Annotated in this window: 80 protein-coding genes (1 of these 80 running past the window's edge); 35 read left to right on the top strand and 45 right to left on the bottom strand. The window is 38.6% G+C overall.

What is annotated here, in order from left to right; all coding sequences use genetic code 11:
* Positions 1-217: 217 nt before the first annotated feature.
* Positions 218-1,924 (bottom strand): methyl-accepting chemotaxis protein, encoded by a 1,707-nt coding sequence (locus tag EHR07_RS01375; protein ID WP_135743423.1) that lies wholly within the window; start codon positions 1,922-1,924, stop codon positions 218-220.
* 643 nt (positions 1,925-2,567) lie between these two features.
* On the opposite strand from EHR07_RS01375, the gene EHR07_RS01370 reads away from it, so the two are divergent.
* Together EHR07_RS01370 and EHR07_RS01365 are read left to right on the top strand one after the other, a co-directional pair.
* Positions 2,568-3,401 (top strand): hypothetical protein, encoded by an 834-nt coding sequence (locus EHR07_RS01370; protein WP_135743412.1) that lies wholly within the window; start codon positions 2,568-2,570, stop codon positions 3,399-3,401.
* 27 nt (positions 3,402-3,428) lie between these two features.
* Positions 3,429-4,031, top strand: a complete 603-nt coding sequence (locus EHR07_RS01365) for a hypothetical protein (protein WP_135743411.1) — start codon at positions 3,429-3,431, stop codon at positions 4,029-4,031.
* A gap of 135 nt (positions 4,032-4,166) precedes the next feature.
* On the opposite strand, the gene EHR07_RS01360 is transcribed toward EHR07_RS01365, so the two are convergent.
* Positions 4,167-5,948, bottom strand: a complete 1,782-nt coding sequence (locus EHR07_RS01360) for a methyl-accepting chemotaxis protein (protein WP_135743410.1) — start codon at positions 5,946-5,948, stop codon at positions 4,167-4,169.
* 139 nt (positions 5,949-6,087) lie between these two features.
* On the bottom strand, positions 6,088-7,284 hold the full coding sequence (locus EHR07_RS01355; protein WP_135743409.1) for a metallophosphoesterase: 1,197 nt from the start codon (positions 7,282-7,284) through the stop codon (positions 6,088-6,090).
* Positions 7,285-7,355: 71 nt separating this feature from the next.
* Between EHR07_RS01355 and EHR07_RS01350 the strand changes: the two genes are divergently transcribed.
* Positions 7,356-8,873 carry a malate:quinone oxidoreductase gene (locus tag EHR07_RS01350; RefSeq protein ID WP_135743408.1) on the top strand — a complete coding sequence of 506 codons (1,518 nt, stop codon included), beginning with the start codon at positions 7,356-7,358 and terminating at the stop codon, positions 8,871-8,873.
* Between the two features lie 41 nt (positions 8,874-8,914).
* Here the strand turns inward: EHR07_RS01350 and EHR07_RS01345 are convergent, their stop codons facing one another.
* Positions 8,915-10,177 carry an OmpA family protein gene (locus EHR07_RS01345; RefSeq protein WP_135743407.1) on the bottom strand — a complete coding sequence of 421 codons (1,263 nt, stop codon included), beginning with the start codon at positions 10,175-10,177 and terminating at the stop codon, positions 8,915-8,917.
* Positions 10,178-10,278: 101 nt separating this feature from the next.
* On the opposite strand from EHR07_RS01345, the gene EHR07_RS01340 reads away from it, so the two are divergent.
* Genes EHR07_RS01340 through EHR07_RS01320 form a run of 5 tightly spaced genes read left to right on the top strand, consistent with a single transcriptional unit; the run spans position 10,279 to position 16,691 of the window.
* Positions 10,279-11,451 carry an NAD(P)/FAD-dependent oxidoreductase gene (locus tag EHR07_RS01340; RefSeq protein WP_135743406.1) on the top strand — a complete coding sequence of 391 codons (1,173 nt, stop codon included), beginning with the start codon at positions 10,279-10,281 and terminating at the stop codon, positions 11,449-11,451.
* A 4-nt stretch (positions 11,452-11,455) separates the two neighbouring features.
* Positions 11,456-12,391 carry a sigma-70 family RNA polymerase sigma factor gene (locus EHR07_RS01335; RefSeq protein ID WP_135743405.1) on the top strand — a complete coding sequence of 312 codons (936 nt, stop codon included), beginning with the start codon at positions 11,456-11,458 and terminating at the stop codon, positions 12,389-12,391.
* A gap of 46 nt (positions 12,392-12,437) precedes the next feature.
* Positions 12,438-14,861 carry an ATP-binding protein gene (locus EHR07_RS01330; protein ID WP_208739657.1) on the top strand — a complete coding sequence of 808 codons (2,424 nt, stop codon included), beginning with the start codon at positions 12,438-12,440 and terminating at the stop codon, positions 14,859-14,861.
* A gap of 10 nt (positions 14,862-14,871) precedes the next feature.
* On the top strand, positions 14,872-15,903 hold the full coding sequence (locus EHR07_RS01325; RefSeq protein ID WP_135743404.1) for an MBL fold metallo-hydrolase: 1,032 nt from the start codon (positions 14,872-14,874) through the stop codon (positions 15,901-15,903).
* Positions 15,904-15,956: 53 nt separating this feature from the next.
* The gene (locus EHR07_RS01320) at positions 15,957-16,691 is read left to right on the top strand and encodes an SDR family oxidoreductase (protein WP_135743403.1); all 735 of its coding nucleotides are present in this window, start codon (positions 15,957-15,959) and stop codon (positions 16,689-16,691) included.
* Positions 16,692-16,708: 17 nt separating this feature from the next.
* Here the strand turns inward: EHR07_RS01320 and EHR07_RS01315 are convergent, their stop codons facing one another.
* From EHR07_RS01315 to nirK, 4 genes are all read right to left on the bottom strand, one after another.
* Positions 16,709-17,758, bottom strand: a complete 1,050-nt coding sequence (locus EHR07_RS01315) for a BPSS1187 family protein (RefSeq protein ID WP_238777523.1) — start codon at positions 17,756-17,758, stop codon at positions 16,709-16,711.
* A gap of 114 nt (positions 17,759-17,872) precedes the next feature.
* Positions 17,873-18,490, bottom strand: coding sequence for an SCO family protein (locus EHR07_RS01310; protein ID WP_135743402.1), 618 nt, complete (start codon positions 18,488-18,490; stop codon positions 17,873-17,875).
* Positions 18,487-19,254, bottom strand: a complete 768-nt coding sequence (locus EHR07_RS01305; protein ID WP_135743401.1) for a formylglycine-generating enzyme family protein — start codon at positions 19,252-19,254, stop codon at positions 18,487-18,489. Before EHR07_RS01305 ends, EHR07_RS01310 begins: the two co-directional genes overlap by 4 nt.
* A gap of 17 nt (positions 19,255-19,271) precedes the next feature.
* Positions 19,272-20,672: a copper-containing nitrite reductase gene (gene nirK / locus EHR07_RS01300; protein ID WP_135743400.1), complete on the bottom strand. Its 1,401-nt coding sequence runs from the start codon at positions 20,670-20,672 to the stop codon at positions 19,272-19,274.
* A gap of 208 nt (positions 20,673-20,880) precedes the next feature.
* Here nirK and EHR07_RS01295 point away from each other — a divergent pair, with 208 nt between their 5' ends.
* The gene (locus EHR07_RS01295; RefSeq protein WP_135743420.1) at positions 20,881-22,644 is read left to right on the top strand and encodes a GAF domain-containing SpoIIE family protein phosphatase; all 1,764 of its coding nucleotides are present in this window, start codon (positions 20,881-20,883) and stop codon (positions 22,642-22,644) included.
* A gap of 60 nt (positions 22,645-22,704) precedes the next feature.
* Here the strand turns inward: EHR07_RS01295 and EHR07_RS01290 are convergent, their stop codons facing one another.
* Complete coding sequence (locus tag EHR07_RS01290) at positions 22,705-24,420, bottom strand: methyl-accepting chemotaxis protein (RefSeq protein WP_208739655.1); 1,716 nt, start codon at positions 24,418-24,420, stop codon at positions 22,705-22,707.
* A gap of 300 nt (positions 24,421-24,720) precedes the next feature.
* Here EHR07_RS01290 and EHR07_RS01285 point away from each other — a divergent pair, with 300 nt between their 5' ends.
* Positions 24,721-25,494, top strand: coding sequence for an MORN repeat-containing protein (locus EHR07_RS01285; RefSeq protein WP_135743398.1), 774 nt, complete (start codon positions 24,721-24,723; stop codon positions 25,492-25,494).
* Between the two features lie 116 nt (positions 25,495-25,610).
* Here EHR07_RS01285 and EHR07_RS01280 read toward each other — a convergent pair whose 3' ends face one another.
* Both EHR07_RS01280 and EHR07_RS01275 read right to left on the bottom strand, forming a co-directional pair.
* On the bottom strand, positions 25,611-25,832 hold the full coding sequence (locus EHR07_RS01280; RefSeq protein ID WP_135743397.1) for a hypothetical protein: 222 nt from the start codon (positions 25,830-25,832) through the stop codon (positions 25,611-25,613).
* A 186-nt stretch (positions 25,833-26,018) separates the two neighbouring features.
* Positions 26,019-26,552, bottom strand: a complete 534-nt coding sequence (locus EHR07_RS01275) for a gamma carbonic anhydrase family protein (RefSeq protein WP_135743396.1) — start codon at positions 26,550-26,552, stop codon at positions 26,019-26,021.
* 158 nt (positions 26,553-26,710) lie between these two features.
* Here EHR07_RS01275 and odhB point away from each other — a divergent pair, with 158 nt between their 5' ends.
* From odhB to EHR07_RS01255, 4 genes are all read left to right on the top strand, one after another.
* On the top strand, positions 26,711-27,937 hold the full coding sequence (gene odhB / locus EHR07_RS01270; protein ID WP_135743395.1) for a 2-oxoglutarate dehydrogenase complex dihydrolipoyllysine-residue succinyltransferase: 1,227 nt from the start codon (positions 26,711-26,713) through the stop codon (positions 27,935-27,937).
* A gap of 8 nt (positions 27,938-27,945) precedes the next feature.
* Entirely contained in the window at positions 27,946-29,352 is a 1,407-nt protein-coding gene (gene lpdA / locus EHR07_RS01265) for a dihydrolipoyl dehydrogenase (protein ID WP_135743394.1), read from the top strand.
* Between the two features lie 34 nt (positions 29,353-29,386).
* Positions 29,387-32,155, top strand: a complete 2,769-nt coding sequence (locus EHR07_RS01260; RefSeq protein WP_135743393.1) for a 2-oxoglutarate dehydrogenase E1 component — start codon at positions 29,387-29,389, stop codon at positions 32,153-32,155.
* 173 nt (positions 32,156-32,328) lie between these two features.
* Positions 32,329-33,162: a hypothetical protein gene (locus tag EHR07_RS01255; protein ID WP_135743392.1), complete on the top strand. Its 834-nt coding sequence runs from the start codon at positions 32,329-32,331 to the stop codon at positions 33,160-33,162.
* A gap of 11 nt (positions 33,163-33,173) precedes the next feature.
* Here the strand turns inward: EHR07_RS01255 and EHR07_RS01250 are convergent, their stop codons facing one another.
* From EHR07_RS01250 to EHR07_RS01220, 7 genes are all read right to left on the bottom strand, one after another.
* The gene (locus EHR07_RS01250) at positions 33,174-33,941 is read right to left on the bottom strand and encodes a hypothetical protein (protein ID WP_208739653.1); all 768 of its coding nucleotides are present in this window, start codon (positions 33,939-33,941) and stop codon (positions 33,174-33,176) included.
* Entirely contained in the window at positions 33,941-35,062 is a 1,122-nt protein-coding gene (locus tag EHR07_RS01245; RefSeq protein ID WP_135743390.1) for a DegT/DnrJ/EryC1/StrS aminotransferase family protein, read from the bottom strand. Before EHR07_RS01245 ends, EHR07_RS01250 begins: the two co-directional genes overlap by 1 nt.
* A gap of 12 nt (positions 35,063-35,074) precedes the next feature.
* Positions 35,075-35,500: a hypothetical protein gene (locus EHR07_RS01240; protein WP_135743389.1), complete on the bottom strand. Its 426-nt coding sequence runs from the start codon at positions 35,498-35,500 to the stop codon at positions 35,075-35,077.
* The gene (locus EHR07_RS01235; protein ID WP_135743388.1) at positions 35,497-36,441 is read right to left on the bottom strand and encodes a PdxA family dehydrogenase; all 945 of its coding nucleotides are present in this window, start codon (positions 36,439-36,441) and stop codon (positions 35,497-35,499) included. The genes EHR07_RS01240 and EHR07_RS01235 overlap by 4 nt, the downstream gene beginning before the upstream one ends.
* On the bottom strand, positions 36,442-36,882 hold the full coding sequence (locus EHR07_RS01230) for a bactofilin family protein (protein ID WP_002973191.1): 441 nt from the start codon (positions 36,880-36,882) through the stop codon (positions 36,442-36,444).
* 67 nt (positions 36,883-36,949) lie between these two features.
* Positions 36,950-37,723: a hypothetical protein gene (locus EHR07_RS01225; RefSeq protein ID WP_135570664.1), complete on the bottom strand. Its 774-nt coding sequence runs from the start codon at positions 37,721-37,723 to the stop codon at positions 36,950-36,952.
* A gap of 1 nt (position 37,724) precedes the next feature.
* Positions 37,725-38,924 (bottom strand): LBF_1011 family protein, encoded by a 1,200-nt coding sequence (locus tag EHR07_RS01220; RefSeq protein WP_135743387.1) that lies wholly within the window; start codon positions 38,922-38,924, stop codon positions 37,725-37,727.
* 48 nt (positions 38,925-38,972) lie between these two features.
* Between EHR07_RS01220 and EHR07_RS01215 the strand changes: the two genes are divergently transcribed.
* The 7 genes from EHR07_RS01215 to EHR07_RS01185 all read left to right on the top strand — a co-directional run bounded on the left by EHR07_RS01215 (position 38,973) and on the right by EHR07_RS01185 (position 49,007).
* The gene (locus EHR07_RS01215) at positions 38,973-41,240 is read left to right on the top strand and encodes a lytic transglycosylase domain-containing protein (RefSeq protein WP_135743386.1); all 2,268 of its coding nucleotides are present in this window, start codon (positions 38,973-38,975) and stop codon (positions 41,238-41,240) included.
* Between the two features lie 68 nt (positions 41,241-41,308).
* On the top strand, positions 41,309-42,598 hold the full coding sequence (locus tag EHR07_RS01210) for a citrate synthase (protein ID WP_135743385.1): 1,290 nt from the start codon (positions 41,309-41,311) through the stop codon (positions 42,596-42,598).
* 6 nt (positions 42,599-42,604) lie between these two features.
* Complete coding sequence (locus tag EHR07_RS01205; RefSeq protein ID WP_135743384.1) at positions 42,605-44,575, top strand: SpoIIE family protein phosphatase; 1,971 nt, start codon at positions 42,605-42,607, stop codon at positions 44,573-44,575.
* Positions 44,572-45,405 (top strand): class I SAM-dependent methyltransferase, encoded by an 834-nt coding sequence (locus EHR07_RS01200; RefSeq protein ID WP_135743383.1) that lies wholly within the window; start codon positions 44,572-44,574, stop codon positions 45,403-45,405. Before EHR07_RS01205 ends, EHR07_RS01200 begins: the two co-directional genes overlap by 4 nt.
* Before the next feature lie 33 nt (positions 45,406-45,438).
* Positions 45,439-46,272 carry a TrmH family RNA methyltransferase gene (locus EHR07_RS01195; protein ID WP_135743382.1) on the top strand — a complete coding sequence of 278 codons (834 nt, stop codon included), beginning with the start codon at positions 45,439-45,441 and terminating at the stop codon, positions 46,270-46,272.
* Positions 46,269-47,336: a glycosyl transferase gene (locus tag EHR07_RS01190; protein ID WP_135743381.1), complete on the top strand. Its 1,068-nt coding sequence runs from the start codon at positions 46,269-46,271 to the stop codon at positions 47,334-47,336. Before EHR07_RS01195 ends, EHR07_RS01190 begins: the two co-directional genes overlap by 4 nt.
* Positions 47,337-49,007 (top strand): DUF342 domain-containing protein, encoded by a 1,671-nt coding sequence (locus EHR07_RS01185; RefSeq protein ID WP_135743380.1) that lies wholly within the window; start codon positions 47,337-47,339, stop codon positions 49,005-49,007.
* 15 nt (positions 49,008-49,022) lie between these two features.
* Here the strand turns inward: EHR07_RS01185 and EHR07_RS01180 are convergent, their stop codons facing one another.
* The 12 genes from EHR07_RS01180 to pyrB all read right to left on the bottom strand — a co-directional run bounded on the left by EHR07_RS01180 (position 49,023) and on the right by pyrB (position 58,390).
* Positions 49,023-49,787, bottom strand: coding sequence for an LA_1326/LA_4305 family lipoprotein (locus EHR07_RS01180; protein WP_135743379.1), 765 nt, complete (start codon positions 49,785-49,787; stop codon positions 49,023-49,025).
* Positions 49,788-49,792: 5 nt separating this feature from the next.
* Positions 49,793-50,152 carry an STAS domain-containing protein gene (locus EHR07_RS01175; protein WP_135570684.1) on the bottom strand — a complete coding sequence of 120 codons (360 nt, stop codon included), beginning with the start codon at positions 50,150-50,152 and terminating at the stop codon, positions 49,793-49,795.
* 54 nt (positions 50,153-50,206) lie between these two features.
* Positions 50,207-50,395, bottom strand: coding sequence for a hypothetical protein (locus tag EHR07_RS01170; protein ID WP_135743378.1), 189 nt, complete (start codon positions 50,393-50,395; stop codon positions 50,207-50,209).
* Positions 50,392-51,186, bottom strand: a complete 795-nt coding sequence (locus tag EHR07_RS01165; protein WP_135743377.1) for an iron-sulfur cluster assembly scaffold protein — start codon at positions 51,184-51,186, stop codon at positions 50,392-50,394. Before EHR07_RS01165 ends, EHR07_RS01170 begins: the two co-directional genes overlap by 4 nt.
* Before the next feature lie 47 nt (positions 51,187-51,233).
* A complete protein-coding gene (rpmE, locus tag EHR07_RS01160) occupies positions 51,234-51,434 on the bottom strand; it encodes a 50S ribosomal protein L31 (RefSeq protein ID WP_135743376.1) in 201 nt (66 codons plus the stop codon).
* A gap of 10 nt (positions 51,435-51,444) precedes the next feature.
* Positions 51,445-52,848, bottom strand: a complete 1,404-nt coding sequence (gene rho, locus EHR07_RS01155) for a transcription termination factor Rho (protein ID WP_135743375.1) — start codon at positions 52,846-52,848, stop codon at positions 51,445-51,447.
* A gap of 142 nt (positions 52,849-52,990) precedes the next feature.
* Positions 52,991-54,154: a helix-turn-helix domain-containing protein gene (locus EHR07_RS01150; protein WP_135743374.1), complete on the bottom strand. Its 1,164-nt coding sequence runs from the start codon at positions 54,152-54,154 to the stop codon at positions 52,991-52,993.
* 46 nt (positions 54,155-54,200) lie between these two features.
* Complete coding sequence (locus tag EHR07_RS01145; RefSeq protein WP_135743373.1) at positions 54,201-54,839, bottom strand: hypothetical protein; 639 nt, start codon at positions 54,837-54,839, stop codon at positions 54,201-54,203.
* Between the two features lies 1 nt (position 54,840).
* Positions 54,841-55,833 (bottom strand): adhesin OmpL37 family surface protein, encoded by a 993-nt coding sequence (locus tag EHR07_RS01140; protein ID WP_135743372.1) that lies wholly within the window; start codon positions 55,831-55,833, stop codon positions 54,841-54,843.
* Positions 55,834-55,886: 53 nt separating this feature from the next.
* Positions 55,887-57,113 (bottom strand): LL-diaminopimelate aminotransferase, encoded by a 1,227-nt coding sequence (locus tag EHR07_RS01135; protein WP_135743371.1) that lies wholly within the window; start codon positions 57,111-57,113, stop codon positions 55,887-55,889.
* Positions 57,097-57,465 carry a DUF2203 domain-containing protein gene (locus tag EHR07_RS01130; protein ID WP_135743370.1) on the bottom strand — a complete coding sequence of 123 codons (369 nt, stop codon included), beginning with the start codon at positions 57,463-57,465 and terminating at the stop codon, positions 57,097-57,099. Before EHR07_RS01130 ends, EHR07_RS01135 begins: the two co-directional genes overlap by 17 nt.
* The gene (gene pyrB, locus EHR07_RS01125; RefSeq protein WP_135743369.1) at positions 57,458-58,390 is read right to left on the bottom strand and encodes an aspartate carbamoyltransferase; all 933 of its coding nucleotides are present in this window, start codon (positions 58,388-58,390) and stop codon (positions 57,458-57,460) included. Before pyrB ends, EHR07_RS01130 begins: the two co-directional genes overlap by 8 nt.
* A gap of 66 nt (positions 58,391-58,456) precedes the next feature.
* On the opposite strand from pyrB, the gene EHR07_RS01120 reads away from it, so the two are divergent.
* Positions 58,457-58,870: an acyl-CoA thioesterase gene (locus EHR07_RS01120; protein ID WP_135657887.1), complete on the top strand. Its 414-nt coding sequence runs from the start codon at positions 58,457-58,459 to the stop codon at positions 58,868-58,870.
* On the opposite strand, the gene EHR07_RS01115 is transcribed toward EHR07_RS01120, so the two are convergent.
* From EHR07_RS01115 to EHR07_RS01095, 5 genes are all read right to left on the bottom strand, one after another.
* Positions 58,854-59,450: a UbiX family flavin prenyltransferase gene (locus tag EHR07_RS01115; RefSeq protein ID WP_135743368.1), complete on the bottom strand. Its 597-nt coding sequence runs from the start codon at positions 59,448-59,450 to the stop codon at positions 58,854-58,856. The two genes, EHR07_RS01120 and EHR07_RS01115, sit on opposite strands and share 17 nt — an antisense overlap.
* Positions 59,450-60,358 carry a UbiA-like polyprenyltransferase gene (locus EHR07_RS01110; RefSeq protein ID WP_135743367.1) on the bottom strand — a complete coding sequence of 303 codons (909 nt, stop codon included), beginning with the start codon at positions 60,356-60,358 and terminating at the stop codon, positions 59,450-59,452. The genes EHR07_RS01115 and EHR07_RS01110 overlap by 1 nt, the downstream gene beginning before the upstream one ends.
* A gap of 802 nt (positions 60,359-61,160) precedes the next feature.
* Positions 61,161-61,802 (bottom strand): endonuclease III, encoded by a 642-nt coding sequence (gene nth, locus EHR07_RS01105; protein WP_135743366.1) that lies wholly within the window; start codon positions 61,800-61,802, stop codon positions 61,161-61,163.
* A gap of 22 nt (positions 61,803-61,824) precedes the next feature.
* Positions 61,825-62,109, bottom strand: coding sequence for a 50S ribosomal protein L28 (rpmB, locus tag EHR07_RS01100; RefSeq protein WP_002973139.1), 285 nt, complete (start codon positions 62,107-62,109; stop codon positions 61,825-61,827).
* Positions 62,110-62,127: 18 nt separating this feature from the next.
* The gene (locus tag EHR07_RS01095; protein ID WP_135743365.1) at positions 62,128-62,892 is read right to left on the bottom strand and encodes an LOG family protein; all 765 of its coding nucleotides are present in this window, start codon (positions 62,890-62,892) and stop codon (positions 62,128-62,130) included.
* Between the two features lie 34 nt (positions 62,893-62,926).
* Between EHR07_RS01095 and EHR07_RS01090 the strand changes: the two genes are divergently transcribed.
* On the top strand, positions 62,927-63,775 hold the full coding sequence (locus EHR07_RS01090; RefSeq protein WP_135743364.1) for a hypothetical protein: 849 nt from the start codon (positions 62,927-62,929) through the stop codon (positions 63,773-63,775).
* Here EHR07_RS01090 and EHR07_RS01085 read toward each other — a convergent pair.
* Complete coding sequence (locus tag EHR07_RS01085; RefSeq protein WP_002973090.1) at positions 63,726-63,935, bottom strand: hypothetical protein; 210 nt, start codon at positions 63,933-63,935, stop codon at positions 63,726-63,728. The two genes, EHR07_RS01090 and EHR07_RS01085, sit on opposite strands and share 50 nt — an antisense overlap.
* 57 nt (positions 63,936-63,992) lie before the next feature.
* The gene (locus tag EHR07_RS01080) at positions 63,993-64,889 is read right to left on the bottom strand and encodes an aldose 1-epimerase (protein ID WP_135743363.1); all 897 of its coding nucleotides are present in this window, start codon (positions 64,887-64,889) and stop codon (positions 63,993-63,995) included.
* A gap of 55 nt (positions 64,890-64,944) precedes the next feature.
* Here EHR07_RS01080 and sppA point away from each other — a divergent pair, with 55 nt between their 5' ends.
* The 3 genes from sppA to EHR07_RS01065 are packed head-to-tail and all read left to right on the top strand — an operon-like array spanning position 64,945 to position 68,082.
* Positions 64,945-65,943, top strand: coding sequence for a signal peptide peptidase SppA (gene sppA / locus EHR07_RS01075; RefSeq protein ID WP_135743362.1), 999 nt, complete (start codon positions 64,945-64,947; stop codon positions 65,941-65,943).
* A gap of 20 nt (positions 65,944-65,963) precedes the next feature.
* The gene (locus tag EHR07_RS01070) at positions 65,964-67,391 is read left to right on the top strand and encodes an MBOAT family O-acyltransferase (protein WP_135743361.1); all 1,428 of its coding nucleotides are present in this window, start codon (positions 65,964-65,966) and stop codon (positions 67,389-67,391) included.
* A complete protein-coding gene (locus EHR07_RS01065; RefSeq protein WP_238733658.1) occupies positions 67,360-68,082 on the top strand; it encodes a hypothetical protein in 723 nt (240 codons plus the stop codon). Before EHR07_RS01070 ends, EHR07_RS01065 begins: the two co-directional genes overlap by 32 nt.
* 56 nt (positions 68,083-68,138) lie before the next feature.
* Here the strand turns inward: EHR07_RS01065 and EHR07_RS01060 are convergent, their stop codons facing one another.
* The 3 genes from EHR07_RS01060 to EHR07_RS01050 all read right to left on the bottom strand — a co-directional run bounded on the left by EHR07_RS01060 (position 68,139) and on the right by EHR07_RS01050 (position 72,308).
* Entirely contained in the window at positions 68,139-68,579 is a 441-nt protein-coding gene (locus EHR07_RS01060) for a tetratricopeptide repeat protein (RefSeq protein WP_135743360.1), read from the bottom strand.
* A 353-nt stretch (positions 68,580-68,932) separates the two neighbouring features.
* Positions 68,933-71,350, bottom strand: coding sequence for a penicillin-binding protein 1A (locus EHR07_RS01055; protein ID WP_135743359.1), 2,418 nt, complete (start codon positions 71,348-71,350; stop codon positions 68,933-68,935).
* Positions 71,351-71,354: 4 nt separating this feature from the next.
* Positions 71,355-72,308: an MBL fold metallo-hydrolase gene (locus tag EHR07_RS01050; protein WP_208739662.1), complete on the bottom strand. Its 954-nt coding sequence runs from the start codon at positions 72,306-72,308 to the stop codon at positions 71,355-71,357.
* Between the two features lie 58 nt (positions 72,309-72,366).
* Between EHR07_RS01050 and EHR07_RS01045 the strand changes: the two genes are divergently transcribed.
* The 3 genes from EHR07_RS01045 to glyA are packed head-to-tail and all read left to right on the top strand — an operon-like array spanning position 72,367 to position 75,304.
* Positions 72,367-73,191, top strand: a complete 825-nt coding sequence (locus tag EHR07_RS01045; protein ID WP_135743418.1) for a rhomboid family intramembrane serine protease — start codon at positions 72,367-72,369, stop codon at positions 73,189-73,191.
* A complete protein-coding gene (locus EHR07_RS01040) occupies positions 73,188-74,057 on the top strand; it encodes a lipoate--protein ligase family protein (protein ID WP_135743357.1) in 870 nt (289 codons plus the stop codon). The genes EHR07_RS01045 and EHR07_RS01040 overlap by 4 nt, the downstream gene beginning before the upstream one ends.
* On the top strand, positions 74,054-75,304 hold the full coding sequence (gene glyA / locus EHR07_RS01035) for a serine hydroxymethyltransferase (protein WP_135743356.1): 1,251 nt from the start codon (positions 74,054-74,056) through the stop codon (positions 75,302-75,304). Before EHR07_RS01040 ends, glyA begins: the two co-directional genes overlap by 4 nt.
* Here glyA and EHR07_RS01030 read toward each other — a convergent pair.
* Complete coding sequence (locus tag EHR07_RS01030) at positions 75,301-76,104, bottom strand: NRDE family protein (RefSeq protein ID WP_208739660.1); 804 nt, start codon at positions 76,102-76,104, stop codon at positions 75,301-75,303. The genes glyA and EHR07_RS01030 overlap by 4 nt on opposite strands.
* Before the next feature lie 103 nt (positions 76,105-76,207).
* On the opposite strand from EHR07_RS01030, the gene EHR07_RS01025 reads away from it, so the two are divergent.
* Genes EHR07_RS01025 through EHR07_RS01015 form a run of 3 tightly spaced genes read left to right on the top strand, consistent with a single transcriptional unit; the run spans position 76,208 to position 79,030 of the window.
* Entirely contained in the window at positions 76,208-76,819 is a 612-nt protein-coding gene (locus EHR07_RS01025) for a DUF4254 domain-containing protein (RefSeq protein WP_135743355.1), read from the top strand.
* A complete protein-coding gene (locus EHR07_RS01020) occupies positions 76,816-77,874 on the top strand; it encodes a glycosyltransferase family 9 protein (RefSeq protein ID WP_135743354.1) in 1,059 nt (352 codons plus the stop codon). Before EHR07_RS01025 ends, EHR07_RS01020 begins: the two co-directional genes overlap by 4 nt.
* A gap of 40 nt (positions 77,875-77,914) precedes the next feature.
* Complete coding sequence (locus EHR07_RS01015) at positions 77,915-79,030, top strand: hypothetical protein (RefSeq protein ID WP_238777495.1); 1,116 nt, start codon at positions 77,915-77,917, stop codon at positions 79,028-79,030.
* 80 nt (positions 79,031-79,110) lie between these two features.
* On the opposite strand, the gene EHR07_RS01010 is transcribed toward EHR07_RS01015, so the two are convergent.
* The gene (locus EHR07_RS01010; protein ID WP_135743353.1) at positions 79,111-80,400 is read right to left on the bottom strand and encodes a glycosyltransferase; all 1,290 of its coding nucleotides are present in this window, start codon (positions 80,398-80,400) and stop codon (positions 79,111-79,113) included.
* A gap of 48 nt (positions 80,401-80,448) precedes the next feature.
* On the opposite strand from EHR07_RS01010, the gene EHR07_RS01005 reads away from it, so the two are divergent.
* From EHR07_RS01005 to EHR07_RS00995, 3 genes are read left to right on the top strand one after another with little or no spacing between them, the layout of a single operon-like run.
* Complete coding sequence (locus EHR07_RS01005; protein ID WP_135743352.1) at positions 80,449-81,765, top strand: O-antigen ligase family protein; 1,317 nt, start codon at positions 80,449-80,451, stop codon at positions 81,763-81,765.
* A gap of 5 nt (positions 81,766-81,770) precedes the next feature.
* The gene (locus EHR07_RS01000) at positions 81,771-83,747 is read left to right on the top strand and encodes a glycoside hydrolase family 5 protein (RefSeq protein WP_135743351.1); all 1,977 of its coding nucleotides are present in this window, start codon (positions 81,771-81,773) and stop codon (positions 83,745-83,747) included.
* Positions 83,744-85,600: an adenylate/guanylate cyclase domain-containing protein gene (locus tag EHR07_RS00995; protein WP_135743350.1), complete on the top strand. Its 1,857-nt coding sequence runs from the start codon at positions 83,744-83,746 to the stop codon at positions 85,598-85,600. The genes EHR07_RS01000 and EHR07_RS00995 overlap by 4 nt, the downstream gene beginning before the upstream one ends.
* A 277-nt stretch (positions 85,601-85,877) precedes the next feature.
* Here the strand turns inward: EHR07_RS00995 and EHR07_RS00990 are convergent, their stop codons facing one another.
* The 3 genes in view from EHR07_RS00990 to EHR07_RS00980 are tightly spaced (at most 24 nt apart) and all read right to left on the bottom strand, a layout consistent with a single transcriptional unit that may run on beyond the window.
* A complete protein-coding gene (locus EHR07_RS00990) occupies positions 85,878-86,531 on the bottom strand; it encodes a hypothetical protein (RefSeq protein WP_135743349.1) in 654 nt (217 codons plus the stop codon).
* Between the two features lie 12 nt (positions 86,532-86,543).
* Positions 86,544-92,924 (bottom strand): TIGR04388 family protein, encoded by a 6,381-nt coding sequence (locus EHR07_RS00985; protein WP_135743348.1) that lies wholly within the window; start codon positions 92,922-92,924, stop codon positions 86,544-86,546.
* 24 nt (positions 92,925-92,948) lie between these two features.
* Positions 92,949-93,679, bottom strand: the 3' end of a protein-coding gene (locus tag EHR07_RS00980) for an efflux RND transporter permease subunit (RefSeq protein WP_135743347.1). 1,948 nt of this gene lie beyond the right edge of the window; 731 of the gene's 2,679 nt are visible here — the last part of the coding sequence; its start codon lies off the right edge, out of view — the gene reads right to left on this strand; the stop codon is at positions 92,949-92,951.

Below are 93,679 nucleotides of genomic sequence, written 5' to 3'. Positions count from 1 at the left end.
ACTTTTTACTCTTTTTTTATCAATGAAAAATCGGTGATCTTACCCTCTAAGTGACCTCCCCTCGGCATCAACTCTTTGTCGTAATTACAAAGAGAGAGTCTACTTTTCGAAGTTAGCTGCCACTTTACAAGAGTTATATCCTTAAGTATCCAAAGAAAAATTGAGATAAAATATCTTTATAAATCATAGATACCATTTTGAAAAAAAAGGTATCTGATTAAATTTTAAACTTTTTGATTTCTTGGTTTAAAGTTTTTGCAAGTTCACTCAGTCGATTCGCTGCTTCTTTAACAGCGGACACTTCAGATAACTGAGAATCCGAAGAAACAGAAACTTCTTTTGTGTTTTCATTGATCATGTTAGTTAGCTCAATCAATTGAACTGTGTTTGCGTTAAGCTCTTCTGTACTAGCCGATATTTCTTCTGTAGTTGAAGAAACACCATGAATTTCATCATTAACTTTTTTAATGGCAGAAATAATAGATTGGAAGGTATTTCCCACTACATTCACCATCTCAACTCCAACTCCTACGTCTTGATTCCCTTTTTCCATCATTTGAATGGATTCAAGTGTGTTCTTCTGGATTTCATCAATGATCACAGAAATTTGTTTAGTGGCTCTTTCAGACCTTTCTGCTAATTTTCTAACTTCATCGGCAACAACGGCAAATCCTTTACCTTCCTCCCCTGCCCGTGCAGCTTCGATTGCTGCATTAAGAGCAAGTAAGTTTGTTTGGCTTGCGATCTGATTGATCGTTTCCACAATTTGTCCAATTGCTTTCGAATTTGCACCGAGAGTATTGATACTCGAAGAAATTCCATTCACTGAGGAATTAATAATCTCCATTTGATGAATTGTTTTCTTAACAATGCCTTGGCCTTCTTCTACTTTTTCCAAAACACCATTAGACAATTCCGAAACCACATAAGTTGCTTCAGCAATTTTTGCAATCGCAAGGGTATTTTCTTCTACTGCCGATTTATTTTCAGAAAAAGCTTCCAATTGGGTATTTGAATTGCTTCGCACAGTAGTCATCGATTCTGATATCGTAGCAGCTACATTGGCAGAACCATTGGCACTTTCGATAAGCTTATCCGCTGATTGCAGAACTTCATTGGAAGATTGTGAAACAACCTGAATCATTGTTCGCAAACTATTTGTCATTTGATCAAAATCAGTAAGCAGTGATCCAATTTCATCTTTATATAGATGATTAGACTTGGAAGTTAAATCTCCTTCTCTCGCTTTCCCAATAAGTGACTTCACGTGATTGATCTTTCTTGCAAAAATAGCTGCAAAAAAATAAGAGAAAACTAAGGAAATGACAGAAGCAAATATAGCTCCCAAAAGAAATAAGTAAGAAAGGGATTTTAGGCGCTCTTCATAAAAAATCGCCTCTCTCCCGCCAGAACCAACAATCCAATCCCAAGGTTCGTAATAAATCTGATAAGCAATCCAAGAATGAGTTGGCTCCTCACCTTCCTGCCATAGTTCATACACGATTCTCCCAGTTCTTTCCTTATTGGACCAAGTGTCTCGGACTGTAAATTTTCCATCTACTTGGTAATCCCAAAGATTTACACCTTCAATGTTAAAGGGGTTCATCGTAAAAACACCATTCGGACGAGAGGCCCAAACCCGCATGTCCAATTTGGCAGACATTTTGCCTTTGGACAAGTCGCGAACACCATCGGAACCTTTAGGTCCCAGAATATAGACCCTTGCCATTTCTTGAGCATCTGCTAAACTTATTTTTCCGGCCTTTACATCTTCATTTAACAAATCGATCACAGCAACTGAATCAGTTGCCAAAGTTTTAAACAACTCTCCACCGAGATTTACAATTTGGGTCTTAGCAGATTGGTAGACGAGATAAAAAACTGGGCCTAGTACTAAGTTGAGAACCAAGAAGATGAAAATCATCAACTGAGTACGGATGCTAAGAGAATATAGTTTATGAAGAGTTTGTTTTATCATACTTTGTACGTTGTCTTTTGATTTATGAGAAAACAAAAACTTAGAATGAAATGAAAGTATTTTTTTGTATCTCAGTATTTATTAATACACTAAATAATCTAATAGCATTTCACAGTACTACCAAAAAGAACAATGTACTTTTCAGGTTCGTTTGTAAATAAAAGATTGACTGATAATGGAACTTACTTAGGTGAAGAGAAATAGATTCAAATTTTCGGTTCCCCTTCCAAAAGCAACACTCTACTCGAAAAATAAATAAACACTTAATATGCTTTTTGAAAGAATCAACAAACAACCTAACGTTTATTAATTGATTTTAGAAAGTAGAACAATCAACCAAATAAAAACATGCAAATATTAAACACAAATCACCAAACAAACCGAAAGTCCTGCGGATTTAAGGCCAAATCATATTCAAAAAACTTCGCCAAGTTAAGTTCCCTGAATCAGAGAATTTAAACCTCAGCCAGTAGCCAGCGGTACATATTATTAGGATCAATGAAATTTCTGAATTTTCGAATCTACCAAACCGTTTTACTTGCCAAATTCTCAAAACCATTCAGCTTATGCAAAAACAAAGGAAACTAAAATGAACAAATTTCGCATCACAGGGATTATATTACTTTCCCTATTCTCGTTTGTAACCGCATGTAAGTCTTCTGTCTACAGATTAGAGTCTCCCAAATCCAAAGAAGAAATCAAATCAGTAGGTTTGGTCGGATATGGAATCTACTTAGAATATCCACCTGGTCTATTAGGAACTGAAAACCAATACCAATTTGGTCAGACTTTTGGAGACCACATTGTAAAGTTGGATGCAAATAGTCAGGAAAATGCAAAAAAAAGAATTCCAGATCCAGCAGATGTCTTAGTGGAAGAAACAGAGAAAGAAAAAATTTATAACGGTAAAAAGTTACAAGTGATTTCCTACATTTCCCGTGTTGTTCCTGTGGATGGGAATTCTTATACAGTTTCAACAGCTGGTTATGTTTTCTGCCGTACCACAATTGTATTTGTTAACGGAATTCCAACATCCCAACAAAAATGTGACAATGTATACATTGATTTTGATCCAGAAGATACAGCTAAAGTTATGAATTTCAAAGCAAAACCAGGTGAAATTCAATATTTAGGATTATTTAAAGGTGTAATAAAGGAAACTACTTCTGAAGATCCATTTGCACTTTCCGCAACATTAGATGAATTAATCGGTATGTCCAAAAAAAAGAAATTTGTATTAGAAAAAGACAATGGTTACATCCTAAACTCAAAGTCAGAATTACTAAAAGACAGATACTATTATCCAGACTTACGTAGACCTGGTTTTGATGAGTTTGTTTTTTTGGAAGGTGTGAGTAAAGCAAATCCAAACTCCTACTGGAAAGAAGTAGCAGATAAAAAACTTAGTAAGTTTAAAAAATAAACTTTGTATATTCAATCAGGAAAACTAATGACAAAAACTTATTTCAAAAACCTACTATTATTAATTTTGGGAATACTAACAATCAATTGTTTGAATTTTCGAAGTGGTGAATACGAAGGAACTCCTATTGTCAAAAAATTTGGTATTTCAAAAAATTTAGCGGTAAAAGTGAATGCCAATTACCAAATGACAGTGAATGGAGAACCTGATGATCCAAATGATTTTATAACTCAAAGATGGCAAAATGAATCTGCAAAACTTTTAAATGAAAGTGAAGATGTTTTTTACACCAGAAGTCAAGCAGACGCAGACTACATCTTTGATATCAAAGTTATAGAAGATCGGGGTTTTTTTTCTGCTAAAGTAGCAGCTTGGATTTCTTTACCTACGCTTGGGATTTTACCTTATTTCGCTGGCTCACACATTTCAATGAACTTAGCTGTAAAAGATAAAAAAGGGAAAGTCCTTGCTGAAATGAAAAGGGAAGAGAACAAAACTGAAGTTGGCCAAATTTTGCTTTTATTTGTAATGCCTTTTGCTGATCCATCGGAAGTAATTGATAAACAAAGAAGAGAAATGCTCAGTTCGGTATTTGCTGAAATCAAAGAAAAAGGTTATTTAAAAAAATAATAATCAAAATCTAATGATTCTCATTCTGTCCTGTTTGCAGAATGAGAATCAGCTTTACTAAAAAAAAACCTAAATCTTAATTTCTATAATAACACCAAATCTAATTGCGATGTTTGTTTTTTTCTTTCTTTTAGACTAAAACCGAAACCTAGAAACAATTTTTTCCATCGAATCTGAGACTACCTTTAGATGATTGGCCTCTTCCGAAATTTCTTTAAATGTAGTGGATATTTTAGAGTGATTTTCCCATAACTCCTGTAAGTTGGAATTGGAGTCTTCGGTATAGCCAGTTTGCAATTTCATTTCCTCGGTGATTTGGTCCGCATCTCGTAGAAACTCACCCACTAGTTTATTTAAGGATTTTACATTTTCAGAGCCGGTTTCGCTGGTATGTCCAAACATCTGGACGACTCTAGAAATTTCTTCAAACTTAGATTTTACATCTTCATTGGTAGAAATGATTTCTTTCATGGATTCCAAACTCTCTTTTGAAGCCACTTGCGACAATTTTACCACTCGTTTAATCTCTTCGATATTTTTTGCAGTTTCATCTGCTAGGCGAGAAACCTCTCCTGCCACCACAGCAAAACCACGCCCCATAGTGCCTGCCCTTGCGGCTTCAATCGATGCATTGAGAGATAACAAATTTACACGGTCAGAAATATCTTCTACGATAGAAATGGTGGCTTTAATATTCTCACTCATTTGGTTCATTACCTCTACCTTTTCAAAAGCAGATTGAATGGCATCCTTTGCTATTTGCACTGTTCCAATCGAATGTGCTGTGTTTTGAGCCAACTCCTCTGCCTTTTCAGAAAGGTCTGCCATCTCATTAGTAACTCGAGTGAGTTCCGTTGCCAAAAAGTTCGTTTTTTCTTTTTGAGAAAGAACACGTTCATAAGTTGCCCTGGAAAGATTTTTGATGTGATTTACCGACTCAAATGTAGAGTCTAGTTTGGTTTTTTCTGAACTAACCTGCGAATCAATGACGTTACCCTTATCCAATATTACCTTGGATGTTTCCAAAAGAGAGAAAGCCTCATCCTTAGCTTTCCTGAAGTATTGGCGTAACGACTCCATAAATAAATTTAATTTTGTAATCGTATGACTTAGGTTTGTTGCAGAAAGCTGAGGAATTGTCTCAGACAACTCTCCCTTGGATAATTTTTCAATAGAATTGTTTAAATTATCAATATCTTCCTTTAAGGATTTACTTCCCACGTAAGCGGCATAAATAATAATTACTACCATCATGATAAAAACGATGGGCATCTGATAAAACCAGTATTGTGATCTGAATTCTGTAAATAAAATTAGAAATAAATAATAACCAAATGTCAACATTGGCAAAAGTGCCACCGCAATCATGGTAAATAAGTTTCTCTTAAAAACTCCAAAAATTCTAATTTTTGTTTCATCTAAAAAAACTGCTGATAATTCTTTTGCTTTTAGAACTGAACTCAAATAAACTTCTGTTTGAAAATAAAAAGCTAAATAGATAATAGGCGAAAGCATAACACAGGCATACGGTAAGGCGAAAACCTCCTTCCAAGGAAGACCAAGGAAAGTAACCGCCAATATAGAAAATCCAAAAATGGAAACGGTCCACCGAATGAGAATCACCCTACCTTCCCAATGCGGATGTTCCAATAGTCTCTTTTTTAAATCTGTGAGTGTATTTGGATCTGAAGTTTTTGTGAAGTTCAATAATTCTTTAAGTCTTTTGTTTCGAAGTAAAATGCCAATCACCAAAGGAACTAAAGAAAGCAGTGTTCCTAAAATTCCAAGTTTGATAACAGTATCTATTTCAAAACTAGAAGCAAATAAACAAAAATTGATAAAGTAAGGAAAAATTAATAAGTATAAAGGAGCTTCAATCGCAATAGTCAATTTCCGGATGAGTGAGATTTGATTCATTTGCCTTTTTTCCACCTTGGAATATGGACAATATTCCAAAAAATCCTAAGAGACTTCATCCATTTTAGTATTTTTTATATAAGAATTGGAAGTAATTGGCGTTCAGGATTCCCTATGGCGAAAGCAGGTTCAGAAAAAATTATGTATTTTTTAATACCAAAATAGAAATTTCTGAAGGAGCTCCGAGGCGGAAAGGAGGACCCCAATACCCAGTTCCTCGACTAACGTAAATTAATGAGTTCTTATATTTATGTAATCCTGAGACAAATTTTTGGGCAAAATAAATCAGTAAATTCCCAGGGAAAAATTGACCACCATGAGTATGTCCCGAAATTTGTAAGTCGAACCCGGCATCACTTGCTTCGTAAATACTATTTGGTTGGTGGGCGAGTAATATCTTATAATCACAATCTTCTCCTCCTTCCATTGCTTTTTTAGGATTTGTCTGGTGAGACCTTATCATCTTTCCTGCAGATAGATCTGTAACACCTGCCATAAGCAATTTGGATTTACCCACTGAGAGTATTTGGTTTTGGTTGAGTAGAATATTTACACCTAATTTTTGTATCTCGGGAAGCCAGGACAAAACTCCTGAGTAATATTCGTGATTTCCAGTTACATAAAATGTTCCATATTTTGATTGAATGTTCCCTAAGGGTTTCAAGTGGTGTTTGAGAGTTGTCACAGGACCATCTACTAGATCACCTGTGATCACAACAACATCCGGTTTTTGGAGGTTGATCCTTTTTACGACTCTTTCCAAAAACCTTCCTTTGATCGTTGGACCAATATGTACATCAGAGATTTGGACAATTTTAAAACCTTCTAAGTCCGGGTGTAGGTCTTTGATAGGGACAAACACGCGTTTGTATTGTAAACGAACGTGAGCATTAAAAAATCCGAGGGAACTGAGTGCTGTTGCTGCCACGATAGTGGAAAAAGCTAAACTAAAGTTTTTTACCTCGGTAACTCCATCTAAGGGAAATCCAAATTGCACCAAACTAGAAAATAAAACTCGAGAATAATCTGTGATGATCCCGAAGTCCACCCAACGTAAAAAATCCATTAGAAGAACGAGGGTAAAGAGAATGGAAAAAAAGCCAAAATTGGTAAAGGTGAGATAGGCAAAAAAAGTCTGCGTTTTTTCTCGTTTCGAAGTTCGACTAAAAACATAAGTCAAAGGAACCAGTAAAACAAGAATCCCAATCCCTAACAAAATCAAAGTCACAACCGGTCCATTCAGTGAAAGTCCTGAAATCAAACGAAAGGTAGAATAATAATAGATAAATCCAAGTAAGGATGTCAGAACTGACAAAAATATAAAGAATGCTTTCAATCGAGTTACCTTATCTCTTTGGACTGCGTTTTAATCAGAAAAGTTGCCGATAATGAGACAGAAGGTAGAGGATGAAAGAAAAAGATACAGTTAGAACAAAGTCCGATGTCATATTAATAGGTGCCGGTATCATGAGTGCCACCTTAGGTGTTCTTTTAAAAGAACTGGCACCCCACCTAACAATCACCGTATTAGAGAGGTTGGATGCTGCCGCACGAGAAAGTTCAAATGCCTGGAACAATGCGGGAACCGGACACTCTGCCTTTTGTGAACTCAATTATACAATTGAAAACGAAGATGGGTCCATTCATACAAAAAAGGCACTTCAAATTGCCGAATGGTTTGAAATTTCCAAAGAGTTTTGGGGATATTTGGCGGGCACCAAACGAATCTTGGATGCAGATGAATTCATTCACTCCGTTCCTCATTATAGTTTTGTATGGGGAGAAGAAAATGTTTCCTTTTTACGGAAACGTTATGAGGCTTTAAAAAAGTATGAACTGTTTAAAGAACTAATTTATTCAGAAGACAGAAATACAATTACGGAATGGTTGCCTCTTGTGATGAAAGGTAGAAACCATTCCGAACCACTGGCTGCAACCAAAATGGATTTAGGAACCGATGTCAACTTCGGAACTTTAACAAGGGCTATGTTTCGGTACTTAGAAAGTTTTCCGGATGTACACGTCCATTACTTCGAAGATGTTAAAGATTTGGAACGAGCAGAAAATGGATATTGGCACCTAACTTCGCATCATATTCAAACTCACGAGAAGGAACATCATGAAGCCAAGTTTGTTTTTATTGGAGCTGGAGGTGGGAGTCTTCCTCTTTTAGAAAAATCAGACATTCCAGAGGCATCTGGATTTGGTGGATTTCCTGTAAGTGGTCAATGGTTACGTTGTCGCAATCGTGAAGTCATCCAACAACATTTTGCAAAAGTATATGGAAAAGCAGATGTAGGTTCTCCGCCCATGTCTGTTCCACATTTAGATACAAGAATCATTGAAGGGAAAAAAGAATTATTATTTGGTCCTTATGCTGGTTTCACAACCAAGTTTTTAAAGAAAGGATCTTATTTAGATTTAGTAAAATCGTTAGAGTTTGATAACATATTTCCCATGTTATCTGCAGGAATGCACAACCTGCCTTTAACCAAATATTTGATTGGCCAAGCAATGCAGTCCCATGAAGACAGAATTGCAGCTCTCAGGGAATATTTCCCAGAAGTAAAATCAGAAGATTGGGAATTGGTTGTTGCGGGCCAGAGAGTACAAGTGATTAAAAAAGATGATGAAGAAGGTGGAGTATTAGAATTTGGAACCGAAGTTGTATCCGCAAAAGATGGGTCTTTGGCAGCTTTACTCGGTGCCAGTCCCGGTGCGTCCACTTCTGTTTCCATCATGTTAGAAGTATTAGCTGATTGTTTTCCAAAAGAAATGTCTTCAAATGAGTGGAAATCAAAACTAAAAGAAATGATTCCGAGTTTCGGGGAATCAATGAAAGACAATCCAGAAGTTTGCAGAAAAAGCCGATTGAATACTGCAAAACTTTTGGATTTATCTCACAAAACAAACATTAACGTTTAAGTCCCCAATCGATTTCATAGGAGTTTCGAAAAATGATTTGGTTATTTACCTGATTTTTTTCGAAGCTCTATCACCACTTTTTCCTTGGAATCGACGTTATACATTGCCGATCCTTGTGTGGAATCAATAATTCTCTTTGCATTTACCCCTTTATCACGAAGTATCCGTGAAATCGCCTGCGAACGTTCGAACCCAAGGTCATAGTTTTCATAATTTCCAGGAAGATCTTCTTTAAATGGAGTTGTGTATGTGATGATTAATACATCAAATTCTTTATATTCATTTTCTAAACTACGCGCAATCGCATCCAATCTTGCTCTCCCTTCCAAATGGATTCGACTGGAAGGAAGATCAAATATTTCACTCGCTAGAAATACAAAACGTTCTAATCGAGTTTCCGTTACCTGTTCTTTACTTTGGTATGGAATTTCAGAACCTACTGAATCAATCACCGTTGTTTTTTGACTTTCTAAATCATTACTCGGGACATTATTATCAAGCAGGGAAAAATGAACTCCTAAACCTAATTTAAAAAAAGTTTCTTCGTAGTTTCCTTTGTTTCTATGTCCCGAACTGGGAGGTTCATACTTTACGATATAAACATTCGAATGTTCTACTTCCGTACTAAAGAAAAATAGGGAATCAAAATGATATCTTATACCAATGGCACCAAAAATTCTATTTAGATTTCCACCATACAGCTGTTCATAGCCAATACCACCACCGACTCGAATGTAGGGATCAACTGCATTGTTTGGTAAAAAATGGAAAAAAAGATTTAGGTTCCCTGAATTACCACTGAAAACAGTTCTTCTTTTTTGAACGGCAAGGTCATACGTGTCACCTAAATTCAACTTTTCTAGTTGGGTACTTACGTTGGTTCCCATATAAGAAAGTAAAATTATATTTCTTTCTTCTATAGCGCGAAAATAGGAAGAAGTAATCGTTTGGTTAGAATAAGATAGTCCTATTCCAAAGTATCTAAATAAACCATATTCAAAACCTAATTCTCCCCCGTGGCTGGAAAGTTCTGTGCGATTTTTTACAAACTCTGTATATGCTATATAATTTCCAACTCTGTAGCTAGTTTCAACAAAAGGTGAGTTCAACATGAGAAAATTTGGCTGGTTTGTGGACTCTACAGATTTTTCCATACTCCCTGAATGGTTTCCAAGACCATAAGAACCAAAACCATAAAACACCAAACTTCCCCGATCAAAACCTTCAGCATATAAGGAAGTCACCAAAAAAAACAACAAAACTCCGCTATAAATATAAGAATATTTCCACTTCATTTTCTGCATGGATGATCGTTCTGGCAGAAGAAAGTTTTATCAAGTCGATTTTTTATCAAACTCTGTCACAAACTCACGGCCCTATTTCGTCCTTGTAACGAGGTATCAAAATGAAACCAAAAGTATTCATCCTTGGGGCAGGATATGCAGGAATATTAGCCGCCAACCGTTTGGAAAAACAATTAAAAGAAGCAGAGATCGTCTTGGTTTCTGAATCTAGTGAATTTAAGGAAAGAATTCGATTCCATGAACTGGCAAGTACAGGATCTGAAAAAAAGATAAAAATCAAAGATCTCCTTAGAACAAAGGTTAATTTTTTACAGGCAAAAATTACAAAGATCAAACCGAAGGAAAATGTGATAGAAATTGATGGGAATCCAAATTCCATTGCTTATGACTATCTAATCATAACTTTGGGAAGTTCTCAAATTCACCAAATACAAAACGTAACGAATTCCATTCAATCCAACGAAGCAACTTCGAATTTTATAAAAAAATATAAACAAAATGAAATTCAAAAACTTGGAATTATTGGAGGTGGCCTTACGGGAATAGAAATGGCCTCGGAATGGAAGTATTTTCATCCAAACACATCAGTTTTCCTCATTGATAAAAACAAATTTGGTTCTTCCTTTTCAGAAAAGGGAAAAAACTATTTGAAAACTTACCTTTCGAAAAACAATATTCATATTTTAGATCAAACGAAAATTCTTTCGACTAACGAAAATGAAATCACTTTCGAAGATCAAAATAAAATTTCCTTTGATTGTATTCTTAACTGTAGCGGATTCAAATCTTCTCCTCTACTAAAGGAAGCTGGTTTTTCTACCAATTCAAAAAACCAAATTTACGTAGATCCATTTCTCAGATCACTTTCTTTTCCAAATGTTTTTGTTGCGGGAGATTCTGCCTTTTTAGAAAACTCAATTTTACGTATGGGTTGTGTTACCGCATTGCCGATGGGAGCCCATATTGCAGACCAAATTGCAAATTTGATCCGAGAAAAAAAACTATCACCATTTTTATTTCAATTTTTTGGACGTTGTGTTTCTCTTGGAAGAAAAGAAGGACTCATTCAATTTACGTATGGTGATGACAAACCCAAGGAATGGATCATCACAGGAAAATGGGGTGCAGTGATTAAAGAACTAGTAAATCAATTTACTATTTTTTCATTAAAGATGGAGAAATATCTTCCGTTCCGATTTTACTTTTGGCCCAAAGGAAATCCAATTCAAAAGAAAGAGCCTGTTTTAACTAAAACGATATCAATTGGGACATGAGTACATGAACGATTTAGAATTATTTTTAAACTGGAAACACTATATTTTCTCCATCGCATATCGAATTACAGGAAGTTATGTGGATGCAGAAGATATTGTTCAGGAGAGTTATCTTAGATGGCTCTCTGCCGATAAACATTTAATCCAAAATCATAAATCTTATTTAGGAAGTATCGCCGCAAGACTTGCCTTTGATCTCTTAAAAAAAGCATCCAGAAAAAAGGAAACCTATATAGGACCCTATTTACCTGAGCCAATACCAGAAAAGGAAGAATCAATAGACGATGAAAAAATCAACTTTGCCTTTCTTGTAATATTGGAAACTCTTAATCCAACCGAAAGAGCTGTTTTCATATTACGAGAGTTATTTGATTTCGATTACGAATCGATCGCTACGATTGTTGAAAAATCCGCAGATAACTGCAGACAAATATTCAGTCGCGCTCGCACAGCCATCCAATCCAGAAAGAAAAAATTTGAACCCGATCCCAAACTCCATTCTCAGTTGCTTTTAGAATTTAGTTTTGCCTGTTACAGCCAAGACACTAAATCTCTAACGAACCTATTACGAGAAGATGTCATTGCATTTTCCGATGGAGGAGGAAAAGTACATGCGGCAAGAATTCCGGTTCCTGGAATTAAAAGAGTGATCTCACTTCTTGTGAGAACCACACAAAAAGCGAAAGAATCCACTGAAATATTTTTTGGTTATGCGAACGGCTCACCTGCGATCATTGGGTATTCTAATTTGGAACCAAGTTTCGTCCAAATTTTCACATACCAAGGGAAGAAAATTGATTCGATCTATAATTTAGTAAATCCTGATAAACTAAAAGGCTTTCGAAACAAAGAAAACCTAATAAAACTAGGATATCTACGAAAACCAACCCTTTGGGAATGGTTTTTATTCCGTTGGAAGCATTTTTTTTCCTTTCCTTAAAACACAAAGATTCCCAATCTTTTCTTCGTCCTATAACACAAAGGCAATGAAGATATTAAAACTAATCTTCCTTTTGATTCTGGTCTTCGCAACACAAAGTGGTTGCGATCAAAAGAACTTTGCCAATCATCCCGTTGCCAAAAAAGCAGTGTTAGATCTTCGCGATTGGAACTTTGAAACGATGGGAAATGTCCCACTAAACGGTGAATGGAGAATCGATTGGGAAAATTGGAGCCCCAAAGAAGATTTAACTACCGTGGACTATACGATGGTCCCTGGTCACTGGACCAATTCTAATTCTGAAAAATATCCAACTGGTTATGCAACTCTTAGCCTCACCATCTTATTACCTGAAAATGCTAAAAATTTATATCTACAAAACGGTGTGACCCGGAATGCTTTCGAAATTCTCATCGAAAACAATTCTATTTTCCAATCGGGGACCATTGGAAAAAGTATTAGCACTGAAATTCCCAAACTAAAAGTGCAAACAGTAGCTCTTCCAGATTCTAAAGATCAACGCATTCACCTTTCCTTAAAAATATCTTGTTTTCATTACCACAATTGTGGTGTTGCCACACCTTATACCATAGGTAACCATTCCGGAATCAACAAATTATATCTTGAGACAATCAGTAGAGATGTTTTTGTATTTGCTTCTCTCATTACCTTAGCTTTCTTTCATTTTGTATTGTATCTTTTTTGGAGGGATGAAAAAACTCATATCTACTTTGCTACAGTTTGTTTTTTAGCAGCAGTTCGTTTGCTAAGCATTGGAGAAACAAGAATCTTATACAACTATCTACCAGAAGGTATTTACGAAACGATAGTGAGAATCAATGGAATTAGTTTTGTTCTATTGTATCTTGCTTTTGTTTTATATGTAAAAGAAATTTATCATGCACCTGAATACAATTTAGTTTATAGAACCAACTATGGTATCGCCCTTTTATTATTTTTGGCCTTACCATTAGATATTATATCCTTTTCTAAATTTTTAGGCGCCCATCTAGTTTTATCTCTGTTTGGCTTATTAGGTTTATTGTATCCTATCATTCATGGCGTTATTTTAAGAAAACCTGGGAGTAAATTCTTTTTATTCTCAGTGGTTGCAACCATCTCGTTGTTCTCCTTAGACATACTTACTGAATTTGCCAAAAGAGGAATTCCCTATCTTGCACAATACGGATTTCTTGTATTTGGTCTTTCCCAAGCTCTCTTTATTGCTGAAAGGATGATTGAAAACTTTAGAAACAAAGAGAGGCTTAAACAAGAAAAAGAAAATGCGGAAGCAAAAGTTAAATTCAAAACATCTTTTCTTTCTACAATGAGCCATGAAATCAGAACTCCTATGAATGGAATTCTGGGTATGACTCAAATGTTACAACAAACAGAACTTACAGAAGAACAAAAGGAGTATTTAAACCTAATTAAATTTAGTGGGGACAATCTTTTACTTTTAGTAAACGATATTTTAGATTTAACCAAACTCGAGTCAGGACAATTCGAATTACACTTAGAGCCGATTTCTGTTAGGAGACTACTTCATGATTGTATTAACATTTTTAAAACACAATCTGATAAAAACAAATTAAAAGTCGAATTAGAATTTGTAAATGAACCTCCGGCATTCCTTATTACAGACCAAAGACGATTTGCACAAATATTAACAAACTTATTAAGCAATGCAGTGAAGTTTACAGAAGAAGGAAGTATTTTTGTTATAGTCGAATCAACATCGATTGATGATAAAAAAATGCGCCTAAAAGTATCAGTAAAAGATACGGGAATCGGAATACCAGAAGAACGTATGGGGAACTTATTCCAACCATTTTCGCAAGTCCATTCTCATCTCACAGAAAAAACAGTTGGTACAGGGCTCGGACTCGCGATCACAAAAAAGATAATTGAAGAAATGGGAGGTTCGATCTCCGTCCAAAGTATCTATGGTAGGGGATCTAATTTTACTTTCCAATTTGATGCGGAAGCAAGTTTCGAATCGATTGAAGGTGATGTTATCTCCACGTCAAACGAAATGGTAAAAAAAACCAACTGGGATTCTAAATTAGCTGAAAAGTATCCGCTAAAAATTCTCATTGCAGATGATGATCCCATTAATCAGAAAGTATCAAGTCTCTTTTTAAAGAAACTTGGATATACCGCCTTACAATCAGAAAATGGAGAAAAAACTTTGGATATGATTCGAACTCATTTGCCAGATCTAGTTTTTCTCGACATTCAAATGCCAGATATGGACGGGATTACAGTGACTAAATGTGTCCGCAAATCCACGTCGATTGAAAAACAACCTGTAATCGTTGCTCTTACTGCCAATGTGTTGGAAGAGGAAAAACAAAGATGCCTTTCCGGTGGTATGGACGATTTTATGACAAAACCTCTTTTGTTACACGACCTAGATTTTATGATCAGAAAATGGGCCAAAAAAGATTTATTACCGTCCAATCTTTAAGGACGAAATTTTGGCTACAACTCTTGGCAAACTTCCTCATGGAGAGATTCTAAAACGTATCTCAAAATCTGAACACTTTCAATCTGGCAGCTTCCAAAACATTGAACATACGGAAATGCTAGCACCTAACAGTTCTTACTGGAAAATGGCTATTAAATATTGGCAAAAACCAAATTCAATTCGACCTTCTTCTCCCATCCCTTCCTCAAAGATCAACTTAAAAGAATTAGATGATTCAAAACCGCAATACATTTGGTTCGGTCACTCCTCTTACCTTTTAGTTGCCGAAGGAAAAAAGATTTTAGTTGATCCTGTTTTTTCAGGTTATGCGTCTCCTTTCTCCTTTGCAGTCCAATCATTCGAAGGAACGGATGTTTATTTGCCGGAAGACATGCCAGATTTGGACATACTGATCATCACCCATGATCATTATGATCACTTAGATTATGAAACCATTATAAAATTATATCAAAGAACAAAGAAGATCATCGTCCCATTAGGAGTGTCTGCCCATTTGTTATCCTGGGGTGTACCATTAGAAAAAATAATTGAATTAGATTGGTTTGAATCTAGGGAAATTACTACAGGACTAAAGATAACCGCCACACCAACTAGACATTTTTCTGGACGAAGTGTACTGAGAAACAAAAGTTTATGGTGTTCCTATGTTTTAAAAATAGGAGAATATAAAGTATTTATAGGTGGAGACTCAGGTTACGGATCCATTTTTGAAACCATTGGCAAAAACTATGGTCCGTTTGATTTGGCATTTTTAGAATGTGGACAATACGGGGATGATTGGCCTTTCATACATATGCGTCCCGAAGAAACGGCTCTTGCGGCAACGCAGATTGGGGCCAAATCCTTTGTTCCTGTCCATTGGGGTAAATTCATTTTATCGCTCCATCCTTGGAACGACCCAATCAAACGAGTTCTTGTAGCATCCCAAACTTTGAAACTCAATTTACAAGTTCCCAAAATTGGCGAAAGTTTTTCCTTCCAAGGTTCAGGAAGTGTGGATGGATGGTGGAATTTTCAGTGACAAAAAGATCATAACTAAAAACGATTAAATCCATTTCCTATGGATCCTTTAAAATGAAAAATGCACTTGTAGTTGGGGCAACTTCCGACATTGGAACCTATATCGCAGAATCTCTAGCAAAACGTGGGTATTCCCTTTCTTTAACAGGAAGAAACAAACAAAGATTAGCTGAACTAAAATCGAAAATCCAGTCAAATTACCCGAATTCAGTAGAAATATTTGAATGGGACGTTACCAAATTTTCATTACACCAAAAGTTTTATCACGAACTTTCCCAAAAACCAGATATAGTTTTTTTCGTTGTTGGATACTATGAAGACCAAACCAAAGCAAGAGAAAACCAAAACGAACTCTTAGGAACCATCCAAGTCAACTACTCTGCAGTAGTTTCGCTTATCAACATTATCTCTTTGGATATGGAAAAAAGAAACGATGGTACAATTGTGGCCATTAGTTCTGTCGCAGGGGATCGTGGTAGGCAAATGAATTATATTTATGGAAGTGCAAAGGCTGGTTTAACCACTTATCTTTCTGGCCTAAGATCCCTTTTATTTTCAAAAGGAGTCCATGTCACAACCATCCAACTGGGGCCTGTATATACAAAAATGTCAGAAGGTCACAATCTGATTCCTTGGCTCACCTTACAACCGCAAGTGGCCGCAGAGCTTATCGTAAATGCTGGACTTTCTAAAAAAGATTTGGTTTATATCCGTTGGCCTTGGCGTTTTATCATGATGGTAATACGAATGATACCTGAATGGATCTTCAAAAGACTCCCACCATTTTAATTTTTGAATGCAGTTAGTTAAGGGAAACTAATGTAATTCCAAATGGATTGGAACCCACTAGTCATAGGACAAATGTGAAGACCAAAGGCACCCATTCCGTTACAAACACTTGTTACCAAACTATGGCTATTATTAAATGGGAATCCAACGTTTGTATTGGTAATAGGCCCTGTCATCGAAAATTGATTTAACCAAGCATTGGTTACCTGGTTAGAATTCCCGCTAAAATTTGCGATGGAATCGTTTTCGTGGATGAGTCCATAATAGGAGGTTCCTGGGGTATTTTGAGTTCCACCCATCCAACTGGGAAGAGTAGAATTCTGCAAACTATAGTCAGATACCCCGCTATAAATTGAGACCCGACCTAACGTTCGATTTTTTCCCTGTAAAGCCGCATGACCACTACCCTGTGAATGCCCACCTACGTATACAAGAGACCAATTGATTTGATTACCAGTAAGAAACTGATCCCAACCTTCGCTAGGTCTAACACGTATTAAATACTGAATGAGACTCAGTAATCGACCTTCTATAGAATTAGAAATGTCTACCGAAACATAGGGAGAAAGATCGACTCCCGTAAGGACTTCCTTTCTCAAATTTTCAAAACAGTTTGTTTCGGATTTTGCTGCCCCTTGGTTACAAACAGTATTCACTGCTTCTCCATTCGGATAACTCAAACCCACTACATGATAACCACGTGTAGCCCCATGTTGTAAAAAAGTATTCACCTCACAGGGGCTTGACCCAGTTCCTGGATAGAATACAGAAAGGATATTTTTATTAGTCACTCCCGATTGAGGAGGAAAAACATAATGGGGTTGATCGTAATTTGAAATTCCCGAAGAAGTTTGCGATGGACGAATTTGTAACCGAGTCAAAGAACCCACAGTTCCACTGGAAGGGAAGGCATTTTGTCCAGCGCAGGAACGTGCATACAACCCAAGTGTCAATAAATTTAGAAAATCTTTTTTATCGTCTGATTCCTTTTTGCAACCAAGAATGGAAATAAATAAAAATAGAATGATATAACATTGCATGTAGCGATCAGAAATGAAAGAGACCAAATAGGATTACCTTAAAAAAGAATTTAAGGTAATCAAAAAAAATAATCGGCAGGAAAGCAACTATTAATGAATATGAAATTGGTTTGAGAATGGGAAAGCCACTCTCAAACTATATTATTTTAAGTTTTGATATTGGACAATCAATGCCTCAGTATTGGAACCTATCCCCTCTATCCGAGATACAACGATTCCTTCTTTAGAAACTAAACTGTAAACGGCTGAATGGTTAAACTCTCCGTTCGAAATCTTTTTATAATTGATTCCAAGTACCACTGACAACATACGAATGTCTTCTTCCTTGCCAGATAAAAGAGTCCAATTTTCTTTTAAGTTCATTTTCTTTTTATAAGCATTAAGTACGGCTGGATTGTCTTTTTCAGAATCAAAACTAACAAGAACCATACGAGGTTCCTTTCCTGTTTTTTCAGCGATTTTTTTCGAAAGTTGTTCCATATCTGCCACAAGTCTTGGGCAAATGGATTGGCAAGTGGCATAAAACATACTGATGATAAAAAGAGAACCCTTAAACTCCTTCAAAGTGATGGTTTGGTTGGTTTCGGTGGTCCACTTTGAACCCAAATCAAATAAACTTCCTTGGGCGGCATCACTGGCAGCCAAAACATGATTGTCTCCATGATGGTGATGTGGGCCAGAATTCTGATCATCACAGCCCAAACTGAATCCGAAAGTGATAAATAAAATCACTAGTATTATCGTAGATTGAAATTTCATATTGGATTATCCTTAATGTTAACATTGGAAGCACATCGAAAACCTAAATACTTTGCAGTATACCAACCTTTTAAACCAGCTCGATATCCATAACGCATGTAAGATGCATAATTGGAAAAATCATTGGCTTTCAAAGATCCTCCTCCGCAAAAAAGACTACTTTCTAAATCGCTATCTTGTCTTGAATCTCCCGTTACAGAAGTATTATTAAAATCAAAAACCCACTCCCAAATCATGCCATGTTGGTCGTAAATACCAAGTCTATTTTTGTATTTGCCTACAGAAGGAAGAAACTCTGGTTTTTGTTCTCCATACCAACCAAGAATGATAGATTCCATATCTTTTTTATTTTTCCCTGGTGGTGGAAAACTAGCTACATATTCCCATTCCGATTCCAAAGGCAAACGTTTCCCTTTCCATTGGCAATAGGCATTTGCACTAAACCAGGAAACATAGGTTACAGGGGAATTGGCAGTACGACTGTCAGGACTTTTGCCCTTCCAATCACCTAAATAACCACCATCTGCAAATAACGAAGATACTTTTCCTTTTTTCCACTGAAGGTTAGCTTCTATAAATTCAAAATAATCTTTTTGAGTGACTGGATACTCATCCAAGTAAAAACTTTTGACTTTAATCGTTTCACCTAACTTAAAGTTTGTTTCTTTTAAAAATGGCCTCCAATTCCCCGCAGGGATTTTTACCATCTCTGCAGAAAGGGAAAAGGAAAGAAAAAAACATATAAAAAGAAAAGGATTCATCATCAAACCAAAATCTAAACTTATCTTACCTCTGCTTCGGAAACCATAATCCCTTTATTTCCCCATTGGTTATAAACATAACTTAGGACACTGGCAATCTCTTCATTGGTTAGTTCTAAATGAGGCATTACGTTATTATATTTTTGTCCATTCACAGTAATAGGACCACTCAGACCTTTTTTTAGGATTTGAATGGCACGGGCTTTGTCCGCGTTTAGATAATCAGACTTTGCCAATGGAGGAAACACACCAACCACACCTTGTCCTTCTTTCATGTGACAAGCAGCACAAACTGATTTATAAACTCTTTCTCCATTTGCCAAAATTTCTTTCGGAGTACTTGCTGATACTTTAGGTTTGACTTCGGTAACCATTCTTTGAATGGCTGGACCTTCCGGAAGGTAAACCGTATCATCTTGTTTTCCAGAATAAACAGTAGCATTTGGTTCGCCTTCCACTTTTAACATTCCAAGCGAACCTTTGTTAAACGTTCTGAAAATAGAATGATCCACAAGAATCAGAGTACCTGGAACATCTACTTTAAAATCCACAATGGCAGAACCTCCCGCAGGAATGAGTGTAGTTTGTACATTTTTTTGGTTAGGAAGAGCTCCTCCTTCTGTATACACATTGTCAAAAATTTCACCAATCACATGGAAAGAGGAAACTAAATTTGGCCCACCATTTCCAACAAACAACCTAACCGTTTCTCCGACTTTAGCGGTGATGGCTCTGTCTTCCACAAGGGAACCCACAGATCCATTAAATACAACGTAATCGGGAATTTCAGTAATTGCTTTTTCCATACTAAATGGTTGCAGGCCAGGTTCACCATTTTTTCCTTTTGTATAAAATTCACTTTGCACTACATAGTATTCTTTGTCCACTTTCGGTAGGTCGTTTTTAGGTTGAACAAAAATAAGTCCGTACATTCCGTTCGCAATGTGCATTCCCACTGGTGAAGTGGCACAGTGATAAATATACAATCCAGGGTTTAGTGCCTTAAATGAAAATTTGGAAGCATGTCCTGGGATAGTAAGCGAGGCCGCAGCCCCTCCGCCTGGTCCTGTGACCGCATGTAAATCGATGTTATGTGGCATTTTGCTTGTGGGATGGTTTTTTAGATGAAATTCTACCTCATCCCCTTCTCTCACTCGGATCATGGGGCCTGGAACCGATCCTCCAAAAGTCCAAAAAGTATATTCCACTCCGTCGGCAAGCCTACCCACCACCTCCACTGTCTCCATATTGACAATGACTTTGGCCTCACTCGTTCTATCGATATGTGGGGGAACCTCTGGGGCATAAGTGAGTTTTGCCTCTTCTGTTTTTGGTCCCGAACAAACTGTGAATAAACTAATTATGACAATAAAGAACAAGTAAACTTTTATGGTCTGTTGCTTTGGTCGTTTTCTTTGCATTTCCGTATCCTTTCTTTTTATATTAAATCACCTAAACAAAATCGTCATTGACGCAAATCAATGAAATCGAGGGCAAACGTTAAACAATTCACAAAATCTAAAAATAGAGAAGTATTTTTTTAGTAAGTTTCTAAGTTTCCGATTTAGTTCAGAGGGAAATTCTAAATCGACGGATTCGAAACAAGGTGAAATAATGGTTTGGTGCCCCATGACTTTAGATCCACTCACTAGCCTAAGTAAGTTTCGTAGCCTACTCCATATCTCATCCATTTTGAATGCAAACCTTGATTTGCACCAACTACTCCCACTAATTATGTTATATTCTAAAGATCTACTAGAGGCAGAGGCAAGTTCTCTCTTCCTTTTAGAAGATGAAGAATTTCTATATTGTGAAGTAGCTTTAGGAGAAAAAGGGGAAATCATCCAACAATACGCCAGGCTAGAGTTAGGTGAAGGTATCGTGGGGATGGTGGCCAAAGAAAAAAAGCCCATCGCGTTAGAAGATGCTTACAAAGATCCAAGATTCAATGCGAGTATGGACAAACGCACAGGATTTAAAACAAAATCTCTAATTTGTGTTCCACTTTTTGTTGAGGAAAGACTGATTGGGACTCTCGAGGTAATTAATAAAACGAACAATCGTTTATTTGATTCATCCGATTTGGAATATTTGATTTCCTTGTCCGAAGTGGCTGCCACTGCCATCCAAAATGCCAATACAAGAGATAGTTTAGACAAACGTATTCTCGAATTATCTTTGTTAAACGAATTTGAAAGATTATCAGTCTCCGAAAAAAGTTTAAATGAACTTGGCAAATGGATTTTGAACCGAGTTTTAGAATATTTAGGAGCCACCTCTGGAACCATTTACCTAGCCAATGCAGAAAAAAAGGAATTAAGTATCCTTTCTGCCAAAGGAATTCCAGAAGATGCCTATGATCAAATTAAGGTTCCTTTTGGAACTGGTGTTTCAGGTTGGGTAGCAGAAAAAAAAGAAAGTTTACTCATCCACAATCTTGATTTAGATCCGAGATATAATAAACTTTCTCCTTATAAATTTGAATCCAAATCTTTGATCTCAGCACCACTTATTTTTCAGGATGAACTTCTTGGTGTCATCAGTATCAACAACAAACTTTCAGGCTATGCCTTCCAACATTCTGATTTAGATTTACTAACGAATATTGCTTCAAGACTCAGTAGTACAATTAAAAATGCGCAACTTTTCCACCAAATCGTAGACACAGGAAAAGAACTAAACCGTGCCAAAAACATAATGAAAAAAATTATGCCGTCCAGCCTCCCTAGCTCCAACAAACTAACGTATGGTGTATCTCATATTCCTTTGGAACAAGTTGGCGGTGATTTTTATGACGTAACCGAATTGGAGGATTCAAAGTATTCCATATTGATTGCCGATATTTCAGGTCATGGACTTTCTGCTGCTGTCCTTGCGGCAATGGCACACATGGTTTTAAAAAACTTTGAACAAGATATCAAACTTAGTCCTTCTTTGTTTTTAACCACCCTAAATCACATGTTATATGGAAAATTAGCAGGTAACTTTCTCACTGCATATTATGGGATCATTGATTTAAAAAATAACACAATCCTTTGTGCCAATGCGGGCCACCACGCACCATTTTTATTGGACAAAAAGGACTCACCGATAACACAGTTAGACGTTAAAGGAAAAATATTGGGTCTTATCCCCGATTTGTTTTATGAGGAAAAAACCTTTCCTTTTTTACCAGGAAACCGTCTTGTTATGTACACTGACGGAATCACCGAACACATGTCAAAAGACCATAACAAACGTTATGATGAAGAATTATTCCAAAAGGCAATTCTTAATTCAAAATCTTTAAACACCCAAAATGCAGCAGATCATTTAATCCAAGCAGCCAAAGACCATGTAGGTTTCAATGATTTTGCTGATGACGTAACCATTTTACTTGTGGATCGCATTTAAAAATACAGACCCACAACTTGATTTTAATTTTTACCGATTCGGTGGTCTTACTTTTTTCTTTTAGGAAGTAACTTCTAATACTTCAGTTTCACCGGTGTGGTAATGTTCTACTAATTCCATAATCTTTTTTGGTTCCGTAACCACTAGAGAACTTTTTTCCTGTAATGTTTCCGATTTATAAGCAATCACCTGGGCCTGTTCCGAAAGGCCAAGTAGGATATCCGAAATTTGTTTCGAAGCTAAATTGGCTTCTAGTACGGATTGGTCAATTTGTTTTACTTGGTCTTCTACCGAGTCCAACTTCAGTTTCACTCTAGTTGACTCTTGTAAATCATGATACAAAGAAGCTGCCACTTTTTTAAGAATCGATTTCATTTCACTAAACAAGTCGGCTACAGAAAAAACTTCCATTGACGCTTCATTCACTTTTACTGATGTTTCTTTGATGACTGATAAAGTTTCATCAATATAATTTTTTATTTCTTCCACGGAAACTGCAATTTGTTCATTTAAACCCATCATCTCTTTTGCAACGATTGCAAAACCTGCTCCAAAATGTCCAGCCCTCGCAGCTTCAATTGAGGCATTTAACGAAAGCAAGTTGGTACGATCAGCAATTTCTGAAATGATGGAAACTATATTCAAAATTTTACTGGAGACTTGTTTGATGTTTTCCATTCCCTCTAAAGATTCTGAAATTTTTTGTTTTCCTGCATCGGCTTTTTGTGTTGATCTTGTGGATAAGTCGTCCAAACCTTTGAGTGCATTTTGAGTTCCTTTCAAATTTTGATTCACTGCATTCATATAATCTTTCATATCTGACATGATGACAGAATGACTTGCGGTAATTTGTTTGATATTATCTAGCGCGGAAGTTAATTCCTCCATACAGGCAGCAGCTTCTTCGCTTCCAGATGCCATTGAATGGGTAGAACTAAAAAAATGATTGGTAAGGTCTGCTAGTTCTTTGGAAATACGAATGGAGGCATCCGTTGCTTTTTGAATTTGTGAAACGATTCCCCAAAGATTGATACTCATACTTTTCATTGATAGTAACATGATTTTTACTTCATCACTACTATCATTATGAAAGTGATCAGGGTATTGGAATCTTCCGGAAGAAACAGAAATAACAGATTCAGTTGCTTTTTGCAATTTTCTGTTTTTTTGTGCGAGGACAAAAATAAAAGAGGAAGCGATGACCGTCTGGATCATAAGCAAAGATCCACAAAACAGAGGTTTTTCGTGCATTTGCAAAAAAAGAAGACTGAGGAAAGGAAGAGAACTAAGCAAAACAAACAACAATTCATGGAATTTAACAGAACGAATATTTTTTGAAATTTTCTTTTTTTTCCTTAGTAACGAAGACTTTTGTCCTAATTTTTTGTATAACTTTTCAAAGTATTCTTTCTTTTCCTCAGCTAATTTTTTGCGGACAGATACATAACCAATCACTTGCCTTCTTTCGTTTAAAATAGGTGTGATCGTTGCATCTACCCAATAATAATTTCCAGATTTTGCCCTGTTTTTTACAGCTCCGGTCCAAGGTAGTCCTACTTTAATAAAATCCCACATTTCTTCAAATACAAGTTTTGGCATATCAGGATGCCTTACTATGTTATGTGGTTTTCCAATCATCTCCTCTACTGAATATTCGGAAATTCTTGCAAAGTCAGGAGATACATAGGTTATCAAACCTTTCGTATCGGTGCGAGAGATAATGACATCGGATTCGTTAAGAACATTTTCTACTAAATTTACATTTACGTTTTTCAATTCGGTTTCCCCCAACTAACATGTCGAAAGTTATTTGGATAAGAAAGAGAATCAACTCCGTTGTTCTTTTTTTAAGGGTATGCCTTCTTGATATTTGTCAATCATGGCCTGGGAAAACTACGAAAGTAAATAAAATGAATCCGAACACTATGCACAAGTATTTGCAAAAAACCCTTTGTTATAAAAAATTAATTCACTCTGTATTTTTGAAAGGTAATCAAATGGCAAGCTAACAATGACCTTAAATTTTTTGCAAACGGAAGGCTACCTACCGATTACAATATGTTATGTGAAAAATCGTTGCAAAAATTTTTTAATCCTATTGATTTACTCCAAATGGTTAAATATTTTTTAATTTTATCTACAATGTTTTTTCTCTTTTCCTGTCATTCTTATTGGATGTGTGATGACAAAGCATGTTCCTCTGGAATTGCCAAACTTAAATCCAAAGAATGCGATGTTTACGAAGGAGAGGTTAAAAACAGTAAACCTAACGGCTTCGGAAAACAAATTCATGCTGGTGACGCTTGCGTAAAAGAGGAATCCCGTGGAGTGCCTCCTGGGACAATTTTTGAAGGAATTTGGGGGGAAAACAAAAATGGTGATACTAGGCTTATGGGTAAGGCCACTATTTTTTATCCAAATGGCTATAAAGTTACTGGTACCTTTTTGAATGACGAGATACAAGATGGTCCAGGTTCCATCAAGTTACCCAACCACACGGTCATTAACGGGAACTGGATCAAAGGAAATTTATGTGTTGGAGCCTGTGACACAGGATCTGGAACTAGTTATTTTACTGATGGATTTACGTTCCGAATGCACCAAGGAAATTTTAAAAATACACAATATGATGGGAAAGGCATAACACAGATTGAGAAAACATATTATCTCGAAACCGTTTTCTCCTACCAATTAAAAAAAGAAGGGACTTTCTCTAACAATGTATTAATTGATGGAAAGGTGACCTGCAATAAAAACTTCGAAAAATATTGTAAATACGAATTCCGTGAGGATTCTTTAATCGCAAATTATGTAAAGCCAAACAGGAAGGTTCAGTTTATATTAGAATAAACGAAAGTGATTAACTTCGTCATATAGAAATTCATCCATAGGGCGAAGTTATTTCTTTTTTAGGTGAAGGTACTCCAGTAAGGAACTGACTGACTAACACCTAAACAGAATTTTGGTCAATTTGAATACAAGGCACCCACACAAGTGCCACAAATATCGGAATCAGCATTGGCTGATTTGGCCACAGCCACTCGGATTTTTTTTAAATCTAATCTTTGGGATGATTTTTCCATTATATGTTTGGATGAATCAAAACCGCAGGGAAATGATTTTACTCCGCCCTTCTCTACTTGGATATGTGCTAATTCTACATTTTCAAAACGAATGAGTGTGTACAAACTGAACCCTCTTCTTTTAAAAATGAAACTTTCTAATTTCGGTCAAGGGATTTAGTCAACAGAGAAGGGAAACCTAGAATGGTTCTAGTGATTCGAAAAACAATCCCTCCCCGCACAAGGGGGAGTAGCGGAAATCCTTATCGCAGGATGCGATAAGATTGGAGCGGATCACCCGGTCCCTTTCCGTTAGGAAAGGGAGGTGCCCCCAATTCCTTCCGCCCGGTAGTTTTCTTTATACTTCACATAGTTGTTTGCCGTGCGGGTGATGATCTCGCGGTCCTTGTCAGTGATGTCTCGGATGATTTTGGCGGGGCTACCCATGACGAGTACACCTGGTGGGATTTTTTTCCCTGGAGGAACCAGGGATCCTGCCCCCACAAAGGACCATTCTCCAATCTCCACATCATCCATAAGCATGGCTCCCATCCCGACAAAACTATGGTCTTTTAAAACACAACCGTGGATGGTCGCATGGTGGCCGATGGATACATAATCCCCGATGGTCACAGGATACAAATCTCTTGCCACATGTACGAGAGTCATGTCTTGGATGTTCACATGTTTGCCAATGGTGATGGTATTTACGTCACCTCTTAACACACATTGGAACCAAATCGAGGACTCTTCCCCAATACTTACCTTTCCCAGTACATCAGCGGAAGGTGCCACCCAGGCCGTAGGGTGGAGAGAAGGTGTAATGCCTTGAAACGTTCGGATCATACCTGCTACACAATGGTGACCAAACTGAAACTCAAGGTCTTTTCGTTTTTTCCGCTTGCGTTTTTACCTTTAACTAAGTTACGGTAGTCTTAGATTCAAATGGGATCTCACTCCTCAAAAACGCTATTTTTCTCTAAAAACCTGCTAAGGAACATTTCATGGCAATAGAAATCAAAGTCCCCGAGATGGGGGAATCCGTAACCGAAGCGACCATCAGTGCTTGGACCAAAAAAGAAGGCGATGCCGTAAAAGTAGACGAAGTGCTCGCTATTTTAGAAACAGACAAAGTCTCATTAGAGATTCCTGCTCCCACTTCTGGGGTTTTAAAATCCATCACCAAAAAGGTGGGGGATGTGGTTCATGTGCGTGATATTATGGGGACCATCGAAGAAGGCGCTGTTGCTTCGGCTCCTGCTAGTGCTTCTGCCCCGGCTCCGAAAGCAGAAACACCAAGTGCCCAACCTAACACGGGCAAAGTGAACGAAGAACTTCCTCCAGCGGCGCGTAAACTCATCGAAGAAAATAAGTTAGATGTTTCCAAAATCACTGGAACCGGTCGCAACGGACAAATCACAAAAGAAGATGTAATTCTTTTTATGGAAAAAGGTGGCGCAAGCTCCTCTGCTCCTAAGGCAGCGGCAAGTCCTGAGATTCCAAGAGCGGTAGTTGTTTCGGCAAACGCTGGTCCAAGAGAAACAGTAGTGCCAATGACAAAACTGCGCCAAACGATTGCAAGTAGGCTTGTCAATGCACAACATACAGCGGCCATCCTCACTACGTTTAACGAAGTGGATATGTCTCCGATTATGGATCTTCGCAATAAATACAAAGACAAGTTCAAAGAAACACATGGTGTGGGTCTTGGGTTCATGTCTCTTTTTACCAAAGCAGCCGTGGCAGCATTAAAAGCATATCCTGCCATCAACGCAGAGATTCGCGGAACAGACATTGTCTATAAAAACTACTACGACATTGGAGTGGCCGTGGGTGGACCGAAAGGACTTGTGGTTCCAATTGTCCGTAACGCCGACCTTCTCAGTTTTGCCCAAATCGAACAAGAGATCGCAAGGCTTGCTGGCAAAGTGAAAGACGGTAAAATCTCTTTGGAAGATATGGAAGGGGGAACTTTCTCCATCTCCAATGGGGGTGTGTATGGATCGATGATGTCGACACCAATCCTAAATCCTCCACAATCGGGAATTCTCGGGATGCATAACATCGTCAAACGCGCGGTAGTTGTGAATGATCAAATTGTCATCCGCCCAATGATGTATCTGGCTCTTTCTTATGACCACAGAATCGTGGATGGAAAGGAAGCAGTTCAGTTTCTTGTGAAGATTAAAGAAATGGTAGAGGACCCAACAAGACTCCTCTTTGAGGTATAGGCACAAATATGGAACAATATGATATCGTTGTCATTGGTGCAGGTCCTGGTGGGTATGTGGCTGCGGTTCGTGCAGCCCAACTCGGGAAAAAAGTCGCCATCATTGAAAAAAGAAAAACTCTCGGGGGGACTTGTCTCAACGTAGGTTGTATCCCTTCCAAAGCCCTTCTCGATTCTTCCGAAGAATTTCACAAAACCAAACACAAATTAGCCGATCATGGAATTACTGTCAAAGATGTCAAAATCGACATTGCTAAAATGATGGCTCGTAAAGACAAAGTGGTGAGTGAAGTGACCTCAGGTGTAGATTACCTGATGAAAAAAAACAAAATCACTCGTTACTTGGGTCACGCCAGTTTTGTTTCTAAAACAGAAATTTCTATCACAAGTGAAGATGGAAAAAAAGAGTCCATTAGTGGAACGAATATCATCATCGCCACTGGATCGACACCGATCGAAATCCCTCCCCTTCCTGTGGATGGAAAAAACATTGTTACCTCGGATCATGCCATTGGTTTTGATTCCGTTCCCGAACACTTAATCATTGTAGGTGCAGGGGTCATTGGACTCGAACTCGGCTCTGTTTGGTTACGACTCGGTGCCAAAGTGACTGTGGTGGAACTCATGCCACGACTTTTCGGGACCGCTGACCAAGCGATGGCTTCCCTTGCCGAAAGACTTTTAACTCAGCAAGGAATCAATTTTCTCTTTGAAACCAAAGTGCATGGCGCCAAGGTCAAAGGAAAAAAAGTAGAAGTGGAAATCGAAGGCAAAGACGGCAAAAAATCCATTCTCGAAGGAGACAAGGTTCTTGTTTCCATTGGTCGCCGTCCGAACACAGACGGACTTGGTGCCAAAGAAATTGGTGTCGAGATGACAGACCGAGGTCGTGTCAAAGTTGAACTGAACAAATTCCAAACCAATATTCCTAATATTTATGCCATAGGTGATGTAGTGGACGGCCCTATGCTTGCTCACAAAGCAGAAGACGAAGGGATTGCCGTTGCTGAACTCATTTGTGGTAAGTATGGCCATGTGAATTACAAAGCCATTCCTTGGATCGTTTACACTTGGCCAGAAGTGGCTTGGGTGGGACAGGGCGAAGAAGAGCTCAAAGCCAAAGGAATCGAATACAAAGTGGGTAAGTACATGTTCAAACCCAATGCTCGTGCCAAAGCCATGAATGAAACGGATGGACAAGTCAAAGTCATTGCCGACAAAAAAACGGACAAACTCCTAGGCATTTATATCGTAGGTCCCAGGGCCTCGGATATGATCGCAGAAGCGGCGATTGCTTTTGAATTTGGTGCGAGTGCAGAAGACATTGCTCGTTCTACACATGCCCATCCTACTCTTTCTGAAGTACTTCGGGAAGCGGCGATGGATGCTGATGCGAAATGGTCCATCCATTCGTAATTTAACTGTTGTTTTGTTGTTTTAGGGAGAGAATATGACAACCGACCAGATGATGAGTTTATACGGCGATAACGTCGTATTATTGGAAGAGTATTACAAACAATTCAAAGAAGATCCGCAGAGTTTATCAAAAGACTGGATCGACTTTTTTGGTGAATTAGAAAGATCATCCGTTTCCGGTAACGGGTCCAATGGAAGTGGATTTGGTGGAAATGGATATGTAAATTATGCATCCACCGAACACAGAAAAGATTCTTCACTCAGCGACTTCGGGATCATCAACCTTCTCAATGCTTATAGAAGGCAAGGTCACTTAGCTGCAAACCTCGATCCACTAGGGATCAACAAACCCAACCGCGAATTCATCGATCTCAAAATCGGAGCACTCAAACAAAGTGACTTAGAAACAGAAGTGGATTCTGGAATTGCCAACCTTGGGAAAGCAAAACTAAAAGACGTCATCGATTGGTTTGAAAAAACCTATTGTGGTTCGATCGGTTGTGAACACTACTACCTTGTTAATGATGAGGAACGTGAGTGGTTACAAAACCGAATGGAACCTCTTGCCAACAACGAGCCCATCAGCAAAAAGACCGCCTTACGTTTGTTTGAAAAACTATACCAAGCGGATAGTTTTGAAAATTTCCTCGCCAAAAAATTCGTAGGGAAAAAACGATTTTCACTCGAAGGTGGGGAAACCATGATCCCTATGCTCGATACCCTTGTGGAAGAAGCGGGGGGTCATAAAATGGATGCCCTTGTGATCGGGATGGCACATAGAGGACGACTCAATGTGCTTGTGAATATCATCCGTAAACCAGCTGGTCTTATCTTTGCTGAGTTCGAAGAAAAACTAAACCCAGGCCAACTTGGTTATGCGGACGTAAAATACCATCTTGGTTATTCCAACCATGTCATGACTCATTACGGGAAAGAAGTCAAACTCTCCCTTGCTTTCAACCCTTCTCACTTAGAAGCCGTAGACCCAGTGATTTTTGGATCGGTTCGGGCTCGCCAAGAAATGGCAAAGGATACAGACCGTTCTAAATTTATGCCAGTGGCCATCCACGGGGATGCAGCGTTTGCGGGTCAAGGGGTAGTGGCAGAAACTCTCAACATGATGAACTTAGATGGTTATACAGTGGGTGGAACTTTCCACATTGTCATCAATAACCAAATTGGATTCACCACTCTCCCAAGTGAATCTAGATCTACACTTTACGCTACAGACCTTGCCAAAGGTTTCCAAGTTCCCATTTTCCATGTAAATGGAGATGACCCAGAAGCTACTTACCGAGTCACAAAACTTGCGTTAGAATATCGTCAAAAATTTAAAAAAGATGTGATCATCGATTTGATTTGTTACAGAAGGCTTGGTCACAACGAAACAGACGAACCAACTTTCACACAACCTCAGATGTATGATATCATCAAAAAACATCCAAAAACAATCTCCATTTATGAAGAGAAGTTATTAAAACGTGGCGATATCACACAAGAAGAAATCCAGTTCATTAAAGACGGAATCCAACAAGGTTTAGAAACTTCCTTCCAACAAGCCAAAGAAAAAGACACTCGCATTACAGTCGATACCCTTGGTGGAGTTTGGTCAAGATACACGAAAGAACCTTTGGATTCTGATGTACATACCGAACTTCTCCAACAACAGTTAGGTGGAATTGTGAAAGCAGTGACCACCCTACCACAAGGATTTAATGCGAACCCAAAACACATTAAAGTTTTAGAGGATCGTAAAAAAATGGGTGCTGGGGAACTTCCAATTGACTGGGGCTTTGCTGAAGCACTTTCCTTTGGTTCCATTTTGGAAAATGGATTTCCCATCCGACTTGGGGGACAAGATGCACAAAGGGGAACTTTCTCTCATAGACATGCCACTCTTTCCGACATCGTTAATGGGAAAAAACTTACCCTGCTCAATCATATCAGTGAGAAACAAGCAAAGATAGAGATCGTTAACTCCTCTCTTTCTGAATATTCTTGTCTTGGATTTGAATATGGGTATTCTCTCGCTGATCCAAGTAGTCTTGTGATGTGGGAAGCACAGTTTGGTGACTTTGCTAACAACGCACAGGTGATCTTTGACCAATTCATTTCCAGCTCCGAAATCAAATGGCAAAGGATGTCTGGTCTTGTTTGTTTACTCCCACATGGATACGAAGGTCAAGGTCCTGAACACTCTTCGGCAAGGCTAGAGAGGTTCTTACAACTCTGTGCACTTGATAATATCCAAGTGGCAAACCTAACCACACCTGCTCAGTATTTCCATATACTACGTCGTCAGATCCTCCAAAGTTTCAGAAAGCCACTCATCATCATGACGCCTAAGTCTCTCCTTCGTTTGAAAGAGGCAGCTTCTAGTTTGGAAGATATCACAACGGGTGCTTTTAGAAAGATCCTTCCTGATCCAGTGGCCAAACCAGAAAAGGTAGAGAAGTTACTTTTCTGTTCTGGAAAAGTTTATTACGACTTACGCAAAGCCATCGATGCGCAAAAATTGGAAAACGTAGCAGTCGTTCGGATTGAACAACTTTACCCGTTCCCAGAAAACCATATCAAACAAATGATCACAAGTTACGGAAAACTGAAAAAATTTGTATGGGTACAGGAAGAACCAAAAAACCAAGGAGCTTGGTTCTTTGTAAGAGATCGTATCGAAGCAGTGATGCCAGAAAACAAACGTCTGCATTATGCAGGTCGTTCCGAGTTCCCAAGCCCTGCTTGTGGACACGTAGTCACTCACTTAAAAGAACAAGAAGACCTAGTGAAGGATGCTTTATCTTAAGTTATAATAGCATCTAACATCAACAGGTGATTTAAATAAAAGCCTTGGGAGAAATCTCAAGGCTTTTTTGTTTAAAACTACGGAAGAGTCCATCACCTTAGGCGCAAAAATCCATTTACCATCTATTCCTTTTTCCATTTGACAGGCATTAACTGGTCTTTCAAAATTTGGAAATGAGAAAACTTGCATTCCAATATCCTAATTTAATTTCTACTTATCTCCTCGTAGTATGTTTGCCAATTTTTTCTTTGTTCGCTCAATCTAATAGGCCGGAACCCGTGTTTGGTTTTTACCAAGGTGGATATTATTTAACTTACCTCCAAGGGGAAACTAATTACACAGGAGGATCACTCATTCAAACTGAAAAAAACTACCAAAATGGTCTTCAGGCCCAAGCGAATTTAGGAGTTACTCCCGTAAAAATGATTGGGACCTTTCCTTTCCCAAATGGTATCCCACTTACCAAAGACAAAGTCCAAGCAGGGGACACACTTAAAGTTTCTATGGAATACGGACTCACTGATCATATTGGATTTTTTATTTCTTATAGCGTCGTCTCCATTAAATCTCAAGGTTCAAACCAAATTGCTTTAGCTGATCCTAAAAACCCTAACGGATACACCACTTACATTGAAGCAGTACCAATAGGTCACAAAATTTACAGAGATCGAAATTATGGGATGGGACTCAACTACCACTTTCTCTATAGAAACAGATTTGATCCCTTTGTTGGATTAGAACTGAGTGTTCTCAATTTTGAATCCAAATATCGCAACGGCCAACAAAACAATCTATTTTACCCAACTGATACACATCCAGGGACAGGGATTGGTGGCCGTGTCACTTTTGGAACTAACTATTTCATCACACCTGAATTTGGTTTATCCATAGAAGTATATGGCTCACGAAAAATCCTAAAATCGAATGCTTTCTCTTCCGAATCTATTAATCTTGCCGGGTTTCAATTCGGGTTTATCTTTAATTTGGAAGCGATGGGGAAAAATTAAAAACCTAAATTTTAGTTGGCTTCTTGTGTTACAAAAGCTTCAAGAGATCCACTGAGTACCCCTTTTTTTGAAACAACATCGTAGTCGAAAAGATGGAGTTTTAACGGAGGCTCTGGGAGTTTTTTCTTTGGATTTTTAGGTTGAGGTTCTGGATTTTTTCCCAAAACCAACGTTAGGTGATTTTTCAAAGAATTGTATAAAAGTTTTCGAAAATGATATCCAGTTGGCAATAAAGAATCCAATTGATTGGTATCAGGATCATAAAGATACACAAACTTATGGTCTTTATAATTGAGAACTCCATCCAAATTGCTATCTTCTGTTACAGCAAAAATTAAAAGTTTTTTCTCGATTTGTAAGACATCTTCTTTGGGATCATCGATTGTATTGGATAAAGATTTTTTTTCAAACTCTCCCACAAAAAAATCCCAAATGTAAACATCGTGTGGGAAAAGTTTTTGCACCTTTCCATCTTTCAAATTGATCGAATATAAGTTACGAGCGTGAGTTAAAATCCCATCAGGACCAAACCCACCTGACTCAGTGACCAGTCCATGTGGGTAAATAAAGTATTGTTTCCAATAGATCTTTCCATTCCCATCTTCCAAATCCAAACGATCCGAAGGTTCAGGACTATTATCTTTTTCCTTAGACTCGGGAGTTTCTACTGTGACTTCATACGCATCATCATAGAGGCGCCAACTTTTAGACAAACTAAAAGTAAGCACCGCAAGGATGAGTAAAAAGAATAAAAATACTCCGACTCTAAACTTTTCCATTATTTGTTTGCGTTATAGGCTTTTATCGCACTAAACACTTCATCCAATTCAGAATCTGTCATATATGCAAAAAGTGGAAAGTTAAGAACGGATTTAGAAATCCTACGTGCATTTCCATCCTTTCCAAATCTTTCGACGAGGTATGGTTTGGCGCCTGGTTGGTCAGACATGGCACCTGGATAAATATTTCCAAATCCAATCCCTTTGTCCTTGAGAACAGCCTCGATTTTGGGACGAACTTCAGGGTCCACCAAAGTCACGTTACAATATCCATTTTCCTCGTAATCTTTAGGAGGTTTGATGACACCGATTCCAAGACCTGGTAATTCTTTGTAGTATATGTTTTGTGACTTTTTACGAGAATCAATGCGTGCTTGCAGATGTTTTAAAGATAAATTTAAAAAGGCAGCTTGCAGTGAATCAAGTCTTGAGTTCCAACCCACAAGTCCATGTTCATAATGCGAAGTGCGTCCATGATTAACAAGCCTACGTGTGACAATTGATAACTCTTCATCGTTTGTAAATACAGCACCACCATCGCCGGCAGCACCTAACACCTTTGCAGGATAGAAGGATGTAGTGGAAATAAGAGCGTCTTTGTATAAGGACTTTCCATTGTGTCTGACTCCAAAACATTGTGCCCCGTCTTCAATGAGAGCCACGTTTTTTTCTTTGCAGAACTTTCGAAGTTCTTCAATGTTTGCTGTTCCCCAGCCGTATAAATGGACCACAAGAGCTGCTTTTGGTTTTACTTTTTCGACCGCTTCCTTAAATACTTGGAAGTCCATTTGTAAGTCAATAGGATTGGTATCCACAGTATAAGGATCACCGCCAACATTCACCACCGCCTCAAAGGTCGCCCAGAAAGTAGAGTCGGGTAACAACACTTTGTCGCCACGACCTACTCCCACAGCACGCAGTGCCAATTGTAAAGCATCAGTACCATTGGCACAACCAATGGCATACTTTGTCTCTGCCCAAGTGGCAAGATTTGTTTCCAAATCGGTCACTTCGTTTCCACCGATAAACTGTGCGTTTACTGACATGGACTTTACTTTTTCATTCCAGGTGTCCAAAAATCCTGGTTCAAATCGTTTGATATCTATAAATGGAACTGCCATTGTATGCCCTTTTTATTTACTTATTGTGAAAACTTGATGAAGCCAACCGTTGAACTCTTTGGAATACATAGTCCAAAGAAAAAATAAAACCCAATACAAAACAGTCCCATAGGCAAGTGCAGGGATCAAGGTTTTACTTAAATTATTGGATGCGGAATAATATATGCGAATGAGAACCAGGGGCCATAAAAAGAATAAAAATACATAGATAGAATTTCCCATAGCCGAAATCCAAATGAGAACCTCTGCTTTGGGATTTTCCTTCCAACGAGCCACCCCTTCCCAAAATTCTGGAAAAAATTGGACCAAATAAAAACAAAACACTAGGAAGAAAAAAAACTTCCAATGGGATTCTAAATCTCTCCGGAACAGAGTGAGAAGAAGCCCCACAAACCAAATAAATAAAACCGGAAAGGCAAGGACTTCCAATAGTGTCATGGTTTTGTTTTTGTATTCTCCGTGAGTCGTTCTAAACAGGAGATGAGTCCTGTGGGATCACTAATGCCCTTACCTGCAATGTCAAAGGCCGTTCCGTGGTCGGGGGACACACGGGTAAAATCCAGTCCTAAGGTTATGTTGACTCCCTTTTTCCCTTCAAGCAATTTAAATGGAATGAGTCCTTGGTCATGATAGGAAGCCAAATACAAATCGTACGGCTTAGCACCTGGTAAAAAAGCAGAATCGGCGGAAAGCGGTCCCTCGACGGAGAACTTTGCTTTTCGGAGTACTTTGGCACCAATGGCAAGTAAGGTCGATTCCTCGTCCCCAATCTTTCCCCCTTCCCCGGCATGGGGGTTAAGACCCAAATAAGCAATTTTTGGATTCTTTAAAAAGCGAGAACTCGTCATTGCCTTGGCCAATTCCTTCCAAGAAAACTTTTTTAATTCTTTCACCACATCCTTCAACGGCACGTGCGTAGTTAAAGGAATGACATTGAGTTTTTCCCCACTCATCATCATAAACGTAGGTCGTTTATAAAACTCAGCCAAGGTTTCTGTATGGCCCCGAAATCCTTTGATCCCTGCTTTTTGTACCCATTCTTTCGAAAGAGGCAAAGTAATGAGATCGGCTCCGAGTTCCTTTTGTACATCCATAGCGGCCAGTAGCGAATCATAGGCCATTTTTCCAGAGTTCGCAGAAGGTTTTCCTAGAACAAACGAACGAGTTTTTTTAGAACCTGACCAAGTAAGTGAATAAAATCCTGGTTCGGCACTGGGTTTTGTAAGGTTTGGGAGGGAGGGAACTGTGATGTTGTGGGGCCCGCGCACTAGATAAATGCGGTGTTGTTTCCCCAAAGCTAACAATTGTGGGAAGGCAGAAACTACAAGTTCGTAGTTGATACTTGTTGGATCGCCTTCCGAAATCAGAATGGTTTTCAATTATTCTTTTGCGTTTGGTTGTTTCCCAAAAATCTTCTCTACACTTAAGGAATCTTTTGAGTATTCCAATTCAATTAGGTCTTTGGCACTGTGTTTGAGGTCGTTGGAAATCATACAACGTCCTTCCAAAATCACCCCGTTTTGGATGATCAGCTCAGGAGTTTTGATATCTCCGAGAATTTTTGAGGTAGGAAGGAGCATCACACGGTTTCTTGCGGTGACGTTTCCGACAACAATTCCCTCTACGATGACACTGGCAGCAGTGATGTTGGTTTTGACCTTTCCGGTTACACCAATATAGAGGTGTTCGGCTTGGAGGGATTTTCCCTCGAATTTACCGTCAATTTTTAAGGAACCATTGATGAAGAATTTACCGTTGAAGTAAGAATTCTCACCAATCGTTGAATTGGTAACTTCGGTCTGATTTTTGACTAATGCCATGCTGTTACGAGTCCGTGTATGTGATTTTTCACAGTGTGCGTTTCCCCCCGGGAATGAAAAGGTTTTTTTAACCTCTAAAAGACGGGAGTCGAATCAAATCACACGCCTCTTCCGCAAATTCTTGAAATTCGCGAAGCCCTTCCATGATGGAACGACCTTCCAAAACCGTTGCCTTTTCAAACCGTGGATTGAATTTGATAGGTTCTTCCATGTTCATAATTACGTTTACCCCGTCCTTGATGTCTTTATTGACAGCAGTGAGGAAATCTCGAAATTTGCCCAAAGTTTCAAAAGATTCCGCAATAAAAATTCGGGATTGTTTATTTTTCATTCTTGATAGCTGTTCACGAAACTCTTGTTTGTCGGCTGCAGCATATTCTTCGATTGTTTCCACAAGAATTTTCATGTTTCTACGTAAGTTCTCCATATATTTGAGAACAGAGTCCCTTTCTGTGGCATGAGAATAATCAAACTTGATATGACCATCCCCAAGGATAGGAATATATTCCAAATCCATAATGTTCACAAGTGTACCAATTTGATTGATTTCACTATCATTCGAATTGGGGGAGACTTTCATCACAGGATATTGAGATATGACTTTGTGTTTGAGGTTTTCTGGATTTTCTTCTCTGGTTTTTGCATTCCGCATGGTCTGCTCTAAATTATCAGGAATTCCTTCTGGAGATACCTCTTGCATCCTACGCCTATAACGTTCAATGTCGAAGGCCACCCGCTCTTTTTGCAGATCATTTTTTGCATTTCTTTCAATTTTCTCCAAATTCCTTAGCATTTTCTGCAATTTGGAGAGTTCCATAATTTGTTCTTGGGTTAGTGGCATCTTAGGTCCAACCTTCTGGAATGTGGATCGATTCACCAGTGGCAACTAATGACCGTTCTATGGAAGATCCTAAAATTTCATCACCGTTTTGTTTCAAAACACGCCAATATAAATTAAGAGCTAAAGGTAAATATTTAAGCCTACCTGCTTTTTTATAAAACTGTAAAAACTTATCGTTTTCCTTTTTCACAAAATAGATACAAGCCAATTGTAAATTGATAAAATACGAATAGGGTTTGAGAATGAGCTCTTTTTTTAATCCTTCTTCAAATCTTTCGCCTTCATTACGAAATCTTACCACTGTTTCGACAAAGGGATCCATTTGGTGAGTGAGTTCATAACCGAATCCATTACCGTAAGTCCAATCACCGCGAAGACTTGTTTCCAATTCTTCTCTGTATAAATCAAAATCCGCATCTGAAAAATATCGTTTGGCATAACGCAAAGCAAAAGAGGCGGGAATTTTTCCAAGAGAAATGGAACGAAACTTTCCTTTTTCCCAATCATTCCACTCAGAATAAAAACCAATGATAAATTTCCAGAACCTAAAAGTTTCTTCTCCCGTAAACCATCCGGTTTCAATCGCATGAAACAGAACTCCAGAGATTTGCCAATGGGCATCTAAAGTTACAGCATCGGTAAGAGTTTTAAAATCCAATACTTCTCTGTTCCCTTTTACATATTCAACTAACATATGTAATACGGAACTTTCAAATGGGATTTCAGAATTTTCCCAACCAAGTAAATATAAAAACCGACGATTGTCATCGGTTTGACCAAAGAATTCTTTGGTTTTCATAACCCAATTGCGAAATTCGCGGACATCACCAGAATACAAAAGTCCAAACCCAATGAATTCCCAATCCTCTCTTTCCATCTCCTCAAAATCACGGTTTTGGCAAAGTTCCCAAATTTGGTCCAAGGATTCCTTCGGAAAAGGAGATGGGGTGAAAAGTTGTGGGTCTCGAAACCGATTTGCGGTCTCATTTTCCCCCAAAATGGAACAAAGGCTGAACCCCCCAGAAAAATCGGTCGATAGATAAAAGAGATAGTTTGCAAAACGAGACTGATTGCCTGAAAAAAAGGCACGAAGGGTCGGCCAAAGTTCATTCAGGTTGGCCTTTTTAGGGATAACAGGCCCTGGGTGGAATTCAATCCGATATTCCGGCCATTGCAGTTTGTATTCTGTTTGTAAGCTCATAAGGAGAGGAACCTTCCCTCTCTAAATTCGTAATCATAGGAAGTATGCATGAGGCATTTTTGGTTAGCAAGTAGAATTCTTCTCTTTTTCACAACATCCCTATTTGCGGACACTGACCTTCAATATTTAATTAAATCCCACCAGTGGGGGCAAATTGAAAACCACTTTCGAAATACAAATCCTTCCCGGGAAAGTGAAGTATATAGCCTCATTGAGTTCCATGAAAAAGCACCTAACGGTGACAAGGAGAAACGATTTCGATATTTGATTTCTCTTGTGCGTGGAGTTTTTGTCACAGAATCGTCAGAAGAAGAGGTAAAAAAAATCCTAACACAAACGATGCCTTTCCAAACCACACTTTTTAAACTGAGTTATTGGAAGTTGTACACAGAAATTACACAAAGAAATTATCTCACACCCGCCGAACGAATCCTATTTTTGAATCGCTTGAATTTAGAAGAAGATCCGATTTGCCGTAGGTTACTGGATGAACTGATTCGTCTTCTTGCGGCCAACAACCAATGGAAGGAGATTTTAGATAAAATTAACTCCATCCAAGAATCGCACAAACGATACCTTCTCACAGGCGATACACAATACAGATACGGGAAAGCAAAACTTATATTAGGTGATGAAAAAGCAGCCGTTGAAGAATGGTTAAATTGTCTACAAAGAGATGGACTTTCGGACTCTACTGTGCAAATGATTGCCGCAGACTGGTCCAAATACAAAGGATCGGGGAGTATTTTACAACTTGCCCCCTCTGAACTCACTCTCTTATTGCCAGCGATCAACAATAATGACAAAGAAGCTTTGTTTCGCACAAGGCCAGAACTTTTTTCCACAAGACTTGCTTATTATGAAGGTTTCAGACACCTAACCACAGTTTTAACCAAAACGGGAAAAACAAACGAACTTTTTAGAGTTTTACGGACAAACAAAACCTTTGTGGATATGGATTCCTCATGGATTGTGAGTTTGGCTGATATTTTATACCAACAAAACAAATTTCAGAATGCGATTGAACTTTTAAAAACATTTCCTGGAAAAGATGCAGGTTATTACCGAGTTCTTTCTGCCACATACGATAGATTAGGTGATCGTGAATTATATTTTGAAAACTTAGTTTTATACTTAGGAAAATATCCATTTAATCTTTTTTACCAAGATCGGCTTATTGAATACCTAGTGGATCGCAAAGGAGAAAAATCCAACTATGCTCCCCTCGCAAAATTTGAAAGAGCCCTTGCCGAAATTCCCAACTTACCTGTAAAAGGCCGGCTCGTGTATTGGTATTTACGTTCCCTCAAAGAAAGTGGGGATATAGAAAAATTAAAAAAAGAACTAAAAAGGTATTATTCCCTTTGCCCTGGATCTTATTATACACGAGTCATCCGCGAAGAGTTTTTATCCATCATCAAAGAAGGAAATAAACCAGACAATCCCACTTACAACAAAGAATATTTATTTGAATATTTATCTTATACCGCAGGTATTCCAGAAGAATCTTATGCTCTCCTTGGAAGAAACTTAGGGTTTGCTTATCCGAAAGATTCCTATGAACTGGGAAACAAACTGGGAGGAATGAGCTCAAGAATCCAAGGCCATAAACTTTTGAATCTCGCCAAAGAATACTTTCGGGTGGGTGAGGATAGTTTGGGACTTAGTCTTGTTAACTTTCACGTAAAACGAGAAAATCTTTCCGAGGAAGAAAAAGATGAAATTCTGGTGGGGATAGGAGACCTAACATATAACACATATTATACCGCTTTTCACACAAGGTCATTATTAAAAAGACATCTCATCCCAGATGATCCCATCCTTTTACCCACTTCCATCTCCACGAGAATTTTTCCAAGACCCCACCAAAGTATTGTCTCTCGTTACGCGCAGGAAAATGATATCTCCGAAGATAAGGTGTATGCATTAATGCGCCAAGAATCCTTCTTTAAAGAAACAGCAACTTCCAGATCTAATGCCCGAGGCCTGATGCAAATTATGCCCGCCACCGGAAAAGAATTGGCAACGCGAATGGGAATCACCTCCTATTCTCTCTATGAGCCCGAAACTTCCATTCGTTTGGGGACAAAATTTCTGGCCTACCTTTTGAAATCCAATGGAAATGAATTAAAATGGGCTTCGATCGCGTATAACGGCGGACCGGGGAATTTACGCAAATGGAAGAAGTCAGTCTATACCGGTGATTTTAACCATTTTTTGGAAGACCTACCTTACAAAGAATCGAGAGATTACTGTCGCATCGTGGTTTCAAATTTTTACGCCTATGACATTATGAAAAAATACCATAAGTTGTAAAAAATGGCTTTTCCCCACCCTTTCCCCTGTCTATCCTTTGAAATAGACAGAGATATACAGGAGAAGATATGTCCGAAAAGGCAATTCTGAAAGTGGATGGGAAAGAGTACGAACTTCCGATTTTAGTAGGAAGTGAAGACGAGAAGGCAATTGATATTACTAAACTCCGCCAATTGTCAGGTTATGTTACGATTGATTCCGGTTATTTAAATACAGGTGCTTGCACCAGTGAAATTACTTTTCTTGATGGAGAAAAAGGAATCCTTCGTTACCGAGGAATCCCGATCGAAGATTTGGCTGCAAAGTCTACCTTCACCGAAGTGGCATATTTACTTATCTACGGTAAACTTCCAAACGATGCCCAACTAAAAGAATGGAATAGTTCAATCACAAAACATACTATGATCCACGAGGATCTCAAACGCCTGTTCAACGGTTTCCCAAAAGATGGACACCCTATGGCGATCATGTCTTGTATGATGGGATGTTTGTCTACATACTACCAAGATAGTTACGATCCAATGAATGAGGAACATAGAGAAATTTCTATCATTCGTTTGCTCGCAAAATTTCCAACGATCGCAGCTTACGCATATAAAAAATCCATCGGCCAACCAATCATCCATCCACTCAATGAGTTAGATTATGCATCTAACTTTATGAATATGATGTTTGCGGTTCCGGCAGAAGATTACCATATCGATCCAGAAATTGTTTCTGCACTGAACTTACTTCTCATCCTGCACGCAGACCACGAACAAAACTGTTCAACGTCTACTGTGCGTTTGGTGGGATCTTCTCTAGCAAACTTGTATGGTGCGATATCTGCAGGGATCCTTGCTCTCTGGGGACCACGCCACGGTGGTGCTAACCAAGAAGTATTGGAAATGTTAGAAGGAATTAAAAAAAGCGGGCTTTCTGTGAAAAAAATCGTCGAACAAGCCAAAGACAAAAATTCCAGTTTCCGATTGAATGGATTTGGTCACCGAGTTTACAAAAACTTTGACCCTCGTGCCAAAATCATCAAAGTGGCATGTGATAAAGTTCTTAACAAACTTGGAATCAAAGATCCACTCCTTGACATCGCTAAAGAATTGGAAGAAGCAGCTCTCAACGATCCTTACTTTGTAGAAAGAAAACTTTATCCAAACGTAGACTTCTACTCAGGGATCATCTACCGCGCGTTAGGAATTCCTACCAATATGTTTACAGTCATGTTTGCTATGGGAAGACTTCCTGGTTGGATTGCACAATGGAAAGAGATGATTGAAGATCCAAGTTTAAAGATTGGCCGCCCACGCCAAATTTACACTGGCCCACAAGAGATCTCTTACGAAGCAGCCAAAAAACAGGCGTAAGGCAAAATGAAAACAGGACAGGGGTGGATCGCCCTTGTCCCAATCCAACCATTGAAAAAAACAACGCAGACATTTTTTCTAACTTTACTCTCCCTTATTTTTTTCACCAAACCAATTGTTTCGCAATCTCCCAATGATATGGGGGAACGAATCATCCACACAACCAAGTTTACGTATTGGATTGATCCAAGTTCTTCTACTCCGATTGAAACAGTCCTAAAAACGAGAAATTTCACCAAAATTACAGATGATTTTGTAAACTTTGGGTTTTTGAAAGGAACTCTTTGGTTAAAACTAGATCCAAAGGATTTTCCAAACCCTATCAAATATCCTCTTCTTCTCATCCAAGCACATAACATTGATTCCGTGGAATTCTTTCACAAATACGACGGCAACACTTTTGTCGTATCTAAATCAGGTCATATTCAACCTGTGTTTCAGAGAGAAATTCCGCATAGAAATTTTGTGTTTCGCATTGGACATGAAAAAGAAACCATTCTCATTGCGATACGTTCCGAAATTTCATTACAGTTTGCTCTTATTTTTACAAACCAAAGAAACCTCCAAAGAGAAGATTATATCACCCAATGGATTTATGGATTATTTTTTGGAAGCCTCGGAATCATTATTTTATACAATCTAGCGATTGCATTTTTTGTAAGAGATCGAAATTACTTTTATTATATTGGGTATGTATTGTTCTTTGGACTCGGACAACTTTCTTTACTTGGGTTCTGGGGTTATTTTTTTGTTCCCGATTCTTATTTTTGGAAACGAATCGGAATTCCTTTTTTCTTTAGTATTTGTCTCTTTTTCTTTGTTCTCTTTACTTCTAATTTTCTAAAACTTAAAATCCGAGTTCCCAAAATGGCTAGGTTCTACCAAGTACTTGGCTTTTTATCTCTACTCAACGCAAGTATTTCCTTGTTAGGTGGAATTTCGGAAGCATCTATTGGAGTGACATGGCTATCTGTTTTGATTTGCCTTAGTATCTTCGGAGTATTGATTTGGGGAATTTATAAACGACTTAGGTCTTTTTATTATTTTGCCATTGCTTTTGTTTTATTACTCATTACTTGCCTTGTATATGGATTACTCAAGTTTGGGATTCTACCTTCCAATTCCTTTTTAGAAGAAATGTTATTTCCCATTGCTTCTCTTGCGGACATCACTTTGTTTGCCTTTGCTTTGGCAGATAGAATCCAGCTGCTACGACAAGAAAAAGACTGGGCCCTTGCCCAAGTCACAAGCCTTAGAAAAGAAAGAAAAATTTCTAGGGACATTCTCATGCAGTCCCTTCCTAAAACAATTCCTGATGTAAAGAATTTAGAAATTCAAATTTTTATCCAACCTATGAAAGATGTGGGGGGAGATTTTTACGAATACTTCTCACCCAATCCTTATGAACTGGGAATTGTTCTTTGTGATGTTTCGGGTCATGGAATTCCTGCTTCCCTGATTTCTGCGATGGGAAAGGTTGCCTTTACTACTCAAAAAGATAATATCTCATCGCCCAAACAAGTCCTAGAGGGAATGAACCGTGTGTTATACGGAAATTGTACACCACAGTATGTCACTGCTTCTTATGTGTATCTCAATACATCCACAAAAGTTTGGCGTTTTGGAAGAGCAGGTCACCCCAGTGCTTACCTACAACGTTCGAGTGGAGAGATTATAAAAGTCCATCCCAAAGGAAAAATCATAGGAGTGTTTCCAGAAATTCAAATGGAAGAAATCACTTTCCAAGTAGAACCCAAAGATAGAATTCTCATCTTAAGTGATGGAGTTTTGGAATGTTTTCATCCTGATGGAACTATGTATGGAGAAGCGGGACTTCTCGAATTTTTAAGAGCCAACCGCGAAATACCGAATCATCTTTTTAAAATAAAACTCATCCAAGATTTAGAGTCATTTTCCAAAAGAGAAATAAAAGACTGGGACGACGACCTAACCTTTATTTTTCTGGAATTGGTATGACAAAAAGTTACGAACTTCTGGATTCAGGTGACCTCTCCAAATTAGAAATCGTTGGCGGATACAAACTCCTTCGTTCCTCCCCTACTTCTGCTTATGGAAAAGAGACACCGGGAATTTGGAACGACCTTCATGCCCAGTACATCAAAAATGACTCGGGTTCGGGGCATTGGAATTTTCAAAAAAAAGTCCCAGAAAGTTTCACCATAGAATTTTCCAATTTAACCTTTAAAATCAAACTCACACCCTTTGGCCATATTGGCCTTTTCCCAGAACAAGTAACCAATTGGGACCGCATTCGTGAGATTGGAAAAAAGAAACAAGGCCTCGAAGTTTTAAACCTATTTGCTTATTCCGGCGGGTCCACACTCGCCTGTCTGGATGCTGGTATGAGTGTCTGTCATGTGGATGCCTCCAAAGGAATGGTGGACTGGGCTCGGGAAAATGCAAAACTCTCAGGGCTCGATTCCAAACCAGTCAGGTGGATTGTAGATGATGTGATGAAATTCATCCGCCGCGAAATCAAACGGGGAAAAAAATACCAAGGGCTCATCCTTGACCCTCCAAGTTTCGGTCGTGGGTCCAAAGGAGAAGTTTGGAAAATTGAAGAAAACTTAAGTGAATTGATGGATGCACTTATGGAACTCTCCGACTCCAAACCAGAATTTGTGATCCTCAGTTGCCATAGCCAAGGTTTTAGTCCCTTAACCTTAGAAAGAATTTTATCTTCACGAATCAAAACCAAAGGAACGTATCAGACTTCCGAATTATTCATTCCAGAAAAATCGGGAAAAAAATACCCAGCTGGATTTTGTACTTTCTTCTCTAAATAAACCAGGCAAGTGTAAAGATTCGAATCCTGCCATATGCAAAACAGAAGACAATACATCACTAGTTTTTCCAATCCCAAGGTCAAGTGGGTTGCGGGACTCAAAGAAAAACGAAACCGCGATGAAGAAAAAAAGTTTTTCATCGAAGGGTATCGGGAAATCAAAAAAGCGGTCACAAGTAACCCAAACTCACCTATTCCTTGTTTGCCGGTAAAAATCACAAGTCTCTTCATTTCCCCAGAATGTTTTTTAGGAGAAAATGAAGAGGCCCTGATCGAGTCCGTTCGTTGCCCTATCTTTGAACTTCCTCGTAAAATTTTTGAAAAAATTTCTTACAGAGATCGGCCAGACGGCCTTATCGCAGTGGCAGATACTCCCGATGCTTTTGTCCCTTGGGAGAAAATCAAATCCATTGAAACTAATCCCATCCTTATCATTGAAGGAGTGGAAAAACCGGGAAATCTCGGCACCATCCTCAGGACCGCAGAAGGTGCGGGTGTTGGCCTTGTGATTGTCACAGATCCAAGGATTGATCTTTTTAATCCGAATGTGGTGCGGGCAAGTACAGGTACCATTTTTACTCTACCCGTTTATATTGGAGATTTACAGGAAGTTCTAACAAAATTCCAATCCAAAGGTTACAAACGATATGCAGTCACTCCAGAAGGAAAAACTCTCTATACTTCCATCAATATGAAAGAAAAATCAGTATTTCTTTTTGGAAGTGAACAGTATGGATTGAGTGTGGATGCAAAAAATCTTTCTGATGATACACTCCACTTACCCATGCTCGGAGAAGCGGATTCATTAAACTTAGCCATGTCTTGTGGAATTGTATTGTATGAATCCATTAGACAAAGAAACCAATGAAACTGTACTTTTATATTTCAGGCCATGGGTTTGGGCATATCAGTCGTTCCGGAAATATTATCAAACGCCTGCTTAAAGAAGAGTTTATTGAAGAAATACACTTGGTCAGTCCAAGAATTTCATTTTTAGACTTTACCCATCCAAAACTTACGACAAGGAATTTAAAACTGGATGTGGGAGTTTCACAAAAGAACTCACTCTCCATTGATTTACAAACTACAAAAGAAGAGCTCATCGATTTCGAAAAAAAGAAAACGCAAATCCTAAAAGAAGAAACTGAATACTGCAAAAAACATAAAATCGGATTGATCCTAACCGACAGTTCTTCTTTTCCCATTACCATTGCTCTGGAAACAGGGATCCCAAGTATGTTTATTGGGAACTTCACCTGGGATTTTATTTATCAAAATTACGCGAAAGACGATTCTTATTTTGGAACTCTCAGCGAACAACTCCAAGTGGAATACGGGTTTGCTACAGAAGCTTTGGTATTACCATTTTTTTGTCCGATGCCACCTTTCCTAGAATCGTCTAACATCGGTCTTGTGGGAAGGAAACCAACTCTCTCTAAATCGCAAGCCCGACAAAAGTTTGGATGGAATGAAAATACTACATATATTCTTTTATCCTTCGGTGCTTACGGCCTTGAAGGAACCAAACTTCAAACTGAAAATCTTCCAGGGTCCATCCAACTTGTAGCATACGGAGTTCCTGGAATCCAAACAAAAGGAATTTTAGTTCCCGAAGTCTCGCATTATCCGGACTTGGTAGCTGCTGCAGATTTTGTGTGTACAAAACCTGGATACGGAATTTTAGCAGAATGTTATTATGCCAAAACCCCTATTCTTTATACAGACCGTGGAGATTTTAGTGAATACATCCATTTGGTAAATGCATTGGATTTATACTTTCGCTCCGCATATATTGACTTATCGCGAATAATTTCTTGTCAATTTGAAGAAGTGCTGACTCTAATTAATACGATCGACTCCATGACTCCTAAGTTAGAATTAAAAACTGACGGAGAAGAGGATGTTGTTTCACACTTATTAGAATACAATTAAATGCCCGGCCCAGACTCTTATACAGATCGTATCCTTCAAGATTTAGAAGCATCAGAAAATGGTTATTTCCAAATCGAAAACTCCGGTGGTAAAGCCGTATTAAAAATTACAAAACCCGGGGCCAAAGGAAAAAAAGTCGATTACAAGGATGTGCTCGCACGAGTGCAACTTTTTGGTGTGGAAGGTTACAACCAGGAACAAATCAAAAAAGCAGTAGCCCTTTCTGAGGGCAAACCTGTAGAAATTGGAACTTGGTCGAAGGGTGATCCCATAAGTTCCTATGCAGACATCACCATTTCCGAAGATCATATGGAAGCAAAAATGGTGCTTCATCCACCCAAACATGGAGGAGCACTTCTCACCGAACATCAATTACGTGAACAGATTGCTTCCGTAGGAATTTCCGTCGGGATCATCGATGTTGTCATCCAAAACCAAATCAAAAATCCAAACTTTTTTGTTCCTTATACCATAGCCAAAGGATACCCACCTGTTCCAGGAAAAGATGGAGAAATCAAAATTTACTTTCGCTCCGACAACAAACCTCAGTTAGAAGAAGATGAACATGGTCGTATCGATTATAAAAACATTGGTGTCATTCAATCTGTAAAACCGGGAGATCTGATTGCCGAAAGAATCCCACCGAAAAAGGGAGAATTTGGGAAAACCGTCAATGGAACCATAATCCCCTACCCAGAAGAAAAATCAGTGGATTGGAATCTCGGACCCAACGTAGAACTCAAAGGGGAAAAACTATATGCGCAAATTGCAGGTAGACCCGTTTTATCTGCTTCCTTTGAAATCAAAGTAGATGAAGTGATCCAACTGGAAGCTGTCGATTACTCCACTGGCAATATTGATTTTCCTGGTACCATCATTGTAGAAGAAAAAATTGGCGATGGATTTTCTCTCACTACCAATGGAAGTATCATCATTCGTAATTCCGTAGGAAAAGCCTTTCTCAAAGCCAAAGGAGACATCGTTTTATCCGGTGGTTTTATGGGACGTGGGGAAGGTTATATTGAATCCGAAGGAAATATTTACGCAAAATTTGTAGAACAAGGAAAACTCACAGCGCAAGGAAGTATTTTTGTGGAAGAAGCCGTGATGCATTCCGAACTTTCTGCCAAAGATTTCATTCGAGTTTTAGGAGGACGTGGTGAGGTGATGGGAGGAACCATCATTGCAGGCAACTCACTCACTTGTGCCAAACTTGGTGCTGTTGTAGAAACCAAAACCAAAGTGGCAATTGGAACACCTCCAGAGTTACTCGATGAACTCAATCGAATGAAAAAAGAAATCGCAGAAAAAGAAATCACTCTTCATAAAGTCCAACTGACACTTACCAAACTCGTGGAAAAAAGCCAAAAAAAAGAACTGAACAAGGAAGAAAAAGAGAGTATCATCAAACTGAGAGAAGCAAACGAAAAGTTTACGAAAGTTTTAGAAACAGAAACCAAACAGTTTGAAACGGCACTTGGTTCTTATGAACCGAATCCAGATGCCTTTGTGGATGTAGAAAGAGAAGTATTTCCTGGAGTGGATCTTAGTTTTGGAGCAGGAAAAACCTACCGTTTAGGTATGAATTCGCTCGTGGGTAAAACACATTTTTATTTGGGAACTGACGGAAACATCCAAACCGAACGAACCGTCATTCGAAAAGAAGACTAAACGAAGATTTAACGTTTAATCTCCGTTGATGATCCCTTCCTCGTCGTCACGAGAAATTCTTTTTTCTGATTTAAGATCCGCATCTACAGAATTTTTCACTTCAGGAACCGTAGTTTTCTTTCGTTTCTCAAATTTTAATTTCGCTAAATCAGCTTTATCAAACACTAACCAATGTTTGTTGCGGAATCCCGAAACTTTTTTGAAGGAAAAGCCAGGTCCTTGTAAAATGTATGTTGATGTGGGAAAATGTTCAAAAGGAATATCAGGAATATTGGACCAATCAAAATAGTTTCCTTGTTCATCGTAGGAAATTTCTTTTTGAAGTTCTCCAAATAGAATTTCTATGGAAGTATCTGTAGACCAAATGTAAAATCCAGTTCTTGAATAATGAGATACAACAGAACGAACTGGATTGTATTTAGAAATCACAAGGAGGATTTGGTCCGGTTTTAATTTTTGTAAACCATCGACAAGATCCAATGCGAATTCTTTGATTTCTTTTTCTTCGAAGACATATTGGTTTACATCTCCATAAGAACTTTCTTCACGAAACCGGATGTTGCCAAGTAAGTCTAAAACCTTTTCCTCCGTGATTTCCACTGGATGGGCAAAAGTTTTTGCAACAGCAGTCTCTGACTTTATGCTGATTTTGTCTCGAGCTACCGTGTAAATCGCAAACTCGTTACTACGAAACAGTAAAGACCTAGACTTAACACCTGTTGCACAGGAATTCAAAGTTAGGGATAAAATGAGTAAAGAGAAAATTCGATAGAGTTTCATTACGCTTATGCCTCGAGAGTTTTTTGAAACTCCGGAAATTTTGAAAGGTATTCGTCCAACGTCAGAATGGAAAGAATATGATTGAGCCCAGAAAGTCGAAAGACTGAGTTTAGATTTTTGTTCAAATTGGTTACGAAAATTTCTACACCACGGTTGTGCAGGGCCGAAGATGCTTTGATCACAGCTCCAATTCCGCTCGAGTCTAAAAACTTTACAGAATGAAAATCCATCGTCAATTTTCCGAAATTTTTACTTTCAATCGCCTTCTCAAATTCTTGGTAAAACTCTCTCGAGTTTTCCATCAAGACATCCCTTTGGATTGATAGTAGAAGGTGATTTTCCTGACGGTGGCTTTGAATCAACATAGTTGGATTAACAATACGTTAGGATTCTTAGGATTTGTGTCAAGAAAATCGGCTTTAGGAAAGCGGGGCCAAATCGGTCAGATTCATCTCTAAATCGTGAGGATATCCTTCTTTGTCGTTATAAACAACGATGGCCTTGTCTGATTGGATTTCTTTGATTTCCACTGTGGAACCAGTAAAAATGAAAATCCCTTGGTGAAGGAATGTTTGTTTGGTAAGTTTTGCCTTATCGCCCGGCTTCATTCCCCATCCTCTTTTTTTAGATATAAATCTTTACCCGCTTTTTTCATCACATCAAAGATGTACATTTGGCTGTGATCTACCCGGGTTCCAATATCATAAATGGCATCAGTAAAATCAGCACCATCAATTTTGGCCGAAGCAAGTTTTGCAAAACGCAAATCAGCACCGCGGAAATTGGCGTTTCGTAAATCTGCGCCATTAAAAAACGAAGCTTTTAGGTTGGCACCTTGGAAGTTGGCGCCCACAAAACTAGAATTTTGAAGGAAGGCATTGTGAAGGTCAGCGCCGGAAAAATCGACCCCGTCTAATTTTTCTTTTTCCAACATAACACTGGATAACTTAGCTTCCCTTAGGTGGCCTTGTTTGTGAAGAAGTTCCATCGTTTGTGCTTTGGTGATTCGGTTTTCTTTAGGAACACCTTGGCCCGATTCATAATCTTCCACTGCTTTTTTGAGAGCAGCCACGGCAGACTCTGGATAATTTTTCCGACGTTCTGGGAATTCAAATAACGTTTCGAGGGTTTCTGGGGTAAGGGTTTTTAAATCAGAGATGGATTTGCCTTTGGCATACTCGGTTGCCATTGCCAGCGCAACAATCCCAAACCCACAACCTGTTGTGGTGTAACTTGCGTCTTCCACAACTTGGTTTTCGTTTAACTTTAAATAGATGCGGTATCCGTCTCCGCAACCTGTGTTGCGGTAATAGGAGACGACGGTAGCGTCTTCCATCTCACGGTAATTCATCCTTTGGTCGTTGATTTCCTTGTAGCGAGCAAAGTCCATTACTGCCATGAGTTGTTCCCCCGTTATTAGTTAGACGGATGCGAGGCCATAGCCTCTTACTTCATTTTGTATTTTTTCTTGAACTTGTCTACGCGGCCTGTAGTATCCACTAATTTGGATTTTCCAGTAAAGAATGGATGGCAGTTGGAACAAATTTCCACACTGATATCCCCAGCAGTGGATCTTGTATCGATCACTGTACCACAAGCGCATTTAATTTTTGAAGCAACGTATTTTGGATGTATGTCAGTTTTCATGGTGGCCCTTTTAGTTCGTATTCATGCTGGCGAGGAATTGGTCGTTGGTCTTCGCGCCACGCATTTTTTCAATCAATAGTTCCATACTTTCGGTGATACTCATAGGAGAAAGTACTTTTCGAAGGATAAAGACTCGAGTGAGGGTATCTTGCGAAAGTAGGAGTTCCTCTTTCCTTGTGCCCGAGCGGTTGATGTCAATGGCAGGGAAAATTCGTTTGTCGGCGAGTTTTCGGTCCAAATGGATTTCCATATTTCCCGTTCCCTTAAATTCCTCAAAAATCACCTCATCCATACGGGAACCGGTGTCAATAAGTGCTGTCGCGATGATGGTGAGTGACCCACCCTCTTCGATATTCCTTGCTGCCCCAAAAAAACGTTTTGGTTTGTGGAGAGCATTGGAGTCCACACCACCAGAAAGGATTTTTCCCGAAGTAGGAACTACTTGGTTGTAAGCACGGGCAAGCCTTGTGATGGAGTCGAGGAGGATGACCACATCCTTTCCATGTTCCACAAGTCGTTTTGCTTTTTCAATGACCATCTCAGCCACTTGGACGTGGCGTTGTGCTGGTTCATCAAAGGTAGAACTCACCACTTCTCCTTTTACATGGCGAGCCATGTCTGTTACTTCTTCCGGACGTTCATCGATAAGAAGGACAATGAGAAAAATTTCTGGGTGGTTGCGAGTGATGGCATTGGCGATGGATTGCATAAGAACGGTTTTACCAGTTCTTGGAGGGGCAACGATAAGAGCTCTTTGTCCTTTTCCAATCGGACACATAAGATCAATCACTCGAGTGTCCAAATGGCTTGGATCAAACTCCATATTGATTCTTTCGTTTGGATAAAGTGGTGTTAGGTTATCGAATAAATTTCTTTTTTGCGCCACTTCCACAGGGAAACCGTTAATGGATTCCACACGTAACATGGCAAAAAATCGTTCCGCTTCTTTTGGTGGTCGGATAAGTCCTGTAACTGTATCACCAGTGCGTAGACCAAACAATTTAATTTGAGAAGGAGATACATAAATATCATCTGGACCTGGCACATAATTGTAGTCAGGTGATCGTAAAAATCCATACCCATCAGGAAGTCTTTCCATCACCCCTGCAGCATGCACTTGTCCATCTTTTTCGGTTTGTGCTTGGAGAAGAGCAAACATCAAGTTTTGTTTTTTCAAACCATGAGTATTTTCGACTCCCAAACCTTTGGCAAGGTCAGCCAGTTCGTTGATGTTTTTTTTCTTGAGTTCGACTAAATCAAGTGGAGGAGGAATTGGACCTTCATAACGATTCTTTTTTTTCTTAAATTGTTTCGGTGGTTCGGAAGCATCGTCTTGGTCCATGATGCCGTTTGTATATTCAGTTGGTTCTTCTGGAGGATTAACTTGGATTTCTTCTTGTTTGCGTGATGCCATAGATTGTTCTACATTGATTTGTTAGAGTATTTGATTAAAATCGGGAAACCATTTGTGCAAGTTATGTATGCAAGGGAAACAGCGAAGTGCGGAGGTGTTTTCTCAAACGGTAATGAAAAAGTTGTTTTTCTGAGTGTTTTCGTCAACGTCTTTTTTTTGTCTTTTTTCTAGCTTGTTTAGGTTTTGGGCTCTGTTTTTTACCTTTAGTCGCTTTTTTCTCAGATTTCACTGGTTTCTGAATGGTTTTAGTCTTTTTTGAAGGTGGCAAATTTCGTGTTTCCGTGTTTTTTTTGGGTTTCTCGACTGGTTTTTCCGAACGTTTTCGCGGAATTACCGTTTTAACCTTCGCTTCATTTTGAAACCGTTCTGAAAGTTTTAAAAAACGGATACGGTTTTGTAAGGTTGTTCTTGGAACACCAAGTTCTGTTGCTGTATGTGAAATATTATTAGAATTTCTTTTTAGCGACTTATGTATGTAATGTGATTCCATTTCTTCCAAAACTGTTTCGAGGGGAAGTTTAGAAAGAAATGCCTCTTCTAAATTTGGAAATTCGGAATCTCTATTCCCCAATGATTGGGAAAATAAAGAAGGAGAAAAATGGTATAAAAACCCAACTACCTTTTTTTCTTTTTTTAAAGTAATGATACGAAGGTTTGTCCGAAGTTCAGTGATGTTTGTATGTAATACACTTGTGTCCGCATCTTTACCTAAAGACAAATCATGTTCTTTTAGATAAGTGGCTAAGACTTCCCGGTTTAGGTTATGAAGGTATTTTTCAGCCAACTGTAATGAATCACGGAACAAAGGTTTTGTGAGAATATCATTTTCAAAGGTTTCATTATAAAAAACAGTAGCGCCAGTAACATCTGTTGCCAAAAGCCCATCAGGGAAATGGGATAGAATTAATTCCATAAACCACTGCACAGAATCTGCATTGTCTTTTTTCTTTTCGAGTTTGGATTCGATTTCTTCGAGTTTCGGATCACGAATGTTTGCAGAATCTAATTTGGAAAAGGCGGCAAGAAACCTTGGTTTATCCCAATTATCTTTTTTTTCGCCATCAAGACCGATGACAGGAATCTGGGGTGATTCTTTAAAATACAAAATCAGATTTTCATGAAGTTCTCTTTCTAATATCTCTAAAGGGATTTCGTCTAAGTCTTCTCTTTCTCGTCCTAAATCGGACAATTCGCGGTGGACACGATCTTTGGAAAGAAGACCAAGTAACTCTCCTTCCTCCGAGATTACGGGAAGATGGGTGGCCTTAGTCAGCAAAAAATGACGATAAAGTGATTCAAACTTCACTAAGCAGTCATTCTTTCGAATTTGGTATCAGTGAAAATCGAAATTTTTAGTTTTCTTGAATCGTGTTTTGCTTTTGTTTATGAAGTCCCATCCAAATCGGTTGGACCCAAACAGAATCAGCAGTTTGGTATTCTTCGGGGATTTCCGCTTTTTGCGATCGTAAAGACATAAGGCTGTAAACTAGCGAACGTTTGTATGTATGAAGGGAAAGATGGTAGTTTCCAGACAAAAAGTATTCTTTTGCATGGTCTTTTTCACTTTTAGCCATCATTAGATACCTTTGAATTTTTTCTTTGGTATCCCATTCGATTGGTTTGGCACTGTTTTTTTCTTCGCCTTCTAATAGAATCCACCCACCCATAGCTTTTTGGTAAAGTCCATTTGCCGATTCTTCCATAGGGAAACAAAGTTTTCTTTGTATAACTAGGAGTTCCCCTTCGGAGACAGAAAGTGTTTTTTCTATTTCCACTCGGTTGCCCGCGCGGTACGTTTCTTCCACTTGGGAACGAATGGTTTCAACGGAAGTTTTTCCCGTTTCAGGTTCCAACTTCAATTGTTCTTTGATATCAAGAACCAGTGTTATTTTTCCATCTAGTTGTTTTTTACGTTCTCTGTAAGACATTGTAGTTTTTGCCACAAGCCCAAACGTGAAACTGAAGATGATAACACTGGAAATCCACTTCATATTATTTTTTCTTTTCTTCTGGGTAGATAGCTTTTCCGTTTTCATCAAATTTTGGAGTTGGAGGAACTGACTCTCGTCTTGCACCTTCTGTCTCTTTGATTTGCGCATTGGCTTCCATAAGTAGGTCCAATTTTTTGGAAGTGATGAGTCCGTAATTGTCATCATGTTGTTCCAATAAATCCAAAGGTTTTGCATCAGGATTTCCTGGTGGAACAATGGTTCTTTCCATCCGTTTGTTTTCTATAAAGTTGATGAGTGTATCTCTCACCTTTTCGTAATTACGTTGTTTTTCTTCGTTACGAGCTTCTTTTAAATCTTCATTAGACCTGTATTGGTATTCTGGTTTATCCTCATCAGGTGTTTTGCTATAGATCATTGCAAGGATGGCAAAACGTTTGGCACGTCGCAACGTAAGAATCCCCTCTTTATATAGAGTGAGTTTGTATCGGTATTGGTGTGGGCTAGAATTGAGACCTGTTGTGTAAAGATCTTCTGAAGAACGAAGGTCACGAAAACCTAGACGTAACAATGCTTTGGCGTTATTATCATTGGAGCGGATGATCGTAGGAGCTGCGGCTTCGAGTAATGCTCTTGCATCTTCGATATACTTTTGAAGGACAATTTCAAAAATATTTTTTAGTTCCCCTTGTGCTTGGCGAAGTTGGCGAAATCCGTATACATAGTTACTTTGCAGATACCACATGTTTCCGCTAAAGTCAGATTGGTTGGCTGCCTTTAGAAGTTTGAAATAATCAAAATCCAAATTCTTTTTGGAAGGATCTGGAGTTTGCGTTTCTGCACCTGGTTGGGTGGAACTTTGTGCCTCTTCTTGGGAAGGAGCCAAATTACTCAGAGCGACGTTGATAAAATTTAAGTTTTCTTTGTTTTCAAAGATTAAAATCCCCAGATTCGTCTGTTCTGGTGATACTGCGCTGATATGTGAGATATGACCCACAACCAATGCCAAAAAGAGGATGAATTTCCATTTTCCCATAGCTCTACCTTGTTTTTATATATCGGAGCTACGGGAAAAACCAGGACTAAATTTTACATTTTTTGGATTCGTTCTATCGCAGAAATCACATCTTCCCGCTTTCCGAAGGCAGAAAGTCGGAAATACCCTTCTCCAGCCGGCCCAAATCCCGATCCAGGAGTTCCCACCACTTGAGCTTTTCCCAGAAGTTCGTCAAAAAATTCCCAAGATTTGAGACCTTTCGGAGTTTTTAACCAAATGTAAGGAGCGTTCGTTCCACCAAATACGGTGTATCCTGCCGTCGCCAAACCTTCTCGGATGAGTTTTGCATTTTGCATATAGTAGGAAATTTGTTCTTTGATCTCCACTTGGCCTTGTACCGAAAACACTGCCTCTGCTCCTTTTTGAGTCACATAAGACACTCCATTAAATTTGGTGGTGTGGCGACGATTCCAAAGAGAATTGAAACTGATTTCTTCCCCTGCTTTGGTTTTTCCTTTTAGGTCTTTCGGAATCACAAGGTAGGCACAACGTGTTCCTGTAAATCCAGCGGTTTTAGAAAAAGATCTAAATTCCATAGCCACTTCTTTAGCACCAGGAATTTCATAAATGGATTTGGGAATTTCTGGATCTTGAATGAAAGATTCATAAGCCGAATCATATAGAATGATACTACCAATTTTTTTAGCGAAGTTCACCCATTCCGTAAGACGCGCCTTAGTTGCCACCATTCCGGTTGGGTTATTCGGGTAACATAGATAAATGATATCTGGTTTTTCTTTTGGAAAGTCTGGTTCAAAATTATTTTCTTCTGTGGCAGGCATATAAATGATATTCGCATACCTTCCGTCTGAACCCACTTCTCCCGTACGACCTGCCATCACGTTTGTATCCACATACACCGGATACACGGGATCCACCACGGCGATTTTACTATCTAAAGAAAAGATTTCTTGAATGTTTCCGCAGTCACATTTGGATCCGTCAGAGACAAATACTTCGTCTTCTGCAATTTGAACTCCACGGGCCGTATAATCATGAGCAATGATTTTTTGGATGAGAAAAGAATATCCTTGTTCTGGGCCATACCCATGAAAACCGGCGGAACTTCCCATCTCTTTGGCAGCTTCCACCATTGCATTCACAATCGTTGGAGCGAGTGGTAAAGTCACATCGCCAATCCCAAGGCGAATGATTTTTGCGTTTTGGTTGGCTTCTGAATAAGCCTTTACCCTTCTTCCAATTTCAGGGAATAAATATCCTGCTTTCAATTTTAAATAGTTTTCATTTATCTGAGTCATCTTCTTCTTTATTTTCCTCTATGAGTTTTCTCGATCTAAATCCTTCATGATAACCGTGTTCGTATAACACGTCTTCTTCGCCCCAGGTCCAACAGTAAAAACCGCTGCCGTGGTCAAAATCTACCAACCACAAACCTTTGACATCGATATGCATTGCCAAAATTTCGTTTGTCCAATGTTTTACAATTTCACTAATTTCATCTTCTTTTGATTCTAAAACATTTTCTGGTAACATTTTGTTACGAACATCATCAGCAAGAATACTGGCTCTTAAATAGTATTCCCTTGTAATGTCTCGCACAAGTGGTAGGACTTCTCTTGCTTCCGTTAAAGTCCAAATCTTTTTAGTCAAATTTCACTCCGAGACTGAGACAAAGTAAGGCCATACGAACAACCACACCATATTTCGCCTGACGGAAGTATGCTGCATTGGGAAGATCATCAATATCTGTAGAAAGTTCATTCACCCTAGGGAGTGGGTGCAGAATGGTTGTGTCTTTTTTAGAAGCAAGAACCAATTCCTTATTCACCTTGTAGATATCTTTTAATTTTTCATATTCTCTATGATCCGGGAAACGTTCTTCTTGGATCCTTGTCACATAAGCAACATCCGCATCCCAAAATGCTTTGATGTCGGTGGTTTCTTCCCAAGTCATAGGAAAACCTTCTAAGTTTTTTTTGTATTTTTCGGGTAGCCTTAACTCTTCCGGGCTTATGAGATACAAATGTACTGGGTAATGTCTTAAGAGATTGATGAGAGAATGGATGGTGCGTCCATACTTTAAATCCCCAATAAATGCAATGTTTAAACCATCGATTTTTCCTTTTTCGGATACAATGGTGTATAAATCCAGAAGGGCTTGGGTAGGGTGTTGGCCGGCACCATCTCCTGCATTGATCACAGGAATATTCACAGCACCTGCTGCGATTCGAGAAGATCCTTCTACGGGATGGCGAATGACAGCAATGTCCACATACGCTTCAATCATCTTCATGGTATCGTAGAGAGTTTCTCCCTTCGAGATGGAGGAAAATTGAAATCCGACGGTTGAGATCAGTCTCCCTCCCAACCTTTCCATAGCCGCTTCAAAACTCATCCTGGTTCGGGTACTGGCTTCGAAAAATAAAGAAGCCAGGAGTTTCCCGTTTAGGATACCGAAGGCCTCTCCCGTTTCGTGTAGGACACTCATACGGTTGGTTTTTTCGATGAGGAAATTCAGGTCTTCTTTGGAAAATTGTAAGGTGTCTAAGATGTTTTTGTGGGAATAGGAGTACATAAGTCGGAAATCTTTTCTCTAGGGTTTTTGGTATCGAATAAATCGAAAACATATTTTTTGGTATTTATGGTCGATACGATTCAGAACAAACTTCGCGATATGGAACTGGTCACCCAACATCTGGTCCAACCTGACGATTTGAACTACCATAACAATCTTTTTGGGGGAAAAATGCTCTCCTGGATCGATGAGGGAATGGCAATGTATGTGATGAATAAAATTCGTTATACCAATATTGTCACCATGAGTATGGACAATGTGGTGTTTCGATCCCCTGCTCGTGCCGGAGATATCATTCAAATCTACGGAAAAATCGTAAAATACGGAAAATCTTCTGTGACTTCCCGGACTTTGGCCATTACAAACAATCCCCAAACAGGAAAAATGTCTGCTGTGATCGAAAGTGATATCACCTATGTATGTTTAGGTGACAATGGGAAACCAACAGCTTACTTTAGAAACTTTACCCCAACCACTTAGGAAAGAGTGTTTGGTTCACCCCAAGAAGTCCGAGGATCCTTCCTGCGATAAAATCTCCCAAGTCGTCTAATGTTTTTGGCATTTGATAAAATCCAGGGGAAGCAGGAAGAATAATTGCTCCTGCTTCATCTAAATTTAAAAGATTTTTAAGATGAATGCGGTTATAAGGAGTTTCCCTTGGGACTACAATGAGTCTCCTTCGTTCTTTCAGCGAAACATCGGCGGCTCTTTCAATTAAATTTTCCGTGAGTCCTTGCGACATAGATGCTACTGTCTTCATACTGCAAGGGATTACAACCATTCCATCCCAAGTGTTCGAACCACTCGCAATATCAGATCCAATATCAAAAAAATTACGAACATGAAACTTATGTTTGGTTTGTGGTTTCCATTTGGATTCTACAAAAGAAAGAATCTCTTCAACAGACTCCACCTTTGTCTCATACTCTTCGGAAAAAATCCGTAACGCCGCAGGACTTGCTGTGATGTAAGTTTCCCCTTCCAATTCATAGAGAGCACGGAGGAACCTTGCCGCATAAATACTGCCACTGGCACCGGCAAGTCCAACAACAAGTTTCATTAAAAACTTATACCCGATGAAATTTTTAATAAAAACTCGTTCCACTTATCAAATAAAATGGCGAGAAATAATACTACACTGATCCAAGAATTGATTTGGAAAAAAATAAGAGGTAAATCTTTTCCTTTGTATTTAAAGGAAATTTTGTGTTCATACATAATCAAAATGCCAATCACAGAAAGGATGAAAAAATACATAAATCCTAACTCGGCATTGGTTCCAGCTAATATAAAAAACACCAAAGACAAAGTATGCAAAATGATAGCAATGATTCGGGATTTGTTCTCACCAAGTTTAGCAGGAATACTATGAAGTTTTTCTTTGGCATCAAAATCCATATCCTGGATTGCATATAACACATCAAATGCGGAAATATGAAATAACAAACCTATCGAAAACAAAACAGGAATGATATTGATAGTTTCAGTAATGGCAATCCAAGCGCCAAGTGGTGCCATGGAAATAGCAAATCCTAATACCAAATGGCAAAAAAGGGTAAAACGTTTTGTCAGTGAATACAGAAATAAAACAAAAAGAGCCGGGAAGGAAAGTAGGAAGGCCAGTTTGTTTACAAAAAAACTCGCGAAGATAAAAATAAAAGCAGATAAACCAATAAAGAGAAGGGCCGAAAGTTTGGAAATTTTTCCCGAAGGAATTTCCCTGTTTTGGGTGCGGGGGTTTTTTTCATCAATTTCCGAATCCACATATCGATTGAAACCCATTGCCGCACTCCGTGCACTGACCATACAAACGAGGACTAGTGCCCCGATTCGGAGTAAGTCCCCCGTATCCAAAGTGGATTCTAGGTAGGCTAGCAGGAAACTAATCCCTGCAAAGGGCAAGGCAAAGAGTGTGTGAGAAAATTTGACCATTTTAGCGTAGAGGACTAGGTTTTTTAAGAAGTTCATAACATCCTTTCTGCCCTTAGTTTAGACAGATAAAAGGTTTTTTGGTTCATTCCGAATGGATTTCTTCCGTTCCTAGTACCAAGGTCTTAATTTATGAATATCCGTCTTTCTTTTCTTGTGCGATTCCCCATATCTTCCATTACATTTGGAATTTTTCTTTTGGTGACCGCAATCAGTGCGCACCCAAGTTTGGAAGACAGACCTTTACGGATTTTTTTCCATTGTGGGAAAGAACTCTTTACTCAAATGGATGCAGAAGGCAGAGGGGGTCTCAGTGCTCTCCTCGGCTTCGTAGAAAGAGAAAAAATGGATTTGGATTTAAAACGTGGGAAAGGGTACATGTTGTACCCTTTTAGTCCCAAAGACAAACCACTCGAATTTCCTTTTGATGGATTTACCCTTGGAAAATCCAAAGAAATGAACCACGGTCCCGTAAAACTTGGTTTAGGTTCCATCCAAGAACTCATTGATGTTAAAAATATCGAAGACTACGATGGTTGGATTGTTTATGTCAGTGCAGACGATGAAACCAAAATTCCTCTCCTTCCTTGGCAAAACCACCCAGAACTTCCCCTCTTCCTACTTGTAGAAGGAAAACCTATCTCTCGCTTTCGTTATTTGTCCAACGTCCATCAAATTGAATGTCCCAAAGATTATGGGAGACTCGGCACTTTAAATTTATTTTTTCGCAAACGAAACTTAATTCGTTTGGATTATAAATTAGAATCCATTAATTTAACAGACAGAAATCGTTCTTGGAAACAAAGAAAGGAATCGGAAACAGAAGAAGGATTAGAAAAACCTACTCCGAAAACGAAGGACATAGGGAAGAGAGAGGACAATCCGAACAAAATGTCCGGCGAGCCTGGCAGTACTTACGACCGAGAAATATTAGGTACAGAGATAGGTTTCGGCAAATCTCCTTAGGAGTCACTTTCATCATCTCCCGTTCAATTTGTACGGGATCGGTTTTGTTTGTAAAACCCAAACGTTTGGTGAGTCGTTTCACATGGGTATCCACAACAAATCCTTCTACAACTCCATAAATTTCTGCAAGAACCACATTGGCCGTTTTTCTTCCAAACCCAGGAAGTTTGATGGCTTCTTCCATAGTTTTTGGAATTTCACCACCAAATTCAGAAAGAACCATCCGAGCAAAACCTTGGATGTTTTTGGCTTTGTTTTTATAAAACCCAGTAGAGAAAATTTTTTTCTCAATGGCCGTTATAGGTGCCTTCGCAAAAGATTCAAGTGTGGGAAAGGTGCGAAAGAGTTCGGGTGTGACTTGGTTCACACGTTCGTCCGTACATTGTGCACTTAAAATGACCGCAATGGCCAATTCATAAGGTTTAGAAAACGTGAGGGGGGTTTCTACGGCACCGAACTCCGCCTCTAAGAGACGGTAGACATCGGTGACTTTGGGTGTTTTTTTGGATTGTTTCAATCCAGAAGCAAACTAAAAAAATTTAAGCTGCTGGTTGTGCTTTGGGAGTGATTCCAACGTATTTTTTTGGAGTGATGGCAGAAATATCGCCGCCGTGGTCTTTGATAGCCACTTTCAAACCTTTTTTACGAAGGGTTCTTAAAGCACGTGTAGAAATCTTAACGCGAACCCAACGGTTCTCATCTTCCAAAAAGATTTTCTTTGTGATTACATTCACCTTCCAGATACGGCGATTCTTTTTATGAGAATGGGATACGTTGTTCCCTGCCGTTGTTCCTTTTCCGGTTACTACACATGTTCTAGCCATAATTATTACCTTGTTTCGCTATGTTTTTGTACCCTCAGAATGGGTCAATTCGAAACGAATCTTTTCCTGAAAGAATCGAAGGGCTTCTACAGGACTGTCGGCAAATCCAAAAAGATGTAGGTCTTCTTCTGAAATCAGTCGCATTTCTGCTAATTTTTTGAAATTGATGACCTCATTCCAAAACTTCGATCCATACAAAAGGATGGGGATCCGACTTTTTTTTCCCGTCTGGACAAGAGTTAAAGTTTCAAATAATTCATCAAAGGTCCCAAACCCACCAGGAAAAGCAATCATCCCACGACAGGTTTTCATAAACCAAAGTTTACGCATAAAAAAGTAATGAAACTCAAAAGTTAACTCGGGGTTTACATACGGATTCGGTTGTTGTTCGTGAGGAAGGACAATGTTGAGTGCCACAGATTTTGAACCTGCCTCTTTGGCACCACGGTTCCCCGCCTCCATAATTCCCGGTCCCCCACCTGTACAAATATGTAAGTTGCGATCTGGGATTTCCTGTTTTAAAACCTCTGCCCATTCTGTAATCAGCCGGGAAAATTCACGAGCTTCTTCATAATAATGACCGAACGACTCTAACGGGGAAGGTGGATTCTTTTTTTGTGATTCTGGGGAGGGAATTCTAGCAGATCCAAATACCACAATGGTATCGGTGATTCCATGTTCCTGGAATTCTGCCTTAGGGTGCAGGTATTCGGAAAGGATTCGGATCGGGCCTGCTTCATTCCCCCACAAAAAACTTTGATTCTCAAAGGCTAAATCATTCATCTTGTTATCATAGATCGACCGAATGGTATAAAAAATGCGGAAATTCCCAAAAACACTCAAACTTCTGATTTCACTAGAACATCTCCCTATGACAGAAACAAATCTGAAACAGATTGGTTTGGATTGGGAAAGTATGGGGTTTCCTTTCCTACGTCCTGCGGTGGTTTTGGATTGGAAAACAGAACCTCTGGCCTTGGGTCATTCTAAATTAGAATTAGAATTAATTTTAAGTCTTAGGTTCTGGGAAGGACTCTATTTTTGGATTTTACCAAAACAATTTAGCGAATCCAAAAAAAATCACCTAACAGAATCTTTACGAAACAAACTTTTTTCTCAAAAAAGAAAATCCAAGCCAAACTCTATTTTCCATCAATGGAAAAAATTTGGGAACTCTCCCCTCTCTCTTGTATGGATGAACTTAGGATACATCAAATTGCGAATGGAGTTGGATTTAGAATCAAATCTCTTCACAAATGCTTTACCACTTTCTTTTGAAGGAGAAAAAAAACTCTACTTTCGCACAGGGAATCTAAAAACCATTCACTACCTATTTTCTAAAAAAGAATTTAAATTCCCATACCCAAAGTTTGCAGAAGTATATATCAAAACTCGAGACAAACATTCAGACGAAAGTTTAGGAAAAGTGTTTTATACTTTTCTTGGGTATTTACTCGAAAAAAGTACCGACGAATACCTGTTACCTTACTGGGGATTTGAGTTAATCCTTCCCGAATCCATAAGAAAACAAATTCCAGAGGAAATTTGGAATCTAACGAACTCACATGCTCCCTCTTTATGGAGAGAGGATCATCTTTTTGAAAAGGAATTAGAATTTAGGACTGTCTACCCGGTTTCCACTTCTTCGCTAAATCATCTAAAATGATAAAACGAGAGTTTTTACCAATAACAACTTCATTGATTTTTTTATCTTGCAATGCTCGGTAAACAGAGGTTCGGCTAGTGTTTTTCTTTTCAGCGAAATATTTGATCTCTAACAGATTTTTACTGATTTGTTTGCATGTATTCACTAGTGCATCTGACATTTTTTATCTAACCTCTCTGGTGTTAGACAGATTGTTCGATAAAGAGATTATATTTTTTTAAAAATGATCCAATCGAATGGAGAATTCTATCTGTTTTTCCGTATTAGGTGCAATGGTTTTAGGATTACCACCAGGGAAATGTAAAAAATTCCCAGTTCCTGTCATAGGCTCAATCGCTATAGATCGTCGATCTTGTGGAGTATATATTTGGTAAAACTCACCACCTTGAATGATAAGTTTTTCTTTTTTATTCATAGAAAAAAGCCCAATATAAGAATTGGTTCCGTTGATTGCAAAATATAGATCATCTAAATTTTTTCCGGATAGTGTTTCTTCCGAATTCAGTAAGATATCTTCGTTCTGGATTTTTTCTGGTAAAAGATAATCTCCTAACTTTACACTATGAAAACCAGAACCAAATAAAAAAAGATCATCGATAGACTCATCATCGTTCCAACGAAAATAAGGATGGATCCCTAATGCAAAAGGAAATTCGATATCGGACTGGTTTGTGAGCAGGTAGATGATTTTTAACTCAGAAGAAAAAAGCCTATAACATTCTTTTACTTGGATTTTAGAAAGTAAGGTCCCTTTCCAAGATGCCGGAATTTCAATGAGAAACTCGGCATAGGATTCTTTATCCCCGATTTTTTCTTTCACCAAATGCCTGGGAAGGTTGTGAAAAAGCCCATGTAAAGGGATTCCATTCCCGTCAGTCAGCCAATGGGTGCTGGGATAAAATGGTTCCCGTGCCCAGGGGTTCGGCTCCAGTCGATTGACCCAAGGAAACATCAAAAAGGAACCAGAAGCAAAAAAAGGATCGGGGGCCTTGTGGCCCGAAACAACAGAAACCGATTTCCCATCCACGGGGGACTGGAGGAATAAACCAAGCCATTGGCCACCACCAGTCGGGTGGATTTCAAAACAAGACTGTTTTGTTTTCAATTGGTACAAGATTTATCTCCCAAAAATGATTGAAGTCATAGTTTGCGATCTTAGAAAGGTTTGTATGCCTTCAAGAAAGTCTTTTCTTTTCGTTTCTGTCGTTCTGCTTTCGGTGCTTTTTGCCGAATCTTGTGTCATTGGGAACAGTATGAACTTGTTACCGCAAAGTGGCAAGGCTGATTTCGAAGAGAAACTTATCGCTGGAAAGGATCAAGAAAAAATCGTCATCATCTCTATAGAAGGAATGATTTCCGATGAATCCAAAGATTCCTTTTTTGGTCCACCTACAGAATCCATGGTGGCAAGGATCAAAGAGTCCTTAAAATATGCAGAACGAGATCCAGATGTCAAAGGTGTGATTTTAAAAATCAACTCTCCTGGTGGAACGGTGACTGCCAGTGACATCATTTACCAAGAAGTTTTGAAATTTAAAAACAGAAAATCCATTCCTGTATTTGCAGGATTTATGGATACAGCTGCCAGTGGAGCCTACTACATTGCAATGGCAACCGATGCCATTGGTGCTCACCCAACAACTGTTACAGGTTCAGTTGGTGTTATCATGTCTGGGATCAATGTAAAAGAAGGTCTGGATAAAATTGGAGTCAAAGATCAGTCTTTTACTTCTGGCCCAAACAAAGCACTTGGTTCTCCTACAACAGAAATGACTGCGGAACAAAGAAAAATCCTTCAATCCATCATTGATAGTTTGTATGGTCGCTTTTTTGACATTGTAAAAAAAGGAAGACCGAATGTGGGTGAAACTCGCCTCAGAGAAATTTGTGATGGTAGAATTTTCACAGCAGAACAAGCCAAAAAAGAAGGGATGATTGATTTCATCGGATACTTCGATGATTTTGTTTACCAAATGATGCAACACCCTAAATTTCAAGGCAATCGCTCAGGAAATCCTCGTGTCATTACGTACCAAAGAGGAAAAGGCCGAGTGGAAAATATCTACCAAGCTACAGAAGGAAACAAAAATCCTTTTTCTTTAGGCATTGCTGATAAAATCCTTGGAACAGGAACAAACGCGAAATTCCTTTATCTTTGGGATCTATAAATTTCAAGGCCAACTAATCAATGTTATTTAACTCTATTCCCTATTTATTACTTTTTGCTTTCACGTATTTAATTTACTGGAATATTCCACAAAAAGGAAGAAAACCACTGCTGGTTATTTCTTCCTTAATATTCTATGCTTATTTCAGTTTTCCTTTTTTGTTCCACTTCCTACTTGTTATTTTAGTCAATTATGGGTTTAGCGAATGGATCTTTCGTAAAAAAGACAAAGGCGAAAAATATAGCCATTTGTTATTTAGTATAGTTGCTTTAAACCTAATCAATTTAGGTTTTTTTAAATACTTTTACTTTATCACTGGTTCCTTATTTTCCTTAACTGGTTATCCATCGTTTAAAGAAATCGCAGGTTCTTGGAGTATATTTTTACCTCTTGCCATTAGTTTTTATACCTTTCAGATCATTGCGGTGCAAGTGGACATCCATAGAGGGATCATTGAAAAAAGAATGTCCGCTTTGGACTATTTTTTATTCATCCTGTTTTTCCCACAGTTGATTGCAGGTCCGATCATGCGGTCTCAGGATTTCCTACCGCAACTTGACCATCCTACGATCGATTCAGACCGGATGAAAAAAGGATTATTTCTGATCATTGGTGGTCTTTTTAAAAAGGTCATCATTGCAGAAAATATAGCACCTATCATTTCCCCCATCTATATGGACCCAGCTAAATTCGATAGTTTTTCTATCTTTTTTAGTGTGCTTGCTTTCGCCGTACAAGTGTATTGTGACTTTTCTGGATACACGGATATGGCCCGAGGTTCTGCCAACCTACTTGGGTATGAAATTCCAGAAAACTTCCAAGGACCATTTTTTTCCCAATCCTTCCGGGAACTTTGGTCTAGATGGCATATCACTCTTTCTTCTTGGTTACGTGATTATATTTATATTCCACTCGGTGGAAGTAAAGGTTCCATCTTTCGCTCCAACGTAAACTCCTTCATTACGATGTGTCTTGGCGGACTTTGGCATGGGGCCAATTGGGCCTTTGTTCTTTGGGGAGCCTATTTAGGTGCGTTGATTTGGATTGAAAGGTCATTGTATCTGGGTCGAGGCAAAAAGAAACTTTTACCCGATTCCATTCCCTTAGTGGGAATCTTTCGAACGGTAGTGATCTTTATTGCCTTCTCCTTTTCTGGCGTTTTTTTCCGAGCTGCCGCGAGGGGTGAGGAATCAATGAATGTAGCCTTTGAAATTTTTAAAGGTGTTCTGACATTCCGAAATACCGGCGAAACCTTAAGTCGTGTGGATGAACTCCCCACCTTCATTGCCTTGGGACTGATGTTTAACTGGTTCCAACATTCCAACCTTGTTTATGAGAAATTAAAACCCTACCAAAATATCTTACTTCCTTTTCTCTCAGTAGTCATCCTGTTATTGCTGGGAATTTTTGGAGACGGTGGACAAGATTTTATCTACTTCCAATTTTAAATCCTCACTGCGAAGAAGTGGGTTTAAACTCACCAGGCCGAAAAGAATCATTGGTGTTCTTTTCGGTTTTTTATTCCTCTTTAATCTTGAATGTACACCAAAAATGGAATGGATCCGGACTCTTCCGACGGACTATCCAAGGGACGAAAAAATTTTACTCGGACACTACATTCGACCTACAGAAAAAAAATCTGCCTTTGGATCCAAACAGTTCCAGTTGTTTTGGAAAGAAGAAATCCATTTACAACCAAACTCTTTGTTTATCAAAACTTGGGTTGAATGGAAAGTTTATGAAGACCATTCGGAGTTTCACAAAAAAGTAGGTAAGGGTAACTTTGAAAAGTCGGGAGATTGGGTATTATTCAAAACGAATACGATTACAGAATCAAAATGTACTTCCAAGGAAAATACAAAATCCATTCCCCAAATAAAAAATTGGTTTTTGTCTTTACCTTGTCTATCAACGAACAACACAAATATACAAACCCTAAACCATTCACTTTTGTATTTTTATGATGGGAAATCTCTTTATCCCTTACAATACGAATCAGGATATTCGGAAGCTAACTTTGGAATCGCTTGGGAATCTGACCTCCCCTACACTAAGTCAAGTTTGTTCGAAATCGCTAGGTTGAAGTATGGGAAAAAAGAATTCCAACCCCACGTGTACAACCACGTGAAGTTGGATTGATTCGAAGAAGAATCAAAAAAGGGTAACCATCTCTAGAAAGAATCATTCCATAAGTTTTATTTAAAAGCCACAACCGCACAGGCACGAGCATATTCTTTTTGTTCTAGGTTTGCTTTATGTTCAAATTTAGAAATTCCGTGTTGGCGAAAACCTTCACTTGCTTTTTTTGCAAAGCTGGATGCCTCACAAAAATTCCCTGCTTTCGAATGAGCAAGACTTGCCAAGTATTGGATGGAAGCAAAACTTTTGTGTTCATTCATTCCAATTGCTTCTCTGATTTTAATCGCGCGCGTATAATGACCAGAAGCTAAATCAAACTCCCCCATCCCTTCTTCTTCACTCGCTAATTTTACGAGTTCGTTCGAAATCGCAGTGAGAGTTTCTTTGTCGTATTGGCTGATGAGGGAATCTAAGTCTTCGTTCATAAAGGAAGACTCTCCAGCTGAGATCGAAGCCGTAAGTGCCAAAACTAGAATGGTTAGAATTGTTTTTTTCATATTCCCTCCGAACCAATGTTCTCTTACATTAATGCAACTATCGTGCCAAGCTGCAGATGGCCCAAAAGGGGAGAGATTGGCAAAGGAAGGCCATTTTCTGAATCAAAGGAAGGCAGATTTGCTTAAAATGTACGCAGAATGTCGGTTTGGAAATATATTGCCTAAAGAATTGGAGCCAAAACGAAACGACCGGCGCGGAAAATCGATCCCGGCTTTTAAAGTTCCGTTTGATCCGTTAGAAATTAGAAGTTTTAGAAGATTTTAAGAGAAAAAGGTAGGCTATTCTTTAATCACTCCCTCCTCTCTAGTATTTTTCGAGGAGGGCCCTTTGCCTAAAATTGAGGATGAAAAACTTATTTTAATTCCTCATCCGAGATTTCGAGTTCTCTTTGGAGAAAGTCGGTGAGATCCATGGAACGGTAGTGGTCCCTGTCCCCATCACACTGACGGCCACCAGGGACAGCTAAGGTGCGACCTGCAATGGTAATCGGTTTTAAAAATAAATTCCCCGTCAATGGACAGTTAGGTCCTGGACTGAGACCGTTAAACGCACAAGTGGCACCCTTTACCACGTCTGCCGGAATCTCTTCCGCTTTTCCATTCGGATAAAAAACAGGATAGGGACCCTCATTATACCAACGTGAATACATTTTCCCCCAAATCGGTGCCGCCACACCAGCGGCCGTCACACCTTTTCCAAGAGAAAGAGAGGATTTATCAAATCCCATCCAAACAACAGAAGTAAATTTCGGATCGAAACCTGCATACCAAACATTGGTATAAGAAGAAGTTGATCCAGTTTTTCCACCTGACTCTCCCTTATAATTTCCTTTGTCTGCGGCACGAAGAGCTTGGGTGGGAGTTCCCCCCATAGCAACACCAATCAACATTTGTTTAATGATATAAGCTGTGGCTTCCGGAATGATTTGGATCGTACCGTTTTTGGCTTCTTCGGCAAGAGTTTCCTGAACTTCCTTTTCTTTATTATAAACAACAGTACCACTTTGGTTTAGCACATAACGAACACTAAATGGAATTACATCTTTACCTTTATTTGCTAAAATGGAATACCCTAAAGCCATCTCATAAGGAGTGAGTTCAGCCACACCGAGTGCCAAAGCAGGCCCTGTAGGGAACCTAGCTTTATTGGCCTTTGTGACTTTAGAGGCAAAATCAATGACAGCATCGGTTCCTGTTCTCATCAGCACCTGAACAGAAACAATATTTAATGATAATGATAAAGCACGAGAAAGTGGAACCATTCCTCTAAAATCCCCAGAGATATCTTGCGGAGAATATCCTTCCCCTTCTTCGGTGATTGTGGTGAGAGGGGCATCCATAATTCCTGTCCCAGAACCCACTGCCCTATTTTGGATGGCTGCCGCATAAACAAACGGTTTGAAAGCAGAACCCGTTTGGCGTCTTGCTTGCATAGCTCGGTTAAACTGATTTTTTGGTGAGAACCTAGAACCACCTACCATCGTTTGGATATAACCTGTTTGGTGGTCAATTGTGACAATGGCACCTTCTACGTGTAAGTTGGAAGAGAATACAAGTGAGGATCTTTGGAATTCTTTAACTGCTGCACTTTCGTTTTCGGACGGTGTAAAGTCTGTCAAAAGTTCTAAAGCAGGTGCCATTTCTTTTTCTAAATGAAGACGAAATACTTGTCTATCATCCAAACTAGTAACGTAGGGAACTCCCACGGGGAAAATTGAACCAAACAGATTGTATAAAGAAACAAGGCCACGGTCGGCCCTTCCCGCATAACGGAAGTTTGCACCAAAAGCGGATTTATCCTGTTCAATCAGTCCTTTTCTCAGTTCTTCTTCAGCAATCTCATGTTTTCGGACATCAAGGGTTGTGTAAACGCGAAGTCCCCCAGTATACAACGCCTCTTCCCCAAGTTCCTTTTCTAGGATTTGGCGCACCCACTCTGTAAAGTAAGGAGCTCTATTGAGTTTTGCCCCCCAAGTAGAACGCGAAGGAGATTGTGTGATGACCACAGGCCAGTATCTTTCCCAAAAATCATCGTGGATTTTTTGGACTTGGTCTTTCGGGATAAATCCATTTTTTGCCATCAGTCCTAAAACCACAAGGTGGGCTTGTTTTGCTTCTTTTGGGTTTTTGAACGGGGAATAAGTTACAGGTGCTTTCGGAAGTCTTGCAAGCATGGCCGCTTCCGCGATACTTAAGTCTCTGACATCTTTTTGGAAATACACATTGGCAGCAGAGGAAAGACCGGTGGTTCCATGCCCCAAATAAATTAAGTTAAAATAGATTTCTAAAATTTCTTCTTTGGTATATTCTTGTTCAATTTGTAAGGTGAGGAGAGCTTCTAAAAACTTACGACCAAAAGTTTTTTTCCTTTGTTGTAAGATTGTTTTTGCCAACTGTTGGGTGAGTGTAGATCCACCTTGTACAATTCGTCCGGCAAATACGTTTTTAATTGCCGCGCGAACGATGGCCAAAAAATCAATTCCAAAGTGATTAAAAAAGTTATCATCTTCTACAGATAAAAAAGCATGAATCACATGGGGAGGAATGTCACTGTATTTTAGTAGTTCTTGTTTGTGACGATACAGTTCTGCAAACAAGACCCCATTCGAATCGTAAAGTTTGGTAGGAGTGGTTGGTTGGTATGATGCCAACTTTTGTAACTCCTTTCCTTTGTTTACCTCAGAAAGAATGTATCCAAAAAACAAACCGCCAAAAAGAGCTATGGTAAAGAAAGTAGTGATTGTGATTCGAAGTGTTTTTTCTTTGTTCATGGTATTATAGGTGGAAGCGTAACCCTTCCCTAGCTAAATGAATTTTTAATTTTTTTTCGCCCAACTGTTCTTTGTGGAGTTTGGCATCATTATAAATTTCGTAAATTTTTTCATCGGAATAACTTGGTTCATGGTGGGTTAAAACTAAGTTTTTTACCTTCCAAGATGTAGCACAGTTGACAGACATAGTGTAGGCAGTATGTCCCCAATCAAACTTAGAAAATGATTCGTCTAACGTGTATTGTGTGTCGAGGATGAGTAAATCAGCTTCCGCAAAAAATGGATAACACTCATGGATTAAATCCATATCTGCACCGGTAAACTCGGCGTCGGTAGCAAAAATAAAAATTTTCCCCGCACGGTTAGTGAATTTATAAGCAAAAGACCCACCAGGATGTTTTAAGGGATAACATTCCACCTTCATCCCCGAACCAAATTCTAAAACATCCCCAGGAAAAAATAATTTGAAGTCTTTGGCAGATCCCGTTCCATCCAGAGGCACTGGAAAAAATTCAGGTTCCTGTTGTCTTTGGAGTCTGGACTCCAAATCCGAATAAGGAGAATAAAAATTGAGGTGGAAATCGGGGAAATAGATGGGTTTGAAAAAAGGAAGGCCTTGGATATGATCCCAATGGGTATGTGTGATGAAAAATGAAACCGTCTTTTTTAACTTATTAGAGAGATAATCGGAGACAAGTTCATCTCCCAAATTCCGAAGCCCCGTTCCCATGTCCAAAACATAGACTTCCCCCTCATCGTCTGTGACAGAAACGCAAGTGGTGTCAGATCCCGTGACAAATTTAAGGTGGTATGGAAGATCTTGCCAAAATTCATCCGCCGATATACCAGCCCCTGTTTGTTTGTAGAGGTCCAGGATATCGATAATTTTTTTGCGGTAGTCTTGATTTCGGAGGGGACTCGCTATAGAGCCGCGGACTCCGTAGAGTTGCACAATCACTTCCTCGATGCTAGGAAATCGACTTTCCTTGTCACTCAAGATTTGCGACCTTGAATTTATGGCTTCTCGTTACCCAGGATATGAACTCCGATTTGGACCACCAATGGTTCCCGTTGTACGCACTCTCATGATTATCAATGGAATTCTCTTTCTTTTGCAATTGGCAACGAAATTGGCTTTCCATTCCCCCTTGGTGGAACTGTATTTTGGACTGAGCCCAGACCTCGTTTTTAGCGGTTGGGTTTGGCAACTTCTCAGTTATGCCTTTCTCCACGGGAGTTTTTTACACATTCTTTTTAATATGCTGAGCCTTTGGATGTTTGGTTCAGAACTGGCAGAAATTTGGGGAGAACGTGCTTTTTTAAAGTTCTATCTATTCACCGCCTTCCTTGGCGGGCTCTTCACCGTTATCGCCCATTTCTCTGGATTTTCTCAAGGACTTGTGGTGGGTGCCAGTGCCAGCATTTACGGACTTCTCGTCGCCTACGCCATGACTTGGCCGAACCGAGAACTTCTTGTATTTCTCATTTTTCCGATGAGAGCCAAATACTTTGTGATGATTGTTATGCTTATGGTACTTTTTGCTCAAGGAGAAAGAGTGGCTCATTTTGCACATTTAGGCGGGGCCATTGGCGGTTTTTTCTTGATGAAGGTATATTCTGGTTGGAGAAAAAAAACAAATTCCCTTCCCAATTGGTCTCTCTCTAGGTATTTGCAAAAACGCAGATTTATGCGTTACCAAGAAGAAATGGCCAAAAGGGAAAATGCAAAAACCAAAGTGGATGAACTTCTTGAAAAAATTTCCAAAAACGGAATGGAGTCTCTTTCCCGTAGCGAAAGAAAGTTCTTAAACGAAGCTTCACAGAAATATTTCAACGAGTGAATTCAAAAGTATTTTATTTTCCAGAAATCCCTCCCAGGTCACCTTACTTTAATTTGGCGATCGAAGAGGCCATTGCCCTAAAATTAGTTTCTGAAGGAATGACTGCTGGAGTTAGGCTTTGGAAAAATCCTGACTCCATCATTTTAGGTCTTTCGGAAAATCCATTTCGGAACATCAAAGAAGAAGTAGTAACAAAGTATGAATCCGTAGTAAAGTCCGAAGGTTTTCACAAAAAACCAAAACCTAATTTTTGTTATATTGCAAGGCGTGCCTCCGGCGGGGGAACTGTGTTTCATTCCCTTTCTGGAAACATCAATTATTCTCTCTATTTTAACTTGGAGGAGAGGAAGGATCTTTTTCCTGTCAGGGATTCGTATGATATCCTTCTTGGAATCGTGTCTAAATCCTTAAAAAGACAAAATATCGTATCTTTTCCAAAGGGAAAATCTGACCTAGTATTAGAAAAAAATGGAATCTTAAAAAAGATTTCAGGGAACGCACAATTTCGGAAACGAAGTTGTATTGTCCAACATGGGACTTTAATTTTAGAAGATCACTTAATTGAACGAGTGGCAGAAGTCCTACACCACCCCCCCGAAGAACCCGATTATCGCAAAGAGAGAAGTCATAAGGAATTTCTTACCTCTCTACCCGATTTTTTTTCGGAAAAGATTTGGGCAAAAGACCTCGTAAAAGAAGTTTTTTCTTATTTAGGAGAAAAAGAACCAGAGGATTTTTCAAAAATTTCCTTCTTTGGCCCTGACTTTTCTACTTTTCGGAAACAAGTGCTCCGAGAATCTGAATCTATTCGCAAGAAAAAATACCAAAATCCAGAATACACACTCCACAGAGAAATTCCCACATGAGTTATTTAGAAAAACAAGATCCTGAAGTTTACGCCGCATTAAAAAAAGAAGACGAACGCCAAGAACATTCCCTAGAGATGATTGCTAGTGAAAACTTTGTTTCACGTCCAGTGCTCGAAGCTTACCACTCCACTCTCACAAACAAATACGCAGAAGGGTATCCTGGAAAACGTTACTACAATGGCTGCGAAAATGCAGATAAGGTAGAGGAACTTGCCATCGAACGTGCGAAAAAAATGTTTGGTGCCGAATATGCAAACGTTCAACCACATAGCGGTGCACAGGCGAATATGGCTGTGTTTCTTGCGACTCTCGAACCAGGAGATAGTTTTCTTGGAATGAATTTGGCTCATGGTGGCCACCTAACACATGGTAGCGCGGTTAATATCAGTGGGAAGTATTTTAAACCAATTCCTTATGGAGTGGATGAAAAAACTGAAACCATCAACTACGATGAAGTGGCAAAACTTGCAAAAGAACACAAACCGAAATTGATTGTAGTGGGTGCCTCCGCTTATCCTAGAACTATTGATTTTAACAAGTTCCGTGAAATTGCGGATGGAATTGGTGCCAAAATTATGGCCGACATTGCTCATATTTCAGGTCTTGTTGTAGCCGGAGAACATCCAAGTCCCATCGGAGTTTGTGATTTTGTCACTACTACCACTCATAAAACTTTGCGTGGACCAAGAGGGGGACTCATCCTTTCCTCAAAAGAAAATGAAAAAATTCTTAACTCAAGAGTGTTTCCTGGAATCCAAGGGGGACCACTGATGCATGTAATCGCTGCTAAAGCAGTTGCCTTCGGAGAGGCGTTACAACCAGATTTCAAAACTTATATCAAACAAGTAGTAAAGAACGCAAAGGTCCTTGCAGAAACATTCCAAAAACGAGGTTTTCGTGTGGTTTCTGGTGGAACTGACAACCATATCGTTCTTCTCGATGTATCAGTTAAAGGTCTCACAGGAAATGATGCAGCAAATGGTTTAGACCACGTAGGAGTGACAGTTAATAAAAACGCGATTCCTTTTGATAAAAACCCGCCAGCTGTGGCATCTGGAATTCGACTCGGAACTCCTGCTCTTACCACTCGTGGTCTAAAAGAAAAAGAAATCGAGGCTGTAGGAAATTTAATCTGCGATTATTTAGATCATTTTGGTGATTCTACTTGGGAATCAAAAGTAAAAGCAGGTGTAAAAGAAATTACTTCTGCTTTCCCAATGACGAATTTCAGACTCGAAAACTAACTCTCGCTAAATGCTAAAACCTCTCTCCGTTCCGAATATTCATTAGAAAGCGGATCGGGGAAGGTTCTTTCCAACATTTCCACACCATCTTTTCCATAAAATAAAATTGTAGAAGCTCGGGTACCGTATCCAGGAACACGAATGCGAATGGATGATAAATACCTTTCCCGTTCCAAACCAATTCCTGTATCGGGCAGAAGAGAGTCTTCTTTCACAAGATCTGCATTTGCCAAAAGTCTAAAAAATTCCAGGGTAACAAAAGTACGCCAATTCTCATTCATTGGGAAGGAATCAAACACCTGTTCGACGTTTGTTTTCAATTTTGCGGTCTTTGGCCAAACTGTATTCCAATTGGCATTGCTGACTGCATGAAACCCTGGTTCTAAGTTATAGGATTGTAATGGATCCCCTCCAACGTAACTGGCATGGTTCCCATCAAAAACAAATAAATTAAATCCTTCATAGTCAGATACCGTTTTCAGAACTTCCTCTTGGTATTGACGAGCACTAAAGTCCTTAGGTGATTTTAAAAAATCTAAAACAAGGTTTCCTCTTGATCTTGGATGGGGGTGAGGAGGTTTTCTAAAATTTCTAACATTGGTAAGAAAGGCAACTTTTCCCAAGGAATTCGCACCAAGCCAAGTTCCCCCTGCTTTTAAATCTTTCCCTGCAAGGATGGTAGGTTGACAATCCCAAGTGTGGATGGGTTCTGTCGGCCTTTCAAAAAATTCATCTCTATTGGAAACAATGACAAGCGGGTAATCTGGATGGACCTTATAGGCGATCACAACTAAGCACATGTACTGTAAAAAACTAAAAATGGTGGCAAAAGAAAGCGAAAAACCTGGGAAATATTTAGATTGAACGCCAAAAACCATATTAAATCATGATTTGCATTACGATATGAAAGCCTTGGAAGCCATTAAAGCCGTCTCAATTTTCCAACAATCCGTTCAAGATTGGCATAAAAAAGAAGCCCCTCACCCCAATCCTTATCCAGAAGGAAGTTTAGAGTCCACACTCTACCAAAAAAACCACATTGATACCATCCAATGGCATATTGAAGATGAAATCAGAAGGCCCGACATTGCTTTAGAAGAGGTTGTGGCTCTCAAACGAAAGATAGACAAACTCAACCAAGACCGAACTGATATGGTGGAAAAACTGGATGACTTTGTGATTGATATGTTTCGGTCTGTCACTCCAAAACCTGATGCAAGATTAAATTCAGAATCACCAGCATGGTTACTCGACCGCATGAGTATCTTGGAACTCAAGATCTATCATATGGAAGAACAAGTTTCTAGAAAAGATGCCTCGGCCACAAAAGAACATATAGCAAAATGTCAAGCAAAACTAGATGTTCTCCTAGACCAAAGAGAAGACCTTAAAAAATGTTTGGATGAACTTTTTTCTGATTATTCACAAGGAATCAAAAAAGTAAAAGTATATCGTCAAATGAAGATGTACAATGACCAAAATTTAAATCCATCATTGTATAAGAATCAGAAATGACAAACCTCTTAGTATTAAGATTTTCTGCAATGGGTGATGTGGCATTAATGACACCAGCACTCATCGCCATTGCAGCTAAATATTCTAATATTCAACTTACAGTTGTTACCAGAGGAAACTTCGCCCCGTTTTTCTATAATATCCCTAATTTGAATGTCCTCGGGATGAATCTAAAAAAATACAAAGGAATTTTGGGTCTCTGGCGAATGTATCGTGATATCGCCAAACTAGGACCATTCGGGCATGTCATCGATTTACATGGATCGGTTCGTTCCAGGTTCATTGCTTTTCTATTTCGTAGCCAAGGTGTTCCCTACTCCAAAATCATCAAAGGTCGTCGGGAAAAATTAGCACAAACAAGACGTTATAATAAAAAATTAAACCCACTTCCACACACCGTCGAACGATATTTAAACGTATTTCGGAAAGCCGGATTTGATGCACCGATCCGCAAAGGTCCTTGGCTCAATGTAGATGGGGAATCGAAAGTATTTGCTCGAGATTTTTTTAAATCCATTGGGATTGATAAAAAAGAAGGTCAATGGTTTGGATTTGCACCTTTTGCGGGACATGCACTTAAAGAATGGAGTTTTGAGAAATGCAAACGCCTCGTCGAAGTTTTACTCGATGAATTTCCAGATTGTAATGTATTTCTGTTTGGCGGGAAGGATGAGGCTAAGGAATTAGAAATCCTTCGGAATGGTCATACAAGGGCTCATATCGTCCAAGGTGGAAATTTAGGAATTCGTGGGGAACTCGGGATTATGGATAGGTTGGATGTCATGATTGGAATGGATAGTTCCAACGTTCATATTGCTGCCCTTCTCAAAAAACCTGTGATAGGAATTTATGGGACCACACATCCTCTTTCTGGATTCGGTCCTTTTGCCCAAGAAGATTCAGGAGTGTTACAAGTGGACCTACCTTGTCGCCCTTGTTCGATTTACGGAAACACTAAATGTTGGCGTGGAGACCATGCTTGTATGGAACTGATTGACCCACTAGATGTTGTTAGACGGATCCGACTCATCCAAAACGTAAATACTCTTTGGTGAATCGCTAAATCAACAAATCCACTAATGATAGGAGACTTTTATGAATTCGTTAAAAAAGCAGATATCTCCTAAATCAATAAAACCAAACGAAGGGACTTTTTTCTCCGAACTTTTCAGGCCTCAATCCGCTAACCTTTACTTAAAAAATAATTCCATCCACATAACCCTAATTACATTTCAGTTTTGTGTTTTCTTTACATTATTACTTTTTCTCACCACAAATGAAGTCCATGCGGAAGAGTTTTCTTCTGAGTTCCAAGAAGTAATTCTTCCTTCACCCAACAAAGTAGATTATGAAGAACAAATCAAATGCCAAGACTTGGTTTGTAAAAAAATTCCATACTCAAAGGACGGGACGTATTTGTCCGAGGTATGGGATGAACTAGGAAAAAATGGCGGTAAGGTGGTGGTTGATTTTTTGGATCATCCCCTTCTTTTAAGTGACTCCCAAATGGATGATATCACGGAATACCTAAGGGAAATTGCCAAAAGAGATGGCCATGTAAGTTTGGAACCATTTTATATTGCTACAAGAGGCATTGGCTTTACAGATGTCCCTGTCATCAAAGATCTTTTTGGACTCAGTTATAATTTATACAAACGAATACGTTCTGTTTTTAAGTTTGGGCGAATGGGACATTATAATGCGAAAGTCCTTTATCATCCTACATCCGGAAAAGTATTACAGGTATTTTTCTTTCATAAAAATTACGGAAATTTATGTGATACAGTTTATTCCACCTGTGATCGCATCGAATATATAGATGATGAATTGTTTGATAAACAATTATCTTTAAAATTAAGTGAATCACAATCCAAAAGAATCGAAATCCGATTTAGCCAAACACCAGCTGTCCTTCCACAAATGAAATTGGACATTGGAAATTTACTAGATACCAATCGTTCAGCAAGACTTTATAAATGGCTCATAATAGCAAAAAAAACAGAAACAAAAACTGTAACTCGCGAAAGATTTCTTGGCGTAGAGCTTGCAATCAAAGTGTTAGATTATACTCTCAGTGCCTATGAAATTGTGGAGGCCATCCAACTTTATATGCCAGCTCGCACCAAACAAGCAGAAGTTGTTTATGAAGACAGAGAAGAAGGCAGAGTTCTAAAATCGGTGGTATTTTATCCGGTTGTGAATAAGGAATGAACTAAGATAAAATACCAACTTTTGTTTTCTTCCCTTTCTCAGTACCAACACCACCGAATGACACACTGAAAAGGCCTAAATCATTGCATAAAATCAAAAAACAAATCAAAGATATTAGTTTTTTTAACTTTTCCTTTCATTGCTTCTACAACTTTTGAATATACTTCTTCCATTGCATCTACACATTTTTCCATTTCATGGCCTGAAGCAATCTGAATGGAATTTTTAGAGAACTTAGCATACTCTTCAGGATTACGGATGATTTCAAGGGCGGCTTGTGCGATCCCTTTGGCATCGAAAGATTTGGCAATGTATCCATTTTCACCATGACGGATCAGTTCTGGTAAAGCAAAGGCATCCACACCGACAGCAGGTAACCCACAAGCAATGGCTTCTAAAACAACAAGACCTTGTGTTTCCATAGTCGATGCAGTTAAAAATACATCATACTTTGGATATTCTTCATGTAACACGGCATTGGGGATAAATCCTTTGAAGTTTACAGCATCTTGAATCCCTAAATGTTCGGCTTGTCTTTGTAAAGATGGAATGGCGGGACCTTCACCAATGATTGTCAAAGTTGCTTTCGGATAATGTTCATGGATAGTTTTGAATGCATTAAGGATCACATCACAATTTTTCTCATAAGAGATTCTCCCTACATGCAAAAACTTGGGAGCATCCCCTGCCGCATATGTTTTTGGAGTCCCTTGAAATCTTTTTAAGTCCATTCCATTAGAAACCACAGTTATCGGACGAGTGATTCCATATTCTATGAGTTGTTCTTTGATGAGATGACTCGGGGAAATCACTACATCGCATCTATTATAGATATCATTACATATTTTTAGAATGATTTTTTTGCGAATATTAAAGTTATCAAATTTTACAATTTTATCTAACTCATCGATATTTAGTTTTTTCTTAAACTTGTTTGCTTTGAAAAAAAGTTTATCGAGTTTGAATAACCGGTAAAAGGATACATACATTTCCTGCTCAGCCATCAAAGTATGATAGGTACCAATGGTAGGAATACCAAATCGTTCAGCAGCATTCACAGCATAAAGACCCAAAAGTCCCGGGGTGTGGATGTGAATGAGGTCAGGTTTGAAATCTTCAATAATTCGTTTGATTTTGCCAGGTGAGGGCAAAACCACTTTAATATCGGGGTAACTTGGCAAGTATCCAGAACGAAATCGAACCACCTGGATATTGTCCGTCATCCGATCAAAGTCCCCGTCCCCATATTTGGGTGCACAAATACAAAATTCGTGGCCTCGCAAAGCCAAAAGTTCAGAAAAATTTTTAATAGAAACAGCGACTCCGTCGGTTTTTGGCAAAAAAGTATCGGAAAAATATAAGACTCGCAACTGTTACCTCTTTACAAATTGGAGAAAAGCATTAGTCTCATCCAAAGTATGTTTTACCGAATCTATCGTTCGTTTCTAACCTTGTCCATCATTTCCTGTGCCCTTTCCGTTTCCTTAAGCCAACTTTTCTTACTCCTCTCTTTTGTTTTTTTTCTCTTTCTTCCTGAAAAACCAAAACTCAGGAGCCAATTAGTAAAAATTCTCTTCCTATTTTACGTTTGGCAACTTGTAACAGTTTTGTATCATTTCGCAGCATCTGGATTTGATTTTATAACCATCAAACACGCATTTCGCGACGAGATGAAAGACATTTTCCTAGTAACGGCATTTGTCACGGTCCAAGGGATCAAACCTGAAGACAAAAAATATCTCTATAAAACATTTTTTATCTTTGCATTAATCATTGTGATAACCGGATTTATTTCTATTTTTTCAATGACAAGACTATCTCGATTAATTTCCGATCTTTATAAAACTTCTGCTTCTTGGCCTTACCAACACCACTACGGCAAAATATCCAACGTAAATATCTACCTTCCAATCGGACTTATGAATACCCATCTTACTTTCGGCGGATTACTTGCTTTTATCTTCCCTGGTTTTGTATTCCGATTGTATGATTCTTGGTATAAAAAAGAATCATTCTCTAAAATTTCCATCAATGCTATATTACTTTTATTGGTTGCTATAGTCTTTTTATTTAACAATGCGAGGTCTTCACTTCTTGGAGCCTTTGTGAGTACTTTATTCGGAATATATGTTCTAATTTTTATCGATAAAGATATAACAAAAAAAATGTTAAAACGAATTGGGATATTAATTTTACTCTCTTTGATTTTGGTATTTACAGGCTACAAAACTACAAATGCAGTCAAACGAGTCGTAGATCCTTTGTTTGGTGGAGAGAAACACACTGATTCGGGTAGAACCTTTATTTGGGATTCCACCTTTCCTCTAATTGAAAAAAATCCTATTTTTGGAATTGGATCAGGGAACTACCAAAAAGAAATCGAAATTTCCAGGAAAGAAAAGGAAAAAGAACACAAAGAACTAAGTTTCTTTTATGAAGTCACACAAAGAGGACACGCTCACAATGATTACTTTCATTTAACAGCTGTATTCGGTGTGCCTCAAGGGATCTTATACTTACTTTTATTTGTAGGAATACTTTATACACTATTAAATGGGTACATTCCTAAAGAAACTAGGTTTATGACTTATGGTTTAGTAGGATTTTTCTTTTCTGGTCTTTTACAATGTTATTTTCAAGATGATGAAGTATTGATTGTGTTTTACTTTTTACTTGGGTATCTTAACATTTACGCCGAGTCCAATCATAAAAACGAATTAAAACTTAAAGGATAAATCTAATGGCACCAAAAAAACTCTCACCTCAAGGCGAATGGTTTGTAGATGCAACCGGAAGAAAAGTGATTTTAAGAGGAGTGAACTTAGGGGGAGACACAAAAGTTCCTTTTCCTAACGGTGGAACACAGTTCCCAACGGATTTTTCAGACCACAAAGAAGTGAGTTTTATTGGCCGACCTTTTCCTCTTTTCGAAGCAGATTCCCATTTCACGAGACTCAAAAAATGGGGATTTAACGTAATTCGTTTATTAACCACTTGGGAAGCAGTCGAACATAAAGGACCAAATCAATACGACGAGGCCTATTTGGATTATTTTACAGAAATTGTTCGGATGGCTGGAGAATATGGATTTTATGTATTTATAGATTTTCATCAAGATGTTTGGTCTCGTATGACCGGAGGTGATGGCGCTCCTGGTTGGATCTTTGAAAAATTGGGAATTGATTATCGTAAACTTTCGGAAGCAGATGCAAGCATAGTCATGCAAAGAGCATACGATTATTCAAAACCAGGAATTCGGCAGGAAGACAATTATCCAACCATGTGTTGGTCACAAAACTATCGTTATGCTGGCAATGGAATTCTTTGGACTTTGTTTTTCGGAGGAAAAGATTTTGCACCCAACTTCTTAATCGAAGGCCAGAATGTTCAAGACTATTTGCAAGGCCACTATTTGGGTTGTATGAAACAAATCGCAGAGAGGGTGAAAGATTTTGACTTTGTTTTAGGTTTTGATTCCCTAAACGAACCAGGAAAAGGTTTTATCGGAAGGGCCTTAAATGATCGAGGTCTTACCAACAAAGAAGAAGATCCCGCAAAACCGGGCCTTGGTTGGTCACCAATAGATGCTTTGTTTTCTTCTCATGGTTATTCCGTAGACTTACCTTATCTTACTCTTAAAATCTGGAAAGGTGGATTTGTTCCTACCAAAACTGTAACCGTAAACCAAAACAAGGTTTCTATTTGGTTACCTGAATCACCTGGTGATCCCTTCCAATTAGAAGGCGCTTATACCATTACAAAAGATGGTACACCTTTCATCGAAAAAAATGATTTTTTTCAAACCGTAAATGGTAAAGCCGTAGACTTTGATGCAGATTACCTAATTCCTTTTATGCGCACTGTTGGTAAAACCATTCAAGAAATCAGAAAAGATTGGATGGTTTTTATTGAAAGAGAAGCATCTGATGCATTCACACATCCTTATCTAAATGGGGAAGTTCCGAAATTATCTGTAAATGCGGCACATTGGTATGATATACTAACTCTCCTTTTCAAAACCTTTCTTTATCCCATTGCGATTGATACTTTGACCAAACGTCCTGTATTTGGAAAGTCTGGAATCGAAGCCATGTATGTACGGCAGCTAACGAGAGTTAAAAATACCGCTGATTCCGTTCCCGGTAAAATTCCAAGTCTGATTGGAGAATTCGGCATTCCTTTTGATCTACAAGGTGGGAAGGCATACAAAGAATGGAAAAAAGGAAACCATTCTCCCAAAATTTGGAAACTTCATGTGATGGCTCTAGATTCCATGTACAATGCGATGGACCAACTCTTTTTATCAAATACACTTTGGAACTATACTGCATCGAATGAAAATGATTTAATGGTGGGAGATGGTTGGAACCAAGAAGACCTAAGTATTTTTTCGAAAGACCAAATCATCCCAGGTTCAGACCCCGATGTTTATGGGGGTGGAGGAAGAGCTATCGAAGGTTTTTGTAGACCTTATGCCGCTTTTATCCAAGGAACACCCTTACAAATGAAATATAACTTAGAAAATAGAGAATTTTATTTGGAATGGATCTCTGACCTTGCCATCGAAGAACCTTGTATCATCAAAGTCCCACGGTTTGTTTACCCTAATGGCGTACAAATTGTACTTTCAAATGCAGAAAAAATTTCCGAAACAGAAGGGGAATTGGCAGTCAAAGGAAATGGAGGAAAGGCAACTCTCATCCTAAAACCATTATGATTGATTTAGAGTCTTTACTACAAAAATACCCCTGGGAAGAACGATGGAAATCTTTAGCAACACCAATTGATTCGCTTTGGGAATTTGATCTCCCTGTAACAAGAGAAGAAATTTGGCCCCATTTGATCGATACTTCTGCTTTAAACCAAAGAGCGGGTATGCCTAAGTTCGATTACCAGGAAAAAGACGGAAAACTCTTTGGAAAAACCAGGCAGGTCGGTTTCCAATTGGAGTGGGAAGAAGTTCCTTGGGAATGGGAATATCTGAAAGAGATTGGAAACGCACGTATTTATAAAAAGGGATTTGGACACTACGTTCGCACCAGATTCATCTTAGAGACGTTAGGTGAATCTAGAAGTAAAGTCTATTTATACTTTGGATGGATTCCAAGAAATTTCTTTACGCGAAAACTTTTGGAATATGCAATGCCAAAACTAGAAGTTACCTATCGCAAAGCATTAATAGATATAGCTGAAGAAATCAAACGTAAAAAACCGCAAAAAAATCTGATCCCAGGAAAAGAATTTTCTTATGCCCCCGAAGGTCAATGGATCCATCCAGAAAAACTTGAGAAAGAAACTGAAAACCTAATTAAAAAAGGAGTTTCCCAAGAAACAATTTCTACGGTTTTCCAATGGATTAAATCTGCATCCGACAACGAATTAGACAGAATTCGCATAAAGGAAGTTAGCCGAAACTTAAAACTAGATCCCGATGAAGTATTATTTTTATTCTTACATGGCTGTCGTTTAGGTATATTTACACTTAGTTGGGATATTGTTTGTCCTCATTGCCGGGGCGTACGCACAAGTCTCACTCGTCTGAGTGACTTACCATCAAAAGACGAATGTGAAGTCTGCGAAATTGATTTTGATACCACGGGTTTTAATTCTATAGAGGTAACATTCCACATACATCCAAGCATTCGAGTGATTGAAAAACAGTTTTATTGTGCAGCAGAACCCGCAACAAAACAACACATCTTACTTACAAAAACAATCCCAGCAAATAAATCTTACTCATCTAGTTTACTCATTGGACCCGGAGTGTTTCGATTAAGGAAAAAAGGTGATAAAAAATATAGACTCGTGGATATCAAACCCAGCTATAAGCAAACAGATATTTTGTGGTTACCAGAAACCAAAGAAGAGGAAATCAAAGTTTCCCCCAAACCAAACTTAGTGTTTGAAAATGAATCTGATACTGATGTTACCATCATCCTAGAAGAAAGAAATGAAGACCAAATAAGCCTTCGGCCTTCAGAAATATTCAATTACCAAGAATTTCGGGACTTATTCTCCGAAGAAGCCATTGCTACCAACTTACAATTAGATATTGGAATCAAAACCATTCTCTTTACAGATATAGTCGGTTCGACAAAGTTTTACGAAACCGAAGGAGACCACGGCGCGTTTTTACAAGTGCGCGAACATTTTATCAAAACAAATCAAATCATACAAAATTTTAGGGGAGTCGTTGTGAAAACTATAGGAGATGCTGTTATGGCAAGTTTTTTTAGCCCCTTACAAGCATTAAAGGCAGCAAAAGAAATGCAGGAATGGTTCCATCCGGAAAACCAACATACACCTGTTAGGATCAGAATTTCTATCCATACAGGGAATTGCCTTGCCGTAAACCTAAACAGTAACATCGATTACTTTGGTAACACCGTCAATTACACCGCCAAACTCCAGTCAGTGACAAACTCCGGCGAAATTTCTTTTAGCGAAACGATCTTTCGCGACCGAGACATCCGCGAATACCTTCGCTCCGAATCCATCAAACTCCGTAAAATCGAATTCCCACTGCCCTGGGCAGACCGAACCGATTTTGTCTATATCTGGAAGGTTTAGAGTTCCCATATTCATATTCTTCCAGCGAAACACCATGTTTCAGCTGGTGGACCAAGGCCTACTCTGACCAAACCTTACCGTGGGGACAGGTAATATACTTTAAAGGACAATTGGTTGCCTCACCTGAGTTTTGAGTAAACCTCTGGGCGCCTCGCATTGGCTTGGTGGCCATCTATTCCCTCTAGAACCGACCGCGCTTTTCGCTCCAATCTTTCGCTTCGCGAAAGGATTTCCGCTGCAATCGCTGGCGTTGGGACTGGTTTAGTATTGTTGAGACTCACTCCGAAAGAATCAGAGATATCTTATGCCAGACTTCTAAGTTTGGTAATGGTTTTGTTGTTTCTGCCAAAACAAACGATTTTGAGTCCCCATATATTGGAGAATTATCAAGAGCAGAATATCTTAAAACTTTCATTTCATTATTTGCGAATGTAAAATAGATAAAACTTCCTTGTCTATCGATATTCAAGTTATTGATTTCACAATCAATTCTATTGATTACAAATTCCTCCGTTTTAGTATCCCATTTATTAATTGGATCAACGAATATATACTTGCCTTCTTTGCGATAGATTTTTCCTTTTTGTTTCCAGACTGTAATCGTCCCATCCGGATCGTGGTCTACTATTTTTATTTCCCCCTTTCTATCAATGTTATATTTCGTTTCATAGCTACCTCTATCCCATGCCTTTCCAAAAAAGTAAGATTCTATACCTTTTTTTTTAATTTCCTCTATGGCTTTCATACAAGTTAGTGCCTGTTTTTCAATTACGCAAGGCTTGCTCCAATAGAAATCACCTTGAGAGATTTTTGGGCATTCATTTTTGAATTTTTCTAATTCTGCTTTGGACTGTGCATCGTTTTCCCTACAAGTTAAAAATAAAGTTGCAAAGATGAGTAATCCTATGAGTCGCTTCGAACTTTTATTCATACTTAAAATCTCCTATTGATCTGGTGGTTTAACTATATAAAATTCACTACGTTTTAGATAGCTAGAGTCTGGATGGCTTATCCAACGAGTTGCTGGACCATGAGTTAGATAGCTCTCCGATATCTCATACTCAAATTGACTTGTCTCTTCATTGTATCGCTTGTCAACAATCATATAAACATGGTCTGATTTCATCGCGCCATCCTTCATTTTTCTTGTGATCCCAATTTGTCCTACTTCCAAATCAGGCACTTTAAAACCGTCGCCTTTAGTCGCATTTTCAACATCACTTGAAATGATAGGACTTGTCCTCTCCAATAAATTAGATGCTTGCCTTAAATATTCCACTCCGTTTCCATGCGCTTGCTTTTTAGATATCAAATTGTTCATGCGATTTACATCGTCAGAAAGTAAATAGGTGTTTGTATTTAAGTTGGCAAACGATCCAAGGCCCGTATAACCTGCTGCAGAAAAAACTCCACCTATCCAACGAATGCAATCAGTTGCGATTATTTCTCTAAAACCATCCGACCCTACAGTATTCACACTTGAGATTTCACCGTCTGCTCCTACCTGCGCATACGTCATTTTTCCATCCAAATTGGAACCTAACATTTTTGCCACACTTGCCAAATGCTCATTTAACTTATTCTGATCTGACAAATCAACAACTTTGGATGCTTCACGAATTTCATTTCCCAATCTTTGGAAATAATCGGCATTTGTTTCTTTCGTTTTATCTTGCGTTACATTCACTGAAGACAGTGCTTCCGTAGAGGTTTTGTAACCGCCTGCAGGTTCATCCCAGAGAGGCTTCTTCTCTCTGATACGTTTGTATTCTTCAAATTCAACGAGTGCTGCCCCACTTAGCGGTATGTCCTTACCTCTTTTTTTTGTTAAAAGGTTTTCCAAGTCGGTTGTATCAGCACCCAATAATCTTAATTCTAGAAGTTTCTTCTCAGAATTCAGCCTTGTATCTTTAGGAAAATTATCCAAAATACTATTTTTTATCGCTTCAATTTTATCAAAATTTGCCAATGCTTGTGCTGCCGATATATTTGGATTATATTGTCCGCTGTTACTACTTGTAATTTCTTTTCCTACTGCATCAAATAGTTTGATTTTCCCATTTGAATAATTAGTCCCAAATATAGTTCTATTGATTTGGAAACTAGTCTCCATGATTCTTCCGTCTTCTCTTAGAATCAGCGCTTGTAATTCGCCATTTTTCACTCTCACAAAGTAATCTGTTCCATTAATATTCTGCTTAAAAAATTCAGAGCCGTAAATATTGATTTTATCAGTTTTGTTAAAGCTATCGACTTGGTCTCTTGTAAAGACAACTTCTCCGAATTTATTTTTCTCCCGATGATTTGTATCGCTGTTTTGAACATGACTACTTAAAGCAGTTTCATTCCCAAAAAATGAATTGATAGAACTAACAATTCCGAGTTGCATACCGTCTGCAGTTTTGTATTGTATACCAGCGAGAACATCCGCTTGGTGTAGAGCAGCTACTTCATCAGCTGTATATAACTTTCCAGTCTCCGAAACATATTTGTCTGTGGCGGAATCATAGACCAAACTTCTATTGGCTGCACCTGCCTCTACATCCTTCTGGAACTCATCTGCCAATGTATCATTCTGACTATTAATCTCAAAAGCCGGAATATCAACTCCACCAACTCCTGACTGATCAGAAATGTCTGGATTCATCGAATCAATTAAGACAGAATTTGCCAAATCATAATCTAAGTGATCATTCGATCGATCCGTTGTTTGATTTTCTTCCCCCTCTTCTTCCTTCCGACGATCCTTTTCTAATACTAAAGTCTCTCCAGCACCTGCTTCCGCTCCTTGCGAATTGGAGCCAGAAGTACCTGAAAAAAGTTTGGCGGCAGCTACTGCACCACCCGCTAACAAACCAGCAAGTGCGAATCCCGCAGCAGAGAAATCACGAAAAAAATCTCCTTCTTGTTCAGGAGTTTCCTTACCTTCAGAGGAGTTATCTCCCGCTCCAATTTCACTTTCATCTTGAGCTGCATTGATATTCTGTTCGGCAAAATTCATTTCCTGCATTTCAAATCCATTCTTTGTATTTCTTCCCAAAGTCACTCCTTGTAACTCTGATGAGGCGGATACTTCATCTTTATCAATAGAGGTAGTTAATCCCAGTTTTGAATTTGGATCTGTATAACCAATGCTTCCACTCAAACCACCTCCATTTAAGTCATACATAAGGGAAAAGTTCGCATCCTTTCTTGGACCTTTCCCTGTGGGATTATAATTAAATCCAACATTGGAAGCCCCATTCGTAGTAAAATCGGCAGCGATTTGCACACCACCAGCCAAGGACTTAGAAGCTTGTAAGGTCGTATCTCCCTTCTCGGAAAAACTAACAGTGATATTATTCAGATTGTTTCCAATCCCAAGAGAACCTCCCCAACCATTCTGTTCAGAATAACTTACACCAAGTCCTGGAACCATTCCCTTAAAAAAACCAGATTGGATTTTTCCCATACCTTGGGTAATTCCACCTAACACTCCATTGGCTAAACCGGCAATTGCTCCTTTAGGACCCTCATGGCTTCCTGCTATAGTTTGTACAAAAGTGGTTGCTACCGCTTCTCCAACTTGAGCCGTCGCTGGTAATATTCCATTTGTTATGCTACTAGCCACCTTTCCTATACTTGAAAGAACAGAATTAACTCCAGCCAAAGCACCACTTGCACCTAACGTAATGGCTATGGAAACAGCATTCACAGCTGTTTGTCTCACAGCTTTTGCCCGAGCTTTCTTATCCGCTTTTTGTTTTTGGTAAGTAGAGTAAGTAGAATCAACGATCTGGTTAATGGCGGACTCATCCATTCCCCAAGATTTTGACAATTCTTTGGAAATAGCTTTTTTTCCAAGGTCTTCTACTACGGCTTTTGAATCACTATAGTCTAAATAATTACTTTTATGTTGAGTCCAGTCTGCTTTCATACCTAGAGCTTGAAACGTATAACCTAAGTAAGCATCCTCAGATGAATTTTGAGATAAATTTCCTGCATTGCTGATGCGATTTGCGTCTTTCAATATGGATTGAATTTCATCCTCTGGCATTCCAAAGGCGACGACCGCCGTTTTTATAATACCACCAGTTGAACCCAATAACACAGAACTAAAATCAAAGATAGGATTTTTGGCCATTGCTTTGTTTGCTTTTTCTGCTTTGATCTGATTCATCTTATCGCCTAACATCTTAGAAACCTCTTCGATTGGTAAACCAGTAGCCTGCGACACTGCTACAGAAATTCCATTCTGAACTAACATCTGTTCATTTTCTTTAATCTCTTCTAAACGTTTTCCAGTCCCTGCAATTTGATTATTAGTCTTATTATATTGTTTCTCTCCTGCTAAAGTTTTATACAAAGCCAATGCAGGTGCCTGCATCAAATTAACGGCAACGTTCGACATACCGAATGCCCCATAGTCCATAATTTTTTGGCCAGCCGACAATGCTTTTGCAGTGATCGATTCATATGCCTGGATTGGATTTTTAATTGAAATATATTGATCACGCGACTGAATCTTTTTAGCAGACATTCTACCTCGCATAAAATCCACCATCATGGAAGCTGTTTGTATATCTGACTCACTGCCACCTGTTGCTTTAACCCAAGCTTTCGCCATCTCACTGTTAATTGTTGATTCTAATTTTCCTTTTAATGAAGCTTTAACTCCTGCGGCACCTCCCGTGAAATATGCGACTGCCAATTCTTGAAAAATGGAATCTGCACTTTCCTGCGATTCCTTTCTTTCTAAATACAATGCCTGATTTCGATTGTCTTTCTCTTGGATCGATATCAAATTCGAGTTGATAAATTTTTTATCATTTTGCAGAGAATGAGTTAAAAAAGATTCTGTGATTTCTGATTTTTTTTGGTATAACGATTCCCAATCTTCTTCATTCCAAATATTAAAAAAATCATTAGTTTTGGTTAATTGTATTTTTCCTATCGAACTTAACTGAACATGGCGGACTTCTTCCATTTTGCCAGCATTGTACTGCCCATCTGCATTTTTACCTGCAAGTAAACCATTATGAATTTCTTTTTTTAAAGTTAGAACCCCATTCCTTGTATCGATGACAGTTTCATATTCTCTTTTGAGTAAAGACTGACAGAGACTCTGCTCTGGATTTTCATAACACGATCCGAATCTTGATTGTTCTTCTTTTGAAAGTTGCGTTACATCATAACTTCCGAGTAAAATTTTCTCCTCTTTGGAAAGTTCTCTTCCACCTAAAGAATCCCAACGAATTTCATAAGCCATTTGGTTAATCAGTTTCTTCTGTTCTGATAGTTTTAATTCCTCTAAATCATTGTTCATTTGAAGGACAGATGCATATTGACCTACACCAACTATACTTCGCTGTAGATCCTGCAAAAGATTGCTATTACCAATCGTTATATTTTCTGTTGACCCATCGAAAATACTTGAGTTTTTAAATTCCAAAAGTTTGGCATCTTGAAACGGAACCCACTTACTGGAAGGAGACCAAGATGAAATGGCGGGGGAAGGACTCTCGGCTAGCTCACCATTTTTATATAATTCTGTCCACGAATTAAGTCCGTTTCGTTTTTCTTCCTCGAGACGCGACAACCAATCTTCCTTAGATCGTTCCAATTCCATTCGATTGGTATCAAGTTTTGTCTTTGCATCTGCGATTAAGTTTTCTCGATTTTCTTTCCAATTTTCATAAAAATCAGAATACTCTTTTACTTTTGTTTCCCAATGAGAAACAGCAGGAAGTAATGTATTCTGGAAATGGTCCCTCTGTCCACCTAACTGAGAGTAATTTCCATTCCAATATAAAGAGGTTTGGTATGAATTATCGTCATACATTTCATAAAGAACTGAATATCCGATAGCACCCATCTGGAGATCCAACCTTTTGGGAGTACCTACGGACAAATATCTTTCAGCTAACCATAAACCATATTTATCTTTTCCATCTAACAATAAATTTCCACTTGTATGATATGCTCTATCAAATGGGATATAAAAGTCACCTAACTTTTCGTTGTTTATATAATTATATACATCAGTATACAAATTTGCCGATAGAATCGACTGAACACTTCTACCTTCACCTAATCTTCCATTAATAATAGAAGCTAAACTTTGGTAATTGGAATTGTGGATTGATTGAAATATTGCTCTTAATTCTGAATCATAAACACGACCAAAATTTCCGATTTCTCCAGACCCACCCGCCAACCAATTTTCATAACGTTTATCAGAAGAAAGTTGCCAAAAAGATTGATTCCTTAGATTCCACTGTGCACCTCCTAAATCAAATTTTGCTTTAGTTTGATCTAAATTGATTTGAAAACCAGTTTGATACGTATAAATTTGATCATGATACCGCAAATATTCAGAAAATGCCTTATTCGACTCATTAGATAAAAAATCTCTGATTTTTGTAGAAATGAGAGTAAAAATGGAATCTGGATCAATATTGGGACCATTTAATTCCAAAGCTAGATCTCCAATAAACTTCGAAAATAACTTGCCAGCTTCATTAAAACTACCATCAAAATTTTTATACTGACATCCAGTATTGACAGAACATTCTGAATCCAACCCAAGTTGTAATTGAGATACCATTTCCCTTAATGCAGTTTTAATTGTTTCTTTATAAGAATTAATTGCAGTTAAGTTATCTGAAAAACGAATTTCAGTTTCTGCCAATGATTGAATGTATGCCTGGTAATCACTTTCTAATTCAGTAAATGAATTGGAAAACGAATCCAAACCCTCTTGTCTTGTTTGGTTCCACTGAAACTCCCATTCTTTTGCTGATTCTAATATTCTATTTCTATTTTCATTGATTTTAAGTTCTTCTTTAGTAAATTCTTCATACATTGATACCTGACCGATTCTTTGGAAGTAAAGGGAATCCACTTTACCTGTTTCTAATTTATGCAAAAAGGAATTCCTGTTATCGAAATAATCATCCATCAACTCCCTTTCCCAGGCTGAATACAAGACTGTCACTTCGGAAAATAAAGATTTCCTTCTTTCATCCAAATAACCCTCATTTGCGATAAAAGCATCTGAGCCATCTTCCAAAGCTAACATTTGTTCTACCATTATCTCAGCAGTTTCTTTCCACTGACTTATTGATTGAAATAAAACCTCTTCCACTTTATAATCCCATTCTTCCAAAGAATTAGAAAAATATACACCCCCATAAAATTCTGAATATTCTGATGGTTGGTAAATAGGTGGGTTCCAAGTTTCAGAAAGAGACTGGCTGTAAACCTCAAAAGTAAAGAGAGTAGAAAGAAAAATATATTTTATAAAGGTAACAATATTTCGAGAGAAGGAAAATTGAGAAAACATAAAGAACCTCAACTTTCTGGGGTATCAAAAAGTAGTTTTGGTTTTAAAAAAATTTCCTATATAAAATATTTTATCTTTGGAAATAAAAAATATTAGAACAAGGAACAATCCTTCAAACAAGAATTTGCCACCTTCTCCAGGGAATAAATAGGAAATGAAAACCAAAAAGAGAAGTGGGACCATCTTATAAGTTACTTTTAATAAATCTATTGTCAAAAAATGAAACACCGAGAGGGAAATACAAACTGTCCCGAATACCAAATACTCATCGCTGAAAAAGGAAGTCTGTATTTTCCAAAGGATTAAAAAAAGGTTTAATATTAAAAACCAATGAAATTTTGATTTTTTACGAAAGAGAAACAAACCAATCCAAAAAAACAAAAATATAGGACGATATTTCATTTCTGATTTCTTTTGAAGGGAAATTTCAGATAGTTTTACAGGCCCGTTACTAAGAAACAGATTGATTTTGGATTTTAATTCATCCCACTTTATATTTTGTCCTTTGATTAAAATTTCCAAACTAGTATCACCATTTTTATGGTAGATTCTACCTGGAGTTTTAATCTCCTTATACTGAGAAAATGATTTATCAAACAAAGTGATTCCTTTCGTTAATTTTACTCCTTTTTCTTGGTATCTTTCCAGATTTTTGTTTTGATCTACTAAGAACCGAATGTCTGTTAACTTTTTATTTATCAACATCCTACCAACAATCGCTGGTTGCAAATCCAAAGACCTTTCTCTTATTACAT

This window comes from Leptospira bandrabouensis (assembly GCF_004770905.1).
In the GTDB taxonomy this organism is placed as follows: domain Bacteria; phylum Spirochaetota; class Leptospiria; order Leptospirales; family Leptospiraceae; genus Leptospira_A; species Leptospira_A bandrabouensis.
Note: the sequence above shows the minus strand (reverse complement) of the source record. Positions and strands in the feature narration are given on the sequence as shown.

Bases quoted from the DNA above. Each gene is read 5' to 3' on its own strand.
- EHR07_RS01170 (WP_135743378.1), bottom strand. From the start codon at position 50,395: ATGAAGCCGGGCGATAAGGCAAAACTTACCAAACAAACATTCCTTCAC.
- EHR07_RS01375 (WP_135743423.1), bottom strand. From the start codon at position 1,924: ATGATTTTCATCTTCTTGGTTCTCAACTTAGTACTAGGCCCAGTTTTT.
- EHR07_RS01025 (WP_135743355.1), top strand. From the start codon at position 76,208: ATGAAAGCCTTGGAAGCCATTAAAGCCGTCTCAATTTTCCAACAATCC.
- EHR07_RS01370 (WP_135743412.1), top strand. From the start codon at position 2,568: ATGAACAAATTTCGCATCACAGGGATTATATTACTTTCCCTATTCTCG.
- EHR07_RS01015 (WP_238777495.1), top strand. From the start codon at position 77,915: ATGAATTCGTTAAAAAAGCAGATATCTCCTAAATCAATAAAACCAAAC.
- EHR07_RS01225 (WP_135570664.1), bottom strand. From the start codon at position 37,723: ATGCCACTAACCCAAGAACAAATTATGGAACTCTCCAAATTGCAGAAA.
- EHR07_RS01070 (WP_135743361.1), top strand. From the start codon at position 65,964: ATGTTATTTAACTCTATTCCCTATTTATTACTTTTTGCTTTCACGTAT.
- EHR07_RS01030 (WP_208739660.1), bottom strand. From the start codon at position 76,104: ATGTGCTTAGTTGTGATCGCCTATAAGGTCCATCCAGATTACCCGCTT.
- EHR07_RS01205 (WP_135743384.1), top strand. From the start codon at position 42,605: ATGAAAACAGGACAGGGGTGGATCGCCCTTGTCCCAATCCAACCATTG.
- EHR07_RS01185 (WP_135743380.1), top strand. From the start codon at position 47,337: ATGCCCGGCCCAGACTCTTATACAGATCGTATCCTTCAAGATTTAGAA.
- EHR07_RS01060 (WP_135743360.1), bottom strand. From the start codon at position 68,579: ATGAAAAAAACAATTCTAACCATTCTAGTTTTGGCACTTACGGCTTCG.
- EHR07_RS01245 (WP_135743390.1), bottom strand. From the start codon at position 35,062: ATGGCAGTTCCATTTATAGATATCAAACGATTTGAACCAGGATTTTTG.
- rpmB (WP_002973139.1), bottom strand. From the start codon at position 62,109: ATGGCTAGAACATGTGTAGTAACCGGAAAAGGAACAACGGCAGGGAAC.
- EHR07_RS01340 (WP_135743406.1), top strand. From the start codon at position 10,279: ATGAAACCAAAAGTATTCATCCTTGGGGCAGGATATGCAGGAATATTA.
- EHR07_RS01330 (WP_208739657.1), top strand. From the start codon at position 12,438: ATGAAGATATTAAAACTAATCTTCCTTTTGATTCTGGTCTTCGCAACA.
- EHR07_RS01180 (WP_135743379.1), bottom strand. From the start codon at position 49,787: ATGAAACTCTATCGAATTTTCTCTTTACTCATTTTATCCCTAACTTTG.
- EHR07_RS01200 (WP_135743383.1), top strand. From the start codon at position 44,572: ATGACAAAAAGTTACGAACTTCTGGATTCAGGTGACCTCTCCAAATTA.
- EHR07_RS01045 (WP_135743418.1), top strand. From the start codon at position 72,367: ATGGCTTCTCGTTACCCAGGATATGAACTCCGATTTGGACCACCAATG.
- EHR07_RS01335 (WP_135743405.1), top strand. From the start codon at position 11,456: ATGAACGATTTAGAATTATTTTTAAACTGGAAACACTATATTTTCTCC.
- EHR07_RS01115 (WP_135743368.1), bottom strand. From the start codon at position 59,450: ATGAAACTTGTTGTTGGACTTGCCGGTGCCAGTGGCAGTATTTATGCG.
- EHR07_RS01085 (WP_002973090.1), bottom strand. From the start codon at position 63,935: ATGTCAGATGCACTAGTGAATACATGCAAACAAATCAGTAAAAATCTG.
- EHR07_RS01275 (WP_135743396.1), bottom strand. From the start codon at position 26,552: ATGATCCGAACGTTTCAAGGCATTACACCTTCTCTCCACCCTACGGCC.
- EHR07_RS01195 (WP_135743382.1), top strand. From the start codon at position 45,439: ATGCAAAACAGAAGACAATACATCACTAGTTTTTCCAATCCCAAGGTC.
- EHR07_RS01250 (WP_208739653.1), bottom strand. From the start codon at position 33,941: ATGGAAAAGTTTAGAGTCGGAGTATTTTTATTCTTTTTACTCATCCTT.
- EHR07_RS01000 (WP_135743351.1), top strand. From the start codon at position 81,771: ATGGCACCAAAAAAACTCTCACCTCAAGGCGAATGGTTTGTAGATGCA.
- EHR07_RS01345 (WP_135743407.1), bottom strand. From the start codon at position 10,177: ATGCAGAAAATGAAGTGGAAATATTCTTATATTTATAGCGGAGTTTTG.
- nirK (WP_135743400.1), bottom strand. From the start codon at position 20,672: ATGCAAAGAAAACGACCAAAGCAACAGACCATAAAAGTTTACTTGTTC.
- EHR07_RS01120 (WP_135657887.1), top strand. From the start codon at position 58,457: ATGGTCGATACGATTCAGAACAAACTTCGCGATATGGAACTGGTCACC.
- EHR07_RS01360 (WP_135743410.1), bottom strand. From the start codon at position 5,948: ATGAATCAAATCTCACTCATCCGGAAATTGACTATTGCGATTGAAGCT.
- odhB (WP_135743395.1), top strand. From the start codon at position 26,711: ATGGCAATAGAAATCAAAGTCCCCGAGATGGGGGAATCCGTAACCGAA.
- EHR07_RS01190 (WP_135743381.1), top strand. From the start codon at position 46,269: ATGAAACTGTACTTTTATATTTCAGGCCATGGGTTTGGGCATATCAGT.
- EHR07_RS01165 (WP_135743377.1), bottom strand. From the start codon at position 51,186: ATGGCAGTAATGGACTTTGCTCGCTACAAGGAAATCAACGACCAAAGG.
- EHR07_RS01055 (WP_135743359.1), bottom strand. From the start codon at position 71,350: ATGAACAAAGAAAAAACACTTCGAATCACAATCACTACTTTCTTTACC.
- EHR07_RS01140 (WP_135743372.1), bottom strand. From the start codon at position 55,833: ATGGGAAAATGGAAATTCATCCTCTTTTTGGCATTGGTTGTGGGTCAT.
- EHR07_RS01350 (WP_135743408.1), top strand. From the start codon at position 7,356: ATGAAAGAAAAAGATACAGTTAGAACAAAGTCCGATGTCATATTAATA.
- EHR07_RS01215 (WP_135743386.1), top strand. From the start codon at position 38,973: ATGAGGCATTTTTGGTTAGCAAGTAGAATTCTTCTCTTTTTCACAACA.
- glyA (WP_135743356.1), top strand. From the start codon at position 74,054: ATGAGTTATTTAGAAAAACAAGATCCTGAAGTTTACGCCGCATTAAAA.
- EHR07_RS01135 (WP_135743371.1), bottom strand. From the start codon at position 57,113: ATGACTCAGATAAATGAAAACTATTTAAAATTGAAAGCAGGATATTTA.
- EHR07_RS01005 (WP_135743352.1), top strand. From the start codon at position 80,449: ATGTTTTACCGAATCTATCGTTCGTTTCTAACCTTGTCCATCATTTCC.
- EHR07_RS01020 (WP_135743354.1), top strand. From the start codon at position 76,816: ATGACAAACCTCTTAGTATTAAGATTTTCTGCAATGGGTGATGTGGCA.
- EHR07_RS01365 (WP_135743411.1), top strand. From the start codon at position 3,429: ATGACAAAAACTTATTTCAAAAACCTACTATTATTAATTTTGGGAATA.
- pyrB (WP_135743369.1), bottom strand. From the start codon at position 58,390: ATGTACTCCTATTCCCACAAAAACATCTTAGACACCTTACAATTTTCC.
- EHR07_RS01260 (WP_135743393.1), top strand. From the start codon at position 29,387: ATGACAACCGACCAGATGATGAGTTTATACGGCGATAACGTCGTATTA.
- EHR07_RS01310 (WP_135743402.1), bottom strand. From the start codon at position 18,490: ATGAAATTTCAATCTACGATAATACTAGTGATTTTATTTATCACTTTC.
- EHR07_RS01145 (WP_135743373.1), bottom strand. From the start codon at position 54,839: ATGAAGTGGATTTCCAGTGTTATCATCTTCAGTTTCACGTTTGGGCTT.
- EHR07_RS01305 (WP_135743401.1), bottom strand. From the start codon at position 19,254: ATGATGAATCCTTTTCTTTTTATATGTTTTTTTCTTTCCTTTTCCCTT.
- EHR07_RS01230 (WP_002973191.1), bottom strand. From the start codon at position 36,882: ATGGCATTAGTCAAAAATCAGACCGAAGTTACCAATTCAACGATTGGT.
- sppA (WP_135743362.1), top strand. From the start codon at position 64,945: ATGCCTTCAAGAAAGTCTTTTCTTTTCGTTTCTGTCGTTCTGCTTTCG.
- EHR07_RS01175 (WP_135570684.1), bottom strand. From the start codon at position 50,152: ATGTTGATTCAAAGCCACCGTCAGGAAAATCACCTTCTACTATCAATC.
- EHR07_RS01295 (WP_135743420.1), top strand. From the start codon at position 20,881: ATGACTTTAGATCCACTCACTAGCCTAAGTAAGTTTCGTAGCCTACTC.
- rpmE (WP_135743376.1), bottom strand. From the start codon at position 51,434: ATGAAAACTGACATACATCCAAAATACGTTGCTTCAAAAATTAAATGC.
- lpdA (WP_135743394.1), top strand. From the start codon at position 27,946: ATGGAACAATATGATATCGTTGTCATTGGTGCAGGTCCTGGTGGGTAT.
- rho (WP_135743375.1), bottom strand. From the start codon at position 52,848: ATGGCATCACGCAAACAAGAAGAAATCCAAGTTAATCCTCCAGAAGAA.
- EHR07_RS01110 (WP_135743367.1), bottom strand. From the start codon at position 60,358: ATGAACTTCTTAAAAAACCTAGTCCTCTACGCTAAAATGGTCAAATTT.
- EHR07_RS00985 (WP_135743348.1), bottom strand. From the start codon at position 92,924: ATGTTTTCTCAATTTTCCTTCTCTCGAAATATTGTTACCTTTATAAAA.
- EHR07_RS01210 (WP_135743385.1), top strand. From the start codon at position 41,309: ATGTCCGAAAAGGCAATTCTGAAAGTGGATGGGAAAGAGTACGAACTT.
- EHR07_RS01095 (WP_135743365.1), bottom strand. From the start codon at position 62,892: ATGAATGATTTAGCCTTTGAGAATCAAAGTTTTTTGTGGGGGAATGAA.
- EHR07_RS00990 (WP_135743349.1), bottom strand. From the start codon at position 86,531: ATGAATAAAAGTTCGAAGCGACTCATAGGATTACTCATCTTTGCAACT.
- EHR07_RS01240 (WP_135743389.1), bottom strand. From the start codon at position 35,500: ATGACACTATTGGAAGTCCTTGCCTTTCCGGTTTTATTTATTTGGTTT.
- EHR07_RS01090 (WP_135743364.1), top strand. From the start codon at position 62,927: ATGCGGAAATTCCCAAAAACACTCAAACTTCTGATTTCACTAGAACAT.
- EHR07_RS01220 (WP_135743387.1), bottom strand. From the start codon at position 38,924: ATGAGCTTACAAACAGAATACAAACTGCAATGGCCGGAATATCGGATT.
- EHR07_RS00995 (WP_135743350.1), top strand. From the start codon at position 83,744: ATGATTGATTTAGAGTCTTTACTACAAAAATACCCCTGGGAAGAACGA.
- EHR07_RS01255 (WP_135743392.1), top strand. From the start codon at position 32,329: ATGAGAAAACTTGCATTCCAATATCCTAATTTAATTTCTACTTATCTC.
- EHR07_RS01320 (WP_135743403.1), top strand. From the start codon at position 15,957: ATGAAAAATGCACTTGTAGTTGGGGCAACTTCCGACATTGGAACCTAT.